General features: G+C 42.1%; 129 protein-coding genes, 3 tRNA genes, 4 pseudogenes and 1 other annotated feature. Of the genes and pseudogenes, 24 read left to right on the top strand and 112 right to left on the bottom strand.

What is annotated here, in order from left to right:
• Positions 1–406 precede the first annotated feature (406 nt).
• The 6 genes from relB (at position 407) to ACHBIE_RS05205 (ending at position 5,570) form a co-directional block, all read left to right on the top strand.
• Entirely contained in the window at positions 407–646 is a 240-nt protein-coding gene (gene relB, locus ACHBIE_RS05230) for a type II toxin-antitoxin system RelB family antitoxin (protein WP_024411326.1), read from the top strand.
• Complete coding sequence (locus ACHBIE_RS05225) at positions 636–902, top strand: type II toxin-antitoxin system RelE/ParE family toxin (RefSeq protein ID WP_024401228.1); 267 nt, start codon at positions 636–638, stop codon at positions 900–902. The genes relB and ACHBIE_RS05225 overlap by 11 nt, the downstream gene beginning before the upstream one ends.
• Positions 903–943: 41 nt before the next feature.
• On the top strand, positions 944–1,609 hold the full coding sequence (locus ACHBIE_RS05220) for a DNA-binding response regulator (RefSeq protein ID WP_394732872.1): 666 nt from the start codon (positions 944–946) through the stop codon (positions 1,607–1,609).
• Entirely contained in the window at positions 1,606–2,544 is a 939-nt protein-coding gene (locus ACHBIE_RS05215) for a sensor histidine kinase (protein WP_394732871.1), read from the top strand. The genes ACHBIE_RS05220 and ACHBIE_RS05215 overlap by 4 nt, the downstream gene beginning before the upstream one ends.
• Before the next feature lie 60 nt (positions 2,545–2,604).
• Positions 2,605–4,110 (top strand): phosphomannomutase/phosphoglucomutase, encoded by a 1,506-nt coding sequence (locus tag ACHBIE_RS05210; protein WP_394732870.1) that lies wholly within the window; start codon positions 2,605–2,607, stop codon positions 4,108–4,110.
• A 167-nt stretch (positions 4,111–4,277) separates the two neighbouring features.
• A complete protein-coding gene (locus ACHBIE_RS05205) occupies positions 4,278–5,570 on the top strand; it encodes a hypothetical protein (RefSeq protein WP_394732869.1) in 1,293 nt (430 codons plus the stop codon).
• A gap of 98 nt (positions 5,571–5,668) precedes the next feature.
• Here ACHBIE_RS05205 and ACHBIE_RS05200 read toward each other — a convergent pair whose 3' ends face one another.
• From ACHBIE_RS05200 to ACHBIE_RS05170, 7 genes are all read right to left on the bottom strand, one after another.
• Positions 5,669–6,292, bottom strand: a complete 624-nt coding sequence (locus ACHBIE_RS05200; RefSeq protein ID WP_105123301.1) for a YitT family protein — start codon at positions 6,290–6,292, stop codon at positions 5,669–5,671.
• 94 nt (positions 6,293–6,386) lie between these two features.
• Positions 6,387–7,457 carry a tyrosine recombinase XerS gene (gene xerS, locus ACHBIE_RS05195; RefSeq protein WP_105110182.1) on the bottom strand — a complete coding sequence of 357 codons (1,071 nt, stop codon included), beginning with the start codon at positions 7,455–7,457 and terminating at the stop codon, positions 6,387–6,389.
• 281 nt (positions 7,458–7,738) lie between these two features.
• The gene (locus tag ACHBIE_RS05190; protein WP_394732868.1) at positions 7,739–8,395 is read right to left on the bottom strand and encodes a SatD family protein; all 657 of its coding nucleotides are present in this window, start codon (positions 8,393–8,395) and stop codon (positions 7,739–7,741) included.
• Between the two features lie 233 nt (positions 8,396–8,628).
• Complete coding sequence (locus tag ACHBIE_RS05185) at positions 8,629–9,030, bottom strand: glucosaminidase domain-containing protein (protein ID WP_105123324.1); 402 nt, start codon at positions 9,028–9,030, stop codon at positions 8,629–8,631.
• A 298-nt stretch (positions 9,031–9,328) separates the two neighbouring features.
• Entirely contained in the window at positions 9,329–10,780 is a 1,452-nt protein-coding gene (locus ACHBIE_RS05180; RefSeq protein WP_394732867.1) for an alpha-amylase, read from the bottom strand.
• Between the two features lie 30 nt (positions 10,781–10,810).
• The gene (gene ffh, locus ACHBIE_RS05175) at positions 10,811–12,379 is read right to left on the bottom strand and encodes a signal recognition particle protein (RefSeq protein WP_394732866.1); all 1,569 of its coding nucleotides are present in this window, start codon (positions 12,377–12,379) and stop codon (positions 10,811–10,813) included.
• Positions 12,380–12,390: 11 nt separating this feature from the next.
• Positions 12,391–12,723, bottom strand: a complete 333-nt coding sequence (locus tag ACHBIE_RS05170; RefSeq protein WP_105110178.1) for a putative DNA-binding protein — start codon at positions 12,721–12,723, stop codon at positions 12,391–12,393.
• Between the two features lie 187 nt (positions 12,724–12,910).
• Between ACHBIE_RS05170 and mazE the strand changes: the two are divergent.
• Both mazE and ACHBIE_RS05160 read left to right on the top strand, forming a co-directional pair.
• A pseudogene (gene mazE, locus ACHBIE_RS05165) lies at positions 12,911–13,125 on the top strand (type II toxin-antitoxin system PemI/MazE family antitoxin).
• A complete protein-coding gene (locus ACHBIE_RS05160; protein ID WP_105123327.1) occupies positions 13,115–13,459 on the top strand; it encodes a type II toxin-antitoxin system PemK/MazF family toxin in 345 nt (114 codons plus the stop codon). Before mazE ends, ACHBIE_RS05160 begins: the two are co-directional and overlap by 11 nt.
• A gap of 32 nt (positions 13,460–13,491) precedes the next feature.
• Here the strand turns inward: ACHBIE_RS05160 and ACHBIE_RS05155 are convergent, their stop codons facing one another.
• Positions 13,492–14,190 carry a GntR family transcriptional regulator gene (locus tag ACHBIE_RS05155; RefSeq protein WP_105123328.1) on the bottom strand — a complete coding sequence of 233 codons (699 nt, stop codon included), beginning with the start codon at positions 14,188–14,190 and terminating at the stop codon, positions 13,492–13,494.
• Between the two features lie 272 nt (positions 14,191–14,462).
• Here ACHBIE_RS05155 and guaA point away from each other — a divergent pair, with 272 nt between their 5' ends.
• From guaA to ACHBIE_RS05120, 7 genes are all read left to right on the top strand, one after another.
• Entirely contained in the window at positions 14,463–16,013 is a 1,551-nt protein-coding gene (gene guaA / locus ACHBIE_RS05150; RefSeq protein ID WP_105123329.1) for a glutamine-hydrolyzing GMP synthase, read from the top strand.
• A 162-nt stretch (positions 16,014–16,175) separates the two neighbouring features.
• On the top strand, positions 16,176–16,580 hold the full coding sequence (locus ACHBIE_RS05145) for an MFS transporter (RefSeq protein ID WP_161943416.1): 405 nt from the start codon (positions 16,176–16,178) through the stop codon (positions 16,578–16,580).
• Positions 16,466–17,062, top strand: a complete 597-nt coding sequence (locus tag ACHBIE_RS05140) for an MFS transporter (RefSeq protein WP_394732865.1) — start codon at positions 16,466–16,468, stop codon at positions 17,060–17,062. Before ACHBIE_RS05145 ends, ACHBIE_RS05140 begins: the two co-directional genes overlap by 115 nt.
• A gap of 17 nt (positions 17,063–17,079) precedes the next feature.
• On the top strand, positions 17,080–17,325 hold the full coding sequence (locus ACHBIE_RS05135; protein WP_172067222.1) for a glycerophosphodiester phosphodiesterase family protein: 246 nt from the start codon (positions 17,080–17,082) through the stop codon (positions 17,323–17,325).
• Positions 17,326–17,332: 7 nt separating this feature from the next.
• Positions 17,333–17,548: a hypothetical protein gene (locus ACHBIE_RS05130; protein WP_172061925.1), complete on the top strand. Its 216-nt coding sequence runs from the start codon at positions 17,333–17,335 to the stop codon at positions 17,546–17,548.
• 12 nt (positions 17,549–17,560) lie between these two features.
• Entirely contained in the window at positions 17,561–17,887 is a 327-nt protein-coding gene (locus ACHBIE_RS05125; RefSeq protein WP_394732864.1) for a hypothetical protein, read from the top strand.
• Between the two features lie 83 nt (positions 17,888–17,970).
• A complete protein-coding gene (locus ACHBIE_RS05120) occupies positions 17,971–18,843 on the top strand; it encodes a hypothetical protein (protein WP_394732863.1) in 873 nt (290 codons plus the stop codon).
• A gap of 60 nt (positions 18,844–18,903) precedes the next feature.
• Here the strand turns inward: ACHBIE_RS05120 and ACHBIE_RS05115 are convergent, their stop codons facing one another.
• From ACHBIE_RS05115 to ACHBIE_RS05065, 11 genes are all read right to left on the bottom strand, one after another.
• A complete protein-coding gene (locus ACHBIE_RS05115; protein ID WP_394732862.1) occupies positions 18,904–19,317 on the bottom strand; it encodes a hypothetical protein in 414 nt (137 codons plus the stop codon).
• Positions 19,318–19,328: 11 nt separating this feature from the next.
• Entirely contained in the window at positions 19,329–20,087 is a 759-nt protein-coding gene (locus tag ACHBIE_RS05110) for an SDR family NAD(P)-dependent oxidoreductase (protein ID WP_394732861.1), read from the bottom strand.
• A gap of 52 nt (positions 20,088–20,139) precedes the next feature.
• Complete coding sequence (locus tag ACHBIE_RS05105; RefSeq protein ID WP_105123334.1) at positions 20,140–20,739, bottom strand: lysozyme family protein; 600 nt, start codon at positions 20,737–20,739, stop codon at positions 20,140–20,142.
• Positions 20,740–21,714 (bottom strand): nucleoid-associated protein, encoded by a 975-nt coding sequence (locus ACHBIE_RS05100; protein ID WP_105123335.1) that lies wholly within the window; start codon positions 21,712–21,714, stop codon positions 20,740–20,742.
• A 2-nt stretch (positions 21,715–21,716) separates the two neighbouring features.
• A complete protein-coding gene (glyA, locus tag ACHBIE_RS05095; protein ID WP_394732860.1) occupies positions 21,717–22,973 on the bottom strand; it encodes a serine hydroxymethyltransferase in 1,257 nt (418 codons plus the stop codon).
• A 33-nt stretch (positions 22,974–23,006) separates the two neighbouring features.
• On the bottom strand, positions 23,007–23,603 hold the full coding sequence (locus ACHBIE_RS05090; protein ID WP_105123381.1) for an L-threonylcarbamoyladenylate synthase: 597 nt from the start codon (positions 23,601–23,603) through the stop codon (positions 23,007–23,009).
• A complete protein-coding gene (gene prmC, locus ACHBIE_RS05085; protein WP_105123337.1) occupies positions 23,596–24,429 on the bottom strand; it encodes a peptide chain release factor N(5)-glutamine methyltransferase in 834 nt (277 codons plus the stop codon). Before prmC ends, ACHBIE_RS05090 begins: the two co-directional genes overlap by 8 nt.
• Complete coding sequence (gene prfA, locus ACHBIE_RS05080) at positions 24,429–25,508, bottom strand: peptide chain release factor 1 (RefSeq protein WP_105123338.1); 1,080 nt, start codon at positions 25,506–25,508, stop codon at positions 24,429–24,431. The genes prmC and prfA overlap by 1 nt, the downstream gene beginning before the upstream one ends.
• 288 nt (positions 25,509–25,796) lie before the next feature.
• Complete coding sequence (locus ACHBIE_RS05075; protein WP_105123339.1) at positions 25,797–26,366, bottom strand: thymidine kinase; 570 nt, start codon at positions 26,364–26,366, stop codon at positions 25,797–25,799.
• 98 nt (positions 26,367–26,464) lie between these two features.
• On the bottom strand, positions 26,465–26,683 hold the full coding sequence (locus ACHBIE_RS05070) for a hypothetical protein (RefSeq protein ID WP_105123340.1): 219 nt from the start codon (positions 26,681–26,683) through the stop codon (positions 26,465–26,467).
• A 20-nt stretch (positions 26,684–26,703) separates the two neighbouring features.
• Entirely contained in the window at positions 26,704–28,032 is a 1,329-nt protein-coding gene (locus ACHBIE_RS05065; RefSeq protein ID WP_105123341.1) for an excalibur calcium-binding domain-containing protein, read from the bottom strand.
• 121 nt (positions 28,033–28,153) lie between these two features.
• On the opposite strand from ACHBIE_RS05065, the gene ACHBIE_RS05060 reads away from it, so the two are divergent.
• Positions 28,154–28,336, top strand: coding sequence for a 4-oxalocrotonate tautomerase (locus ACHBIE_RS05060; protein ID WP_024413156.1), 183 nt, complete (start codon positions 28,154–28,156; stop codon positions 28,334–28,336).
• A gap of 38 nt (positions 28,337–28,374) precedes the next feature.
• On the opposite strand, the gene ACHBIE_RS05055 is transcribed toward ACHBIE_RS05060, so the two are convergent.
• From ACHBIE_RS05055 to ACHBIE_RS05010, 10 genes are all read right to left on the bottom strand, one after another.
• Positions 28,375–29,718, bottom strand: a complete 1,344-nt coding sequence (locus ACHBIE_RS05055) for an MATE family efflux transporter (protein ID WP_394732859.1) — start codon at positions 29,716–29,718, stop codon at positions 28,375–28,377.
• Between the two features lie 82 nt (positions 29,719–29,800).
• Positions 29,801–30,784: a GMP reductase gene (guaC, locus tag ACHBIE_RS05050; protein ID WP_105160907.1), complete on the bottom strand. Its 984-nt coding sequence runs from the start codon at positions 30,782–30,784 to the stop codon at positions 29,801–29,803.
• A 284-nt stretch (positions 30,785–31,068) separates the two neighbouring features.
• Positions 31,069–31,692 (bottom strand): endonuclease III, encoded by a 624-nt coding sequence (nth, locus tag ACHBIE_RS05045; protein WP_394732858.1) that lies wholly within the window; start codon positions 31,690–31,692, stop codon positions 31,069–31,071.
• A 91-nt stretch (positions 31,693–31,783) separates the two neighbouring features.
• Positions 31,784–32,854 (bottom strand): extracellular solute-binding protein, encoded by a 1,071-nt coding sequence (locus tag ACHBIE_RS05040; protein WP_172095598.1) that lies wholly within the window; start codon positions 32,852–32,854, stop codon positions 31,784–31,786.
• Positions 32,854–33,624, bottom strand: a complete 771-nt coding sequence (locus tag ACHBIE_RS05035; protein ID WP_105110146.1) for an ABC transporter permease — start codon at positions 33,622–33,624, stop codon at positions 32,854–32,856. The genes ACHBIE_RS05040 and ACHBIE_RS05035 overlap by 1 nt, the downstream gene beginning before the upstream one ends.
• Entirely contained in the window at positions 33,625–34,425 is an 801-nt protein-coding gene (locus tag ACHBIE_RS05030) for an ABC transporter permease (protein ID WP_105160896.1), read from the bottom strand.
• Positions 34,409–35,563: an ABC transporter ATP-binding protein gene (locus ACHBIE_RS05025; protein WP_105137431.1), complete on the bottom strand. Its 1,155-nt coding sequence runs from the start codon at positions 35,561–35,563 to the stop codon at positions 34,409–34,411. The genes ACHBIE_RS05030 and ACHBIE_RS05025 overlap by 17 nt, the downstream gene beginning before the upstream one ends.
• A gap of 132 nt (positions 35,564–35,695) precedes the next feature.
• A complete protein-coding gene (gene murB / locus ACHBIE_RS05020; protein ID WP_105123356.1) occupies positions 35,696–36,595 on the bottom strand; it encodes a UDP-N-acetylmuramate dehydrogenase in 900 nt (299 codons plus the stop codon).
• A 126-nt stretch (positions 36,596–36,721) separates the two neighbouring features.
• The gene (gene thrB, locus ACHBIE_RS05015) at positions 36,722–37,582 is read right to left on the bottom strand and encodes a homoserine kinase (RefSeq protein WP_394732857.1); all 861 of its coding nucleotides are present in this window, start codon (positions 37,580–37,582) and stop codon (positions 36,722–36,724) included.
• 2 nt (positions 37,583–37,584) lie between these two features.
• The gene (locus tag ACHBIE_RS05010) at positions 37,585–38,871 is read right to left on the bottom strand and encodes a homoserine dehydrogenase (RefSeq protein ID WP_105123358.1); all 1,287 of its coding nucleotides are present in this window, start codon (positions 38,869–38,871) and stop codon (positions 37,585–37,587) included.
• A 111-nt stretch (positions 38,872–38,982) separates the two neighbouring features.
• Here ACHBIE_RS05010 and ACHBIE_RS05005 point away from each other — a divergent pair, with 111 nt between their 5' ends.
• On the top strand, positions 38,983–39,909 hold the full coding sequence (locus ACHBIE_RS05005) for a polysaccharide deacetylase family protein (protein ID WP_394719681.1): 927 nt from the start codon (positions 38,983–38,985) through the stop codon (positions 39,907–39,909).
• Positions 39,910–39,958: 49 nt separating this feature from the next.
• Here the strand turns inward: ACHBIE_RS05005 and ACHBIE_RS05000 are convergent, their stop codons facing one another.
• The 67 genes and pseudogenes from ACHBIE_RS05000 to ACHBIE_RS04670 form a co-directional block, all read right to left on the bottom strand.
• A complete protein-coding gene (locus ACHBIE_RS05000) occupies positions 39,959–40,270 on the bottom strand; it encodes a hypothetical protein (RefSeq protein ID WP_105123360.1) in 312 nt (103 codons plus the stop codon).
• A 37-nt stretch (positions 40,271–40,307) separates the two neighbouring features.
• On the bottom strand, positions 40,308–43,487 hold the full coding sequence (carB, locus tag ACHBIE_RS04995; RefSeq protein WP_394732856.1) for a carbamoyl-phosphate synthase large subunit: 3,180 nt from the start codon (positions 43,485–43,487) through the stop codon (positions 40,308–40,310).
• 384 nt (positions 43,488–43,871) lie between these two features.
• The gene (locus ACHBIE_RS04990; protein WP_172021480.1) at positions 43,872–44,951 is read right to left on the bottom strand and encodes a carbamoyl phosphate synthase small subunit; all 1,080 of its coding nucleotides are present in this window, start codon (positions 44,949–44,951) and stop codon (positions 43,872–43,874) included.
• Between the two features lie 108 nt (positions 44,952–45,059).
• The gene (locus tag ACHBIE_RS04985) at positions 45,060–45,983 is read right to left on the bottom strand and encodes an aspartate carbamoyltransferase catalytic subunit (protein ID WP_105160891.1); all 924 of its coding nucleotides are present in this window, start codon (positions 45,981–45,983) and stop codon (positions 45,060–45,062) included.
• A gap of 27 nt (positions 45,984–46,010) precedes the next feature.
• Positions 46,011–46,532 (bottom strand): bifunctional pyr operon transcriptional regulator/uracil phosphoribosyltransferase PyrR, encoded by a 522-nt coding sequence (gene pyrR / locus ACHBIE_RS04980; RefSeq protein ID WP_105123364.1) that lies wholly within the window; start codon positions 46,530–46,532, stop codon positions 46,011–46,013.
• Positions 46,533–46,772: 240 nt separating this feature from the next.
• A pseudogene (locus ACHBIE_RS04975) lies at positions 46,773–47,416 on the bottom strand (Pr6Pr family membrane protein).
• A 397-nt stretch (positions 47,417–47,813) separates the two neighbouring features.
• Positions 47,814–48,152: a zinc ribbon domain-containing protein YjdM gene (locus ACHBIE_RS04970; RefSeq protein WP_105123365.1), complete on the bottom strand. Its 339-nt coding sequence runs from the start codon at positions 48,150–48,152 to the stop codon at positions 47,814–47,816.
• A gap of 74 nt (positions 48,153–48,226) precedes the next feature.
• Entirely contained in the window at positions 48,227–49,123 is an 897-nt protein-coding gene (locus tag ACHBIE_RS04965; protein ID WP_172021483.1) for an RluA family pseudouridine synthase, read from the bottom strand.
• On the bottom strand, positions 49,107–49,571 hold the full coding sequence (lspA, locus tag ACHBIE_RS04960) for a signal peptidase II (RefSeq protein WP_172021485.1): 465 nt from the start codon (positions 49,569–49,571) through the stop codon (positions 49,107–49,109). Before lspA ends, ACHBIE_RS04965 begins: the two co-directional genes overlap by 17 nt.
• The gene (locus ACHBIE_RS04955; protein ID WP_172021487.1) at positions 49,564–50,478 is read right to left on the bottom strand and encodes a LysR family transcriptional regulator; all 915 of its coding nucleotides are present in this window, start codon (positions 50,476–50,478) and stop codon (positions 49,564–49,566) included. The genes lspA and ACHBIE_RS04955 overlap by 8 nt, the downstream gene beginning before the upstream one ends.
• Positions 50,479–50,564: 86 nt before the next feature.
• Positions 50,565–50,678, bottom strand: a pseudogene (locus ACHBIE_RS04950) (GNAT family N-acetyltransferase); the annotation flags it as partial.
• Positions 50,679–51,187: 509 nt separating this feature from the next.
• Positions 51,188–51,481, bottom strand: coding sequence for a 50S ribosomal protein L27 (gene rpmA, locus ACHBIE_RS04945; RefSeq protein ID WP_009909754.1), 294 nt, complete (start codon positions 51,479–51,481; stop codon positions 51,188–51,190).
• 45 nt (positions 51,482–51,526) lie between these two features.
• A complete protein-coding gene (gene rplU / locus ACHBIE_RS04940; RefSeq protein ID WP_002941330.1) occupies positions 51,527–51,841 on the bottom strand; it encodes a 50S ribosomal protein L21 in 315 nt (104 codons plus the stop codon).
• 36 nt (positions 51,842–51,877) lie between these two features.
• Positions 51,878–51,948 (bottom strand) — a sequence feature (ribosomal protein L21 leader region).
• A gap of 67 nt (positions 51,949–52,015) precedes the next feature.
• Positions 52,016–53,341, bottom strand: coding sequence for a branched-chain amino acid transport system II carrier protein (brnQ, locus tag ACHBIE_RS04935; RefSeq protein WP_394732855.1), 1,326 nt, complete (start codon positions 53,339–53,341; stop codon positions 52,016–52,018).
• A gap of 216 nt (positions 53,342–53,557) precedes the next feature.
• Positions 53,558–54,775, bottom strand: a complete 1,218-nt coding sequence (gene thiI, locus ACHBIE_RS04930; protein ID WP_105123371.1) for a tRNA uracil 4-sulfurtransferase ThiI — start codon at positions 54,773–54,775, stop codon at positions 53,558–53,560.
• 1 nt (position 54,776) lies between these two features.
• The gene (locus ACHBIE_RS04925) at positions 54,777–55,919 is read right to left on the bottom strand and encodes a cysteine desulfurase family protein (RefSeq protein ID WP_105123372.1); all 1,143 of its coding nucleotides are present in this window, start codon (positions 55,917–55,919) and stop codon (positions 54,777–54,779) included.
• A gap of 100 nt (positions 55,920–56,019) precedes the next feature.
• The gene (locus tag ACHBIE_RS04920; RefSeq protein ID WP_125266378.1) at positions 56,020–57,048 is read right to left on the bottom strand and encodes a low specificity L-threonine aldolase; all 1,029 of its coding nucleotides are present in this window, start codon (positions 57,046–57,048) and stop codon (positions 56,020–56,022) included.
• Positions 57,049–57,472: 424 nt separating this feature from the next.
• Positions 57,473–57,850: a PBECR2 nuclease fold domain-containing protein gene (locus ACHBIE_RS04915; protein WP_394732854.1), complete on the bottom strand. Its 378-nt coding sequence runs from the start codon at positions 57,848–57,850 to the stop codon at positions 57,473–57,475.
• Between the two features lie 63 nt (positions 57,851–57,913).
• Complete coding sequence (locus ACHBIE_RS04910) at positions 57,914–59,104, bottom strand: hypothetical protein (protein WP_394732853.1); 1,191 nt, start codon at positions 59,102–59,104, stop codon at positions 57,914–57,916.
• Positions 59,105–59,118: 14 nt separating this feature from the next.
• Entirely contained in the window at positions 59,119–59,883 is a 765-nt protein-coding gene (locus ACHBIE_RS04905) for an SH3 domain-containing protein (RefSeq protein ID WP_394732852.1), read from the bottom strand.
• A gap of 90 nt (positions 59,884–59,973) precedes the next feature.
• Positions 59,974–60,216: a phage holin gene (locus ACHBIE_RS04900; protein WP_394732851.1), complete on the bottom strand. Its 243-nt coding sequence runs from the start codon at positions 60,214–60,216 to the stop codon at positions 59,974–59,976.
• Position 60,217: 1 nt separating this feature from the next.
• The gene (locus tag ACHBIE_RS04895; protein WP_172023618.1) at positions 60,218–60,496 is read right to left on the bottom strand and encodes a hypothetical protein; all 279 of its coding nucleotides are present in this window, start codon (positions 60,494–60,496) and stop codon (positions 60,218–60,220) included.
• 3 nt (positions 60,497–60,499) lie between these two features.
• Positions 60,500–60,640 (bottom strand): hypothetical protein, encoded by a 141-nt coding sequence (locus ACHBIE_RS04890; protein WP_394732850.1) that lies wholly within the window; start codon positions 60,638–60,640, stop codon positions 60,500–60,502.
• Between the two features lie 22 nt (positions 60,641–60,662).
• A complete protein-coding gene (locus ACHBIE_RS04885) occupies positions 60,663–61,058 on the bottom strand; it encodes a DUF1366 domain-containing protein (RefSeq protein WP_394732849.1) in 396 nt (131 codons plus the stop codon).
• Positions 61,059–61,070: 12 nt separating this feature from the next.
• Positions 61,071–63,437: a DUF859 family phage minor structural protein gene (locus ACHBIE_RS04880; protein ID WP_394732874.1), complete on the bottom strand. Its 2,367-nt coding sequence runs from the start codon at positions 63,435–63,437 to the stop codon at positions 61,071–61,073.
• A 6-nt stretch (positions 63,438–63,443) separates the two neighbouring features.
• Complete coding sequence (locus ACHBIE_RS04875) at positions 63,444–66,926, bottom strand: phage tail spike protein (RefSeq protein ID WP_394732848.1); 3,483 nt, start codon at positions 66,924–66,926, stop codon at positions 63,444–63,446.
• On the bottom strand, positions 66,927–68,450 hold the full coding sequence (locus ACHBIE_RS04870) for a distal tail protein Dit (RefSeq protein ID WP_394732847.1): 1,524 nt from the start codon (positions 68,448–68,450) through the stop codon (positions 66,927–66,929).
• Positions 68,447–71,854 carry a tape measure protein gene (locus ACHBIE_RS04865; RefSeq protein WP_394732846.1) on the bottom strand — a complete coding sequence of 1,136 codons (3,408 nt, stop codon included), beginning with the start codon at positions 71,852–71,854 and terminating at the stop codon, positions 68,447–68,449. Before ACHBIE_RS04865 ends, ACHBIE_RS04870 begins: the two co-directional genes overlap by 4 nt.
• 16 nt (positions 71,855–71,870) lie before the next feature.
• Positions 71,871–72,470 (bottom strand): Gp15 family bacteriophage protein, encoded by a 600-nt coding sequence (locus ACHBIE_RS04860; RefSeq protein ID WP_394732845.1) that lies wholly within the window; start codon positions 72,468–72,470, stop codon positions 71,871–71,873.
• 26 nt (positions 72,471–72,496) lie between these two features.
• Positions 72,497–72,862, bottom strand: a complete 366-nt coding sequence (locus tag ACHBIE_RS04855) for a hypothetical protein (protein WP_394732844.1) — start codon at positions 72,860–72,862, stop codon at positions 72,497–72,499.
• 55 nt (positions 72,863–72,917) lie between these two features.
• A complete protein-coding gene (locus ACHBIE_RS04850) occupies positions 72,918–73,379 on the bottom strand; it encodes a phage tail tube protein (protein ID WP_394732843.1) in 462 nt (153 codons plus the stop codon).
• Positions 73,380–73,384: 5 nt separating this feature from the next.
• Positions 73,385–73,732 (bottom strand): minor capsid protein, encoded by a 348-nt coding sequence (locus tag ACHBIE_RS04845; protein ID WP_394732842.1) that lies wholly within the window; start codon positions 73,730–73,732, stop codon positions 73,385–73,387.
• A gap of 53 nt (positions 73,733–73,785) precedes the next feature.
• Positions 73,786–74,178, bottom strand: coding sequence for a minor capsid protein (locus ACHBIE_RS04840; RefSeq protein ID WP_394732841.1), 393 nt, complete (start codon positions 74,176–74,178; stop codon positions 73,786–73,788).
• Complete coding sequence (locus tag ACHBIE_RS04835) at positions 74,178–74,510, bottom strand: putative minor capsid protein (protein WP_394732840.1); 333 nt, start codon at positions 74,508–74,510, stop codon at positions 74,178–74,180. Before ACHBIE_RS04835 ends, ACHBIE_RS04840 begins: the two co-directional genes overlap by 1 nt.
• Positions 74,500–74,886 carry a hypothetical protein gene (locus ACHBIE_RS04830; protein ID WP_394732839.1) on the bottom strand — a complete coding sequence of 129 codons (387 nt, stop codon included), beginning with the start codon at positions 74,884–74,886 and terminating at the stop codon, positions 74,500–74,502. The genes ACHBIE_RS04835 and ACHBIE_RS04830 overlap by 11 nt, the downstream gene beginning before the upstream one ends.
• Before the next feature lie 25 nt (positions 74,887–74,911).
• Positions 74,912–75,085: a hypothetical protein gene (locus ACHBIE_RS04825; protein WP_394732838.1), complete on the bottom strand. Its 174-nt coding sequence runs from the start codon at positions 75,083–75,085 to the stop codon at positions 74,912–74,914.
• A gap of 1 nt (position 75,086) precedes the next feature.
• Entirely contained in the window at positions 75,087–75,974 is an 888-nt protein-coding gene (locus ACHBIE_RS04820) for a phage capsid protein (RefSeq protein ID WP_394732837.1), read from the bottom strand.
• A gap of 14 nt (positions 75,975–75,988) precedes the next feature.
• Entirely contained in the window at positions 75,989–76,540 is a 552-nt protein-coding gene (locus ACHBIE_RS04815; protein WP_394732836.1) for a hypothetical protein, read from the bottom strand.
• A 153-nt stretch (positions 76,541–76,693) separates the two neighbouring features.
• Positions 76,694–76,945, bottom strand: coding sequence for a hypothetical protein (locus tag ACHBIE_RS04810; protein WP_394732835.1), 252 nt, complete (start codon positions 76,943–76,945; stop codon positions 76,694–76,696).
• 63 nt (positions 76,946–77,008) lie between these two features.
• A complete protein-coding gene (locus ACHBIE_RS04805) occupies positions 77,009–77,161 on the bottom strand; it encodes a hypothetical protein (RefSeq protein WP_394732834.1) in 153 nt (50 codons plus the stop codon).
• Positions 77,161–78,702 (bottom strand): phage minor capsid protein, encoded by a 1,542-nt coding sequence (locus ACHBIE_RS04800; protein WP_394732833.1) that lies wholly within the window; start codon positions 78,700–78,702, stop codon positions 77,161–77,163. The genes ACHBIE_RS04805 and ACHBIE_RS04800 overlap by 1 nt, the downstream gene beginning before the upstream one ends.
• 4 nt (positions 78,703–78,706) lie before the next feature.
• Complete coding sequence (locus ACHBIE_RS04795) at positions 78,707–80,209, bottom strand: phage portal protein (RefSeq protein ID WP_394732832.1); 1,503 nt, start codon at positions 80,207–80,209, stop codon at positions 78,707–78,709.
• A 10-nt stretch (positions 80,210–80,219) separates the two neighbouring features.
• A complete protein-coding gene (locus tag ACHBIE_RS04790) occupies positions 80,220–81,527 on the bottom strand; it encodes a PBSX family phage terminase large subunit (protein WP_394732873.1) in 1,308 nt (435 codons plus the stop codon).
• Positions 81,517–82,053 (bottom strand): terminase small subunit, encoded by a 537-nt coding sequence (locus ACHBIE_RS04785; protein ID WP_394732831.1) that lies wholly within the window; start codon positions 82,051–82,053, stop codon positions 81,517–81,519. The genes ACHBIE_RS04790 and ACHBIE_RS04785 overlap by 11 nt, the downstream gene beginning before the upstream one ends.
• Before the next feature lie 46 nt (positions 82,054–82,099).
• Positions 82,100–82,999, bottom strand: a complete 900-nt coding sequence (locus ACHBIE_RS04780) for a DNA adenine methylase (RefSeq protein WP_394732830.1) — start codon at positions 82,997–82,999, stop codon at positions 82,100–82,102.
• A 126-nt stretch (positions 83,000–83,125) separates the two neighbouring features.
• The gene (locus ACHBIE_RS04775; protein WP_105106956.1) at positions 83,126–83,548 is read right to left on the bottom strand and encodes an ArpU family phage packaging/lysis transcriptional regulator; all 423 of its coding nucleotides are present in this window, start codon (positions 83,546–83,548) and stop codon (positions 83,126–83,128) included.
• Between the two features lie 72 nt (positions 83,549–83,620).
• Positions 83,621–84,046, bottom strand: a complete 426-nt coding sequence (locus ACHBIE_RS04770) for a helix-turn-helix domain-containing protein (protein WP_394732829.1) — start codon at positions 84,044–84,046, stop codon at positions 83,621–83,623.
• A complete protein-coding gene (locus ACHBIE_RS04765; RefSeq protein WP_394732828.1) occupies positions 84,043–84,177 on the bottom strand; it encodes a hypothetical protein in 135 nt (44 codons plus the stop codon). Before ACHBIE_RS04765 ends, ACHBIE_RS04770 begins: the two co-directional genes overlap by 4 nt.
• Positions 84,178–84,241: 64 nt before the next feature.
• Positions 84,242–84,463: a hypothetical protein gene (locus tag ACHBIE_RS04760; protein WP_394732827.1), complete on the bottom strand. Its 222-nt coding sequence runs from the start codon at positions 84,461–84,463 to the stop codon at positions 84,242–84,244.
• On the bottom strand, positions 84,463–84,666 hold the full coding sequence (locus ACHBIE_RS04755) for a DUF1642 domain-containing protein (protein WP_394732826.1): 204 nt from the start codon (positions 84,664–84,666) through the stop codon (positions 84,463–84,465). Before ACHBIE_RS04755 ends, ACHBIE_RS04760 begins: the two co-directional genes overlap by 1 nt.
• Complete coding sequence (locus ACHBIE_RS04750; protein ID WP_394732825.1) at positions 84,663–84,845, bottom strand: hypothetical protein; 183 nt, start codon at positions 84,843–84,845, stop codon at positions 84,663–84,665. The genes ACHBIE_RS04755 and ACHBIE_RS04750 overlap by 4 nt, the downstream gene beginning before the upstream one ends.
• On the bottom strand, positions 84,846–85,373 hold the full coding sequence (locus tag ACHBIE_RS04745; protein WP_394732824.1) for a DUF1642 domain-containing protein: 528 nt from the start codon (positions 85,371–85,373) through the stop codon (positions 84,846–84,848).
• Positions 85,374–85,396: 23 nt separating this feature from the next.
• A complete protein-coding gene (locus tag ACHBIE_RS04740) occupies positions 85,397–85,696 on the bottom strand; it encodes a DUF1372 family protein (RefSeq protein ID WP_394732823.1) in 300 nt (99 codons plus the stop codon).
• Positions 85,678–85,923, bottom strand: a complete 246-nt coding sequence (locus tag ACHBIE_RS04735; protein ID WP_394732822.1) for a DUF3310 domain-containing protein — start codon at positions 85,921–85,923, stop codon at positions 85,678–85,680. The genes ACHBIE_RS04740 and ACHBIE_RS04735 overlap by 19 nt, the downstream gene beginning before the upstream one ends.
• 12 nt (positions 85,924–85,935) lie before the next feature.
• Positions 85,936–86,232, bottom strand: coding sequence for a MazG-like family protein (locus tag ACHBIE_RS04730; protein ID WP_394732821.1), 297 nt, complete (start codon positions 86,230–86,232; stop codon positions 85,936–85,938).
• A gap of 19 nt (positions 86,233–86,251) precedes the next feature.
• Complete coding sequence (locus ACHBIE_RS04725; protein WP_394732820.1) at positions 86,252–86,641, bottom strand: hypothetical protein; 390 nt, start codon at positions 86,639–86,641, stop codon at positions 86,252–86,254.
• Complete coding sequence (locus ACHBIE_RS04720; protein WP_394732819.1) at positions 86,631–86,810, bottom strand: hypothetical protein; 180 nt, start codon at positions 86,808–86,810, stop codon at positions 86,631–86,633. The genes ACHBIE_RS04725 and ACHBIE_RS04720 overlap by 11 nt, the downstream gene beginning before the upstream one ends.
• Before the next feature lie 245 nt (positions 86,811–87,055).
• Positions 87,056–87,880, bottom strand: a complete 825-nt coding sequence (locus tag ACHBIE_RS04715; protein ID WP_394732818.1) for a PD-(D/E)XK nuclease-like domain-containing protein — start codon at positions 87,878–87,880, stop codon at positions 87,056–87,058.
• The gene (locus ACHBIE_RS04710) at positions 87,858–88,712 is read right to left on the bottom strand and encodes a recombinase RecT (RefSeq protein WP_394732817.1); all 855 of its coding nucleotides are present in this window, start codon (positions 88,710–88,712) and stop codon (positions 87,858–87,860) included. The genes ACHBIE_RS04715 and ACHBIE_RS04710 overlap by 23 nt, the downstream gene beginning before the upstream one ends.
• Positions 88,713–88,728: 16 nt before the next feature.
• Positions 88,729–88,854: a hypothetical protein gene (locus tag ACHBIE_RS04705; protein ID WP_394732816.1), complete on the bottom strand. Its 126-nt coding sequence runs from the start codon at positions 88,852–88,854 to the stop codon at positions 88,729–88,731.
• The gene (locus ACHBIE_RS04700; RefSeq protein ID WP_152953790.1) at positions 88,854–89,015 is read right to left on the bottom strand and encodes a hypothetical protein; all 162 of its coding nucleotides are present in this window, start codon (positions 89,013–89,015) and stop codon (positions 88,854–88,856) included. Before ACHBIE_RS04700 ends, ACHBIE_RS04705 begins: the two co-directional genes overlap by 1 nt.
• 8 nt (positions 89,016–89,023) lie before the next feature.
• Positions 89,024–89,704, bottom strand: a complete 681-nt coding sequence (locus ACHBIE_RS04695; RefSeq protein ID WP_394732815.1) for an ATP-binding protein — start codon at positions 89,702–89,704, stop codon at positions 89,024–89,026.
• Positions 89,705–89,863: 159 nt separating this feature from the next.
• Positions 89,864–90,622 (bottom strand): DnaD domain protein, encoded by a 759-nt coding sequence (locus tag ACHBIE_RS04690; RefSeq protein WP_394732814.1) that lies wholly within the window; start codon positions 90,620–90,622, stop codon positions 89,864–89,866.
• Complete coding sequence (locus tag ACHBIE_RS04685; RefSeq protein WP_394732813.1) at positions 90,623–90,835, bottom strand: hypothetical protein; 213 nt, start codon at positions 90,833–90,835, stop codon at positions 90,623–90,625. It abuts the gene before it with no gap.
• The gene (locus tag ACHBIE_RS04680) at positions 90,828–91,013 is read right to left on the bottom strand and encodes a hypothetical protein (RefSeq protein ID WP_394732812.1); all 186 of its coding nucleotides are present in this window, start codon (positions 91,011–91,013) and stop codon (positions 90,828–90,830) included. The genes ACHBIE_RS04685 and ACHBIE_RS04680 overlap by 8 nt, the downstream gene beginning before the upstream one ends.
• 153 nt (positions 91,014–91,166) lie before the next feature.
• Positions 91,167–91,313, bottom strand: coding sequence for a hypothetical protein (locus ACHBIE_RS04675; protein WP_172059042.1), 147 nt, complete (start codon positions 91,311–91,313; stop codon positions 91,167–91,169).
• On the bottom strand, positions 91,303–91,590 hold the full coding sequence (locus tag ACHBIE_RS04670) for a hypothetical protein (protein ID WP_394732811.1): 288 nt from the start codon (positions 91,588–91,590) through the stop codon (positions 91,303–91,305). Before ACHBIE_RS04670 ends, ACHBIE_RS04675 begins: the two co-directional genes overlap by 11 nt.
• Positions 91,591–91,986: 396 nt before the next feature.
• Between ACHBIE_RS04670 and ACHBIE_RS04665 the strand changes: the two genes are divergently transcribed.
• Entirely contained in the window at positions 91,987–92,340 is a 354-nt protein-coding gene (locus ACHBIE_RS04665; protein WP_394732810.1) for a hypothetical protein, read from the top strand.
• A 235-nt stretch (positions 92,341–92,575) separates the two neighbouring features.
• A complete protein-coding gene (gene cas2, locus ACHBIE_RS04660) occupies positions 92,576–92,845 on the top strand; it encodes a CRISPR-associated endonuclease Cas2 (RefSeq protein WP_044767818.1) in 270 nt (89 codons plus the stop codon).
• Between the two features lie 158 nt (positions 92,846–93,003).
• Here the strand turns inward: cas2 and ACHBIE_RS04655 are convergent, their stop codons facing one another.
• From ACHBIE_RS04655 to ACHBIE_RS04645, 3 genes are read right to left on the bottom strand one after another with little or no spacing between them, the layout of a single operon-like run.
• A complete protein-coding gene (locus ACHBIE_RS04655; RefSeq protein WP_394732809.1) occupies positions 93,004–93,249 on the bottom strand; it encodes a hypothetical protein in 246 nt (81 codons plus the stop codon).
• A gap of 13 nt (positions 93,250–93,262) precedes the next feature.
• Entirely contained in the window at positions 93,263–93,478 is a 216-nt protein-coding gene (locus ACHBIE_RS04650; RefSeq protein WP_394732808.1) for a hypothetical protein, read from the bottom strand.
• A gap of 50 nt (positions 93,479–93,528) precedes the next feature.
• A complete protein-coding gene (locus ACHBIE_RS04645; RefSeq protein ID WP_248022146.1) occupies positions 93,529–93,738 on the bottom strand; it encodes a helix-turn-helix transcriptional regulator in 210 nt (69 codons plus the stop codon).
• Positions 93,739–93,890: 152 nt separating this feature from the next.
• Between ACHBIE_RS04645 and ACHBIE_RS04640 the strand changes: the two genes are divergently transcribed.
• The 5 genes from ACHBIE_RS04640 (at position 93,891) to ACHBIE_RS04620 (ending at position 97,360) form a co-directional block, all read left to right on the top strand.
• Complete coding sequence (locus ACHBIE_RS04640; protein WP_394732807.1) at positions 93,891–94,256, top strand: helix-turn-helix domain-containing protein; 366 nt, start codon at positions 93,891–93,893, stop codon at positions 94,254–94,256.
• 6 nt (positions 94,257–94,262) lie between these two features.
• On the top strand, positions 94,263–94,646 hold the full coding sequence (locus tag ACHBIE_RS04635) for an ImmA/IrrE family metallo-endopeptidase (RefSeq protein WP_172073942.1): 384 nt from the start codon (positions 94,263–94,265) through the stop codon (positions 94,644–94,646).
• A 52-nt stretch (positions 94,647–94,698) separates the two neighbouring features.
• Positions 94,699–94,896 (top strand): hypothetical protein, encoded by a 198-nt coding sequence (locus tag ACHBIE_RS04630; RefSeq protein ID WP_394732806.1) that lies wholly within the window; start codon positions 94,699–94,701, stop codon positions 94,894–94,896.
• Between the two features lie 389 nt (positions 94,897–95,285).
• Positions 95,286–96,143, top strand: a complete 858-nt coding sequence (locus ACHBIE_RS04625) for an Abi family protein (protein ID WP_394732805.1) — start codon at positions 95,286–95,288, stop codon at positions 96,141–96,143.
• Between the two features lie 122 nt (positions 96,144–96,265).
• Positions 96,266–97,360: a tyrosine-type recombinase/integrase gene (locus tag ACHBIE_RS04620; protein WP_394732804.1), complete on the top strand. Its 1,095-nt coding sequence runs from the start codon at positions 96,266–96,268 to the stop codon at positions 97,358–97,360.
• Positions 97,361–97,397: 37 nt separating this feature from the next.
• Here the strand turns inward: ACHBIE_RS04620 and ACHBIE_RS04615 are convergent.
• From ACHBIE_RS04615 to tet(L), 13 genes and pseudogenes are all read right to left on the bottom strand, one after another.
• Positions 97,398–97,469: transfer RNA gene (locus ACHBIE_RS04615), tRNA-Arg, on the bottom strand.
• A gap of 37 nt (positions 97,470–97,506) precedes the next feature.
• Positions 97,507–98,712 (bottom strand): 30S ribosomal protein S1, encoded by a 1,206-nt coding sequence (gene rpsA, locus ACHBIE_RS04610; RefSeq protein ID WP_394732803.1) that lies wholly within the window; start codon positions 98,710–98,712, stop codon positions 97,507–97,509.
• 123 nt (positions 98,713–98,835) lie between these two features.
• A tRNA-Gln gene (locus ACHBIE_RS04605) sits at positions 98,836–98,907 on the bottom strand.
• A 138-nt stretch (positions 98,908–99,045) separates the two neighbouring features.
• A tRNA-Tyr gene (locus ACHBIE_RS04600) sits at positions 99,046–99,126 on the bottom strand.
• 51 nt (positions 99,127–99,177) lie between these two features.
• On the bottom strand, positions 99,178–99,411 hold the full coding sequence (locus tag ACHBIE_RS04595; RefSeq protein WP_105111013.1) for a DUF2969 domain-containing protein: 234 nt from the start codon (positions 99,409–99,411) through the stop codon (positions 99,178–99,180).
• A gap of 189 nt (positions 99,412–99,600) precedes the next feature.
• Positions 99,601–99,837, bottom strand: coding sequence for a YdeI/OmpD-associated family protein (locus ACHBIE_RS04590; RefSeq protein ID WP_238140782.1), 237 nt, complete (start codon positions 99,835–99,837; stop codon positions 99,601–99,603).
• Between the two features lie 132 nt (positions 99,838–99,969).
• Positions 99,970–100,191 (bottom strand): hypothetical protein, encoded by a 222-nt coding sequence (locus ACHBIE_RS04585; protein WP_238140783.1) that lies wholly within the window; start codon positions 100,189–100,191, stop codon positions 99,970–99,972.
• A gap of 4 nt (positions 100,192–100,195) precedes the next feature.
• Entirely contained in the window at positions 100,196–100,606 is a 411-nt protein-coding gene (locus tag ACHBIE_RS04580) for a DUF1801 domain-containing protein (RefSeq protein WP_105123374.1), read from the bottom strand.
• Positions 100,607–101,550: 944 nt separating this feature from the next.
• The gene (locus ACHBIE_RS04575) at positions 101,551–102,270 is read right to left on the bottom strand and encodes a CPBP family intramembrane glutamic endopeptidase (protein WP_105123376.1); all 720 of its coding nucleotides are present in this window, start codon (positions 102,268–102,270) and stop codon (positions 101,551–101,553) included.
• A gap of 128 nt (positions 102,271–102,398) precedes the next feature.
• Positions 102,399–102,752: a prealbumin-like fold domain-containing protein gene (locus ACHBIE_RS04570; protein ID WP_257105039.1), complete on the bottom strand. Its 354-nt coding sequence runs from the start codon at positions 102,750–102,752 to the stop codon at positions 102,399–102,401.
• A 236-nt stretch (positions 102,753–102,988) separates the two neighbouring features.
• Positions 102,989–103,912: an alpha/beta fold hydrolase gene (locus tag ACHBIE_RS04565; RefSeq protein WP_105111008.1), complete on the bottom strand. Its 924-nt coding sequence runs from the start codon at positions 103,910–103,912 to the stop codon at positions 102,989–102,991.
• Positions 103,913–103,945: 33 nt separating this feature from the next.
• A pseudogene (locus ACHBIE_RS04560) lies at positions 103,946–105,007 on the bottom strand (recombinase family protein); the annotation flags it as partial.
• A gap of 475 nt (positions 105,008–105,482) precedes the next feature.
• Positions 105,483–106,859, bottom strand: a complete 1,377-nt coding sequence (gene tet(L) / locus ACHBIE_RS04555; protein ID WP_001574277.1) for a tetracycline efflux MFS transporter Tet(L) — start codon at positions 106,857–106,859, stop codon at positions 105,483–105,485.
• Positions 106,860–106,976 lie beyond the last annotated feature (117 nt).

The following is a 106,976-nucleotide window of genomic DNA, read 5'->3' as shown; positions in this document are numbered from 1 at the left end:
AAAAAATTTTTTCGCTTTGATTATATCATAGGGAGGGAGTTTTTGTATTCTTTTGAGTTTTCGTATAAGAACTCGACCAGTTTAAAAAAAGTTCGTCAACAAGTCTTTATTTCTAGTTGTTGAGCTGAAACAGTCTATCCCCAGACTGTTTCACTCCCACCCCCGCACAGCTCAAACTGTCTGGTAGACAGTTTGAGGTTGGAGATAAAGCGAACTTTGTTCGCAACAGTCGTAATGGTCAGATTTGGAGTGTGAAACACAAGCAAATCTGCCAATCAACCACTGCGCTGAGATGTTGACACAAACTCTGAGAAGCGAGGCTGGACTTTCTGCCCAGCCTCTTGCTTTTTCAAGGAAATGGTGTTACAATGGTAATACCAAAGGAATACTATAAGAGGTAAGAAAAATGGCAGCTATCACATTGAAAGTATCTGAGCAGGACAAACTCTTTATGCAAGCTATGGCAAAGTTTGAAGGCGTGAGTTTATCAGAACTCATTCGGACTAAAACCCTTGAAGCCCTTGAAGACGAATACGATGCGCGTGTGGCAGACCTTGCTTGGGCAGAATACCAAGAAGACTTGGCGAATGGCATTGAGCCGATAACATTAGAACAAATGGCTGAGGAGTTGGGCATTGAGTTATAAGGTTATTTTGTCTGCTAAGGCTCAAAAGCAAATTCGAAAGATGGATAAAACGGCTGCAAGTTTGATTTTGCGGTATCTTTACAAGCATATTGACGGGTGCGACAATCCCAGACAATACGGAAAAGCCTTAACTGCCAATCGTTCAGGCCAATGGCGGTACCGTATCGGTAATTACAGGGTCATTGTCAGCATTGAGGATGATAAATTGATCGTAACAGCCCTTGAAGTCGGGCATCGGAAAGAAATATATAAATAGAAAGCCAAGACCTGTGTCCTGGCTTTTGCAGAATGAAGAAGATGAAAAAAGAGAAGATTTATATTGTTGAAGACGATGAGATGATTGTCCAGCTCTTGAAGCAGCATCTGGGAAAATCATATCAGGTGGAAAGTGTGCAGAATTTCCGGGCAGTCAGTCAAGAAGTGGTTGAGTTCCAACCAGACCTGGTCTTGATGGATATTAGCCTGCCTTATTACAATGGGTTTTACTGGACGACGGAAATTCGGAAATCCATGACCATGCCGATTATTTTTATATCTTCTAGCGACGATGAAATGAATGCAGTCATGGCCATGAATATGGGCGGAGATGATTTTGTAGCTAAGCCCTTTTCGCTGACTATTCTCGATGCTAAAATCGCAGCCTTCTTACGTCGGGTCAAACAATTTAGTAAGACAGCGGATTTGCAAGTGGACCAGTTTAAACTCAGTCCTGACGGGCGCTTTTCTGATGGTCAAACCAGTATCCAGCTCTCTCCGACAGAAACGAAAATCTTAACGCCACTTATGCAACAGGTTGGGCAGATTGTGAGCAAGGAAGTCTTGTTGGAAAGCTTGTGGGAAAACGAAGAATTTATCGACCAGAATACACTCAATGTCAATATGACCCGACTACGCAAGAAAACAGGTGAACTGGGTTTTGACCGCATTCATACAGTGCGGGGAGTGGGGTATCTTGTCAAATGATAGCCAAATTTTTAAGAGAATACAGGAGTTTATTGCTAGCCTACCTCTTGCTAGTTGGCGGTTTTATCCTGCTCTTCTATCTCTATCGGCTTCCCCTTACATTCTTGTACCAAGCTCTGCTATTTTCCTTGACCATCTTGATTCTTTTCAGTCTTGGTCTCTATTGGAAATTCCGCCAGCGAATGCAAGCCTTGGAAAATCTAACAGATAAGGACCTTGCCTTGCTGGATAAACCGTCTGATCTGGCCTATTTACAGGTCCTTTCAACGGAAAAGGAGCAGTGGCAGGAGCAGTTATTGGCCTATAAAACGCGTGAAGAGGATTTGCAGGCTCTGGTAAAAATGTGGTCCCACCAGATGAAGGTTCCTTTGGCTGCCCTATCCCTCATGAGCCAGACGGACAATTTACATCAGGCAGATGTTGACCAACAATTGCTGCGCTTGGACAATTACATGGCTAATTTACTCAATTATCTCAAGTTGTCCAATCAAGCTTCGGATTTTCGCTTCGAAATGGTCCAAGTGAGAGAAGTAGTGGTGGATTTGGTCAAGAAATACCGGCAACAATTTCTGCAACGAGATATAAGTGTCGCTATCGACGGGGATTGGCAGCTGAAAACAGACCGCAAGTGGCTGAGTTTCGCCCTATCGCAAGTCTTAGACAATGCCCTGAAATACAACAAAACAGGTGGTTCAGTGACCATTGCCTTGGACAAGGGAATCACGATTTCTGATACAGGATTAGGCATTTTGCCCGAGGATATTCCGCGCCTTTTTGACGAAGGTTTTACGGGCTATAATGGACGTGAACACCAGAAAGCCACTGGTTTTGGGCTCTATCTCACCAAGCGCGTCTTGCACCAGCTAGAATTAGATATTGATGTGGACAGTCAGGTTGAAGTTGGGACAAATGTGCGGATATTTAAATCAGATTAAGAGTTTGCAACCGCCTCCAAAAGTGCTATACTAAGGATAGTATTTCATTGGAGGTTTTTTATGTCTCATCATGTTTTGCAAAATGGATCCGACATTCGCGGGATTGCCATTGCTACTGACGAATATGCTGTTAAATTGACGCCCCAAGCAACCAAGGAAATTGTTAGAGGGTTGATTCATTGGCTGACCCAAAATCAGGAATTGTCCACGCTCTATAAAGAAGGAAAATTGACCATTGGTATCGGTCGTGATAGCCGTCTGAGCGGTCCAGATTTGGCAGATGCTTTTATCGAAGAAGCTGTTGGTCTGGGGGTTCAGGTGATTGACTTTGGTATGGCCACAACGCCAGCTCTCTTCATGAGCACCCAGTATCCGCAGTTTGCCTGCCACGCAGGGGTGATGATTACTGCCAGCCATCTGCCTTATTATTTTAATGGTCTCAAGATTTTTTCGCAAAATGGCGGAGCGGAACACGAGGATATTGACTATATCTTGTCGCATACGGAGGCATTCCCAGCCTTAAGTCTGGGAAGTCTGACCCATGCGGATCTGATTACGCCTTATGCCCAAGATTTGGTTGATAAGATTCGTACAGCCTGCGATGGTCAAGACAAGCCGTTGACCGGACTCAATATCATCGTCGATGCTGGAAATGGTGCAGGCGGTTTCTTTGCGGAAAAAGTTTTGGCCGAGCTGGGAGCTGATACAACGGGTTCACAGTTTTTAGAACCGAACGGCACCTTCCCTAATCATGTCCCAAATCCCGACAACAAAGAGGCCATGGAAAGTATTCGTCAAGCAGTACTTAAACAAGGTGCCGACTTGGGCATTATCTTTGATACAGATGTGGACCGCGCTGCCTTGGTTACCAAGTCAGGACAAATTCTCAATCGTAACAATCTAATTGCTGTCTTGGCTCAAATTACCTTGTCCGAGCATCCGGGTACGAGCATTGTCACCAATTCCCCAACCTCAGAACACCTAAAAGATTTTATCGAAAGTCTGGGTGGCAAGCAAATTCGCTATATTTCAGGTTATCGTAATGTGATCAATCGCGCCATTGCTGCCAACCAAGCTGGTGTGGATTGTCAATTGGCTATCGAGACGTCAGGTCATGCAGCCTTTAAGGAAAATTATTTCTTGGATGACGGTACCTATGTGGCTGCCAAAATTCTCATGCTTCTGCCTCAGTTGCAAAAGGATGGCAAGTCCCTGGATGATTTGATTGCACAGCTGAAACAACCTTTAGAAACGCAGGAAGTGCGCTTTAAGTTGGAGGTTGAGGATTATCGCGCGCTAGGTGAGCAAGTCATTGCCGACTTGCAAGCGACATCCATTGCCAGTTTTATTTTCAATCCAGAGAATGAAGAAGGAGTGCGATTTGATGTAACAGACCCTTATGGAGACGGCTGGTTCCTTCTCCGCATGAGTCTCCACGAACCGCTCCTGGTCCTTCAAATTGAAAACGACCAATCAGGTTATATGCTGAGCATTTTGAAACGTTTATCTGAATTCTTGGACGGCTATCCAGCTGTTAATCAGACAAAATTAAAAGAATTAGTATAATTAGATGAAAGTCAGCCACTTGGTTGGCTTTTTGGTGTTTTTCTGGCTAGTTTTAAGCAGTTTTGAAAACATTTACAAGATTTTTTCTTAAATTTTCACACAAAATGCTTGACTTATCAATAATTAGTGATAAAATAGACTTACAGAAAGAAAGTGAGGTACTTAACATGACACTCGTTTCAAATCCTACTCAATTAATTAACGCTTTGGACAATAATGAAAAAGAAATTGTTATCACACGTACCATGACTTTTGCAAGTTCCATCTATCTTCCAGCTGGTATCGACATCAAAGGTCAAGCACAAGAAAATGGCGTTCTGCCAACTGTATTCTTTTCACATTCTGATGGTTTTATCTTGAAAGGTGATGCTAAGATTTCTGATTTAACAATCTCAGCTCTTCAAGATAAGAAAGCTATTTCACTTGTGCCACAACAAGTTCGTGACAACTTTGGTCAGATTTCACTTGAAAACTTGATCGTGGACGGTCAAATTTCAATGATTTTCCGTGCACCAACCATGACTGCACATGTCGACACACACAACGTCTTGGTTCGCAAAGCAGATACGCGCACCTACCTTGAGCAACCACAAAAATATGGCGTAAACGTCCTGCAAGGTGCTTATACCCTTTACAATTTTAACCCCGATGCTAACAGTAAGATTACAGCAGCTATCAGTGAATTGAACGTCGGTCAAGACGGTCAACCTGTCATCGGATCTGGTGTCTTTATTTCAGGTTTCAATGATGCTGGTGGTCAAGTTGTGATGGATAAAATGGTCTTGGGTTCAGTTTATTCTACCGGTCTCCTTCCTCAAGGTGCGGCAGATTTCATCACCGGTGGTGTCTTTGTTGTCTATGGTGCCCATGTTCACGAATTGTATCAGCTCGGTAAAACCGTTACTTACGGCGTCAATGACATGGTCTTGGATGCTTGGGGAACTGTTGATAAATGGGTCGTAGAAGATGAAGTGATTTCCTACGGTCAATCTGGTGTTGGTTTCGTAAACTTCGGTACTGTCAATGATTTCCAAGCGAAAAAAGCCATTTCTACCTACGGTGTCGGAGCTCGCGCCTACAATCAATACGATGGTACCTTGAAAGTCGGTCATTTTGCTGAAATCAATACCTACAATGATGGTGCTGTTGGTATTCAAATTTCCAAAGAAGTCGGTGAACTGCATATTGAAGGCGATATTACGACCCACGGTGGTGTTGGCCAATCTCTTGTAAAAGGTGTCAACGTGGATCTTCCAGCCTATGCCTTTTCTATCAAAGATGGCGGTTACCTTCATGAACTTCATGTCAAAGGCTCTATCCTTAGCCACGGTGATAATGTTACAACTGTCACTATGGAAGAAGGCGGTCGTTTAGACCAAGTCGCATTGGATGGTAAAGTCGCTGCACTGGGCAACAATAGCAAAACCTTCAGCGATGAAACTGTTGAAAAACGATTTTAAGAATGAAGCTAAACGAGCCTAGGATTTCCTGGTCTCGTTTTTAGTAGTAAATTCCGATTAGAAAATTGGCATAGAAAAATGAGATTGGAAGTCCAACCTCATTTTTTTCTTCTGAAAGCAAGTTGTTGCAAGAGCGAGATAATTGGTCCAGTGAAGAGCATGGCAATAATTGTTCCTTCGCGAATTCCTAAAAATGGATTACCAAAGAGGAAAGAGAGAAGAAGCGCTGTTACAACCATTCCAATATCACAGGCCAATTTGACGCTAGAAAATGGTTTATTGGTCACTTGGGCAATTGTTTTGGGCAACCCTTCGCCCGGCATGACAATCGTATCCGCATTGACCTCAACAATGACACCGATTGCCAAGATAAAGACAGAGATAATCAAGACAATCAACTGGACTGGATAAGATTTACTGGACAAGATTGGAGCGAGCAGACCGTAGAAAAAGTTAATAAACAAGCCAAACAAGGTTCCGGGTATTAACTGAATGAGGTAAGGAATTGCCTCGCTCATCTTCTTTGGACTAGCCAAGACGAGCTGAATAACAACTAGCAGGGCTAAGAAGAGCGCCGTGTTCAGACCGATGGATGAACCCATAGATTCTGAGACGACGTTGGGCACAGCAGCAATCGGCGATGTGCCGAGCAGGGATATTTTTGACATGGCAACAGCAATGGCCATGATTGTGATTCCAATAACAAATTTTACGATTTTCATAATTATATTTTAATACAATATCGACAAAAATCAAGCATTAACTCACTAATTAGTAGATTTGTTATTGACTTTTGTATAAAACAAATTATGTAAATCATAGTTTGTCCAATGCATTTTTTTGCTCATCATTGACAATATGGGTATACAAATCAGTAACTTGCGTATTGGCATGCCCCAGTTGATGGCTGACCAAGACCTGCGACTTGGTTGCATCATAGAGTCTGGTCGCAAGTGTGTGGCGGAGTTTGTGGGGCGTTACACGAATTTTGAAATCAGCCGAATACTTGGCAACCATTTTTTCAATAGAAGAGGCATCCATGCGATTGGGTATCCCACGATATTCGGAAAGAAAGAATGCGACGTCAGTCTTTTCTGCCTTGTAGCGTTGCTGCCGGATGGTCATATAGGCTTCCAGATAGGGCTTGGCAAAGCCAGCAATATTAACAGAATCCCGTTTACCACCTTTTCGAGTGACTTCGATAATCATCAATTTCAGATTAACATCCTTGAGGTCCAAATTGACGGCCTCAGACAGACGGACGCCAGAGGCCAAGAGCAGGGCAAGAATGGCTAAATCACGCTCCTTATTTTTTCGGAAAGAAGATTTTGCACGGTTGGAGAGTTTATTTTCGTATTCTGTGTCCACGTATTCCAGAAATTCCATGGTCTCGTCGCCCAAAAAGAGTTTCTGCTTGATATTTTCCGCCCGGGCAGCCAAGGTTTCTTTTTTCTTCTTGGTCGACACCTTTTTCATGACATTACGGTAGAAGTAGGGCTCACCCTGATCATTTTCCACTTCTTCGGTTAAATACTTGAAGAGACTAGAAAGTGCCGACAGAGTGCGGTTAATGGTGGTCTGCGACACACCATTCTGCGTGGTATTGGCGTTCAGCAAGGGGCGCTCCCGCAGATAAAGAATGAAGGCTTCCATATCTTTTTTGGTCAAATGTTCCAGAATATCCAACGGAATGTCAGCAATCCGTTCCACAGATACCAAATCTGAATCCTGTAACCACTCAAAAAAACGACGATATTCTTTGAGGTATTCATAAAGGGTTGTAAAACTATAGGGAACCGCCAACTTGGATTGGTAATAATCCAAGACATACCAAGGCATGATTTCTTTCAATTCCTCAATTTTTTCCAATAATAATTCACGACGCATGATGATTTCTCCGAGATATTTTATTTAAAATTAAGGATTGTATTTTGGAAGAATTCACAGCCTTCGCATTTATTTCGAAATTATAAAGTACATATTTTCGGCAAAAATTTTTTCTAGTTATCATACCAGTAGTATACCATAGTTTTATATAAGTTTCAAGAAAATTATAGTTTTTCGGAAAGATGTTATATAGATTTTCAACAACATAACCAAAAAAAATTTTTTAGTAAAAATCAGCTAAAAATGTACTTTTGCATATTAAATATTATGTAAACTATTTTTTATTTATTTGATAACTGCATCATTAACTCCATAGCTGTTTCTTGATTACGGAGATAGACCTTGATGCCTGTTGATTTGACCCGTTTTGTAAAGGCACTTTGACTGAGTTTCAGTTTCTGAGCTAGGGATTTTTGCTTAAAATGTTCAGAATAAATGCCAGTCTCTACCAATCTTAGGATGAATTCCTTTTGCGAATGACTCCACCGATCTCGCATAAAATCGCTGGTCGCTAAAAGACTGTTAATGACCTTGTCAATATGGGGATAGTCGGAAGAAAATCCGTTGGCTCTACTTCCGTAATCGTCTTGTGTCTGGACCAAAGTTAGAGCTTTCTCAGCCTCACGCTGAGCTTGAGAATTGCTTGAGAAAATGCTGGTTTTCTGCACTGCATCATCCAGATCACCCAAACCAATTCCTATTTGCAACTGATAACCTTCGGCCAGAGACAGATGTAAATAATCAAGAATTTGCAATAAATCCGCGTTGGGTTTGACTTGAGCCTCTAGCAGTCCACCTCTATGGAGAGTAAAATCAGTCAATAATTGACTAGCATAAACCTGATTTAGACGACTAATAATCGTGAGAATGTTTATTTCTGTTTGTGATTGGCTTGATAAAGGTGTAATCTGGCCAGTAATCATCATCATTTTATTCATCATTCTATTTTAATGGAAAAATATAAAAATGTCCATTATAATGGAATTATTTAAAATATTTGTTATACAACTAGGTCATTACTAAACTTCTATCAAGACTGAAAGAAACTATACTAGCACTTACCTGACTTTTTTACCTTTTACATATTAAAACCCAGCTAAATTGAATAATCAGTCTAGCTGGGTTTAGTTAGTTCATTGTTGTACGGATAAATATAGATGAATAGAAGATTCTAGCGATTTGCCCAAGCGATATCAAGATTTAGAGTCTCTTGAGTTGTATATTGTGCGCGATATGGATTCCAAATTAAATTAGCTACTGACGAAACATTCTCATTAGTATAATATCCATCGTATTGTGTCAATCCATGAAGTTCAATGATATCATTAAGTTTTGCAGCGTAGGCTGTATCTGTTGCGTATGTACCAGTTAAAGCATTAGTAGCATCCAAGTAGCTACTGGTGTTGGAACGCCAAACACTGTTAAAGTGAGGTTGGCGAACAATGTTTACATATGTTTGAAGGGATACAGATTGTTCATTGTATGCTCCCTTGATACCAAATAAGTTATTGTACAGGGAAATTGATAACCCAGATTGTCCATAATTAGATTCATGTATAGCCTGTGCAATCATGACAGATGGATACAAATCATATCTGTAGCTTCAGCCTGTCGAATCGTCTTATTCCCAAATACAAATAAACAAATCGTTAAAATAGACAATACCACTGTCAGTAATATTGAGAGAGGATGTTTTTTCATTGATTGAAAATATTGACTTCTTGAATACTGCATAATACCTAAATCCTTTTTCATAGTTTAATGGTAATCATTATACAATTTTCAGACATTAATACTCAAGATAGTTTACTTTATAACTTATATTACAAAAAAAGTCTACATAACATTCGTTATGCAAACTTAATTGTTAGTTATTCTTCTACCCATACGGAAACCGAGCCTGGATTAACATAGAAACGCCCCCATCCATTTTCATCTAATTGAACGGTGTCTTGTCGATGACCGGTTGCATCTACAAATACTTTTCCAGCATTTAAAGTTCCCATATCCATGTCTTTGTATCCTTCATCTGCATTGCTGATAACGCAGGCTAGACCTTTAGGATGCTCATTATCCCCTTGGCAAACCCAACCAATACAATTTGGATGATCGAGATAATCAATCTGTGGACCGTAGGTATGATGTTGACGGATAGCAAGTAATTTATCCAAGATTTCATTGAAGGCAGCTTGTCCAAATTCACCTGAAATACCGTAATAATCACCGTAGAATAAGGTTGGCAATCCTTGTTGACGTAGCAAAATTAAGGCGTAAGCAGCTGGTTTGAACCAATCTGCGACTGTTGATTCTAGCGCCTGTCCACGTTGTGTATCATGGTTTTCGACAAATGTAACGGCAAAATCAGGCTTTGTTTTCACCAAGCTACCATCAAAAATGGTCCGTAAATCGAAAGATTGCCCTTCATTACCCGCCTGAAAGAAATTCATGTGGAGCGGAACGTCCACCAAGTCAAGTTGGTAATCTGTACCGTCGATATAACTTTGACTATCTGCTTCACTGTCTTTCCAATATTCTGCGAAAGCGTACAGGTCAGGCTTAATTTCTTGTCGGACAAATTCCATAAAGGAAGCGATATAATCTTCCCCAATATGCTTGGCAGCGTCAATCCGAAAGCCATCAACCTGAGTTGTTTCGATAAACCATTTTACCCAATCTTTGAGATGCTCTACTACTTCTGGGTGTTTGAAATCAATGTCATTGAACATCAGGTAATCGTAGTTCCCGTGCTCTCCGTCGACCTGATCTTGATTGGCCCAGCCCTTGTTCTCTCCTACGATTTGATAAATGCCCGTTTCATTGTGGGCAGCATCAAAATCAAGCCCTGTGAAATGATACCAATGCCACTTAAAATCATTGTAGGCATCGTTACGACCTTGGAAATCATAACCAGTATAACCCTTGATTTCATAGGGTTCAGAAAGACTTTCTTGCCGATTATCAGGGTTCATCCGACGAACTTGGAAGCTTTCTTGGTAGTCTCCACCAGCTTTGTGGTTGAGGACAATATCCGCAATCACTGCTATCCCTTGTTCGTTGAGAGCATGAATAGCAGCCAGATACTCATCTTTTGTTCCGTATTTGGTTGAAATGGTACCTTTTTGGTCGAATTCTCCCAAATCAAACAGGTCATAAATCCCATAGCCGACGTCATCTGGTCCTGTCGCTTTAAAGGCAGGTGGCGTCCAAACATGGCTAATTCCTAATTCTTTCAGATGCGGAGCGTCATTTTTTAGCCGATTCCAATGGTCGTGATCAGCAGGCAGATACCATTCAAAGTATTGCATTAATGTAGAACGTGTCATCAAATCTTCTTTCTATTTGTGGAGAACGGATTATTTACGCTTTTTCTTAGCTTTTTTCATCTTGTTGACTTGACGTTTCATGGCCTGCTCCATGGCAAATTTTCCAATCTTGCCTTTGAGCCCACCACCAAACATGGATGACATGTCAGGCATACCAGCCCCGCCTATCAGTTGGCTCATATCGGGCATTCCGCTACCACCCATCATATCTTCTAAGGCAGACATATCCATATTGTTTGGCATATTTTTCGGAAGATTATTAGGGTTAATTCCCATCTGTTTCATCATTTTGCTCATGTCACCAGACATCATGCCTTGCATGAGGGATTTTGCTTGGTTGAAATCCTTGATAAATTTATTGACTTCGACAAAGCTATTCCCTGAACCTTCCGCAATCCGACGGCGACGGCTCGGAGTTAATAAATCCGGATTTTCTCGTTCTTCAGGCGTCATTGAGGACACAATGGCACGCTTACGAGCAATCTGTTTTTGGTCAACCTTTAGATTTGCCAGAGCTGGATTGGTTGACATACCAGGAAGCATTTTGAGCAAGTCTTCCATCGGTCCCATGCTTTGTACTTGGTCGAGCTGGTCAATGAAATCGTTGAAATCAAAGGTGTTCTCGCGCATTTTTTCCGCCAGTTCCAATGATTTCTTCTCGTCGTACTCCTTGCTGGCCTTTTCAATCAGCGTCAACATATCCCCCATACCGAGAATACGAGATGACATACGGTCTGGATGGAAGGTTTCGATGTCCGTAATCTTCTCACCAGTACCAGTGAATTTGATAGGTTGGCCAGTAATGTGACGAACAGAAAGCGCCGCACCACCACGCGTATCACCGTCAATCTTAGTCAAAATAACACCAGTGATCGCCAACTGGTCATTAAATTCCTTGGCAACATTAGCGGCCTCTTGACCAATCATGGCATCGACTACCAAGAGGATTTCATTTGGTTGGACAAAGTCTTTAATATCACGCAATTCCGCCATCAGGGCTTGGTCAATCTGCAAACGACCGGCTGTATCGATTAGGACATAGTCATTGTGGTTGGCTTTGGCTTGTTCCAAACCTTGGCGCACAATTTCAAGGGCAGGAACTTGGTTGCCCAATTCAAAGACAGGAACGTCAATCTGTTGCCCTAGCGTTTTCAACTGGTCAATGGCCGCTGGACGGTAAATATCCGCCGCAATCAAGAGAGGACGCGCATTCTCCTCTTGCTTGAGTTTGTTGGCCAATTTACCGGTAAAGGTCGTTTTACCAGCACCTTGGAGACCAGCCATCATGATAACGGTTGGAATTTTCGGTGATTTGATAATCTCAGCCGTTTCCGAACCCAGAACCGCCGTCAATTCTTCGTCGACAATCTTGATGATTTGTTGAGCTGGATTGAGGGTATCGATGACTTCGTGGCCAATGGCACGCTCACGCACCTTCTTGATAAAATCTTTGACGACTGGCAAGGCTACGTCCGCCTCAAGCAAGGCCAAACGGATTTCCTTGGTCGCTTCTTGAATGTCGCTCTCGCTGATTTTTCCTTTTCCACGCAGATTTTTAAATACGTTCTGCAAACGCTGGGTTAAATTTTCAAAAGCCATGTGTTCTCCTTTTAATCTCGATTATCAATGCTGGTTAGGACAGAGATTTTTTCATGCAAAAACGCATCTTCTGGATATTTTTCCAAAATCTCATCGAAAATTTGGCTGCGCACAACATAGTCCGAGTACATGTGCAACTTCATTTCGTAGTCCTCTAGCAATTTTTCGGTTCGTTTGATGTTATCATAAACCGCCTGACGGCTCACCTGAAATTCCTCAGCTATCTCTGCTAAACTATAATCATCCGCATAATATAGCTCGATATAGTTCATTTGCTTGTCCGTCAATAAGGCAGCGTAGAATTCAAATAAGGCATTCATTCGATTGGTTTTTTCAATTTCCATAAACTTTATTATATCAAAAATTCTAGCGTTAATAAATAAGAAAATCCGTTTCTAGTGGGAAAACGGATCATTTGTTTGCATAATTTTATTTACGTCTATTTAGAGAGTTTTAAAACGAGCGAAAATACTCAAAAACCTTTGACTTTTTTGTCAAAATCGTGTATACGATGTACGGAGGTATACTTTTATGAATACTGTGAAAACGCGTAAGGTAGTAATTCACTGGCAGTAACCATTCCTAAAGAACTAGGTATTAGTGAGGGCAAAGAATTCCTTGTCTACAAAGGAGTTGATGATGTGATTATTCTTGCGTCCAAAATCCCTAATCCCTTTGACAATATGGAACCCTTCATCATGGAAAATGACTTTGAAGGGGAGGTGTTACTCGATAATGAAGGTTGAATATATTCCTCAAAAGCAGGATATTATCTGGATTGATTTTGACCCTTCTGCTGGCAAGGAAATTCAGAATCGCCGTCCTGCTTTAGTTATCTCCAGTCAAAAATACAGCCGAGCAACAGGTTTCGTCGCTGTCTGTCCTATTACACACGGTGCAAAAACTTTAGAGAGCCGCGGGCTATCTGTGCCGATTGACTCAGAAAAAGTCGCCGGATTCGTCAATCCTACGCAACTCTATACTTTTGATTTCATAGCTAGGAATGCCAGCAAAATCACACAGTTAGATACTTGGACTTTCCAGAAAGTCATTCAGCTTTACAATTATATTTTTGAATAGAGTCGAAAGGCTCTATTTTGCTTGCTCTTTTCCTAATTATTCTCCAAATAAAACTCAAAGCGTTCGCCAACGTACTGGCTGTTCACAAATTCAAAGGCCTGGCCGTCATCCAGGTAGGAAACCTGCCTCAGAGCCAAAATTGGCTGATTTTTGCTGATGTCTAGGTAGTTAGCCACCTTCTCATTGGCCAGCCGTGCAAAAATGGTCTGCTTGCTGGTGCCGATTTTATAGCCATTGTCCGTCAAGGTCTTGAAGAAATGGTTGGTCACTTCCTCCTTGGGAACGCTTTTAATCAGACGCTCCGGAATGCTGGCAACTTCATAAACGACAGGGACATTATCAGCATAGCGAACCCGTTCCATCCGGACGACATATTCCCCCTTGGTCAAGGCTAGCTGTTCAACTTCTTTCTCATTTGGTTTGGTTCGAGTATAAGACAAGAGCTTGCTACTCGGCTTTTTGCCCTGCAAGAGAACCAACTCTGTAAAGGAGGTCGTGCCGCGCATCTTTTCTTGAACCCGAGTGCTGGCCACATAGGTGCCGGAACCGACCTTACGCTGGAGCACTCCTTCTTCGACCAGGAGGGTGATGCCTTGGCGCAGGGTCATGCGGGAAACGCCGAACTCATCGGACAGGTCACGCTCGCTGGGCAGGCGCTGGCCAATCTTCCAAACACCCTGGTCAATCTGCTCCTTAATCTTATCGTGAATGGTAATATATGCTGCTTTCATTTGTCAAACCTCTCTCCGTCTAGTCTACCAAAATTAGACCAATTTTACAAAGGTCAGCTGTTTTTTATGAGTAAAAATAAGGCAGGCAAACAATGACTGGTAATCTGCTTTAATAAAATGAGTAAAATCTAGAAAAAAACGAACATGGGATTTCAAAAAAATCGCCATAGTTTGGAAAACTGATAATTGGCAAATATAGTTTGGAAAATGTTCGTATTTATGGTAAAATAGCTATCAGTATTTGAATGATTTTCAAATAGAAAGGGAAAAACATGACAAAACAAGATGTCCAAAAAATTATCGTTCTGGATTATGGTAGCCAGTACAACCAGCTGATTTCACGTCGCATCCGTGAATTCGGTGTCTTTTCAGAACTGAAAAACCACAAAATCACTGCTGAGGAAGTCCGCCAAATCAATCCGATTGGTATAGTTCTTTCTGGTGGACCAAACTCAGTTTACGCGGAAAATGCTTTTGACATTGACCCAGAAATTTTTGAACTGGGGATTCCAATTTTGGGGATTTGCTACGGTATGCAGCTGATTACCCATAAATTGGGCGGTAAGGTGGTGCCTGCTAGCGAGGCTGGTAACCGTGAATATGGTCAGTCAACACTTGAACTCAAGGCTGAGTCAGCTCTTTTTGCTGACACTCCTTCTGAGCAATTGGTTCTTATGAGCCACGGTGACGCTGTGACGGAAATTCCAGCTGACTTCCACTTGGTCGGTCTGTCTGCGGATTGCCCTTATGCTGCCATTGAAAATACCGAACGCCGCATCTACGGTATCCAGTTCCACCCAGAAGTTCGTCATTCCGTATACGGTAATGACATCTTGAAGAATTTTGCCTTTGGTATCTGTGGTGCGCGTGGTGACTGGACCATGGAAAACTTCATCGAGACTGAAATCGAGAAAATCCGTGCAACTGTTGGAGACAAGAAGGTTCTTCTGGGTCTGTCTGGCGGTGTGGACTCGTCTGTTGTCGGTGTCCTTCTGCAACGTGCAATCGGTGACCAGTTGACCTGTATCTTCGTTGACCATGGTCTTCTTCGTAAGAATGAAGGCAAACAGGTTATGGAGATGTTGGGTGGCAAATTCGGTCTCAATATCATTCGCGTAGACGCTTCTAAACGTTTCCTAGATTTGCTTGCTGGCGTATCTGACCCTGAGAAGAAACGTAAAATCATCGGCAATGAATTTGTTTACGTATTTGACGACGAGGCAAGCAAGCTGACAGATGTAAAATTCCTGGCTCAAGGCACGCTTTACACCGATATTATCGAGTCTGGGACGGATACGGCTGAGACAATCAAGTCTCACCACAATGTGGGCGGACTTCCAGAGGATATGCAATTTGAGTTGATTGAGCCGCTCAATACCCTCTTCAAGGATGAAGTACGTGCGCTAGGTACGGCACTCGGTATGCCTGATGAGGTTGTGTGGCGTCAGCCATTCCCAGGTCCTGGACTGGCTATCCGTATCATGGGCGAAATCACCGAGGAAAAACTCTACACTGTCCGTGAGTCAGACGCTATCCTCCGTGAGGAAATTGCCAAGGCTGGCCTGGACCGTGATGTGTGGCAGTATTTCACGGTCAATACTGGAGTTCGTTCGGTAGGTGTCATGGGAGACGGTCGTACTTATGACTATACCATTGCTATCCGTGCTATCACTTCTGTCGATGGCATGACAGCTGACTTTGCTAAGCTTCCGTGGGATGTCCTTCAAAAAATCTCTGTCCGCATCGTCAACGAAGTCGACCACGTCAACCGCATCGTCTACGACATTACAAGCAAACCACCAGCAACAGTTGAGTGGGAATAGAATAAGTTACTCAAAAAACCGCATGAAATAAAGTGTTTCATCGGTTTTCTTTTATCGTTAGCACCAGTTTAGCACCAAAATATAAAAACTACCAAAATTAATGGTAGCTCATCCTACTTAAAAGCAAATATATTCTTTCTCTCTTTCTCCTACCCTATTTTGGTGCCTTTCTGGCTCTTCAATCTTGGCTTGGGACTTGTCTTATTTGCCATGTCCATTTCTCGGGCTCCTGCTATTGCCCTCATGCCCGATTTGACATCCAAGCCTTTGCGTAGCAAGGCTAATGCCATCATCAATCTTATGGGTGCTGTCGGTGCAATTCTAACGCTCATTGCCCTAGCCCTGCTGGTCGATAAGTCAGACCAGCCTGACTATACTGACCTCTTCCTGACAGTTGGACTCATTTTGCTAGTCAGCTTTGCCATTCTCCGCTGGAAAATTGATGAGAAAAAATGGCCATCCCAGTCCAAAACGAAGAGTACAAGACTAGAGGAACGGGCGAGCTCGACAAGGAAGTCAAGATTTCCCTTTTTTTCCTGCTGGTGTCCATCTTCCTGTGGTTCATAGCCTACAACGGCATTACGACTGCTTTTTCACGCTATGCTATCGCTGTCTGGGACATGGATGCTGGCCAGGTGGCACGCTCGCTCATGCTGGCTGCTATTGCAGCAATCATTACCTATATTCCCTCTGGATTTTTAGGGACAAAAATCGGTCGCAGAAAGGCGATTTTATTAGGAATTTGCCTGTTTTCCACGACCTATCTTCTCGGTATCATCCTGGCCACTTTTTCAGCCCTGGTCTATCTGTCTTTTGCTATTATGGGGGTGGGTTGGGCCTTCATCAATGTTAATTCCCTGCCTATGATTGTAGAGATGAGTCATGTTGCGGATGTGGGCAAGTACACTGGCATGTACTACACTGCCTCTATGGCGGCGCAGATTGTGACTCCCTTCTCATGGAGTTGCTGGGATTGCCCTCTTTCCCTATGCCCTCCTCTTCTCCATCCTGTCCTTGCTGACAATGATTTTGGTCCGGCACGGGGATAGTTCCTAGAAAGGTTGCTATGCTTTATTTACTCGGATTCCTCATTCTCATTGGTTTATTGATTTTTTTGCTCAAGCCTCGCATGGGGCGGGTTGACTTTGGTCCCTTTCTGGGCTGGGATTATGCTCACAGGTTTTTTTATGATAATAGCGGAGCTGCACCGGAAAATAGTCTGGCAGCCTATGCTCTAGCTTTGCAGAAAGGCTACGGTATCGAGTTTGACATCCGGATGACCAAGGGACAAGGAACTAGCCCTCATCCATGACCCCAGCTTGCTTAGAACCTCTGGCATTGACCAAAATATCGAAGATTGCCACTATCAAAAACTGCAAAAATACAAGCTTTTCAATAGCCAAGAAGGCATTCCTCGCCTGGCTGATATCTTGGATCTGGTAGCAGGCAAGGTGCCTCTCATCGTAGAAACCAAGTCGGAGAGTAGGGACGTTCTGGAAGTCTGTCAGCGCGTGACCAGCTATCTGGACAGCTAGACAGGAGCTTTTATGGTGGAATCCTTCAATCCCCAGGTTGTCGCCTATTTTAAGAAACATCGCCCTAACTCTATTCGTAGACAATTGTCTGGTGATTTAAGTAGGCAAAAGGGGCTGATTTACTTTGCTATCAAGCACCTGCTGACTAATTGTCTCACACGACCAGACTTTATCACCTACGAGCATGAATTTCAGAAAAATCCATCGCTCAATCTAATTCGCCTGCTCTTTCGCATCCCTCTGGTGGTCTATACAGTAAAGACCCCTCAAGCATACATTAGCAATAAAAAACGCTTTGACATACAAATCTTTGAAGGCTTTGATTCCAAGGAAATGTAGTCAGAGCATTTCTTTTTAAAAATAAGTTTAACAAGTTTTACTTTTAACTGGATTTGCAGAAAATTTTCTGCTATACTGGTTTTATGAAAAAAATGAAACTTGGACAACTCCTGGATTTACCCACTTTTCACCAATTATACAGCATTCCTATCGAAAGAAAAGCCGAACAGCATGAGAATTATATAATCGTTTTTAGCCAGGGCGAAACGCTTTTTGTAGACAGCCAGAGTGAGAACGGTCAGACTTCCCAAGCCCGCTTTGCCAGTCATTTTACAAGGGAGCAACTCCTGATTGGCCTTGGTGCAGTCCCTCTCGATAGCTTGGATACCTGCCGTATCCTTGACATCCAGCCAAATATCAGCCATAGAGGTGCTACGACACCTTATTTGCTGGAAAACTATGGTAGCTTGCCTCATTTTAAGAAAATGGCAGAGCGTTACCGAGTTCATGAACGGTCGATCATCTTTGACCCCTACCGCTATTCTTACACGGTAGATGAGAAAAAAAATGCCAAGGACAGAGGATTTACAATCGTTGACCAGAAGGATTACGAAAAAATCCGTGATTTCAAGCCTTTCTTGCAAACCAATCGTGGCACGATCTATGCCCTTCCCTGTACGTATCATGACATCAAACGCCAGCAAGAAACCAAGATTTATATCATGGGCTGGTATTTTTATAACCAGCAAATCAAAATCTCCTGGAAACCGTCCCATTCACGAAAGGCCCGATGGCGCTCCTCGATCATCTTTATTGACAAGATTACTGATAAATTCTTCTTTCAAGGAGAACTCTATAAAAAGGGAAGCTTCCCAATATTCCTAGAAAATCTAGCCCTTTCCACTGGAACCTCTCAAAAATTCCCCGCAGTTAAACAGACCTATGACCACTTCTTGGACACAGTAAACCAGCAGAAAATTGGAACCGGTGTACGGAAAAGTAAAAACTGGGCATGAAACCCAGTTTTAGAATATTTACCTGTAGAGCTAAAGGACATTCAAATCTTCAGCTGTTTCTTATGGCTGGTGGACCAGTTGGTTTTCCTTATCATAGATTTTGCCATTTTGGTAGACCCAGTAGAGCGAACCGTCATTCCCTTGTAGCAGATTATAGGGAATAGACTCTGTCCGAGTATAATTTCCTTCAATGACAATCCAATCCTTGTCGCCTAAGATCATTTTGGCATAGTCAATGGTATCCTGCCCACTCTCTAGTTGGATCCCTATGTTTAATTCTGAAAAATCTTTTCCAGAAACTTTTGTGGTCTCAGAGCTACTGGTGCTAGTTGAACTACTTGCCCTTGTCGATGAAGAGCTGCTAGATGGGGAACTGCTGGTGCTTATCTGCCCTATTCTTGTTTTATTGGTGCAGGCACCTAAGAACATGGCAGATAGAAGTAAGATGGATAAACTGTTTCCAAACTTTCTCATAGCAAGACCTCCTACTCACGGTGAATGGTAAATCCTGTTGCTTGCTTGGTGGCCATGATCGTCATATCTGAAATCTGCACATGGGCTGGTTGATTCGTTATAAAAATGGTGCAGTTGGCAATATCTTCTGCCTGAAGTGCATCAATCCCTTGGTAAACTGTTGCTGCTCGCTCCTTGTCTCCATGGAAACGCACCTGGCTGAAGTCCGTCTCCACAATTCCTGGTTGCAATGTTGTCACCTTGATGTTTTTATCAATGGTATCAATGCGGATACCGTCGCTCAAGACCTTGACAGCAGACTTGGTTGCAGCATAAACAGCCGCACCTGCATAGGCATAAATCCCAGCAGTTGAGCCGATATTGATGATGTGACCATTATTGTTTTCTACCATTTGTGGCAAAATCTGGCGGGTCACAGTCAACAGACCACGAACATTGGTATCAATCATAGTCAACATATCAGCCAAATCATATTCTTGGAACTTATCCAGTCCCAAAGCCAGACCAGCATTGTTGACCAAGACGTCCAACTGTCCAACTTCTTTCATAATCTGCTGGCACTGCTCTATAACTTCTTCTACATTTGTTACATCAAACACAGCCAAAGTCACATTGATGCTAAAACTTGTTTCCAAGTCCTTTTTAATCGTTTCTAGCTGTTCCTTCCGGCGCCCAGTAATAACTACATTATCACCGTTTTTGGCAAAGGCATATGCAATGGCCTTCCCAATTCCGCTACTTGCACCAGTAATCATACAGGTTCTTGTCATCTTGGCACACCTCCGTTCATATTTCTATTATAACACTTTTTAAGAGGGAGGGTTAAAAAAGATTGATAAGGCGCATCAGATACATGTTAAATTGGACCTGGCGTGAATAGTACATATTGCCCCCGTTGACATAGAGCTTGCCGCCATTGACAAGAGCAAGTGGATGCCAGTAGGTATAAGTTTCTAGACTAGTATTACCCAAACTTGGTGCGACTACTGTTTTGGAATACTCCTCAGCCAAATTCAGGGAGTTCTCACCTCCATTTGCAGCCACATAATCAATATAGGTCTGCCCAAAATTGTAGGCCTGAACTGCCGTCCAAACATCCACCCCACGTTCTCCTGCCAGCTGCAAATTCTGACTGAGATAGATAACACCTTGGCGGATGCTCTCCTTGCTATCTGTAATGGCATTAATGTAGCCTGTCGCAGATTCACTGGACTGCATAACGTCGACCTGTTTTCCCTTTGTCTCTGTATAAATCATAGCCAGTACCAATTCTTCATTTGCTGCGGTATCATTTTCAGCCAGGACTTCTTGGACCAAGGGCTGAAAAGTCATGACCTGCTCAACCGCATGATAGGTCTGGTACAATTGATAACAAAGAAAAACAAGGACGACAAGAAAAATCGTTCTTGTAATTTTTTTCATTTATTTACTCTTAATATCTTCGATGTTTTTAATCAAAATGGAGTAGGTTCCGTTAGGATTTTGGATGAACTCCACCGACTCTGCATCCTCATAGACTGAATTCGGTACAATCAGCTCGATGCCATTTGATAGGGACAATTTCTGATTTTCAAATTTTTTGAGCTGACGGCTGGCATCAATCTCATCAAAGGAAACCTTGTCTGGGATGACTTCCTTCAGCTGGTCGACAAAATTCAAGCGGGCTGTGAGATTGTTGTCAAAAAGCTGGTCGGCCAATTTCTCAGGCGATAACTCATTGTCCTCTTCCAAATGATTATAGATAGCCGACTTGACCTTGGACTGGAATTGGAAATCCCCTTGATGAAAACTATCCGCAATTTTTTGTGCGGTCTGCTCAAGGGCCTTAATGGATTTTTTGGCAGAATGGGCTGGCGTAACTTGCAAAAGATTATCTGAAAAATAGTTGAGAAAGGCTCCGTTGTGCTTGATTCTCTTCTCAATCAGGTGGTATTTGTAGGTCTGCAAGTTGATGATGAGGGCTTCGTCAGGTGCGGAGCCTGGACCAGGCAGATTGTTCTGGGTAATCTTCAACGGGCTGTCGCTTTCCGAGCCAACGTGGGCCAGGTTTTCACGCAGAGAAATCCGCAAAAATCCAAAATGTTCAATTCCATTTTTCTCAAAAGCCACAAAAATCAAGTCATTGGTCTTAAGGTTTTCAGAAATTGAAAACTCTTCCTTCCAGAGATTGGCAATTTTGACCGAATTTTCCATCAGATTTCCTGACAGATTTTCTAGGAAGGGATTTTCCGAATCAAATTGGCCAGTTTTGGCCTCGTCTGAAAAGACACGTTCAATTTTTTTGCGTAAATATTCTTCTATTTTAGGACTGACAGTCAAAAGCTGGTCGGCAAGGACCAGCTCTGTATCGTCAGGACTAAATTGATGTATGATTGCTTGTTTTACAAATATATCCATTTTTAATTTTCATAGAGTGGGAAGCGGTCTGTCAAGCTGCGAACATCTTGGCGGACTTGTTCCAACACAGTTTCATTTTCAGCATTTTTCAAGGCTGTAATGATGAAGTTAGCTACCTGGCGGCACTCTTTTTCCTTGAAACCACGAGCTGTCACAGCCGCTGTCCCGATACGAATACCAGAGGTCTTAAATGGAGACAGGGTTTCAAAAGGAATAGAGTTCTTGTTAAGGGTAATGCTTACTTCATCCAGCAAGTTTTGGGCAACTTTTCCGTTTTCAACGACTTTGGTCACATCAACCAAGAAGACATGGTTGTCTGTTCCACCAGAAATAACACGGAAATTCTCGTCAGCTTTGAAGACATCTGCCATAGCCTGACAGTTTTTGATAATCTGGCTTGCGTATTCTTTGAAGGTTGGGTCCAAGGTTTCCTTGAAGGCAACAGCCTTAGCAGCAATAACGTGCTCCAATGGACCACCCTGCATACCTGGGAAAACTGCAGAATTGATTTTCTTAGCCAAATCTTCGTCGTTGGTCAAAATCAAGCCACCACGAGGACCACGAAGGGTCTTATGAGTGGTTGTTGTAACAATATGAGCATGTGGAACTGGATTTGGATGAAGACCAGCTGCAACAAGACCTGCGATATGAGCCATATCTACCATCAAGTAAGCACCAACTTCATCAGCAATTGCACGGAATTTTTCAAAATCAATGGTACGAGAATAGGCAGATGCACCTGCAACAATCAATTTGGGTGAGACTTCTTTTGCACGAGCCAAAATTGCATCGTAGTTCAAGACTTCTGTCTCCTTATCAACACCATAAGCTACGAAATTGTAAGTCTTACCTGAGAAGTTGACAGGAGAACCGTGGGTCAGGTGACCACCAGCAGACAAATCCATACCCAAAACAGTATCGCCTGGCTGAATGAGCGCCATATAGGCTGCAGCATTAGCCTGGCTACCAGAATGCGGTTGTACATTGGCAAAGTTAGCACCGAAAATTTCCTTAGCGCGCTCAATAGCAAGATTTTCAATCACGTCAACCACTTCTGTACCACCGTAATAACGTTTACCAGGGTATCCTTCCGCGTATTTATTAGTAAGAATAGATCCCTGAGCTGCCATAACAGCCTTAGAAACGACATTTTCAGAGGCAATCAATTCAATATTGTGTTGCTGACGATCTTCCTCGTCCTTAATCGCATCCCAAAGTTCTTTGTCAAATTCTTTATAATCAACTATATCGAAAATCATCTATGATACTCCTATTTTATGGTTAGACGTGGGTCAATCTGCAAATTCAATTTCAGGTACAGCAGCCAAAATTTCTTCCTTGGTGATGGCACCTTGACGCAAAATTCGTGCTTGCTGACCAGAAAGGTCCAAAATGGTCGAATCTACACCAGTCAGGGCTTGATCATCCTCAAAGCCAACCAGCTCTTGAGAAAACTGGGCCTGAATATCCTGGAAATACCTTCCGCTTTCTTTTCCTGATAAATTAGCAGATGGACCAATGAGAGGGCCAATCATGTTTATCAATTGTAAGGTTTTTTCGTGCTTTGGCACCCGAAAACCTACAGTTGCCAGACCCGAATTTATCCAAACAGGAACATTTTCGTTCGATTTTAGGATAATTGTTAGGGGACCAGGCATAAAACTATTATACACTTTTTCAAGAAAAAAGGGAGGATTTTGACTAAAATAATGAATATCGTTCAGGGTTGACACATTTAGGTTCATAGCCTTGTCACGCGGACGTTGTTTGAGCTCGTAAACATGATTGACAGCGGTTTCCGACAGGGCCTTGGCAAAAAGCCCGTAGACGGTCTCCGTCGGCATAATGACTGCACCGTCGTTTTCAATTATTGTTCGGAATTTATCCATTATCATCAGCAACCACCTTTCTATCCTGGCCAAACTGGTCCTTCAGTACTCGGACATTTTTTTCTGGGAAATGCTGACGCAGCAAATCAGACACCTGCTGCCCTTGTTTGTAGCCAATTTCAAAGTAGATTTTTCCATTATTAGTCAAAAATTGACCAGCTTGCTCAATGATATTTCGATAGATAGCCAAGCCATCTTCTTCTGCAAAGAGCGCTACATGTGGCTCTGATGCAAGGACATTTAGCCCGACCTCAGCCTTATCATCTGGCGAAATATAGGGCGGATTGGAGACGATGATGTCAAAGGTTCCAGAAATATTTTCAAACAAATCGGACAGGATAAACTGGACGTCAACCTTGTTGCGCTCAGCATTTTCCTGGGCTAAAGTCAGTGCGTCGGGTGAAATATCTACTGCAACTACATCCCAATCTGCTCTAGCATGAGCAAGAGAAACCGCAATAGCACCGCTGCCAGCTCCAATGTCCAAAACTCGTAAATTAGCTCTGCTATTTTCCGACAAAACCAAATCAACCAACTCCTCTGTCTCAGGTCTCGGAATGAGCACCCGCTCGTCCACCTTGAAACGCAATCCGTGAAAGTCCTCGTAACCAAGGATGTACTGAGCTGGCTGATGCGCTTTGAGCTGCTGAAAAATCTGCTCGATTACATCCCGCTCCTCAGCCGACACTTCTTGACGAAGTAGCAAGACAAAGGCGGTCAGATCAAGATTTTTCAGACCTCGATAGACAAAAGAGAGGCTCTCAGGCTCCTCTCCCACTGCCAAAAGCTCTGCCTCATAGACAGAAAAAAGTTGGGCGTATGTCATTACTTATTCAGCTCTTCCAGTTTTTGCGTTTGATCATAGAGTACCAAGGCATCGACAACCTCATCCATCTTACCAGACAAAATGGTGTCCAGTTTTTGCAGGGTAAGACCGATACGGTGGTCGGTCACACGGTTTTGCGGGAAGTTGTAAGTACGAATCCGCTCCGAACGGTCACCAGTGCCGATGGTTGACTTGCGCTCAGCATCTTGCTCGTCTTGGGCAATTTGGGCAAAATGGTCAGCCACACGCGCTCGGATGATTTTCATAGCCTTGTCACGGTTCTTTTGCTGGGTACGCTCTTCCTGCATTTCGACCTTAATGTTGGTCGGCAAGTGAACGATACGAACGGCAGTCGCCACCTTGTTGACGTTCTGACCACCAGCACCAGAGGCATGGTAAATGTCGACACGAAGGTCTTTTGGATCGATGTCATATTCCACTTCTTCTACTTCTGGCATAATTAGGACAGTTGCTGTTGAGGTGTGGACACGACCTTGGCTTTCTGTCACAGGGACACGTTGGACACGATGTGCTCCTGATTCATACTTGAGTTTTGAATAAACGGATTGACCAGAGACCATGGCAACTACTTCCTTGATACCGCCGACACCATTATAAGAAGCCTCCATGACTTCAAAGCGCCAGCCTTGGCTTTCTGCGTATTTTTGGTACATGGTCAACAAATCGCCAGCAAAAAGTGCGGCCTCATCACCACCAGCTGCACCACGAATTTCCAAGATAATGTTCTTGTCATCGTTAGGGTCTTTTGGTAAAAGAAGGATTTTGAGCTTTTCTTCATAAGCCTCTTTATCAGCCTTAGCTTGTTTGAGTTCTTCCTTAGCCATTTCTTCCAAATCAGCATCGCCAGAAGATTCTTTAATCATCTCTTCTGCATCGATAATGTTTTGAAGTACAGTCTTATATTCGCGGTAGGCTGTTACTGTATCACGAGTCGTAGCTTCTTCCTTAGACAACTCCATAAAACGCTTGGTATCGCTGACCACATCCGGGTCAGACAACAATTCACCAAGTTCCTCGTAGCGATCTTCCACCGCCTGTAATTGATCGTAGATGTTCATAAAATTAAGATACAAAGCCCGTTAAACAAGCACAGTCAAAATAGGAATTTCGGCCAAGTGTTACAAACACTTGGAGAAATTATCTTTTTGACACAGCTTGTAGGGCGTGTTCGATTCCTTTCTGTAATATGTAGGTCAAGAAACAGGCACAGTTCGTAGCCCGAATTCAGTTCCTTTCTTAAAATTTGGAAGGAACACACTTCTAGTTATCTTATATGCGTGTTCCATTCCGATCTCTAAATATGGACAGATTTGTAATTCCATATTTCTTTTTATGATTCAAAATGGCTAAATTTCTGGCGAAAAATAATGTTTGCGGCAAACTGGGATATAGGTTTCGTTGCCTCCGATTTGTATTTGCTCTCCCTCGTAGGTCGGTTTGCCGTCCTGAGTTCGCAAGACCATGGTTGCTTTCTTTGAGCAATACTGGCAAATGGTTTTGATTTCTTCAATCTTGTCCGACAAGAGTAACAAATGTTTCGAGCCTTCAAACAATTCATTTCTAAAATCATTTTTAAGACCGAAGGCCATAACTGGCACACCGAGTTCGTCTACCACACGGGCCAGGTCATAGACGTGATGACGTCGGAGAAACTGAGCCTCGTCGATGAGGACACAATAAGGAAGCGGGTCCATTTTCTCAATATAACCAAATACATCCATCTGGTCGTCAATGGCCACCGCATCTCTTCTCATACCAATTCGACTAGAAACGATTCCGAAAGCATCACGGGTATCCAGTGCCGAAGTCATAATGACAACGGGTTTTCCCTGCTCCTCGTAGTTGTGGGCTACCTTGAGAATTTCAATGGTCTTACCAGAGTTCATGGTACCGTATTTATAGTATAATTGAGCCATTTTTCCTCTTCCGTTCTAAAATTTCACTTCCTCCATTTTATCATAAAATCACTATTATGGGAAAGAGAAAAACAAGCCCAGTTGAGCTTGTTTGGAAATCATGGCCACATGAATAAATTTAAAACCAACTCTAATAGCATCTCACCCCATTTGGGCTTCCATTTATAGAGAACCAGGATGGTGTAAATAGCAGAAAACAATGTTATGGTTACCAGTATGGGTCCGATGATGGTGCTGATTGGAAACACTGCCATTGCAAAATAAAGGGTAAATAGACCTAGTAACAAAGCTAAGATGATGCGGTATGCAGGTTTCATAACAGTCCCTCCTGTTTTATCTACTCGCAACCAATTCCGTCGCCATCTCTGTCTAGGTGACTTCCATAACCAGGTTGACCTTGATAGACCGGAGCTGCTCCTGCTGCTCTCGCTGCCTTACAGTTCGGATAGTAAACATTGCTCGCAGGTGCTTGCGCAAAACCATGGATTTGACCTTGTGATTGAGCCGCCGCTTGAGCCTGGGCTGCAGCTTGCTCTTCAGCAATTCGTTTGGCCTCAGCCGCCTGGCGCTCTTCCTCCTCTTTACGAGCCTTTTCTGCGATAGCCTTCTCAGCATTCCAGTATTTGATGACAACCTTGCTATTTTTCTTATAAACAGTATCCTTCTGGGAATCCCAAGCCTTCCCATCTATTTCAATAACGCTCACCTGACCATTTTTACTGATATCATCTGTTTCGGTAGCAACTTCGGAAATCTGAGTGAAGCCCGCAGCAGTAAATAACTCCTTATTTTTTTCTACTGTTGCATTTGAAATATTCTTAGGTACTTCAGCAAAGTTTGAAAAATCATAGTAACTGATGACGATTGGCGTTGCTTTTTTTAAGATAATATCTTGCTTGGTATCTAGTCTTAGTTTCTCACCATCTACTGTAATATCGCGGATGGTCCCGTGTTTTGATTTGTCCTTTTCTTCAATTTTATCCCACTTTACCTGTGTAAATCCGACTTCAGTCAGGGATTTTTCTAAATCTGCCTTATTTTTAGTCTCCAAAGCATCCTGTGGAAATTTCAAATTGTCCTTGCTAGCATCAAAATAAGTTACTTTGACAGGAAGACTTGTCGAATAAAAGTAGCCTTTCTGATAGGAATAGAGACCAATTTCCAAATTCTCTACTTGATCGTGCTTGTCATTATTTCCATCTGCCAACAACATAACAGAAGATAGCTCAATATTGTCAAACCCTGCCTCTGTCAACTCTTTTTCAAGCTCAGTGACATTTCCAGGATAGGAAAGATTGCTTATTTCAACCGCATCATCTTTCGGGGCATGATAAGATATGGAAATCGGTACATTTTTTGAGGCAGTCCCTTCTTTCCATTCTTCGCCATCAACAAGAACAACTTCTACCTTACTACTTTCATCAATTTTTCCGTACTCTAAATCTGCAATTTTTAAACTTTCCTTGATATTTTCAAATCCAGCCTCTTTATAGATTTGTAGAACTTTTTCAATAGGTTGGCCGTAAACTTGTTCTTTCGCCGGCAACTCAGCAGTCGTCAATTGAATTCCTGCAACACTTGTTACCAGCAAACCACCTACTACAGTAGCTGTTTTTCTGTTGAAAATCTTTCTGATTTTACCTTGATTTTTAATCTTACCTAGCATATCTATCTCCTTTCTTTCACAATATTATTATATAGAACAAAGGATAAAATTGCAATTATTTATAAAATACTTGAATAATTTTTTTACTGTGATAAAATATTCAACAAAAAGGAGAATTTATATGCCATTTGTACGTATTGATTTATTTGAAGGTCGCACTGAGGAGCAAAAAATTGCCCTAGCTCGTGAGGTGACAGAGGTTGTTTCGCGTAATACCAACGCCCCGAAGGAAGCTATCCATGTCTTTATTAACGACATGAAAGAGGGAACTTATTTCCCGCATGGCGAAATGAAACGCAAATAAGTAAAAACTGACTTGTCTTCTTTCAAGTCAGCTTTTTCTTATTGCTTATCATTTTTTACAATATATCGTAAGCGTAGATTCAAGGAAATCCCGCAGGTGAATATCCCGACAATCAAGCCAATCCAGTAAGCTTTTGGTCCCAAGTCCGTCAGACTATCCAGCAACCAGGCAATAGGGAAGGTCATGGACCAGTAGGACACTAGGCCTAGCACAAAGGGAAAGGTGGTGTCCTTGTAGCCCCGTAAAATCCCCTGAATCGGTGCTGTAAAGGCATCTGCCAGTTGGAAAAAGAGGGCAAAGACCAGGAAGTCAGATGTTAAGGCGATAAATTCAGGTTCTATACCATAAAGACCTGCTACCATTTCCCGATTAAAATAAAGGAAAGTCAAGGTCAGACTGGCAAAGAGAACGGCTGTCAAGCGGCCAATCAGACTGTACTGCTGGACATCTTTCAGGCGTTTTGCCCCGTGTTCGTAGGAAACCAGAATAGGCAGGGCCATGGAAATGCTGAGCGGGAAGGCATACATGAGAGTCGCAAAATTCATAGCTGCCTGGTGGGCCGCAATGGTCTGCGCAGAATATTTGGACATGTAGAGCCCGACCACTGCAAAAATGGCTACTTCTGCGAAAACCTGCAGACCGATGGGAAGACCGATTTTTACCCCTTCTTTGAGCATGGCAGGATTAAAGGATGTCCAGTCCCACACTTGGTAGGATGCAATCTGCTTATTTTTCCTCATGACCAGGACAACCACTGCTAAGACTGCCCAATAAGCCAAAGCAGTCCCAAGTCCAGCACCTGATCCGCCCAGGGCCGGCAGTCCCAATTTCCCATAAATCAAGAAATAGTTAAAGAGGCTGTTAAAGGGAACCAGGAGCAACATGAGGTACATGGACAGTCGGGTCAGACCGAGGGCATCGAAAAAGGACCGGCAGACGCTGAAGATGAGAAAAGGCGGGATGCCAATGGAAATATAGTAGAGATAGGACAGAGCAACTCCTGCAACTTCAACATCTAAGCCCAGCCAGCTCAAAATAGGCCTAGCAAAAACAAAGACCAAGATATACAAAATTAAGGCTAAAAAGCCAGACAAATAGACAAACTGGTGAAATTCTTCGCGAATCTTGTTCTTATCGCCCTTGCCCAGATGATGGCCGATAATGGGAACCAAAGCCGATACAATCCCTGTTAAAAAGGAGAAAAATGGGTTCCACAAACTGGTCGCCATAGAAACACCCGCCAAATCAAGGGTACTAAACTGTCCCGTCATCATGGTATCGATGAAAGAAGCCGAAAAGTTAGCAAATTGATAAATCAAAATCGGCAGAAAAATTTTTAGAAAGAGAAGAAATTTTTCTTTTAGAGTTTTTGTTGGATACATAATAAGTCCTTTAATCTTAGTCAATCTATTGTATCAAGAAAAGGACCTGCACTGCAAGTCCTCTATTTCATTAAATAACATTTTAAATCGAGTCGCCGTTCCAGATAGAATTTTTCACGACGACATAGTCCACATGGCGAAGGCTATTCAAATCACGACCACCTGCGTAAGAAATGGATGACTGCAGGTCCTGTTCCATTTCCACCAAAGTATCCTTGAGATGCCCCTTAGCTGGCAGGAGAATTTTCTTGCCTTCTACATTTTTATAAGCACCTTTTTGATACTCAGAGGCCGAGCCGTAGTATTCTTTGAATTTCTCGCCGTCCACTTCAATGGTTTTACCCGGACTTTCAATATGCCCTGCAAAGAGGGAACCAATCATAACCATGCTGGCACCGAAACGGATGGATTTGGCAATGTCACCATGCGTACGGATACCACCATCCGCAATAATGGGTTTACGAGCCGCTTTAGCGCACCAACGAAGGGCTGCCAGCTGCCAACCACCTGTACCAAAGCCTGTCTTAACCTTAGTAATACATACTTTACCCGGACCAATGCCGACCTTGGTTGCGTCAGCACCCGCATTCTCCAACTCACGAACCGCTTCAGGCGTCCCAACATTTCCTGCGATAACAAATGTCTCTGGCAACTCTTTCTTGATATGCTTGATCATCTTGATGACACTGTCCGCATGACCATGCGCAATGTCAATGGTGATAAATTCGGGCACATCGTTTTTCAAGCTAGTCACAAAATCATATTCGTAGTCTTTGACACCGACCGAAATAGAAGCAATCAAACCTTGGTCATGCATCCGTTTGATAAAGGGAATGCGTCCTTCTTCGTCAAAACGGTGCATAATGTAGAAATAACCGTCCTTAGCCAGCATCTCCGCCACATCCTCATCAATAATGGTCTGCATATTGGCTGGAACTACAGGAAGTTTGAAACTGTACTTACCCAAAGTCACCGTCGTATCCGCCTCAGAACGGCTGTTTATGATGCACTTGTTGGGAATTAACTGAATGTCCTCATAGTCAAATACCGGCATTTCGTTGTACATAGCTTTACCTCATTTTCTGAACTATCTTACGAAAAATACATTGTTTTTTCGTTTTTAAATCAACTTACAGAATAAATTATATACTATCGTTTGGTTTTTGTCAAATATAAAGCCATACAAATGATTAACGTTCGTTTATTCTCGTTTATTCAACGTTTAGAACGTCACTTCATTCGTATTATTCGATTTTTGAGAATATTTTAGAACAAATTCAAAAAATCATTCTTGTTTTCTGAATGAAATTACCCTAACAATCGAAAAAATCTCCAAAAACTGAAGATTTTTTAATCAAATTCATATAATTGAGGAAATTTTGCGCATTCTGGATTTTTCGGATGGCATACTTCCCGTCCAAAATAAATCATGGCCTGATGGGCTGGGAGCCAGAGTTCTGGTGGCAAAACTTCCATGACCCGTTTTTCTGTTTCCAGTGGCGTAGCTGATTTTTTGACAATGTCATGGTGTTTGCAGATGCGACCGACATGCGTATCCACCGCAAAAGCTGGGATGCCGAAGCCGACACTCATGACGACATTGGCGGTCTTTCGCCCTACTCCTGCCAAACTTTCCAATTCCTCGCGTGTCTGTGGAACTACACCGTCAAATTGATCCAACAACTGCTGGGCGCATTCTTTGAGGAATTTAGCCTTGTTATGGTAAAGACCCAAGCGTGAAATATAGGGCTCAATGTCTTTGACCTCGGCTGCTGCCATAGCCTCTGGTGTCGGATAGGCCTCAAACAAGGCAGGTGTTGCCTTATTGACCGCCGCATCTGTCGTCTGAGCAGACAACATGACCGCTACCAGCAGTTCGAAATGATTTCTAAAATCCAAACTTGGCTTGGCGTCTGGATAGAGGGCAATAATTTCTTCAATTACTTTTCGTGCACGTTTTTTTGATAATACCATGTAAACCTCTTTCTTGATTGTTTACATTATACCACGAAATCTATTTTCCTTAACTTAAAAAACACTTGGTCCGTTAACCAAGTGTTATCTTCTACTTCCGATACATTTTAAATTGTAGGAAGAGGTCATTATAGAGACCGAGCATTTCCTTACCCAGATTATCATAGACTTCCATCTCTTTCATGGTTTCCTCGGAAGGATAGAAAGCCTCGTCATTTTGAGTTTCTTCATCCAACATAGCCTTGGCTGCAGGAATCGGCGTTGAGTAGCCAACATATTCCGCATTGCGCAGGGCATTTTCAGGACGAAGCATGAAGCTCATAAAGGCATGGGCCCCGTCGATGTTCTTGGCTGTCTTTGGAATTACCATATTATCAAACCAGAGGTTAGAACCTTTTGACGGTACGACATAGTGCAGGTTTTCATTGCCATCCAGCATTTCACTAGCCTCACCTGAGAAACTGACAGCAATAGCCGCCGCATCCTGAATCATGTAACCCTTGATTTCATCAGCAACAATAGCTTTGACATTCGGAGTCAAGTTATAGAGATGTTCCGCAGCTTGGGCAATTTCAGCCTTATCCTGCGAATTGAGACTGTAGCCGAGAGATTGTAGACCAAAGCCCATAACCTCACGGACACCGTCAATCAGCATGATATTGTCACGATATTCCTCAGACCACAAATCCTCCCATTCCTGTGGCGGATTGTCAACCATGGTTTCATTGTAAACAATTCCCAGGGTTCCCCAGAAATAAGGAATGGAATAATCATTGTTCTCATCAAAGCTGAGCCCCATAAATTGCGGGTCGATATTTTCCAATCCCTCAATTTTCGACTTATCCAACTTGATCAGCATATCTTCTTCAGCCATCTTAGAAATCATGTACTCAGACGGCACAGCCAAGTCATAGGTTGTCCCACCCTGCTGAATCTTTGTGTACATGGACTCGTTGGAATCAAAGGTCTGGTAATCAACCTGGATACCGGTTTCGGCGGTAAATTCGTCCAACAATTCTGGGTCGATATAATCACCCCAGTTATAGATGACCAATTTATCAGTGGTTCCTTGGGTAGAATCAGCCTCTAGTTTGCTAGAAATTCCCCAAAGCACGAGAATGATAGCAAGAATACCAACAAAAAATGATGTCAACCGTTTCATTAGTTTGCCTCCTTCTCACGCGAAATAAAGTAATAACCTACGACAAGCACAATACTGAAGAGGAAGACCAGGGTGGACAGGGCATTGATTTCCAAAGAAATCCCCTGACGAGCCCGTGAGTAAATCTCAACAGACAGGTTTGAGTAGCCGTTTCCTGTGACAAAGAAGGTCACGGCAAAATCATCCAGCGAGTAGGTAAAGGCCATGAAGTAGCCTGCAATAATGGCTGGAGTCAAATAAGGCAACATGATTTCTCGGAGCATTTGTGGTTGCGTTGCCCCCAAGTCATAGGCTGCGGAAATCATATCAGCATTCATTTCTTTGAGTCGTGGCAAGACCATGAGGACCACAATCGGAATCGAAAAGGCAATGTGGCTGAGTAAAACAGAGACAAAGCCCAGCTGGAAACCAATCATGGTAAAGAGAATCAGGAAACTCGCACCAATCATAACGTCCGGTGCTACCATGAGGATATTGTTGACCGATAAAAGAGCATTCTGAAACTTCTGCTTGGATTGGTAGATATAAATGGCACCGAAGGTCCCGATAATTGTCGCAATCAGCGAGCTGAGGAAGGCTAAAAAGAAGGTTTGAGCCAAAATCAACATCAGGCGACTATCTCCCAGCATGGCTGAGAAATGCTCTAACGTAAAACCAGTAAAGCCATTCATATCCCCACCTTCATTGAAGGCATAGAAAATCAAATAGAAAATTGGCAGATACAAGACAAGGAAGGCAATGGTTAGATAAATCTTTGCAAATTTTTTCATTTATTTCTTCCTCTCTTTCGTTAGCCACATAATGGCCAGCATGGCAAGAATCAAGACGACACCAATGGTGGAGCCCATGCCCCAGTTCTGGGTTGTCAAGAAATGCTGCTCAATGGCTGTACCCAGCGTAATCACACGGTTACCACCGATAAGGCGGGTCAACATAAACAAGCTCAAACTTGGGATAAAGACCGCCTGCACACCTGAACGAACACCATTCATGGACAGAGGAAAAATAACTTTTGTAAAGGTCTGCCAAGGAGTTGCCCCCAAATCTCGACTAGCATTGATAAGATTAGGATCTAAATCATCCAAGGCATTGAAAATCGGCAAAATCATGAAAGGAATTTCAATATAGGCCGCAACAGTGATAAATGAAAAATCTGTAAAGAGAATTTGCTGGGCACCCAGGCCAATAAATTCCAAGAACTGATTGACCGAGCCGTGTTGACCAAAAATCCCGATAAAGGCATAGGCCTTAAGCAAGAGGTTGACCCAAGTCGGCAGGATAATCAACATGAGCCAGAGCTGCTTGTGCTTGAGCTTGGTCAAAAAATAGGCTGTTGGATAGGATACCAGCAAAGTAACCAAGGTAATCAAACCTGCGTAAAAAATGGAGTTAAAACTCATCCGCAAGTAAGTATTATTTGGCGAGTTAAAGTAGGTTTGGTAGTTGGCTAGGGTAAAATTGTCATGAATATCAAAGAATGACTTAAAGACAATCAGGGCAACAGGCGCCAGTACAAAGAGGAAAACCCATAAAGCATAGGGGATGGCAAAGAGCTTAGAGGTTTTCTTCATTGCGTTCCTCCTCAATGGCATTGATCAAGCCATCTTCCACTTCTTCGACTTCTACATATTCCTCGATACGGGCATCAAATTCTTCTTCCGTTTCGTTGAGACGCATGATATGGATGTCTTCTGGTTCAAAGTCCAGACCGATGACCTCACCGACAATAGCCTTGCGCGTCGAGTGAATCATCCACTCATTGCCCAAATCATCATAGGCGATGATTTCGTAATGAACCCCACGGAAGAGCTGGGTATCCACCTTAACCTGCAACTTGCCTTCTTCAGGCAGGGTAATCCGCAAATCTTCCGGACGGATGACCACTTGTACCTCTTCATTTGGACGCATACCACCGTCCACAGCCTCAAAACGCTTGCCGTTGAACTCAACCAGGTAGTCCTCAAGCATGCGACCAGGCAGGATATTGGACTCCCCGATAAAGGTCGCTACAAAATGGTTGATTGGCTCATCATAAATGTCAACTGGTGTCCCTGATTGAACAATTTCACCATCATTCATGACGAAAATCCAGTCAGACATAGCCAGCGCCTCTTCTTGGTCGTGAGTAACAAAGACAAAGGTAATGCCCAGACGCTGCTGCAATTCACGCAATTCGTATTGCATCTCGGTCCGAAGTTTCAAGTCAAGAGCTGATAATGGCTCATCTAGCAAGACAACGCGCGGTTGGTTGATGATTGCTCGCGCAATGGCCACACGCTGACGTTGACCTCCAGACAATTTCTGGATGGCACGGTTCTCATAACCAGATAAACGAACCATCTGCAGAGCCTCTTTGACACGGCGATCAATTTCAGCCTTATCAACCTTGCGTAATTTTAGTGGAAAAGCCACATTTTCAAAGACGGTCATATGCGGGAAAAGGGCATATGATTGAAAGACAGTATGGACATCCCGCTTGTTGGTCGGAACATCATTGATCCGCTGTCCATCCAGATAAATGTCACCAGACGTCGCATCCAGGAGACCTGCGATAATATTCAAAATCGTTGATTTACCGGAACCAGAAGCACCAAGCAAAGTGTAAAATTTGCCTTCTTCCAGTTCAAAACTAATGTTTTTCAAGACAGTTGTTCCACTGTCCTCGAAGACCTTAGAAACGTCTTTAAATTCAATAATTGGCTTTTTCAATTCTCATAAATTCCTTCTTTAGGTAAACTAACAGATTCCAGGCTCTGTTGGGCCTATACCACCTCGTGGGCAAGAAAACTACCCGTCATACTACCTGCTACGATAAGCCTCACCCCTCAACTGTACCGATGATTACAAACTATCGCCGATAATCCGAACCTCTCTCTCCAAGGTTACTCCTGAAAATTCTTTGACTGTTTCAATGACATGAGCAATCAAGTTTTCATAATCCTGAGCTGACCCATCCGCTACATTAACCATAAAGCCTGCATGCTTTTCCGATACTTCCACACCGCCAATACGATGCCCCTTGAGACCGGCCTCCATGATGAGCTGGCCAGCAAACATTCCTGGTGGACGCTTAAAGACAGATCCACAAGAAGGGTACTCCAGTGGTTGCTTAAGTTCGCGCAAATGTGTCAATCGGTCCATTTCATATTTGATAACCGGATGATTACCAGGCTTCAAGGCAAATTTGGCAGATAGGACAATTGCCCCATTATCCTGCAGGATAGATGACCGATAACCAAAGCGCAAATCACGATTGTCCAAGGTTTCGACATAACCAGCAGGAGTTAAAATTTGTGCAGATACCAAGATATGGGCCACTTCACCACCATAAGCACCGGCATTCATATAAACAGCACCGCCGACACTACCAGGAATGCCGCAGGCAAATTCAAAGCCAGTCAAGGAATGAAAGAGGGCAACCTTGGTCGTCTCAATCAGGTTGGCACCTGCCTCAGCCTCAATCGTATAGCCAGAAACCGTCACTGAGTTAAGCTTATCCATCCTGATAACAAAGCCCCTGATGCCACCATCACGGACGATAATATTACTAGAATTTCCTAAAACCTGCCAGGGAATACCTTCACGATTGGCAAATTCTACGATGCGTACAATCTCATAGCGATTACGTGGAAAAGCCAGGTAGTCTACTGCACCCCCGACTTTTGTATACGTATATTCCTTTAAGGGCTCATCAAATCGAATATCGATTCCCTCAAGCTCCTGTCTAATCTTATCATTCATTATCATTCTCATTTCAAAAATAGATATACGGTTCATATTATACCAAAAATTTAACTAGATTACGATTATTTTTGGACAATTGCATCAAAAACAAAAAATACAGTTCCCTCAAGAACCGTATTTTGTTTAGGATACCTTAATCCCGTCTTTATCTACCTGTAGGATATGCACACTGCCGTCCAATTCAAGCTTTTCTATGGCAAGTTTAATGGCCTCTTCCTTATCCTTAGAGGCTAGTACCATAACGGTTGGACCTGCTCCAGAAAGGTAGGTTGCATAAGCACCCAACTCCTGAGCTGTTTGCTTGATAGGGCAAAATTCCTTGACCAAGAGTTGGCGATGAGGTTCGTGGAACATATCTGATTGGATAAGTTGACCAGCTTTTTCCAAATCACCGGCCATAAGACTGGCAATAGCGACGTTGGCAATACTGCTTGCTGCCACGGCCTTCTTATAGCCCATCTGCGCTGGCAGAACTCCACGGCTTTCACTGGTCCGCAGAGGATAGTTGGGAATAAAAGCGATAAAGCTGGCCTCTGGGAAGTCCGTCACAACAGCATGGACTTTCTTATTGACATAGCTGGCAATAACTAGATTTCCATAAATGGCTGGCGCTACATTATCCGGATGACCTTCTATCTTAGTTGCCAATTGCAACTTTTCTTCCTGGCTGAGGTTCAATTGACCCAATAGATTGGCCAACTCAATCCCTGCTACAATGACAGAGCTGGACGAACCCAAGCCACGGGCCAAAGGAACATCGCTTGTCATTTTCAAGCAGTGAGGTGGCAGGTTTTTGGAAACTTTCAAAGCTGTCTTAATCAGCAGATTACTCTTATCAGATGGAACATGCTCTAGGTCATGCTCAATAAACCATTCATCTGCAGGCGCTAGAATTTCAATGGTCAGGTATTTTGAGAGGGCAACACCGACCGAGTCAAAACCTGGTCCTATATTGGCTGAAGTAGCTGGAACTGTAATTTTCATTCTTATTCTCCCAAGACCTTGAAGGTATTTAAGACAGTGAAGTCCTCAGCCTGGGCAAGCTTTTCAGTCACATTTTCTAGCTGGGTCTTGCTCATCTCATGGGTCACGATAACCAGACGAGCTGTCTCACCGTTTGCCTCCTTCTGCAGAATTTGCTTGAAGGAGATTTCTTCAGAGTTGAAAATTTCTGCCAAACGGAGCATTTTTCCGTTCTGGTCAGATGCTACGATAGAGAAATAATATTCGCTCATCACATCAGACGGAGCTGCCAACTGGAGCGAACGGCTATACTCATTAAATGCTTTGCCAATCGTACCGTCTTTCAGGCGACGAACAATGCGAATCAGGTCGGCAGTCACGCTAGTAGCTGTTGGTTTTTGTCCAGCACCTGGTCCGTAGTACATAGACTGGCCGATACCAATGGACTCGACAAAGACCGCATTCATAACGCCATTGACACTAGCAAGCGGGTGATTTTTTGGCAGGAAGGTTGGTGACACTTCTGCTGCAATTCCCGAAGCTGTTTCACGAATATCCCCTACCAACTTTATGACATAGCCAAGCTCTTGTGCTACTGCTACATCTTCAGGTGTGATATTGGAAATTCCCTTGTGGGCAACGTGGTCAAAATCAACAGTCATACCAAAGGCAAATTGGCTGAGGATAACGGCCTTATAGGCTGCATCAATTCCTTCAACGTCGTTGGTCGGATCTGACTCTGCGTAACCTAGTTCCTGGGCTGTCTGCAGGGCTGTTTCGTAAGTCCATCCTTCGTCTAGCATCTTGGTCAGCATGAAGTTTGATGTCCCATTCAAGACACCCAAAACGCGGGTAATATTATCCGCAGCAAGAGAATTGACTAAGGTACGCAAGACTGGAATACCGCCTGCAACCGCTGCTTCGTAGTAAAGGGCCAGTCCTTTTTCCTGAGCCAGAGTACGCAATTCACTGCCATGCACAGCCAACAGGTCTTTGTTAGCTGTCACGATATGCTTGCCTGCCTCCAAAGCGCGTGTGATGAAAGTTTTTGCTGGCTCGATACGTCCCATAAGCTCAACGACAATAGCAATGTCGTCATCTGCCAAAATCTCGTCAATGTTGGTAACGAAATCATAGTCATGGCCTGCAGCCAATAAACGCTCTTTTTCCGCATCGTCCTTTACAAGAACCTTTGAAATCTCTATGCTGTCTTGGGCTGCTAATTCAATCTTTTCCTTATTTTCTGTCAGAAGGAATGGCACACCACTCGCTACCGTACCAAACCCCAATAATCCAATCTTAACTACCATATTATCTCCTTAAAACTATTTTTCCTATTATACCAAATATTCTGACTATTTGGCAAAAATTTTGGTATAATTAAAGTAGTAAGAAGAATTACATATATTGAGGTAGTGAATATGGCGAAGAGGAAGCATGGGCGGCACAAGCATCAAAAAGTGAAAAGATTTCCAGTAATATTTACTCTGCTGAGTGTTCTGCTGATTGGAACCCTTGTTTTTTGCCTCGTCTACTTCTATCAAGACCCAGGATCCAGAACAGACTTGGTCCAGCAAACTCCAGAAACCCCTAAAGAAGAGATTGATACGACTCCTTCACAGAAAACTGGTCCTGAAGAAGTAACTTGGGTTAAGCAAAAAAGTCCGGTCCGTCTGCCCATTCTGATGTACCATGCTATCCATGTCATGGCTCCTGAAGAGACTGCCAACGCCAATTTAATTGTGGATCCTTCTACGTTTGAAAGTCATCTCAAGGCCCTCCAGGAAGCTGGCTATTACACCCTTTCACCTGAAGAAGCTCTGCGGGTTCTAAGGGACAATGTAGTTCCTGACGGCAAAAAAGTCGTCTGGCTAACTTTCGATGATAGTCTCTGGGATTTCCATAGCCATGCCTATCCTTTACTTAAGCAGTACCAGATGAAGGCTACCAACTTTGTTATCACTGGTTTTACGGAAAATGGCACAGCGGGCTACCTGACTGTCAATCAGATGCTGGAGATGAAAGAGCACGATATGTCTTTCCAAGGTCATACGGTCAATCATCCCGACCTGGCACAAAGCAGCCTTGAAAGCCAATCCATTGAGTTATCCTACTCCAAACAATTCCTAAACCAGCAACTTAGTCAGGAAACCATTGCTCTAGCCTATCCTGCTGGTCGCTATTCAGCCGATACCCTGGCTGTGGCAGAAAATACCGGCTACCAATTGGGATTGACCACCAACCATGACCTGGCTTCTGTTGATAACGGAATGCTTAGTTTAAATCGTCTGAGGGTATTGCCAACGACCACTGCCGACATCTTGCTAGAGATGATTCAAGCCGACTGACATAGAGATACAAGAAAAGATGACCTCATACGAAATCATCTTTTTCTTTTTATATTCCCTTGGACTGCAGCAGCTGCGCATCAAAGTCTGTTGCTGGGCGCCAACCCTTGGCTAATAAGTCTCTGATATGGAGTTTATTATAGAATACCGCCATGACAATATTGACGATAAAGACAAGATAGCCCTTTTCTATTGAGTAGGCGTAGTTACCAAGAGCTGCATTGGCCAGTAGCATAATAGCCGCCCATTTCCAATCCCGTCTATAGACGGCAACCCACATGGTAAATAACAGGGTCGTCCAAGAAAAACCAAGGGGAGCCTGTTTAAATTGTCCCCGATGATTGGTCAGATTTACTTTCATTTCTATCTCCTCTTCTAATGGATAACCCTATTATACACTAAATAGCCTGGGTCATGAAACTTCTGCTTTCCAAGACTTTGACCATAGCCGCAGCTGTATCAATGGCTGTAAAGAGTGGAATACCACCCTCAATGGCTGAGCTACGAATGATTTGACCATCCGAGTCTGCCACACGCTTTTTACCAACTGTATTGACAATGGCTTGAATTTTTCCAGCTCGAACCAGACTTGGAATGTCGAAACCACCTGCATCACCAACTTTATTGACCAAGGTAACAGGAAGTTCGTGGTCCGTCAGATAGGCTGCCGTTCCGCTAGTCGCAAAAATACCATAGCCCAAATCGTGGAAACGACGCGCCAGCTCCAAGGTTTCTTCCTTATCTTCATCCGCAATGGTAAAGACGACATTGCCAAATTCTTCCAAGTGCTGGTAGCTAGCTTCAAATGCCTTGTAAAGTGCTTTTTCAAGCGTCACATCTGAACCCATAATTTCGCCCGTTGACTTCATTTCAGGTCCCAAAAGACTGTCAACCTTCGCCAATTTTGTGAATGAGAAGACTGGAGCTTTGACGTGGACCTGCTTGCTTTCTGGATAGAGACCGTCTGCATAGCCAAGTTCTGCCAAGGATTGACCCAAAATCAATTTGGTCGCGACTTGAGCCATCGGAATGTCTGTCACTTTTGACAGGAAGGGAACGGTTCGGCTGGCACGTGGATTGACCTCGATGACATAGACCTTTTCGTCCTTGATAACAAACTGAATGTTCATCATACCGATACAGTTGAGACCAATAGCCAATCGCTTGGTGTAATCAGCAATGGTTGCTTGTACCGCTGGCGACAGGGTTTGCGGTGGGTAAACTGCCATCGAGTCACCCGAATGGACACCTGCCCGCTCAATGTGTTCCATAATTCCCGGAATGAGAACATCCTTGCCATCAGAAATCGCATCTACTTCACACTCTTGACCAACGATATAACTGTCAACGAGAACAGGGTGCTCAGGACTAGCCTTGACCGCCGTCCGCATGTAGGAACGTAGGTCATTTTCATTTTCAACAATCTCCATGGCACGCCCACCCAAGACATAAGATGGACGGACAAGGACTGGAAAACCAATTTTGCGGGCCGCCTCAAGAGCCTCTTCTTCATTAGTTGCGGTTTGACCTGGTGGCTGCGGGATGTCCAAGTCTTTCAGAGCTTTTTCAAACAAATCGCGGTCCTCAGCCCGGTCTAAATCTGCTACCTGAGTTCCCAATATCGGAATACCAGCCTTGGCAAGCGGTTCAGCCAAGTTGATGGCTGTCTGCCCACCGAATTGCACAATGACACCTTTGGGCTGCTCCAAATCAATCACATTGAGTACATCTTCCAAGGTCAAAGGTTCAAAATAGAGCTTGTCCGAAACCGAGAAATCTGTCGAAACAGTTTCAGGGTTGGAGTTCATGATAATAGCCTCGTAACCTGCTGCCTGAATGGCTTTGACAGAGTGAACCGTTGCATAGTCAAATTCAACCCCTTGACCGATGCGGATTGGCCCAGAACCTAACACAAGGACCGATTCCTTGTCTGATTTGATGGATTCATTTTCCCAAGCATAGGTTGAATAGAAATAAGGCGTCGCACTCTCAAATTCTGCTGCACAGGTATCCACCATTTTGTAAACTGGGACAATGCCATTTTCAGTCCGGAGCTGGCGAATGTAGCATTCCGTCCGCCCCCACAGCTCTGCTATTTTACGATCTGCAAAGCCGTATTTTTTTGCTTTTTTGAGGACATCTAAGTTATCAAAATGCGTCGCCAATTCCTGCTCAAGCTCTATAATATGCAACAACTTATCAAGGAAGAACAGGTCGATCTTGGTTAATTGGGCTAGTTCCTCAATCGTATAGCCACGACGAATGGCCTCAGAAAGGTAAAAGAGTCGGTCGTCCTGCGCTTTGACAATCTTTTCCACTAAGTGATCGTCCGTCACTTGGCTGAGTTCTGTCATTTCATTGTGATAAACACCGATTTCCAAAGAACGGCAGGCTTTCAAAAGGCTTTCTTCAATGTTCCGTCCGATGGCCATGACTTCCCCTGTCGCCTTCATCTGTGTTCCCAGACGGCGCTCCCCTTTTTCAAATTTATCAAATGGGAAACGGGGGATTTTAGCAACTACGTAGTCCAAAGCAGGCTCAAACATGGCATAGGTTGTCCCAGTTACTGGGTTAATCATTTCATCCAAGGTCAAACCAACCGCAATTTTTGCCGCTAATTTGGCAATAGGATAGCCAGTTGCTTTTGAAGCCAAGGCTGACGAGCGTGACACGCGCGGATTAACTTCGATGACATAGTATTTGAAACTATGGGGATCCAAGGCCAACTGGACATTACAGCCACCTTCGATTTTCAAGGCGCGAATAATGCTGAGGCTGGCATCGCGGAGCATCTGGTTTTCAATATCCGAAAGCGTCTGCGTTGGGGCAAATACAATCGAATCTCCTGTGTGAACACCAACAGGGTCAAAGTTTTCCATGTTACACACCACGAGTGCATTGTCTGCCGCATCGCGCATCACTTCGTACTCGATTTCCTTGAAACCTGCAATTGAGCGCTCAATCAAACATTGAGTTACTGGCGACAATTTCAAGCCATTTCCTGCGATTTCGCGGAGTTCTTCCTCGTTGGCACACATACCACCACCTGTACCGCCCAGCGTGAAGGCCGGACGTACAATGACAGGGTAGCCGATAGAATTGGCAAAGTTCAACGCCTCATCAACGGTCGTCACAATTTCAGACTCAGGAATGGGCTGATTGAGATCCTCCATCAATTGTTTGAACAAATCGCGGTCCTCAGCTTGGTCAATGGCCGACAATTTTGTTCCCAAGAGCTCAACACCCAGCTCTTCTAAAATTCCAGCCTTGGACAATTCCATAGCCATGTTGAGACCTGTTTGTCCACCAAGGGTTGGCAAGAGAGCATCAGGACGCTCTTTTCGCAAAATACGACTGACAAATTCCAGCGTAATCGGCTCGATATACACCTTATCCGCAATTTCCTTGTCGGTCATAATTGTTGCGGGGTTAGAATTGACCAGTACAACGCTGTAGCCTTCTTCTTTCAAGGCCAAACACGCCTGCGTCCCCGCATAATCAAACTCCGCAGCCTGACCAATAATAATCGGACCAGATCCAATCACCATAATTTTTTTAATATCGTTTCTTTTTGGCATAATGTATGATACAAAGCCCGTTAAGAGGACAAAGTGAAAATAGGAAATGCAACGCTGATGCTTCAAGCATCCAGACGACGTTTATCTTTTTCACACAGTCCTTAGAGCATGTTCGAATATTAAAATCAAATCGTACTCGAACCTGTATCTTCTCCTTTCTATTTGTCAACTCACAGGTTGACATTAAATAAGATAAGTCCGACGTTAGGAAAGTCAATTCGATACTAATTGGCTTTCCTAACTAGTGCAAGGGATAGCCTGACCTCCATAGAGGCAGGCGTAGGGAAATAAGTTGCGTGCAACCATTGACCTGTCCCTTGCCTTTCTATTTTCTATCTCTCTGGATAGAATTAAATACCTCTCTGACGCTTAGCAACCATTCAACTAGCGTTCTTGCTTAAATGAATCCATCAAGTCCATAAATTCGTCAAATAAATAGCTGGCATCATGCGGACCGGGTGCTGCATCTGGGTGGAATTGCACTGAAAATCCGGGAAGGTATTTGTGACGGACGCCTTCGACAGACTTGTCGTTGATTTCCTCGTGGGTAATCATCAAGCAATCCGGCAGTTCCTCGCGTGACACTGCATAACCGTGGTTTTGACTGGTAAAATCAACACGTCCTGTCGCAATTTCGCGCACGGCATGGTTAAATCCACGGTGACCGAATTTCATCTTGTAGGTCTGGGCACCATTTGCCTTCGCATACAATTGATGGCCCATACAAATACCGAAAATCGGAATCTTCCCTTGAATACCACGAATCATATCAAGCGCCTCTGGAACATCATCTGGGTTCCCCGGTCCATTGGACAACATAACACCGTCTGGAGCCAGAGCCAAAATTTCCTCTGCGGTCGTGTCATAAGGAACGACAGTTACATTGCAATCACGCTTGGCCAATTCACGTAAAATCGAATGCTTGAGACCAAAATCGATCAGTACAACGCTCCGACCGACACCCGGAGCAGGATAGGCTGTCTTGGTAGACACCTGCTCAATATTATTGGTCGGCAAGACTGTCGCCCGTAGCTGATCGGTCAAATGTTCAACACTATCTCCAACATTAGCCAAGGTCGCCTTCATCGTCCCGTGCTGACGAATAATCTTGGTTAAAGCTCGCGTATCAATCCCTGAAATACCGGGAATTTTTTTAGCTTTCAAAAATTCATCCAAGGTCAATTGGTTGCGCCAATTACTAGCACGACGGGCCCACTCACTGACCACCACACCCTTACAAGTTGGCGTGATAGATTCGTAATCATCGCGATTGATACCATAATTTCCTACCAAAGGATATGTAAAGGTCAAAATCTGACCGTTATAAGATTGGTCGGTAATGGACTCCTGATAGCCTGTCATTCCAGTAGAAAAAACCAGCTCTCCAGTCACATCAATATCCGCTCCAAAGGCCTCGCCCTCGAAAATTGTTCCATCTTCTAAAATTAATCTTCTTTTCGTCATATCTACCTCGTTGATTCTCTCAGGAATCCTTTAACGTTTTGAAATTATATTCACAAAGGGGGCAGAAAACCAGCCTTAGTTAAATGTGCCGAGCTGTGAATACAGGTTCTATACCTTACCATTTACAATCGCCTCCAAAATCGCCATTCGGACAAAGACGCCGTTTTGCATCTGACGAACAATCCGCGATTTGGGAGCCTCTACCAGCTGGTCATCAATTTCAACATCACGATTGACAGGCGCAGGGTGCATAACAATCGCCTGTTCCTTCAAGCGCTTGTACCGTTCCCCCGTCAATCCATGTAGACGATTATAGGTTTCTTTTGAAAAACTTTCTGATCCATCGTGGCGCTCATGTTGGACACGCAGAAGCATCAAGACATCCACTTCCTCGACAATATCATCAATCGCAACATGTTGACCGTAGACATCAAATTCCGCCGAATACCACTCTTCTGGGCCGGTAAAGTAAATATCTGCCCCCAGTCGCTTGAGGATTTGCATGTTGGACTTTGCAACCCGCGAGTGAGTAATATCGCCTGCAATGGCAATTTTCAGATTTTCAAAGGTGCCAAATTCTTCATAAATGGTCATCAAATCCAGCAAGGACTGGCTTGGGTGTTGCCCAGAACCGTCCCCACCATTGACAATGGAGGTCTGGATGCTCGGACTATCAATCAATTGTTTGTAGTAATCAACCTCGGAATGGCGGATGACACAAATATCAACGCCCAAGGCTGACATGGTTAAAATGGTATCGTACAAGGTCTCGCCCTTGTTGACCGAGCTGGTTCGAGCATCAAAGTCAATCATGCCCATATCCAAGCGCAGCTCCGCCATTTCAAATGACTTATGCGTTCGCGTCGAATCTTCAAAGAAGAGATTGGAGGCATAATACTTCCGACTTAATGTAACGGACTCGCCTTTCTTGAAAGCCAGTCCGCGTTGAATGAGACCCAACACCTCTTCATTCGAAAGTGTTTCCATTGTTACCAAGTGTTTGAGAGAAACCTTACCATCTACAATTGTCATGATACTACCTGCCTTTTTGTGCCTGACCTATTCTGCCTCTACTAATAAAACTGCGTCATGACCGTCAATTTCAGTCATGTGAACGATAATTTCCTCCACCCGACTGGTCGGGATATTTTTCCCAACATAGTCCGCACGAATTGGCAATTCCCGGTGGCCACGATCGACCAAGACAGCTAAACTAACACGAGCAGGTCTGCCCAACGATACGAGATTGTCAATGGCGGCACGAATGGTACGTCCAGTGTAGAGAACGTCATCCACCAAAATAACATCACGATCATTGACATCGGCGGTGATGCTGGTGGTATCTTCTTCTACTTTCACATCGTCGCGGAAGGGCTTGGTATCTAATTCTCCCAGAGGAACATCAATTCCTTCCAACTGTTTCAGACGTTCTTGAATCCGTCGGGCAATGAAAACACCTCGTGTCTTGATACCAGCCAAGACGATATTGTCCAAATTCTTATTGCGCTCGATAATCTCATAGGTGATACGGGTAATTGCCCGTTTCATGGTCATATCGTCTACGATTTCTTTGGTTTTCATTCTAAACCTCCATAAATATGATACAAAAAAACTCTCCCTTTCAGGAGAGTTCAGAAAATACAGGACCAGTGCATGAAAAACTCCAACAGAATTTCCCATCTTGTATGTCCACATTTGCTCAATGCTCTCCTTACCTGTCTCTCTGGACAGCACTTAAAGGATTTCTAGCATCAGTATAGCACACTTTACCTACGGCGACAAATTCTTACTGTAAAAAATTTAATAATCTTCGTATTTTGCTTAGAATGGTGCTGATTTAGCCAAAAAAGACTGTGGTTTTAGGGATTTTACACCCGCCAAAACATAACCAAAGAGCAGATAGGTCACAAAGATAATGGCGCAGTAGGTCAAAACGTAGTTCCAGCCATACTTGGGAACATTGAGAAAGAAATAGGCAAAAGGACTATCCTTGGCGTCAGGAATAGGAATTTTGAGGAAAAATCCATTGACCAAGCCAAAAGCCATGTAGGCAAGTGGCAGACTGGTCCACCAACGGGGTCCAACCACTTGTACTGTCCCTGCCGATCGACAATGAGCGTATCCAGCAAGAAATAAATAGGAACGATATAGTGGCAGAGAAGATTTTCTACGCGCCAAAAATGCTCAGCCAGCGGTGCCAACATGATATGATAGACCACACAGGTTATCATGATGGACATAGTCACACCAGCCTTGATTCGCAGAAAGTTCTGGTCTTGCAAATTTTGGCCCTTGTTCATGGCATACACCATATAAACAGCAAAAACCGCCACCAAGAGATTGGACAAAACCGTATAATACATGAGCATACCAATGCCGTACTTGGCAATTTCCAAACCAGTCCCTGTAATGGCTAAAATCGCCAGCAAACAACGACTGTAAAATAAAATACTTTGATTCTTCATAGTTTCCTTTCTTATGTTAAAACCTTTTTCAGACGTTCCTGAGGTGAAGGCGGACGGAAGTAAACTTTCTTGTTTCTAGGTTTACTCCTCAAACAGTCCCCTAGACTGTTTGAGCTACCTACGGAATTCCATACCTAGTATTTGAGCCTTTTGTCGCTTTCTTATTTCCAAGCAACAACCTACGAAGTTCTGAGAGACCTTTGTAGCCCGAAATACTCCGAATGCCTGAAACGATAACGTTTCAGGCATTTTCATCACAGCGGAAAGTCGCGGTTTGGGCTCACTCCGCTCGCAAAATAAAATAATTTTTTGTTTTATTAGCAGAGCTACTCAGATTATTTGAGCCAATTCATAGTTTGTCTACGTCTTGAAAAGACTGGATTTCCCAGTCTAAATGCTAAATCTTCTTCACAAATTCTGATTTGAGTTTCATGGCTCCAAATCCGTCGATTTTGCAGTCGATATTGTGGTCGCCTTCAACGATGCGGATACCTTTAACGCGCGTGCCTTGCTTGAGATCCTTCGGTGCGCCTTTGACTTTCAAATCCTTGATCAGCGTCACTGTATCTCCATCAGCCAAGCGATTGCCATTGGCATCAATAGCGACTGGACCGCTCTCTTCCTCAGCAACCTCGGCTGGGTTCCATTCGTATGCACATTCTGGACAGACCAAAAGCGCGCCGTCCTCATAGACATATTCTGAATTGCACTGTGGGCAATTTGGTAAAGTTTCCATTCTCGTTCTCCTTCTTTTTTATCTGTATCAGTCTATCATCTTTTTGGAAAATGGGCAAGATGCTCTTATTGTCACTACTGAGTGGCTTGACGTAGTTTTTCCAGTGTTTCTTGGAAAATAGCTGGCGCGTCAGCCGTAAATTCTACCAGCTCTCCCGTTCTCGGATGGGTAAATCCAAGCGTCTGAGCATGCAGAAATTGACCCTGCCCCTTGAGCGTTTTACGTGGTCCATAGGCCTCATCGCCAGCCACAGGATGACCGATATAAGCCATGTGAACACGGATTTGGTGGGTTCGTCCCGTTTCCAAGGTCAATTCAACCAAGGTATAGTCACCGAAACGTTCCAAGACTTGAAAACGTGTGACTGCTTCCTTGCCCTTGGCTGTGACTGCCTGTTTCTTACGATCTTTCTCCGAACGACCAATCGGTGCCTCAATCATACCACGGTCATTTGGTAGGTTTCCGTGGACAATGGCAATATATTTGCGGAGGGATTTCTTGGCTTTCAATTCCTCAGCCAACCTGGTGTGGGCCTCGTCGTTTTTAGCAATCATCAGCAAACCGGATGTGTCCTTGTCAATCCGATGGACAATGCCCGGGCGCAAAACGCCATTGATAGCCGACAAATCTTTCACATGATAAAGCAGGGCATTGACTAGCGTACCCGACGTGTGACCAACAGACGGATGCACCACCATGCCTTGTGGCTTATTGACCACGGCAACGTCCTCATCTTGGTAGACAATATCCAAGGGAATGTCCTCTGCTACATAGTCTACTTCTTCGACTTCCGGTACTTGGTAGGTCAGGACATCGCCTGCTTGCACACTATATTTTGCTTTTTTGGCTTGGCCATTGACCAAAACCAGACCAGCCTTAATTTGTTCATTGGCAACCGACCGTGACAGGTCTGTCAAGTCTGACAGAGCCTTGTCCAACCGAACGCCACCAATCTCAACTTTTACTTCCATTACTCTCTTCTTTCATGATACAAATAAACAGGAGCCCAACTCCCACCGACAGACACATATCAGCCACATTAAAGACCGGGAAATTGATAAAATCCAGCTGGAACATATCCACCACGTAGCCCAGACGGAAACGGTCGATAAAATTTCCCAAAGCCCCCGCCATCATCAAGGACAAACTGAACAAGGTCAAGAGATTTCCCTTGATATTTTTGACATAATACCAGACCAAGCCAATCATGACAACCACTGTAACAATGGTGAAAAACCACTGCTGTCCCTGCAAAATAGACCAAGCCGCACCATAATTTCTCAGATAGGTCAAACTCATTAAACCTGTCAAAAATTCCCGACTGGTGTGCAATTCAATATTGGCTACGGTCCAAGCCTTGACCAACTGGTCCACACCGATAAAAGCCACTGCCAAAAGCGGCAATCCAAACTTACGCATTTTCTTCCTTCTTCTTATCAAAATAAGCCTGCATGGTATCGACAAAATCAAGCGCACAATGGCTCAGTTCATCGCCAGCCCGCTTGACATAGACCATGCGGTTATCCGTCTTCCCCTTAAAGGGAATGACCGTAATCCCATTGACCGACTCGTCATCCAAAAATCCCGAACCCGTCGCATAGGCGTCCGTCCGCTCTAGAATCCCGTTCAAGGTAGCGCGATCCGTCACATCAAAAACAACCGACGAATCCGACGTGTCAATCAAATTCTCAGAATAATAAAGATAAGCCTCTTTTTCTTGGGTAAATCGGACCGTTGGCAAACCAACCAAATCCTCAGCCTCAATCTCTGCCTTTGCAGTCAAAGGATGATCCTCCCGCAGGTAGATATGGGTCTGAAACTCCGCCAACTCAATCACCTGCAAATGCAATTTATCCAGCTTTTGCATAATCCCCTTGGTATTGCGATCGTTGAGATAAATAATTCCCAGCTCACTATACCCCTGCGCCACCTCATCCAAAATTTGTACCGTAGTCGACTCAAAAATCCGAAAATGTGGATATTGAGGATGCTGCCGAGAAAAATCCGTAATCAAGGGAGGCAAGAAATCATAGTGCTGACTGCTGATAGAAAAAGTTTTTTCACCTTCTTCTGATTGCAAATAAAGATGCTCAAATTGATCAAAGCCCTTGACTAAACTCTGAGCCTTCTCATAAAATTCCATTCCTTTTTGGGTCAAAAAAGTTCCAGAACTGGTCCGACTGAAAATCTGAAAACCTAGCTCTTTTTCTAAATCTTTGATGGAAATGGATAGGCTAGGCTGAGATACGTACATTTTCTCCGCTGCCTCACGAAAAGTCCCGCTGTTGGCAATCGCCACCACATAGCGCAATTGTTGAATATTCATCAACTCGTCCTTTCTTCATTCCATTTTACTATCTTTCTATTATACCACATAATAAAACCACCAGCAAAATTGCTGGCGGTAAGTGACTATAACTTTTTAATCATGATAAGACAGGGATTCCATTCGTCCCGCAAGTTTGGAAAAACTTCCAACTTAGCAAAGCCACAAGATTGATAAAAGCCAATCGTCTGATCATATTCTTTAGTACTTTCAGGTAAGCCAAACCACTCAGGTAAATCGGCTAATACCGTTTTAATAATCTCAGCTTTTTCAACTGAATCCCTTATTGCAACAATCTTCATTATTTTCTCCTTTCGGAGGTTAATTTGCCCTAACCTCCTTACTCTTGATTTCTTGTTTTCTAAAACATCTTACTATTCCTTTCATTTGAATCGCCTCCCTTCATTCTATTATATGGTAATTCTAGCATCTATTGCCCTTGTTAGTCAACCTATATTTACATATTCATTTTCAACTGATAACTTTTTATATAACTACCAATGCCTGACCATTTCACACCAAGCCCTTGGTAAATGAAAAATGGGTATCAAAACAAAAAAAAGGCCTTCCGAAATCTCGGAAAGCCTATTGTTTGCTATTTCTAGCTCAACTCTCTCTTTTATTTCAAGGAGAGTTGCTAAAAAGGTTCGAACCTTGCCTTTCATTTAATTCAAAAAGGCAAGAAAAAATGGTCCACTGGACCATTTTTTTACTTAGCGATTGGGTAAACAGATACTTGTTTCTTATCGCGACCTTTACGTTCGAAGCGTACAACGCCTTCTACTTTAGCGTAAAGAGTGTCATCTCCACCACGACCTACGTTAGCTCCTGGGTAGATTTTTGTACCACGTTGGCGGTAAAGAATTGAACCACCTGATACAGTTTGGCCGTCAGCAGCTTTCGCACCAAGGCGTTTCGCTTGTGAGTCACGACCGTTTGACGTTGAACCTCCACCTTTTTTGTGGGCCATAAATTGCAAGTTAGCAAGATTCAAGTTTAACATATGTTATTCCTCCGAATTTCTGTAATGATTGCTTCAAGCTACGCCTTAAGCGTTGATAGCGTTGATAACAACTTTTGTGTAAGGTTGACGGTGACCTTGTTTGCGGTGGCTACCTTTTTTAGGTTTGTACTTGAAGGTAACAACTTTTTTCTGTTTACCTTGTTTTTCAACAGTACCAACAACAGTAGCGCCTGCTACGAGTGGAGTACCCACAACAGTTTTCTCACCACCAACAAGAACTACTTCTTCGAAAGTAACTTCTTGACCTGCTTCAACGTTCAATTTTTCAACGTAGATAGCTTGACCGACTTCAACTTTAACTTGTTTGCCGCCAGTTTTAATGATTGCATATGTGCTCATTATGCACCTCCTATGAATTTTAGGGCTCAGCCCGAATTTAATGTGAAGACTCGCCTAGTACCGTGGGACGAACCACTTAAACGGTATTCGTGCGGTTGCACAGGATGTGTGCATAGTCAACCCTTGTAATATACCAAAAAACACTCGCTTTTGCAAGTGTTTTGTATGATTTTTTTACATTTCAAAGCTTTCACTGGTCTGTTTGTTTGGCAAGAAGAGCGAGAGCAGGATGCCAACCACTGCTGGCATCAGCCATGATAAGGATTGTCCGGCAAATGGCAGAGCTCCAATCAGGTTTGAAATTCCTGACCAACCAAATTGTCCAGCCAAGACTTCTACTAGCGACAAGACTGTTACCACACCAACTGTCAGCTGCATGCCTGGTTTTGACAGAGGCACAAATTTGTTGACAATGGTGATTAAAACAATACAGATGGTAATTGGATAGAGAACCAAAAGAACAGGAACTGAGAAAGTGATGATATTGTTCAAACCGAGGTTGGCAATCCCAAAACCAATCAAGGTAAAGACAGTTGCATACACTTTATAACTAAAACGTGGGAAACGCTCCGCGAAAAATTCACCTGAAGATACGATCAAGCCAGCTGTTGTCGTGAAACATGTCACGATAACCATAGCTGCCAAGAAAATCTGTGCACTTGGCCCAAAGATGGCTTGTGTTGCTTGCGAAAGAATGTAAACACCTTTGTTAGTATCTGATACCAAAACATCAGCAGGCACAGGGAAATGATTTCCTAAGAAAGCCAAACCAACATATAGTGCTGAGAAAGCTAAGGCCACAACAAGACCAACTGACCAGATGGTTGAGACGTATTCCTTCTTGCTAGAGAAACCAAGTTGTTTTAAGGTATTGACCGCTACCACACTAAAGGCAACCGCCGCAAGAGCATCAAGGGTATTGTATCCTTCAATAAATCCTGTACCAAAGGCCTGTCCAACTGAATAAGCTTCTGCTGCTGGCAGAGGACTGGTCGAACCATATTTGGCAATACCTAGCACCACCAAAATCACAATCAAAATAGCAAAAACAGGGGTCAAAATTCGTCCGATACTGTTCAAGATTTGAGACGGTTTAAGGGCAATCAGGTAGGCTGCCACAAAGTAAAGAGCTGTAAAACCAAACAACCAGAGACTCGGATTCCCATCGCCCAATAATGGCGCAATACCAATTTCGAAGGACGTTGTAGCCGTACGCGGAATGGCAAAGAAGGGACCAATGGCCAAATACAAGGCAACAAGATAGCCCGTTGCAAAAGCCGGTGAAATCTTGCGAGAAATTTCATGTACATAACCTTTGGGATTCAATGTCCCGACAATCAGGGCAATGACAGCAATACCGACACCTGACACAACAAATCCTAATATAGCTGGCCAGAAATTCTCACCAGATAAGACACCAAGTGCAGGTGGGAAAATCAAGTTTCCTGCACCAAAAAACATACCAAACAGGAGTAATCCTGTTAGAGCTCCTTTTTTCATAAAAACTCCTTCTTATCTTTTTCGAAAGTCCATTATACCACAAAAATTCGATTTTTTCCGAACGTTAGGTTATTAAGGTAACGACACCTAAGTCAAATAATTAAAAAACGCATCAAATCAAGTTAAAATTAACCTTCATTTGATGCGCGAATGAATTTCTTTCTAAAGCTGTCTATTCTTTCCCAACCGTGTCAGACATTAAACTTCATCAACAGTTTACAGTAAATCTTCGATTAAATTGTCAATCTCATCTTTTGCTTCCACTTTTGGAGTAATTTCTGTCACAATAATTCCTGCAACAGCACGTTCTACCAATCCTTCTACATCCATGCGAGCTTCGTACTGCTCGACATGTTTGATTTTCGGATTGGTTTTTGGACGGTCAGGGGCAAAGATGGTACAGCAATCCTCAAATGGCTGGATGGAAATATCAAAGGTATCAATTTCCTGAGCAATATCAATGATTTCCAACTTGTCCATGGTCACAACTGGACGGATAACAGGTGTATTTGTCACCGCATTGATAGCCTGCATGGATTCCAGGGTCTGACTTGCCACTTGTCCTAGACTTTCACCATTGATAATAACCATAGCACCACGCTCTTCCCGTACTCGGTCTGTAATCCGCATCATGAAGCGGCGTGTCAAGGTCATCAAATAAGCTTCAGGTGCTTTTTCCTTGATTTCTTCCTGAATTTCTGTAAATGGTACTTCGATAAAGGTGATATTACCACCAAAGGCAGTCAATTTACGGGTCAAATCATGGGCTTTTTTAAGAGCACCTGGACTAGTGTATGGAGGGCTAGCAAAGTGAAGAGCTTCAATTTCTACCCCACGTTTCAGTGCTAAATAGCCCGCAACAGGCGAATCAATACCACCTGATAACATAAGCGTTCCTTTTCCAGATGTTCCAACTGGAAGACCGCCTGCCCCCTTGATTTCTTCATGGGAAATATAAGCTGCGTCTGGACGGATTTCCACTCGCAAGGTAATATCTGGCGACTTCATCTGTACCTGTACATTTGGAATGGCTGTGAAAACCACATCTCCTAGGACTTGGTTAAGGTCACGGCTATCCAATTCAAAGCTGTGGTCGCTACGACGCGCAGCAATCTTGAAGGTCATCCCTTCCTTGTAAATGGACTGCATAATCTCCACAACCGCTTCTTTCAAGGCTGGAACAGACTTCTCAATCTTATAAGACGGTGCGAAATTTTGGATCCCAAAAATCTTCTTCAAAGAAGCTGAAACTTCCTGATAATCTGCCCCGTTCAAATAGACATGACCACGATCACGGTCAAAATAAACGGTCACTTCTGGGTAGACAGAAAGGACATGTTTGATATTATTGCGGAGTTTGTTGACAAACCGCATCTTGTTTTTCCCTTTGGTTGACAATTCGCCATAGCGAATCATAATTTCTGAATAGTTCATTCTACCTTACTTTCTGTGTATTGTGATAAATTTGCTTGAAAATCGTGAGGAATTGCTCGATTTGCCCCATGTCATTATCATCGTCTAAGCTGATACGGACGGCCGTTTGAGCCAGCTTCTGCGGTACTCCCATGGCAATCAAGGTTCCAGCCGGTTTTCCAGCCTTGGACGAGCAGGCTGAAGTGGTCGAAATGTAAATCTGGTGGTCTTCAAAGGCATGGACGATGACTTCACCACGGATATTTTTAATGCCAAAGGTCAAAATACTTGGTGCAAAATTATCCATGCCTGAAAAAACAGTCACATGGTCAAATGTGCTGAGTTCTTCCAAGAGGATTTGCTTCATGGCAGACAATCGTTTCTGGCTATCCTGCGCCTTGTCCAAACTGAGGCGGAGCGCTTTAGCAGTTGCTGCAATACCAGCCACATTTTCCGTTGTTGATCTCTTGTCACTCTCTTGACCACCGCCTGTCAAAAGCGGAGAAATTTTCTTACCAGATTTGACATAGATAAAGCCGACTCCACGAACTGAATGGAATTTATGACCAGAGAAGGTCGCAAAATCAACGCGTTCCGTCAAAAATCGTTCTGTCGGGATTTTAGTGATAGCCTGAACAGCATCCACGTGGAAGGAAATAGTCGGTTTGTCCATCAGCAAGTTTGAAATTTCCGCAATCGGCTGGATAGAGCCAATTTCATTGTTGACTGCCATGACGGATACCAAAATCGTATCGGGACGTAACAAGCTCTCCAATGCCGAAACGTCCACAAACCCTTGGGCATTGACCGGCGCAAAATCCACCTCAAATCCCTGCGATTGGAGCCAAAGGGCGGATTCCTTGACCGCTGGATGCTCAATGTCAGACACAATGATATGCTTGCCCAAATGCGACCGTTCAAAGGCAACCCCCTTGAGAACCCAGTTGTCCCCCTCTGTACCACCAGAGGTAAAAAAGATTTCCTTGCTATCCTTGCCTAGCAATTCTGCAATTTGCTTACGGGAGGCCTCTAAGATACGGGTCGCCTGACTGCCCAAATTGTGCAGACTAGACGGATTGCCCCAAATTTTTGTCGCTACTTCTGTATAGGTCTTGAGCGTCTCAGGATAGACCTGAGTCGTCGCTGCGTTATCAAAATAAATCATGATATCATTCCTTTGTTTGCAATAGTCCTATTTTATCACTTTTTACCAGCTTTTGCCAACCATCACTACGAAAAGACAGCCCACGGACTGTCTTGCATACCTATAAAATTTCTTTCAACCGTTCGATGTCAGCCTGGCTAGTTGACCAGCTAGTTGCAAAGCGTATGATACTGTGACTATCGTCATATTTTTCCCAGAAACTGTAAGCAATGCCTGATTCAGACAATTTCGGCAACTCTTCATTTTTGACAATAATAAACTGCTGATTAGTCGGCGAATTGAGATAAAACCGATAGCCTTTTTCAACTAAAACTGCCTTGAGTTGCTCTGCCATGTCGATCGCATGCCGTCCGATGCTCATATAGAGATCATCAGTGAACAATCGATCAAACTGGACTCCAATCAATCGTCCCTTAGCTAACAAGGCACCGTGATGTTTGACAATAGATACAAAATTCTTTGGCTGATTATTCTTTGTAAATACAAGAGCTTCTCCCAACAAGGCGCCAAGTTTTGTCCCTCCGATGTAGAAGACATCTGTCAGCTCTGCTATGGCCTGCAAATCAAGATCCGTATCGCGTGCAGCAAGCCCATAACCCAAGCGAGCACCGTCTAAAAAGAGCGGAATATTGTGCTGCTGGCAAACTTTGGACAAGTCTTCTAACTCTGTTTTGCTATAAAGCGTACCATATTCAGTCGGGTGAGAAATATAAACCATTCCTGGATGAACCATATGGGCATGATTAGCATCAGCATAGAAATCTTTGATGAAATTATCAACCTCACTTGCCGTTATTTTCCCTTCATGATGCAGCAGTGTCAAAACCTTGTGTCCAGAAAATTCAATAGCACCAGCCTCATGTGTAGAAATATGCCCAGTATCTGCAGCAATCACACCCTCGTAGGATGCCAGCAAGGAATTGATAGCGATTTGGTTGGTCTGTGTTCCACCTGCTAAGAAGGTTACTTGAGCATGAGGACAATTTGTAGCTTGGCGGATTTTCTCAATTGAAGATTCTGTGTGGCTATCAAGTCCGTAGCCTGCTAATCCCTCGTCATTAGTAGTAATTAGAGCTTCCAGTAAAGCAGGATGAGCTCCCTTATTATAGTCATTTTCAAAATGTAGCATCTTTATTTCCTTTCAGGAGTTTCAAATTTTATGAACAAACTATGAACAAGTGCAACAAAAACCCTTATAGGATAAGGGTTTTCGCCGTTATATTATCCACCCTGAGGGAACAGGATGGAAAATCATGTAGTGATATGATACCAAAATATGTAAATTTAAGCAATTCTTTTACTACATTTTCGACCTATTCATACTCATTTTTCTAAACTTTTGGGGCAGATTTGGGGCGGTAGTCTTAGCTACCTCGTTACTGTATTTTACTGTATTCTACTGTATTTTGGCAAACAAAAAACCCCCCAGCAAACGCTGAGGGGTTTTTGAAATACAATGATAGCGGTTGGGCGGCGTATCCAACATCTCAGGTACTCTTTCGAGTGCGTCAGGAGCCTTTCTGACCTCGTTATCATTCTTTACATCCAGTTTACTACTTATCCACCATTTTGTCAAATGGTTTGATACGACCGTTTCTCTTCATGTGATTTAGTTTAGAATTTGTGACATCATAAACCGAAGCTACAAAGAAATAGTTGTTTTTCTTATCCAGCTTGACAGCAACCAGTACATTATCTGCGAGAACTTTGATAACCTCGAAACTCTCTGTTTTGACATTCTTGTTCTGACCTATGTAGTCTGGCGCATTCAAAATATCAGTAATATCTGGAATATATTTTATCATATTTTGATGTCTGCTTTTTAACATATGCTTTTCAAGGTTTTCTTCATGAATCAGAATGTCAGTTGCAGAAGTTTCTAGCCCTACTATTTCCTTGATTTTCTGACTGATTCTTACATTGTATTTCATAATCTTTATTATACCACATTCCTTTTCACAAATCATAATCCCCAGCAAATCGCTGGGCTAAAATTATAATCGTACTGCGCCAAAAGATTCCACGGTCGCATCGCCCCAAATCCCTAGAGCGTAAAAGGTGCGGATTAAGTACTGCTGGTTATCAAGAGATACTGTGAGTGTATCTGCAGGGTTATATTTTGCATTAGACCAATCATAGATTGCTACATCATTGACTGGATTAAGCACAATATATCCATCACGATACCATTGTGCTACCCCGTTTGATGTCTTCCATGTATTGAGCTGGACAGACCTACATGCTGTTCGAATGATAGCATAAGTTAGCGGTGCGGCAGCCAATGTCGTGGTTGACGCTTCGAGCGCAGCAGCCTGACCAATTCCAAGCACACCACCAGTCTCTTGGACAGGGATTTTAAGTGATTTTCGCAGTTGTAAAATGCAGCCGTTGTCGAAATATACTTGATAATACTCGCCCGCATCGTCAGATAGCGGTTCGCTGATAGCATATCCGGTCGGCGCATGTCTTAATACTTTGACAACAGCTTGACTTTCTGATGGTACTTTTAAACTATCCAACCACTCCTTCTCACCGCCGACAAAACCATTGTCAACAGCAATCTGATAAGCAGATTTGCCGTCTTGGCCATCATTGCCAGGCAATCCTTGAGGGCCTGGCGTCAGCTGAATATTTTCTAAGCGTTCGGAAAGGGCGCTAATTTGACTTCTAAGCTCGCTATCATCGTACTGGACTGATTGTTCCTGAGACTGTTTTAAGACGCTAATTTCCGCCAAAATATCGCTAATTTGAGTAGTTAAAGGCCCGTCATCATATTGCGGGATAGTTAACTTACTCGCTAGTTCATCCAAATCAATCTGGCCAGTTTGATAGTCTGCTAGCTTTTGCTTGATGTACTCATCAACGGTCAATAGCTCGGCAATCTCATCTGTGATGACATCCCCTAGATTTTCGTTGACTGTCAAAACGACCGAGTTAGTCGATGGAAAGGCATATCCAGCATGCTCAACCTCAACGATGTAACTGCCGACTGGCAGTGTATTTGGCAAATTAAATGTGACCTGGTTATCAACGACCTCAGCATCATACTCAATCTTGGCTTGCCCTTGGATCAGTTGGATTTTAGCTGGACCATTCAAAACGGCATTATCATCCGTCTTTAATTTTAACTTAAAGATGGATGATGTATCACCTTGCTTAATAACGGAACCGTTAACCCATGTCAATCTAGTCTTATCGCTCATTTAAAAGTCCCCCATGCAGCGCCATAGCGTTTCCCATCTTTAGTTGTTCCAGTCGCCACGTAGTTACGCATTCCACTACCGCCAACGTATGAAATCCAGACGAAACCATCAAAATCGACAACAACTTCGTCATACTTGATTGATTGCCCTTTTTTGTAGGTTGCCACAATCTGTCCAGATGTGTTTGGCGCACGACGGACATTGATTGAATCGACTGTGACAGTAAACACGCCAGTTTCTTTGTAGCGTCTGCTCCCTGCAGCAGGTTTCGGCGCTGTTGATTGACTAGAATAATTTAACCTAAACCAACCAATAACATTGCTATAGTCTCGTTGATGCTTGCGAGTAATTCCGCCGCCACCAATCTCCAACTGGTCATTGATACCGTTTCGATTATGGTCAGAATAGCCGTCGATATTCTGCTCAACGGTCGACATGCCATTCACATTAGCAGAGATACACACACCGATATGGCCAAAAGGGTCATTAGGCCCGAACTGCATGACAAAGAAATCACCAGCCTGTGGGATTAAATCAGGCTTGCTTGTGTCATTATAAATCACAGGCAATCCCAGCTTCTTAGCCCTGACCAGGCAATCCTTGGCGTTTGTATAGGCCATATTCAACTTACCACCCGTCAAATGTTGCATGATATGGTCAATCAAGGCCACACACTGTCCACCGTAGGGGTTCGTTGGCACAGTGACCTTACGACCGACTAAAGAAAGGGAATAGCTTACTACATCATTTGCTGTTGTCATCTTCTTTCTCCTCCAAAAACGGATAAATCACAAAGGCAATGGGCGCTAAAACAACTAGCGCCACTACTACCAATGTTGCCTTGACTACTTTCATTCCCGGTCATCCTTCGGAACGCTGTAGGTCAATGCCTGCACACTATCCTCGATACCAGCGGTGGTTGGGTCATTGATAACTCCAAGCAACACAAGCAAGGTAAGGGCCGTGTTAAATACTTCTGATATATTGTCAGGCAGTTTTAGACCTAGTTGTTGTGCAAGCAATACCACTGTTGCAAGAATTGCTGTTAGTGTCGCCTTGTTCTTATAGCGTAGTTTCCAGTTAATTTTATGCATATCAATTCTCCTTCAGGATAATGCGTTTTAGTTCCCGCACATCGTCACCCAGGCTTTTGACCTGCTCCGCAAGGACCAAGATAGCTTTGTTCTGCTCGTCATGATTATCAAGTCGGCGATTAGCACTCTCTTTAAATTCCTTGAGATTTTCGATGTCCTTTTCCAGGATTGTGATGCGGTTTTCCTGCTTTGTGATTTTGGCCGAAAAATTGGTCCACAATCCGACGACTGTGGACACAAATCCGACCAAGGCATATACATGCTCTGGTTTAATGTGCATAGGCTACCCCTCCTTATCTGCTTCGCCTACACCAATCTCTGACAGTTCAAGTAGTTCCTGAACTTTAGCACGATACCGTCTTGGAACCTGCTCCAAAGTAATCCAACCTAACTGTACTTGCATTGCGAAATAATTAATCATCATTGCTTCTCCTCCTTGATATAAATTAAATAGTTTCTTCAGTAGGCTCTTCATCTTCTATAGCCCCCTCTTCTTCCTCTTCTGGTGGCAAAATAATTGAATTTACAATTGTTGTCACCATTCTCAACATCTCACGGTTTTCATGCGTGAGTTTTTTCATTTCTATCGTTGCCTCGTCTAACTCAGCAATTTTCTTATCAACAATACCGAACTTCTCATTCTCTGCCCGTTTCGGGAAGAAATTGTTATAAATCCAATCACTACCCTCTTCGACCAATTCCTCGTTGGTCTTGTTGATAGAATCGCTAGGCAAAAGGCAGATAATCTGCGAACCCTGTTCATCTGTCAAGACCAACCGTGTATGTTTCGGGCTACCGTCAAGGTGGTAGTCCAGAGATTTTGATGCGTAAATAAAATCCATAATGTATCCTTTCTAAATTTGCCACGTTACTTGAGTGGTTATTGTCGCGTTATATTCAGAGCAAACGATAGTTCCACTTGAGTGTATTTGTACTTTAGTCGTTGCTTTACTTGAAGTTGGCACAATGAAGTCTGTTGTCGTGTTTGCGTTCGGAACATATTGTGACGGTATCGTGCCTAAGTTGCTTATGGCATTGTAGCCTGTATTAAACCGGGTTATCCTTAGACTCACAACACTACCATTAACTTTATAATCACACCCTGCGACCCCGGTAGACACCCACGTTGGCGCAGGTTTTTCCAATGCGTATTCTTTCCACGGTTGCCAGGCACCGTTTAACTTAACCCGATACCAAGAGCCAACACCGTTGAAATCAACAGCTTCTTGCAAGACCCAAGCTCGACCGGCATCGTGCCCTGTAACTCGGACGTAATACCAGGAATGCGCTCCTGCCTTGCTCGGCTGGTTTGCAAGTCCACTGCCACGGTAAAAGCCTGTTGTTGTAACGTTGTTCCAATCGCCAGTAACCTGGATAGCAACTCCATTATCTTCCGACAACTTATGTTTCTGGCTACCGATTAAGTCCGTGGTTGCTAGTTGTTTCCAACTGCTCCAATTTCCTCGGTTGATTCGCTCGCGAGTGTATATTTTCTGGGTTGTTGTTCGGCAAATTTGGTAAACCCATGACGCTGAATTTGTCGGGTTTGTTTCGTCCATACGGTGAGAATTGATGACTTCCAAAACTCCCCAGATTGTGCCAGTTTCTTGAGGTGGTCTGCCGTTTGGTTGGCCAGAAAAATTGTAAAAACCCGCTACTGCTGTAGTATTGAAATCATTTGTGTGCTTAGAACCGTAGTGTCCTACCATCATTCCATGCATGATGATATCACAATCAAAATAAGCTGGTAGACTGCCGTTTCCTACATCTAGGACACCCCTAGTCCATTCTTTGCCAACGGCTAGACCGTGTTTAGATATGGACACTGGCACTGCCTGCACCCCAACCCTGTATTCAAACGTTGAAGTATGGAAAGCGTCAGATAGTTTACCGATAACTAAGTACGTCTTGCCAGCATCGTAGGTACCATCTAAGGTTGCAGTCCAATTGATTTTTTCGTGTTCTGTTGCACCAGTCCAGTTAGCTGAGCCACCAACATTATTCGTGCGTTGATTAGTCTGGACATCCACAACATCGAAACTCAAACGTGCTGTGTTCTTTTGCATAGTTCCGACAGTAAGCGGTGCAATCTTTAGATTGCGAATGACATTGATTTTCACATCATCTGCACCCGTACGCTCACCTCTAAAAGAGATAGCGGGTACATGATAAGGTAGATAGTTTATCTCTACCTCTCGCCTGTCAGACTGCCTGCCACGGCTATCTGTGACATACGCTACAACCTTTGCTCTACCAGAAAAGTTTGCGTTCCCCGTGAGGCCGTTATTGGCTGTTGTAGACAATGTTGTTGCCTGCCACTGGTTGTTGACCCAGTGTTGGATTTCAGCCCGATAGGAGACAATCTGGGAGCCGTAGATGCCGTTTGCACCAACAAAACGTGGGCGGATATTTGACTGAGCTTGAACAAAGGTATTGGCCCCTAAATTCAAAGCTTTTGCCTTATCATTGCCATCTGTCAGTGTTAAGCCCGTAAGGGTTGGTTTAACCGTGCTAGGTAAATACAAGTTATGCTCATAGGTGCGCTCACCATTCTTCGTACCATTGACATAGGATTCAACCCGTATTCTCGCTATTCCAGATGATGAATTGGGTATCTGGGGTGCCAATTGTGCTAGCGTTGGTGTCCAAGTTGCTGAGGTTGTGGCATTCTCAGATATTGTCCCTGATAAGGTCCCGAACGACCAGTATATTTTGTGAGTTAGCGCCTCTGTTGAACGGGAAATTGCGATACTCACTGGATTGCCTATCACATTCCCCGAAATAGTTTCCGTTGAAGTTTGAGTAATACTCGTTATCCTGTGCGTCTCTGCAATGCCGTCGTGATAAAAATTTGTACCGTTTAATAGTAACTTTATCGGTATTGACCGACTCCCTTGAGCATCATGCACAAATGTTAACGTCTTATCGATTAACAACCCTGTTGGATTTTGTTGTATCCAGTAGTTGTAGTGCGAGTATGCATAGCCGTCAGGTATATTCCAAACATAGTCAACGCCATCAACAACCAATGTGCACTTGGTTGGCATACTAGAACTTGGACTCCGATTGTTCGACCACTGTGCCAGTGTCCCTTTTTGCGTAGACGGAACCAAGTGAGCACGAACCCTGACCGTTGTAGTGTTGTTGTTTCTGTTTTGGCTAACTTCGTCAACAATGACAACTGTTTTGTAAGTGTTATATACAGACACTTTTTCATACATTACCATCTACTCCACATACCTCCACACATTTATATCTGGATTCCGTCTCGATTGTTCAAAACGGAATTTCCCAACCTGCAAACTATCTGTCAACACACCGTGAGCTGTTTTCATCAGTCCGTTAGCTATGGTTGCAACTGCCACCCCTGCGGACATGAGTTGGATGCCTTCGGGTGTAATTTGAATATAGTCAGTATTATCCTTATTACCCAAGGTCACACCATCTTCCGAAGCCCTCAAATAATTATTGACAAAATTCAACATCAAAGCATTTTCGCCCAGGTTCTTTTCTAGTTCAACAATCCTAGCTTGAGACTCGAAGAATGATTGAGACAAACCTGCTACTTGGCCATCAGACCGTTCCACAAAAGAGCGATATTCTCCTAGCCATGCTTTGACTTCGCTTGCAAGTGCCTTAGCCTCTAGCTCAACTCGGATTGCCTGTGCTTGTTCTTGTAACTTGAGGTTATTGTAAGCAGCGTTTTCCGCTTCTTTTCGGATACTTTCTTCTACATCTTCTGGAGCAGGAGACCAGTCTGACGGGCTAGAGGCAAGCTCGAACTTAGGTCTTCCTGCCATAGCTGTTCCGCCAACCTGTATATACATATCAACCTTATTCAACCCAGTAACAGACACACCTTGAGGTATTTGTCGTGTGACACTAATCCGTTCCCTTGGTAGGTTTCCTGATACAATCTTTTGGCATTGTAAATAGAGGTTGCCACCGTTGGAAAGATTCAAGCGTAGCTCACAGCCAATCCTAGACCGACCAGAAGCATCAGGGACTAAGTTTTCGCCCTTGATGTCCAAGCTAATGGTCACATACTTTCCAGAATAAGCATAATCAAGGAACTCTGGTGTCACATCAAAATACTTACTTCCTGTTGTCGAATAAGTATCACTTTGAAGGATGTAATTCCTTCCACCAAGTTCAATCTTCGCCCATCTATCCGCCCAGCGATACTTGGTCTTGTCCGTGCTGTCAGCCTGGGTGTAATCTGAGTAATGCCCGATATAGCGCTGACCATTATCAGAAGTTGTCAGACCAGTACCATCTGCATTATCGGAGTAAGCAAAGTGGACATAAGGTGTTCTTCCGTCCGCTCCTTTAGGACCAGGCACTCCTTGAGCACCTGTATCACCTTTTTCACCCATCTTAGACACGGAATACGCTGTTTCGGTATCGTTATCCGTGTATGTATAGACCGTCCTCGTCCACAGATATCGACCACTTGGTACACTAGGCACCTGCTCACCCCAACCAACGGTAGGGGCGGAAGTTCCGCTAGTTGAGACAGCATAAGCAATGGCTGTTGACCGAATTCCCACCCCGTCTTTCCCCGGTATACCATCACGACCATTATTTCCGTCTCTGGAAATATAGGTCTTTTGATATCCAGTTTCCGTATGATTATCGGTGTATGTCCAGACTGTCTTAGTCCATAGATATTGACCTTTAACTAGAGTAGGAACGCTTGCTGACCACGATGTGGGTTGGATAGTATCGCTTGGACTCATGCCGTAGGTAACGGTTGTTAAACGAATTCCTACACCATCACGGCCCGCAATACCGTCATTACCTTTATCGCCTTTATCACCCTTGGCGCCATGAACACCGATAATAATGGCCGAACTGGTCTGGCTTGTACCATCGCTGTATTGTGTCACTGTGTAATTCCACAGATACCTCTTAGACTCACTAGTGTATTGAGCTGTAGTTGTCCAACCGCTCGTTGATGCCGTCACGCCACTACCTTGATTGGTTGCCAAGAAGTAATGCGTGGTAGATTCTATTCCTCGACCAGTTTCTCCCTTGAACTTAGCCCATGAATACAAGCGATAGTCTCGTGGGTCCTCTCCTGTTGGGTTCGTATCCAGGTAGGTTGTACAAGTACCGATATAACTTTTATTGGTTGAGTCAGATACGCTAAAACCAACACTACCATCTGCGCTATTGGCATAGGCTGTATGTACTATCGGTGTCCGTCCGTCTGCACCAGCAAGCCCTGGTTGGCCAGATGCACCGTCGTTGACATTGACAAATGACACCGCTTCTCTGGTAAGCTCTCTGTCTCCCTGCATGGCTTTTACAAGCAACACAGCGGTTTCGCCAACTTCCCTTCCGTCTACCTGGAAAGATTGTCCTGTGGTCGACTGGCCCTTAAATTCCCAAGTCCAGGTCACATCCTCGATTGGTGTTCCACCTTTATACAACCTAGCTTCCACTACAGAATGACCGATACGGTTTTTAAAGTATGTACCGTTTGAAGTCAGCACTTTGATGGTGTATGGTCTTGCGGATTCCACCATCTGTTCCAAGCGTTTAATTAAATCGGTCGACACACGGCTCTCTAATGCTCTAGCATTACCAAAGGTCGTTCTGTTTGAGCTAGGGTTAGTAAAGCTGAGTGTTTGTTCAATAACCCTCGCTTCGATGACCAACATGGGGACGAACCCATCGTCTTGTATTCTTACCGTGTCACCGATGTTTAAATCTGCATACCCTTCTACCTCGTAGGTGATTTCCGGATAGGCAAACTTCTTCAACTCACGATAAGCGGTAGACCGTATCTTTTCTTGGTCTGCGCTATCAATTTCCATTGTCCGAGTTATCCACTGTTCGCCAGATTCCTTATCAGGAAAGGCCGAAGGAAACCTCTGAGCAGATAGCGGGGCGTAAAGCGTACCGCCTTTTTGGTAAAACTCAAGCTCTCCTTTTTCGTTTTTGACAGACCAACTTGACGGAGCTAACTGTATAACTCGTTCCCCATTTTTTCCAACTGGGGTAAGTGCATTGTAGATTTTAGAGTTGTCAACTGTCCGTTTAACTTCAGCTAGATTGACCCCTCGCACTAAGAGCAGGTCATCTCTACGGCGACCCACTCCCTGGTTTTTCTCTCCGTCATTGGCCTTATAAACGTTAACTTTAAAAGATTTGAGACTGGAATCATCGTAAAACTGAGTGTCAAAATCAATTTCCGCTTCAAAGTTACGGGCCAAGCTGATAAGTCGGGCTACTTTCGATTCTGTCCCATCCCACTCTAGCGTTCTGCGACTTTCTGATACTTCGTTGATGCCAATTGACATCTTCTCATAGCGTAATAGTCCCATGGCATTGCAGTATTCCGCAAAACTCATAGCCCTTGTAGCTTTAAAAGCACCAACTTCCGAATTGATTAAATCCAGGTTCAGATTCAAGCAGAGACAGTTGATTCTTGTATGTGTTTCGACAACTTTGCTGACATAAAATATATAATTTCTAGACTTGTGTTGGAAGCTGACGAAGGCCTTTTCGTTCAATTGTTGGTACACTCTCGAATAAGCCTTGTCACCTTCAACATCTTTCTTTGACACACTAAATTCAAATGTTGAACTACCAGTTTCAAGATTGCGATGCCATCTGTCGTTAAAGTAATTCAAAGTACCCTGCTTCTCGTTGTCGATAAAGGCAACTTTTCGGTACTGGTTGTCATGTATTGTTAACAGCATCTATAGCCACCTTTCTTCAAATGATATTTCTATCCTTGGAGGGGTCACTGAGAAATCAGACCGATATACTTCAATCGTAGACTTACCAGGCGGAATTCTAAGGAACCCCGAACCATGAACTAGGTCATTCATTCTGTCTAGGCCGTTTACGATGATGCGGTCAGTCTCACAGTTGATTTCAATTTCTGACCCCACTGGATAGCGATTAGGGATTTTTCTGGCTTCTGGGGTGTAATCCATTCGATAACTAATGGTATGTATACCGCACATCATCGGCGCAAAATTAAATGGCGAACTATCCTTTGCGATAATTACATGTACTTTACCAGTCTTTTTCCCTTTGATTTCTGGGATTTGTATCGTCCAATTCCCTCCAGGGAAAGTCAAGGTCACTGTCTGGTCATTTCTACTTAATTCCACGTTTCCACCTGTTGATGAAAAGGGATTAACTAAGTTAGCTGGGCGACCATATGTTAGGTAGGAATAGTTTTGATTTGTAAATTCTTGTGACCTTAAAACATTGCTTCCACCCTGTCCATTACTTGCAATTAAACGAAGTCGAACACTGTCAAAGACTTCTGTTTTCATGCACTCTACACCATAAAGGAATTGTCCTGCCGTATCCGATAACACCACATTGACACTTCCACCCGTCAAATTGAACCCCGATGAAAATATCGACTGGTTCCAAGAAAGGCGTTCGTTGGTTGTTGATGAAGCGTCTCGTGGAATAGTCCAAGCGATAGAGCTTGCACCACTTGAGACTGTCAGTCTCTTTTGGTTATTAGTACCAGGCTCGGTAATAAACGTAGCGTTATAGGATCCAGGAACACCAGGAACTGCTTGCCCTTTCGTCCCTGCATTTAAAGCGGTAGTCATATCTTTATAATCAAAGATAGACTTGGACTTTTGCACACTTTCAGTTTCAGTTGTAAATTGGTGACGGGTCCCGACCTCCATAAGGCTGTATTGGACATTATCCGTGTTAGCTTCGTTCTCCACACAAACAAATCCTAGATACCCATTTTCGTCCGTATGGACTGCATTGATAATTGGATAAGCAGGTACGCTTCCATTGTTTACAATGTCAAAGACCAATTTTCTATCTTCCACCTTGGGGGAGTTGTAGGTTTTATATGTATTGGAGTGTGCTACTCCGTCTGGGATATAAAATTTTATCTCCCCTTTCTGCAACCACCATTTCACATTCTCTGTCTCGATTCCACCCATAACAAAAGCCAGATAATACTTATCTGGCTCATCTGAAAATGTCAGTTTTGATAATGAAGTGGTGTGGAACACTTTAGCTAGTTCGTGCTTGGTATATTCGATACCCTTATCTTGGATGGAAAATTTCACTTTAATGATCTTGCCCGCTACTTTAACGCCTGTAACAGAAGCTCCAAGCTCTACTGATTCATTTAACATTAGGTTTCGTTCGTTACCTATTGGTCGAATCACATCTGTAATCCTCAAGACATTTGATAAAGAATATCCATTAAATTCAACATCGAATTTCGTCACGTAATCCTCCCCTCCATCATTCTTTCAAACCGTAAACTATTTTCTTGGAATTCCATCATAGGTCTACCTATTTCTGCAATCAAAGCGCCTGTATCAGTAACCATCTGAACTGGACGCTTTACAGCCTGCTCAGCTAACTCTAATGCTTGCTGCACTAACGAATTGGACTTGTCCTTTTCCGTTGCAACGTGTGCGAATTTCGCTCGTTCTGCAGATGAACGCAATGCGATATCGGAAGAAATACTGCCTCTACTACCGCCACCTAAAATATCCTCTGGTCTAAAACGATATTTCATCATCTCATCTTGTACATGTGCTAACGAATCAACAACATATCCTGAATTTCCTTCAATACCAACAGCGATACCTTGTGAGATATATTTACCAACACGGTCACGGAAAAGTCTTGCTGGCGAATGAATCTGCGCCTTAGCCCTTGCCGCTCTTTCAGCTTGAGCAACCAAAGCATTTGCTGCTGAAGTGACTGCAGCAAGCCCAGACAACATCCCCTGAGCCAATCCTTGGGCGATATGAGAACCAACCTGTTGCATAGCAGAAACTCCAGACATCCCTGTAGAACGGATAGCATTTACCATAGCCTTCATAGCACCCTGAGCACCAGATATGCCATTTTTTATTCCATTTGTCACGCCATCAGCTACGCCTTTACCAGCTTTTTGTCCTGCTTGCGTCATCTGACTAGCTGACTGCCTTACAATAGATACCATCCTGTTCATGCCGTTAGTAGTTGCAGAAACTGCTTGTTGGATAGATTGAGCAATTACAGACATCGCTCTTCCTGTTGTTGCCCCCAACGTCTGCATAACTCCTAAAACTCCGATACCAACAGCTTGCAATCTCGCAAGACCTTGAACAATACCAGTTAAGGCACCGCTTGCCGAAGATAATCCTCCAGATGTCGCCCCGATTGAGCCAAGACCAGTCGCTACCGCTGCAAGACTTGCTCCCATATCAAGAAGATTTAACTTCGTAATCCGCTCAATTCCCTGTGCCAATTGGTTGAAGCCTCTGCCTGCATTTAACGCAGCATTGCCGATTGAATCAAACACACCAGCAATCCCATCAAGGATAGTACGAACTGACTCACCGAATGACAAAATGACCCCTCTTGCTCCATCAAGAACGGTACGAATACTATCTCCTAACCCTCTGACAAGATTGGTCAGACTATCAATAATCGGACTAATCTGCGCAACCATGTCGCTAAACGCTTGAACAATCGAAGCCAAATGAGGAGCAACCTGTACAACCATATCGGCTATTGCAGGGATAAACGGAGCAAGTGCCTGCACTATCTGCACTATCGCATTGGCAATGATAGAGACAACTGTTGTGAAAGTCGTTGAAATAATTTCCACGATAGGAGTTACTGCTGTAATAATCTGAGAAATCCCACCAGCAATAGCCGTGACAAGACCAGAAATCGCACCGATTACCGAAGAAACGGCAGAACCAATAGCGACCGCCAAAATAGCGAACTGCGGAGCTACGCTACCAATAGCAACAATGACCATAGAAATCGCTTGACCAAAAGCAGTGACTAACGGAGCAAGCATAGCCAGTGACTGCGCCACTATCGGCAAGACCTCAGCAACCGTCACAATGGCTTGAGCAAAAGCGCCTATCAACGTACTTGCGACCATACTAAAAGCCGAACCGATAGCAGTAATGATTTGAGAAATACCCTGACTTTGAGTTGCCAGTAAAGCAAAACCAGCAGCAATAATAGCAACACCAGCACCAATACCGACCGCAGCAATGGCAACAGCACCACCAAAAGCCAACATCTGGGCAGGATTCAACATTCTCAAAGCTGAACCAATACCCTTAGCCGCTGTAGCAATGCCTGTGCCAATTCCCTTAAAAGCAGTAGATATTCCTGTACCAATTCCAGTTGCAGCCGTTTTGATAGCTGTACCAGACGACTTAATCACATTGGATAAACCAGAAAATACTTGACTAATGGTACTTTTTGACCTCTTAACCGCTTCTCCAGCGCCCCCCACCCCGTCAGCAGCATTCTTTTTGAAAAAACTAAAAGGATTGAAGGATTTTAGGAAGTTAAAGGCCTTGAAACCAGCGATTGCAGCAGGAATACCAACTAGTAAACCTCTGAAAATATTTCCGTCAACTTTTTGGCTAAATTGAGCAATTGCCGAAATGATCTCAGCAATGAATTTAACGACTTGACCGACCGCATTTCCGATTGTTTCCCAAGGTATCGCCCCGGAAAGTTTTTCGGAGAGGTCCAGTCCTGCCTCGCTCAAATCAAAGAAAGCTAGCGTTAAGGCTGTAACTGCCCCAGAATCTGCAAAACCAGCAAAGAAATCCGATATAGCTGCAGTTATATCCTGAATATTGAACATCAGATTGTTCAAAATGTTACTGATGGTCACAACGGCTGTATTCATGTTCGCTGGATCAAAGGTAAAGACCGACTTAAACATGTCGCCGATGCTGGACAAGGTTGCCTTGAAATTATCAAAAACACCCAAATCTCTAAAACCACTGGTTAGATTATCAAAACTTTTGAAGATACCGTCTATATTGATGTTCTCGATCGCCTCCGCGATGCCTATGATAAAATCAATCCCAACTTGGTTAAACTCCTGAAACTTCGGCAATAGCTTATTAGAAATACCATCGACCAAAGTATCTAACGCTTGAGAGACAGTCTTGGGCTTTCTTGCCATGTCTTCGAAAATAGAACCTGCTGCGCCCGCTTGTTTTAACGCATCAAAGAACGCTGTTGTTTCAACCCTTCCGTCTTTGATAGCCGTGGTTAACTCTCCATAGGTCATCCCCATTTTCTTAGCAACCTCAGCCATTGCTGCAGGTGCTTGTTGTGCAAGTATCCTAAAATCAGCGAACTGAACCTTAGAATTGGCAGTCATCTGAGTTACCTGTTGCGACAAAGATTTCATTGCCTGGGCTGGGTTTTCGGCAGAACCGGCTAGATTTCCCAATGCTGTAACTAGCTCTTCTGTACCTTCGACTCCAGTTGCTCGCAATTGAGCATAGGTAGAAGCCATTTCAGAAGCTGAATAAATGGTATCTTTTGCATAGTTTTGAAGACTACCGCGGACCTTGTCAATCTCACCAGTGCTCATGCCTATATTTTGCATGTTTCCTTCGAAACTCGCCCAAGCACCAGCTGATTCATTAAGGTTGGACACGATGCTCGAAATCCCACTAGAGACCATTGACAATCCGTTTGTAATTGCACTTGATACTAAGTTCGCTCCAAGAACCGACTTAAAAACAGACCCAACCTTTGAGCCTGTTTCGCTCAATCCGCCGAGAAGGGACTTTAATTTCCCAATCCCACTTTCTGCTTCGTTGCTATTAAAGTCCGCTTTAATAACAACTTTACCATCCGCCATAAACTACCTCCCTTCGTTAATAATCAATAAATTCAGGCAAGGCGTACTCATCTTGCAATTGACGCATCTTTTCTTTGTATTCCGGACTGTCGCCTTTTTGTTCTTCCCAGGTCCGAATTCTAATTACTTCTGCGAACTTAGTATCACTGGGCAACCCATTTAACAAAGCAAAAAATTTTTGCCAATGCAAAACACCCTGCATTTCAATCAAATCAATTTGATAAGCTTGTAAAAACGACGAATAGATATAATCGCCGTCATATTTCAAAGAAAATGACATATCTGCTTCATCATCATCCTCTTCCTCAACAGGTTTTCGTTTTATAAGATTTCCTGCTAAATCATATATAGGAGCTTGCTCTTTGGCCTTTTTGATAACGATGTGCTCATCTGATATAGCTTTATAAACTTCAAAAGCTGATTCAATTGATAGAGATGATAGCAAGTCCTCCGCACGCTTCTTCTGTTCCTTCGAATCCTGTCTTAATAACATTTTTAGGGCGATATGTGGTTGTAATAGTGGCGTAATCGCATCATCATTCAGCATTTCAAACAGTCGCAAGACATTGTCGAAAGCTAAATCAAGAGGGTATAACTCTCCATCTATCTCTAACACATCATCAAAATTCCTAGACAGGTCTATCATTTCTGTTTACCAATATAGCGCTCTATCAATTTCTTGTTTTCATTTGAAACCTGCTCTTCTTCAATGCCTGACAAGACCTCAAAGAAATAATTCAAAGTGTCGATTGTTGAGTGACCGGATAGTTCATAAACCTTATCAAATGACCCTTCGCCGAATACACCATCGTAAGCAAGACGGAGTAACTCACGGACTTTATCCATATCTTCCTTACCATCTTCTTTTACTATTTCTTGCCCTTTTTTCTCAAGATCTTTTCCGAATTCACGCATTTTATTCAAATTTTCGTCACTTTTTGAGAACTCTAGTTGAAACTCCCCGAAGTCAATTGGAATGACCTTATTTTTGAGATTGATTTTTACCATTTTAAAAGCTCCTTTTTATCATTCAAAAAAAGAGAGGGTTTCCCCTCTCATGAAATTAACCTGGTACCACAGAAGTAGTCTTAGGTTTTTGGTTCCAAGCAATTTTACATTTAAATTTTTCAAATTCTTTCGCATCACCATCGCCGATTTCAATTTCAGACACTGTTGCAACACCAGATTTAGCGGTCTTGCCATCTGCAGAAATCTCTTTGTACCAACAAAGGCGTGCATCGCCAACTTCATCTTCCAATGATGCGATAAAGTCCTGTGCTTTGTCACCGATATTGCGAATACCCTCAAACGTACGACCACGTTTTACACTAGTAACAGTTGTAATTGGTGTCCCATCACCAGCGAAATCTGCTTCTTCTTCTGTCTCCTCTTCAATTTCTGGAGAAGAGGTTGTAATATCTTTTGCTAACCACAAATAAGCATCTTGATTTGGTTCAACCAAAGGACTTTCTGGGTTGAACGGAGCAACAAAATGCTTTCGTAGGGCGTTTTTATTTTTTGCCATATTTTTTAATTCCTTTCAATTTCTAAACGAGCTGTAATTTCCAGCTGATAAATATAGTAGCCTTGCTCATCTAATTCATTGAGCGATGGCGTATTGATAACAGATAGACCTAGAAACTCATACGATTGGTTTTGACTAGGCAAGTTCAAATCAAAGCGTGTTAAATCTGCATTGATTTCCCACAAGATTGCGTTTGCTTTCTGCTGATCTTGAGACTTAACTGCAATACCAAAATTCAACGCAACTGTTTGATTGCCTGCCAAATCTTCCAATTCAATTGCACCACCAGGCATAGGATAGAGCGCTAAATCTTCTGTTTCATCGACATAATCTACTCTTGCCGTTAGTGGCAAAGATAGAGTATTTAGATGATGGCATAGGACTTCTAAAAAGTCATTGTTTTCAGTCATTTAATTCCCATTCCTTTCAAACAGGCTTCCTCCCATCGTTTCATGTAGATTGCTGAAGCTTTTTTATCCCAATACGGACCAGAACCAGGGGCTGGTTTTTGCGCCAATAACCTCTCTTTATTCGCGAAGAAGAATCGTCGCTGTCTATCCGAAAAGAACCCTTTTCGAACTTTTCCATGATAACGCAAACGAGCATACGGCGTTTGATACACAACTGAATCATTCGTTGTATATGCACTAGAACGCAATTCCCCCTTACGTTTTGGCACGAACCGTTCCATGTCCATTTTCATCTGACTGACTAAGGCTAGCCGTCCTCTTGCGAAAGCTTGAGGGCTGACTTTTTTCTCTAAACCTTTCAAATCAATCTTTACAGAAACTTCGACCATTAAATTACCTCTATTTCGTAGCAAAGGATTTTCTTTTGAAACGGATGATACTGAGGTATAACCTTCTGTACAATGTAGTCAATTCCATCACAAGTTACTTTTCCACCCAAAAAGGTTCGGTCAAGTTCGACTGGACAAAATTGTGGATAAACTAACACAACAGACGGATTAGACTCACTTCGGCGATTGCCAGAACCAGTGTTTTCATAGTTTCTGTCGAATTTTACCGGAGACAAAAAGAGGGGAATATCAAACTCTACATTCCCCCACTGATCTTTTCCGATTGGTTTTGAAATACTGACTGAATCCACTAAGGTTCGCTTATCTATCATAAGACACCCCCGTAAAGCCAAATCCAGCCCCTCTCAAGCAATTTAAAGCATCAAGACATAGGTTATACCTCTTGCCTGAATGGTTCGAATTTGAGCCATTCTGAAAGCTGACAGAAGTCCTTCCGACGGTCATACTTCCAAGAGTTGCTTTGTCCTCTGCTGTCAGAATGCCCGAACTATCCAAATACGCAATTTGAAATGCCATCGCTTGCTGCACTGCTTTTTTCCGTGGCGCAAAATCTGACTCGAATTCAACTTGAGAATAGAAATTTCCAATGAACTGGTCAATGGTTAATTGCGCTCGTGAGAGTAATTTTTCAAAATTATCCACAGTCTCAAAACCAAAGGCTTCAAATTCTGCTTCTGTCAGATACATAAGCTACCTCCACAGATACCGGAAATTAAATTTCCGGTTTTTCTTTCTTTTCGGACTTGACAGGTTCAAGGACCTTTCTGCCAAAATATGTATTGATTTCTTTTGCACGATTAGCAGTCAAATCAACTACTTCACCATCCAATACAGTTTTGCCATCCTTCTCGAACCAGAGGTTCTCTATTGCAACGTACTGAGCCATATTATCCTCCTACAATGTTACCTGTGACTTTGACGATAGCTTTTTTATTATCATCAAGAACAAAAGTACCACCTTTAGCTGCAGCTTGGAATTGGACCCCATCGAACTCGATGGCTTCAATGGTGCGGGCAGTTTGAATGCCTACAAACGGAATTACAATGCCGTCTGGCGCAAAAATTGCTAGTGTGCCTTCTGCAAAGTAACGCTCTGAAGTTTCCACGAGTGTGATATTTTTATATTTTAACAAGCCATTTGTATCTAAAGAAACAGAAGCACCTTTAGCATTTGTCACACTAGTCATATCAACAATGGCGTTGTAAACTTCTGCGCGCACATATGCTTTCATTGGTGCTGAGATTTCTTGGTTGACAATATAAGCATTGATTTCATTAAATAGCTTTTTGATCGTATCTTCATTCAAATCAGCAAGAATCTGCGTTTTACCTGCATTATCTGACAAGAATTTGCCAATTTTTACGTTCATGTAACGAACTTGAGCCTCTGACTGCAGTTTCATGCGATCAGCAATAGCAGCGTTCAGGTCATTGTTAACGGTGTAACGGTCGATACCTTCATGGATAGACAATGTATAGTCATATTCGACATCGGTATCAGCATAGATAACCTCTGTCAAGTTACCAAAACGAGACGAATTGGCAGTGCCTGTTCCGAAAGCGGTGTTGGCATCCTTGTTATAAGTCCTGACAACTACTGGAGTTGCGTTTGTTTTAACCGAGAAAGCTTTAGCGTTAAATTGTACTCCGTCCAAAGTTTGAATAGGAGCCAAAACACCAGAAAAAGCTTTCGTTGCGTCAAAGACAGTTCCTAAAATTTGACGATATTGTGGCGCGTATTGGCGCACAGGGAGATTTTGGTTATTTGTTGTCATATAAATATCCTTCCTTATTGTTTATAACTGTTAATAACAGCTTGGAATGGGTCATTGTTTTCTACTTGACCGTTTGCGCTTGGATTACCTGGAACAGTAATCGTTGGTTTCTTATCCTCAACTGGCTCTTGCTTTCCAAATTGAGGATATTTTGCAAGTACCTGACCGATTGCATCATCAATAGACACTTCGTCAGTTACCAAGCGTTCCGCAAGAGCAATCACATCATCCACAGATTCGGTATTCACTCCTTTGGATAGTGCTGCTAGTTTAGAAGCCAAAATCTTATTTTCAGCTTGTGCATTTGCGAGCTCCTTATCCTTAGCAGTCAAAGCCTCTGCCTGTTTATCTGCTTCACTCTTTTGCGATTCCTGCCACTTCGCATATTCAGCCAAAGCATTCTTTGCAGTTTCTACATCGGAAAAGCCTAGGTCCTTTATCGCTTTAGAATATCCGCTTTTATGCTCTTTGGTACTGATACGAGTAACATCCTCTTGACTGAATGTCTTTTCAGCCACCTCTTCCACGGTTTCAGTAGCGTGGTCTACTGTCTGTTCTTCTGCCATGTTGGCTCCTTCCAATAATAAGCGATTGGTCGCTTTATTTCCGTTCTTTAACGCCTGCGGATAAAGGCAAAAAGAAAACCGTATGGATTTCCACACGGTTAGATTATTTGATTGGTGCAGTCTTTCCTGCTGTCAAGATGAGTGACCACCTCCTCACCGTTTCCAGAACGGTTTCTTAAGTTGTTTGACTTCACGCTCTAACGTTTCAAGCCGTTTTTCGTAATCTTCAAACATGCGATTGATGGTCTGGATGTTTGTAGATTCAACACCTTTCAGATTATCCAAACGACTTTCCAAACTATCAAGTCGAGCAACATGTCTATTCAGTCTAAACATAAACCATTCCATACAATCCCATAATTCTTTGAATGGTTTGTATTTCTTTTTGATACGTTTGTTACTCATAGCGACCTCCTTTCCATTTTTTTGCAACAAAAAAGCACCCGATTTCTCGAATGCTACTGATTGTTATACAATTTCAAACTCTTCGGCCGGGTATAAATAATCTTCTCCAGATTTATCTACTACACGGTACCATCCACGTTCAATCGAAAGGATTTCATAAATTTTCCCATTATCCAAAGTATGAGATTCGGTCTTACCAATATACTTAGCTTTCACTACAACCACCTCTTGACTCTAAATTCTACTTTCCCTACATTTTTTGCTTGATACCAGTGGGCTTCTATTTTACTGCCGTCTGATAACGTGGCAATACCTTTTACTTTTTGCCAGTCTTTAGCATTCCCTCCGTGTTCTCTTACCAATCGACGGATATCATCAATCTGTCTTCTAACATCCTTGCCAGCAATCACTTCAACATTTGTAATTATACTGCCACGTTTAATTAGATAGTCTCCTCTAACTGGATAATCTGACTTGACATAGATATCTCTAGCCATCGCACTCAACGATTGTGGTAGTTGGATATCCTGTAACTTTATTGTATCATTTTGGGCTATATTTTTCAAACGATTACGCAATTCTTTCCTCTGCTTCAACTCCATCTCTGCCCAACTTACAGGGTCTTTTTGATACTTCTCCCTCTCCCTATCCCGATAAAGGAACTTATGCTCATCAAGATAGGATTTCAAAGCACGTTTCTGCTTGCCTAACTTCGATGTATAGCGCTCAATTAGTTCTGTATCATCTAGTTTCTTTGCCACATGGATTTGTTCCTTGGTGTGCCGAATAGACCGCTCTAGGGCTCTCTGCTTAGCCTGTGCGTTCGCATTCTCAATAGCCTGCTCTGGAGTGATGCCTTTTATGTCTTCATCTAGTTCAGGCTTTTTATTCACGCCAGGGATAAACGGGGTCTTTGTGTGTCCGCAATTGATACCCAAACACCCCCCAGGTAAACCATAGCCATAGTCATCTAGAGCATGGATAACCTCACCGCCCTCAAAACGAGCCTGACCAGTTGTGACGATTTTTCCTTGAATAGGCGCACACATCGCACGAGCAGCCGCTTTGACGGAATAATAAAACGTATCAATCCCTAACTCTCTGGCTGGAACTTCAAGCATTTCATTTCGAATTCTAGCGACAGTTGACTTAATCACTGTGCGAGCGTAGTTGTCAGCCTTCCAGCGTCTGCCAGACTTGTCTGTAAAGCCGTAGAAGCCTTTCTCAAACCACTCCATGACTGTATCATTGACAGCCCTGTCTGCCGTGACCATACCTGTTGCTACTTTAGCCACAGACTTCTCTACGATACCACGATAAGCCCCAATAACAGATTCAGGCAATGTGGTATTGATTAAATTATCCAGATCTAAAAAAGCCTGCCGTGAGTATGCAGCAAGCGTTGATTGGATTTGTCTGTGATTTGGATAACCGTTACTCCCTAACTGCTCATGAGTGTCTTTGTAAATGTTGTAACCTTCATCATAGATAATCTGCTCCAGCAATTCACGAGCCACACCAGACCGAGCTTCAAGCAATTTAACGTTGTCCTCGTTCAACAGCCCCAGCTCATTCATTTTCTCCAATTGCCAGAGATAGGGCTGTTTCTGGAGGTACTCTGTCCCCCTGTCTCGAACACGCTCCACGACGTTGTCAAAGAGGTCTAGTGTCAACTGATGATATAAGTCAGCGACTCGATTGGCTTCAAGCAAAAGTTGGTCATCATTGACTTTAATTTGCTTTTTCTTCTTAGCCATCTAATCACTCTCCATAAACCGAAATGTCTTCTTCGCTTCGATTCACCGCATCAACTGTTTCATTATCAATTTCGCCTTTGATTGCTTTTGCTTTTTCAGGAGTAACATTTAACACTTTTTCAATCGCTTGTAATTGAGTACCAAAACCAGCGTTAACGACTTTAATCCAATAATCAAGCTCAGCATTTCTATCAGTAAAAACACCATCATCCAGATTGATACTGATATCATCTATATCTGGCACTTGACCGTTATAGAGGTCGTACGCTCTGGCCAACTCAAAAATCGAAACAACCAATTCTTTCAACGACTGCTCGACCAAAGCGACAATCGAATTGCGCATTTGGTAGGTATCTGAATTCTCTGAAACAATCTCTGTCGCAGTCTTCATGGAATGGCCATCAAATGTAAACATACCTGCCGAAACACCCAACTGCATCTCAAAAAGCGAAAGCCCCTCATTGATAGCCTTGATATAGTCATCGGAGCGAATAGGAGTTGTGAGGTCAATGATTTTAATACCTTCATCAAGTCCGCTGTCAAACTGTTCATAGACATTGTGCCCGACATCAAACTCTTTTCGGGTAGTTATCATGTCCCCATTTTGGTCATATTCTGTTTTAACCGTCTGACTAGGTACTGCCACCCTACGCTGACCCATCTTGACTTCCCACATAAATTCATCATAAGTGGTGTTGATAAAATCAATAGTAGTCTTAGCGTTATCAAAGATTGACAAACCAAGAGGACTATTGATGTCGCGATTGTTCATTCCAGGAGGTTTCAAGTAAGTAAAAAGAGGGCGAGTGACATTATCGACCTTAACGACATCTTTTAAATCTTCGTAGATTACATTAAGAGGAACACGAGAACCAACACGACCAGCGTCTTCTGACTCATACAATTCGTTCGTAATGAAATAGTCTAAGCTGTTCTTCCATTCATGTATCTCAATCAAGGTATAATACATCAATTTCTTGTTAACGACCTTAGTCGATTTCGTCACGATTGCTGCGCTAGACACATCTTGCGTGTTGGTCTGCAACGGGAAGAACACAGGCGCTTGAATGAAAGACACTCTCACTTTGTCATCATCAACATAAGGTCTCATAGCAAGCCCACCTAAAGCTAGACAGCTTTCTAAATACCGTTCAAAGTTTTTATTGAATCGGTCATTTTTGAGTGTTTCTGACAAGAAGGCATCCGCATTTTTATCATCTATCTTAATTTCTGCTTGCTCATTAAATACTAGACTAGCAATCTTCTTAGCAGCAGTTCGGCCAATCGGTAAGTGGTTAAAATCGCGGACCTGCTGTGTTCCGTTGCTATCCTTGTATTTTACTTTATCAAATCGTCCAGCATAATAGCGGACATTGTTTTCGATGCGCTCATACTCATCGCTTGAGACCATGATTTTTGGGTGTTCTGTGATTTTTCCCAGACTTTGTGCCGTCATTGCATACCTACTCCTTGTAAAAAAATTCTTGATTGTTTGGATAATTCCCATCGGATCGCTCCTAAGCTTTTAATCGTAATAATTGCGCATTGTCCACAACGAGATATTGGAACGCATCGCATGTATGGTCATCTTCCTTGACGACTTTAGGGTCATCATTCATTACTGTCTTTTCGTCCCACTGGTACCGCTTGTGCTCCTCAATAAAATACTTGAGATTGTTCTCAGTCGGCAGATAATAAAAACGCCCCTCCGCTAAAAGCGATTGGACAAACTCAGTCATTACTATCTTCTTTTTCTTTGCAACGGGATGCCAACGTTCTCCATAATCTTCAAAATATTGGTTACGTAATGCACCTTCTGCACTATCAATGGTCATCTGCAATATTGGCACGTTAGGAAACTGTTTAGATTGACTATGTACGAAAGTGTGCAGCTCCTTACTCAATACACTAGGCGCTTTCTTTTTGACCCTGCCAGCCGGACTGTAATAATACGTGTCCACTAAATACAATTTTCTTTTGTTTGTCAGCACTGCATGTAAACACGTTGTAGCAGATTGTTGATGTCCTGTATCTGATGCAAAGAGCTGACCAATCACTCTTTCATCTTGAGGTATAGCTTCCGCTTTATGGAATGAATCTATATTGTAGACATTAGTACCAAGCCCGACAGGTTCGCCAAGGTAGATATAGCGATAATAATCATAATCATTTTCTTTGATACGTTCGATATCCGCTAACATCTGATCAGTCACAAAACCAAGTTCATCATCCAGATAACTTGATTGATGGATTAGATAATCTTCGTTATCTTCCAAGCTGTCTACCCACTCATTTATCCATGAATAAGGATTCCGAGGAGGGTTAAAAGACCAAAAGAATTTAACATGTTTAGCTCTATGATGTTTCTGACGCATAAAAGTAACGTTAGTCTGATCAAAATCTTCCTGGCTAGTAAATTCAGCAGCCTCCTCATACCAGACCGCAATAATATTGCCGATGTCGTTAGATTTTAACTTCTGAAAATCATCTTGACCGTAGAAGTAAAAAGTTGAACCTGTTCCTGTGTGACTAATTTTGAAAGGACTGACTGTCATCTTGAATTGATCAAGTAAACCATATATACCTAAAGCCCATTGGATTTTCAGGTAAACACTGTCACGTATTGTGTTACCCACCTTACGAATAACAACGATATTACCTTTCTCACCAGCTTTTAAATATCGCACCATCATCATCACTAATTTCAAAGCAATAACTGAAGATTTAAAAGAGTTTCGACCACCCTTTAATATATTGTAAGACTTACCAGACAACCAGACGCTTTCAAAATGAGGGTTAATATTAGCTTTTCTATTAAAGGTCATCATCTAATCCCTTCATCTTACTTGCTAAATCGTCTTGAATGATAATATTTCCGCTGCTTCCTGCGTTGGATGATTCTAGCATCTTAACTAAACTATCTGCCGACTTTTGTCTTTCCTTGATTCTCGGAGGGACTTCCTCAATGCTAGTAGTACCGCTGACCGAAGTCACAACCTCGAAATCAGTTTCTTCTCCTCGCAATACTCTTGTGTGGAATTGCTTTATTTCGACCAAGGAAGCTATTGATAGTTCTGTACTACGTTTATCAAAGTTTTCCTTTAATATCTTGATAACTTCTTGGACGTGAAAAAAGTCGGATAAAGTGACAAGTTTATTTGCTGTATTTTTCGCTGACTTATCCGAATATCCCGCCTGTCGCGCTGCTTCTGTAGCGTTTTTAAAACCACTAGCTACGTAAGCTAGGACGAACTGCTTTTGTTTTTCTCTCGCCGATGGCCAATCTGACATCAGCTTGATTGCATCGCTAGTTAGCTCGTCAATAATTTGTTGATGTCTATCAATGACCATCACCTCCGTTCCTCAATAAAATAAAAAACCACACTTCGTTGTGTGACTATTTCACCATAAATAACTTCTCGTACCTTTTACCTGCACCACCGCTTTGTAAAGTTGACTTAGCTGTTTTAAACTCATAGACACACTTGAATCTATCATCTGATATTTCATAACTTGAAATCAATACGATATTCTTTTTGCTCATTTCATAAGCCCAATCATAAAACGATTGACTGTCAAATGTATCGCCTTTGTAGCATTGTTTCGTATTTTCGTATGGTGGATCAAGATAAAAAACAGCATCTTTAACATCAGAAAACGATTTGTAATCTAAATTTGTGATATGTAGCCGTTCTAGTTGTTGTAGCCGTTCTAGTTGTTGTAGCCGTTCTAGTTGTTGTAGCCGTTCTAGTTGTTGTAGCCGTTCTAGCTGTTGTAGCCGTTGTAGTTGTTCTAGCACACGAAACTGGTTCTTCCACGTTTGCGTTTGCTTGTACCCAGAAAAAACATCGTGTCTTTTTATTATTTCAAGCGCTAATCGATATTTAATATCAGCGTGTTCTTTTCCATACAGATAATCTTTGTTGTTATTGCCGAAAGAATTGATAAGTAATTTTAGATTATCGTCAACTGTTTTATCGTCTTTGTCGCGAATTCTAAAAAATTCTTCACGGCTGACCAGTAATGTTTTTAGATATTCCTTATCCTCACTGATTACTTTCAAAAACATATCTGTCGCATCTTTATCTAAATCGTTATAATAGACACTTAAACCATTTAACAAGAACTCTGCTGTAATAGCTCCACCGCCACCAAAAATATCATATATTATTTTATCTGTTCCGAAATTCTGTTTGATGATCTCGATGATTTTCTTCGAGATTTTCTTCTTTGACCCTTGATAAGGCAATCCTATTGGTTTTCCTTTGCGGATTTTCTTTTCGTCTAGTATTAACATGTTTTCTCCAAACAAAAAAGCAGACCGCAGTCTACTTTTAAGGTTACTAAGTTTCGGGTCTTTGCAACCCAATCTGATAATACTATAATATCACATTTATCGGAGCTTTTTTCCGCGGTTTTTCCGCTATTTTTCCGCTACCAAACAACTCCCACGATACAATTCAGCGAATGCTAACAGAGCATCAGAAATCATATCATAGTATTGGCTTTTCTCGTATCCAATTTCCTCTCTAATCTCAAAATGCGTTTTTGGGCAATTAACCATATATTTATCGTGTAACATTCGCCGGTGCATCGGATCTAGTAAATGAGTGACAGCATATTCGATTGCTTCGAGTTCAGCTTCAGCATCAGTCTTATTAATTGCTAATCGTTCAACTGGTCTGCTTGGATTCCCGTGAGCTTGTCTTGGTTCGAAAGTGTACACTGCAGTCACTTTCTGTTCGCCAACATCATTGGCAATGCGCCGCCAACGTGGGTATTCTTTCAATTTTCGTTTAGCGTTTCTGATTGTTTGTTTTTCGTCTATTTCAGGAAAAAAAGTCATCTGCACTTACCTTTCTGTGATATAATAGTTTTAGGTTTTTACTCACAGTCAGTACGTGTAGTGCTGGCTTTTTTATTTCCACACAATGACCGGACTTTCAATCTCCGCCTTCCACGAAGCTTTGTCCAGCGGGTCTAACTGACAGAAAGTCGGTCTGCGCTTTTGTGATTTTGGTTTATATCGGTCTTTCAATTCGTAGTACGTATGATTGATTTCTGCTACATATTTCAATTTGAGTTTTTCGATAATGTCTATGCCATCGCCTTTGATTTGGTTCTTGGCGTCTTCGTATAACTTCTGCAATTTATGTATAACTTCGGTCGGTGCAGAGTTAGAATTCTCCCATATACTTATTGATGTCACCGAATACCCAATTATTGCGCTAAGCTCTTTCTGTGTCAGTCTGAGTTTCAATCGCAGGTCTTTCAGTGTACCTTCTGCATACGGTTCTGGCTCATGCTTCGGTGCGTATTTATTAAAACTATGCCGTTTAATCATAAGTCCTCCAACGCTACCCAACGGAATTGTGGGTACTTTTCTGCTTCTTCTTGGGTGCAGCGGTAAGCATGTTCAGTTACCAGGTCAACAGCACCGCCCCATGTATCAAAGAATCCACCTCTAGTACGCATAACGAATATATAATTACAATACCTCGGCTCTGGCACATCGACCAGTAGCACGCCTAGTTTTTCGTTAGTCATTTTCTGCCTCCACATCAAACTTTATCTCACTAAGCGAAACATAGTCTAGCCTGCCGTTGATTTTAACTGCAGCAACCGGTCTTGCATATGGTTGACCGAGCAAATCTGTGCCAGTATATTGAAATATACCAAGAAATTCAGCCTGTCTCCATTCTTTGTTAATCCTTACTCTACAGACCTCAGAATGGTAGCTTACAGTAATTTTTCCTTTCATCACTCCACCTCTTCCCTAAACTGCCACGCCCAATCAAAATCCTGTTTGATTTCGGCTTCGGTTAGTTTTGTTAAATCCGAAAAAAAGTATGCTTTTCTGCCCATTCGGGTCATTCTAAGACCCATAGTCTCTGTTCTTACTAGTCCATAAATTCTATTCCCTTCTCCGTTTGGATTCGGGAAAATAACATGATACTTTTTCATAGTTCCACCTCTGCTTTCTCCAACAATTCAATAGCGTATTTGTACGAATCGATAAGTTGTTCAGCGTTTTCTATGTCTTCTATGCGTTTCTCATCGTAAAGACATTGTATGGACTCTAGCGCCATTGTTAAGCACTCAATAGGTTTTGTAAAGTCTTCTGTAGTATAAAATTCTGGCATTTAATTCTCCTCCACTTCCTCAACCTTCACGCCTTTGCAATCAAACACCCAACCAAAGCCTGCTGCTTCAATTTGACCTTTGGTAAAACGATATTTAAATCTATTGACATCGTTTCCGCAAAAGAACCAATGTTTTCCTTGTTTTACCAGATGTTGCCTTTGATTTTTGTAATTGCTGGTACCAGGAACGGTGACTTCGTACAGTTTCTCCTGCTCAATCTCGAAGCCGAATAACTGCATCTGAACGAGTATCAAAATTGAATTTTCTTGGTAAACAAGCCAGCTTTCGAACGTATCCAGCAAATCATCGTTTTCCCCATTGACTTTTCTATATGTTCTGGTGATTGTGCTATATATTGCGGTATTGAGGTCATCTTTATTTCTTTCATACCACTCCGCCACAAACTTCGGCACCACAACCTTCTGCGGTTCGTGGATTTGGTTGATTAGTTCGATTGCTTTGTCCGCAAAAACCGCATGAACAAATATTCCTGGACCATAAGGAACTTGGAATTGTTCGCGTTGCATACTCCTAATCGCTTCCTGTTTATTCATTGTTTCCGCCCTTTCAACCACTCAGGCATATCATCGCCGATATTAATACTGTCGTACTGCTCCCTGGTCACGAGGAACTTCCCATATGGCTTGACCTCGACATAGTATCGGCCGTCAACCACATCCTTAGCCGTGACCTTGCCGAACATCTCCGTGCCAGCGTTGTCTACTTGGTAGATGATGACTGGTTCACGGGATTCCAGGGTGTCAATCTTGCTTCGCATACTATGTACTTCAATCAATGATACAATCAACGCAAAGCTTAGTGCTATTATTATTAATCCTTCTTTTCGCATTTCTCCTCCAAATCCTCAATAAGCCAACCTAAATTCTGCTGAGCTTTCTTCAGGTCCTCGACACCATTTTTCCATTGGAATCGCAAGATGTATTTCACTGTATTAAAGAAGTACGCAGCTTGCATACCATGCAAATTGCCGATAAAATTTCTGACGACATCAATTACTTCTAGACCATATTTACCTTGGTAATGTTTTGGTTTCGTCACATTATCAAAGGGTTTCATTTACTTCCTCCGTCACAAATCCTCCGACTTCACGTATGTACCGTTGACCATCTTTCCGTTACGGTCTTTGATTTCTTCGTAAGCAACTTCTAGGCACTCCACCAAATCTAAATTAAGCTGTGTAGCCAATATGATCAGCGTGACCAAGGAGTCACCCAAGGCATCTTTCAGCGCTTGTTCCGGGTCCTCGAACTTGGTTGGTTTTAATAACACATCTCGGATTTCACCGACTTCCTCGGTCACTCGCATCCACTGGATTTTAGGGTCTGCCTGGTGCAAACCTCTCTCAAACGCCCAACAGACAACCATGTTTTTTAGTTCTTCAAAATTACTCATGTACTTCTTTTACCTCAATTTCAATTCTGTATTTATCTTTTAGTCCACTCAGGCCACCATACTCAAACGTCATAAACTTAATCACCTCATGGTTATCATCTGTCCAGATACCAGCATCTGTCATACCGTCAATCAAGGCTTTCACAGTTGGATAAAAATTTGGTGGGTCCATCCGTCTTTTAGTCGGTGCGTAAATCGTCACCAGAAGCCCGCAGGGATGTTTTTTTGTGTGGGTGGTATATTTACCCTCGGAGGCTTTTAAAAACGCTATATGGCGAAGATAGGCGGTAATTTTAGCCTTCTGTGCCCAATGAGGTCTGTCATTAGCATTTAGCATCTCTTTTTTGCGCTTAGTGTTAGACAAAATAAATTCAAATCTCAACTAATCGCCTCGCTTTCTTCTCACTCGTTCTCTTAATGTAAGCCGGTGACTTGTAAAAATGTATCGTTGACACTTTCACACCAAACCTATCGGCTAGCCCCATAGCTGTACCGATTGCCAGTAGCTTATCGCCTTTGTAGAGGGCGTACTCTTTTTCTGGATTAGACATACTTCACTAAAATCCAGCGACTGCCATTGTGTGAGTTTGGCTAAATACGGGCAGTCGCTATCGTCTAACTGTCAACCGATTGTTTACAATTGACACGCTCTAGGGCGCAGTTTTACAAGGATGCCCGGCTTGTTAATTTATTTCTTGTCTTTACGGTTGCTACGCTCGCCAACTAGATAGCCTAGCATGAACCATAGTAATACCATTCCTGCTTCTTTGATAAAATCAATCATGTTAATCTCTCCTTACATCTCCAACAATTCACGAATCGACACAATGCGATTCAGCTTTTTCTTGCTTCGGCAATAATTGCAATTACCACACTTAATCGGTCCGACTTTTCCAGTTGCCACATCCCATACATGACTAGCACGCTCAGAAACGTATTCTAAGCCCTCTGAGAGCGTTTCTTCGTCAAGGCTTAATATTTCCTTGTCTGGTTCATTTTCCTTGCTTACAGCCACGATTAGAGGCCTATATGAACGTCCTGTCATTTGCTTCAGTAGTTCTTGGTAGACCGCTGCTTGGACATGGTAGCGGAAATTGACGATGTTTGCAATTGCTCCTGGGACTTTCCTTTTTAATTCCTGACACCATTCTTCACCGTAAATGGTCTTCATCGTTTTTAAATCCACTATGTAATTTCTAGTGTGATTGATAGAGTCTATTTTGCCCTTAAACGGCACGCCTGCAATAGTCCCTGTTACAATCATCTCTTTTTCTACTTGGTCATCCTTTCGACCGTGGTAGAGGTTATTAAAGAGTTCATCGGTTTCCAGAGTCGCAATTACCTTATCTGCCAATTTGTAATCAGACAACAAGCCATGGGGTTTGCGACTAGAAAACAAATCCGACTTATGCTCTTCCAAAAATTTCTGATGAGCTTCTGCGCTCTCAAAATAGCTATGGACGTAGTTTCCAAAAATCAACGGCTTCTGGTCTCGTTCGTCAATCCACTTGCCAGAATCGAGTGCCAAGGCTTTCGCCTCGCACTCAAGATACTGTTTAAAGCGTGATACTGACATGTAGTCTTTGTCATCATAGTAATTATCTTGCGTTAGGGTCTTCATACTTCAAATCCAGCTCCCCATTCTTTTTCAGCTCGCTTGGTTCATCCAAGATTTCACCTGTTTCAGTGTCTACATTCATCAAATCATCAAGCAGTTGCTGGTCTGTATTGACCGGTTCAGCATCTTTGATTTCGCTAGAACTATAATTCAAATCATCGTTATCGGCAGACATCGCTTCTTGCATTTCTGTAGATAACGGCGCATAGGTCGATAGAATGCTCTTGAGAACAGTTTTACTTGCCATTGCATCAAAATTGTCTACCCAAGGTCCGTAACCTAATTTATATGATTGACTATACCTTGTAGCGTGTTCTTTCACTTGGGCTAGCGTCCAGAAAATCCGCTTTTCAAATCCGTTAGACAATCTGAAATAGGCAAAGTATCCAGCTACTCCTTCCTTTTCGGACTTTTTGTAACCTTTGATGTAGTCAAGTTCTTCAGTAATTTCATCAAATGACTTAAATTGCCCTTCGTAAATAGGACCTGCATTCAGTTTTGTTATTTGACCACTTCTCATAGCTAGTTGGATTAAACCTTTGTAACCCAATTGGAATTGTGCTTCGACAATTCGTTTCTTGCGATTGTTAAAAGGTACTACATAGGCAAAACCAAGACTTGGTTCAATGGGTAAGTTCAAAGAAACTGCCTTGAGTGCAGCAGTCATTACGGAGCTGCTATCTGCTTTAGCCAACATGTCATTCTCACGCAGAATGGATAACATGGTAGTTGCAAATTGGTTTGACCGTTTACCTACTACTTCCTGAAGCCTGTGTTGCACTGCTTCAGATTTAAAGAAATTGCTATGCTGTGTCATTAATTGATTTGTTGTCATTGTTTTTCTCCTTTCACTACTCATAGCCCATCAACAAATTATCTATCCATTCGTCATAGGCGCTATCCTCGTCTTCGTCTACCTCCCAGATGTCAACTGGTGGTTCTGGCGGTGTGCTTAGCCATGTATCATAATCAAACATCAAAACTCCACCTTTCCACCAATCTCAGACCAACCAGCCCACTCATCTAGTTTTTTCCGGATAATGTGGTGCTTCTGTTGTAACAGCAGTCCTCTGACTTCATCGCCTATCTGACCGTACTTTTCTTCGTGGTCAGCAATCATTTTTAATTTCTCTTGCATTATCCCTCCTAAAACGGTAATTCTCGTCTACTCTGTGCATTATCCGGGTATTTAAAGACGTTGTTCATCGCACCTTTCATGATTCGGCTGACAAGTGAGCGGTCATACACTTTCTGCATCTGTTCTCCTGTCAGGTTGGTATTGATGATGGTTGTGTCACGTTCATCCAAAATCTGATAGAGGATATTCTGCTTCCAGTCGTTCGCTTCTTTGGCTTGTCTGCCAAATGTCGATTCCTTGCCTAGGTCATCCAGAAAGAGATAGTCGGCTTTTGTGAGCATGTCAATCATCTGCTGGGCACTGGTCCCGTCTTTATATCCAAACCCTTCTTGGATACGTTGAAACATTTTTGGCACTGAGATGAACAACACGCTCTTCGGTTCAGAGATTGACCGCCAATCCATATTCAGCTTCCTAGCGATACTGATAGACAGATGGCTCTTGCCGATACCGGGCTTGCCTTGGATAATAGCGTTCCCTTTGCCTTGGTGCTTAAAGTAAAACTCATTCAGCCTTAAAGCAAACTGTTTCGCTTCTCCCTCGATTCTATTGGTAATCGTGTAGGTTTTGTAAGATGCGTCTTTCAGCTCTTTTGGTATCATGCTCTTCTTAGCGAATATGTCGTACGAGCTAGCCCACGTCTCAGCTTCCAAGGCTTGTCCCACCTCTCTCAACTGTTGCTCGTTCATCTTTTCCCTAGTGCATTCAGGGCAACAAGTGATATGCCGTGGCACCGTCTCGTTCTTAACCATGACCTTATGCTTTGTTCGCCATAGGTAGACCTGGTGTTTCATGCACATCTCATCTATCACATCGTGAACTTCTCCAATCTTCATTTACACCTCTTTCTAGTATGGTGGTGGATAGTTTGGATCTGGCATCCAATCGTTTGATTTTTGCTTACCAGTATTTGATTGTTTTACTTGTTCAACAGTTTTAAGCCCTTGACCATGCCACCGTTCCAAAATGGAGCGAGTGTATCTAATAGACCTGCCACTATTTAGAATCGTTTCGTCTAAAGCATGTATCAGCAACTCTTGACCATGTTTTGATAGCAAATCTTCTACTTCCCCAACTATCGTCCCGTTAATAGACATTTCTCCAAAAGCATCTTTTAGCTTTTCAAAGATAATATTTTTTCCTGCACCAGCCCCTAGCTGCTGCTCACCTATACTATCCTTATCTATACTATCCTTACCTATCCTATGCGGACATTTGGTTGTCATTTGGTTGTCATTTGGTTGCGGTTTGGTTGTCATTTGGTTGTCAAGTTGGTAAACCCCAGTATTATCAAGGGTTAAGAGACTCTTTTCAGCTTGATAAATTGTTGGTTTCAGTCTGTCTTTTCGGATTTGATTGTTCAAATTCCAATCTTTGACAACGGTCACCCCACTTTCAAAGATGATAATAAATCCTTTTGCTTGCAACAATTTCAAGTCGTCAGAATTTGCCCCATAGGCCCTGCTCAGCATCCGTGCATTTCCAATAAAACCTTCATCATCTGCCTCCATACCAAGATGAAAGTACAGTAATTGAGTTGATTGTGGCATATCAACAAATAAGTCGCTAGTCGTGATTTCTTTACTAAACATCCTTCTCTGAGCCATCTATACCTCACAATCCCCAATAAATAGTTTCTCGACAGGTGTCTGAACTTCCTTAAACTCTACATTTTCTAGACAATATTCAAGGAAACGTCCGATTGTAGCACTAATGACAAGGTCGTTTTCATTGCAAAACTCAACCAATTTGTCATATGATTCCCGTGGTATCCTCACCATAGGATTTTTCTTGTTATAAACTTGTTGCGGCTTATCCATTCGCTGCCTCCTTCCAATACTCATCCAAGTCTGTGTTACGCCGAATTCGTACACTTTCAAGTGTTGATTCTGCTTGTTTGATATCTGCGCTCATCCCAATTTCCAACTCTTGTGGCGTCCGTGCCATGTAGATACCGTGCCAATTGTCTCTCTTCACACAACCCACTGGATGCCCCATACATTTAAGTCTAGAGAGTGTTGTTTGAACACCTCTTCTCTTGCGCCCTAACTTAAACACCAAGCTATCTAAGCTCAGTAAATTTTCTAAGGTGTAAGGCTTGATAGCATTCAGACACTTTATGTCGTTTTTACTCATATTCATCTTCCTGCCTCACATTCCAACTTGTAACTTAGCGATTTTCAATTCCACGGCTAGCTCAAACGGTGACAATTCACTGTACTCTTCTCTTGCCTTACCCGTGAAATAAACAATCTGGTCGATAAGATTTTCTCTTCCGATACCCTCGTTAATTTGCATGTCTGCCCCACTTTCTAGCCGTGCGAGCTGGCACATCATCTGCAAACTTGATTGGCTCCCAGTTCTCCAGTGACTGTTTAACTCTGCTTTTCCAGGCTTGTCTATCAGCTTCAACTGCACGTTCACAAGCCAAGTCAGTCAGTTGTTCCCTAAGTAATTTAGCTTCACGTTCCTTACGTTGCTTTTCCAGTTCCCGCTGTTCCAAAATGCCTGCTACCAAAATCGGCAGTACAAACACTGATACACTTGCAATAGCGTCAAATATAGTTTCTGTCATAATAATCTCCAATTTACACGCATCCACTCAACCACCGCATCTCGTGGAAATCGAGGGTGCGACCCTTTCTTTTCAATCCTTGGAAAATCCTTTAGGTGTGACACCCTCTGAAATTCCGTCTCATTTGCAATACCTAGCAACTTCTTACACTGCTTGCTATTGAGTAGCAAGGGCATCGCTAGTTCTATGTTAAATACCTCAAACACTTCTACCAATCTAACTTTAAGCTGACTGATAAAGCGTGATATGAGGCTTTCAGCAATGTCGTCCATCTTGTCAAACCTCGCTTTCTTTGATATAATTTAAGTGAATATTTTGGTAAGCCACTGTTCTCGCAGTGGTTTTTTGTGTAGTAAATTTGATATAATTAAAATAAAACGATTGGAGTAAACTCTCATGGAAAATTTTCAATTTTGGTTAACGTTCGGCACTGCGACAATTCCTGCTGCTATCACGGGTTTACTTAGCTTTGGAGCTTCTTGGATGAAAAACCGTTCTGACATTAAGGCTCTCAGAGAACAATTCAAGCACGATATGGAAACTCTTGAAAAGAACCACATCAACGAGCTTGAAAAAATGAAAGAAGCGCATCGACTTGAACTCGAAAACATCCAGAAACAATCTGAGCTTGACATGACCAAAGAAGTCTTTGGTATGATGATGACCGCTGCAGCTCCAGCCTTACAAGAAGTAATCAATGAAGAAGTTCGGAATCAACGTACTCAAAATAGAAAACATCCCAAGAAGTAGGCTACTTTCCACTTCTTTTTTTATGCTCATCCCAAACGCTTTTGTACATCTCGTCACGCATTTTCTTAGATTTCCTGTCAACGGCTGTTGTAACCACAATGAAAGAAATCAATGAAAAAATGGTAGAAAGTAACAACGTTATTAAGATTTGAAGGTCCATCCCCTTCTCCTTTCTAGTTTGGTTGCTCCTCTCTGTGCTATAATTGGTATATCAACAAGGGAAGGAGGTGAAGTTATGAAACCATATATTATTTGTTATGACTTAAACATCCCGAATCAAAGATATGAAGATTTATATAAGGCGATTGAATCGTTAGGCGCATATTGTAAGCTTCAAAAATCTGTGTGGATTATCAAGACATCTAAGGAACCCGTCCAAATATATGAAATTCTCGCAAAGGCCATCGATAAGAACGACGATATTTTCATAGCGGAATTGACAGATAATTACTATGGATGGTCTCATAAAGACAACTGGGAGTTCCTTTCTAATCACATTTTTTAGCAGGAAAACCGTAATGTAGCCTTTCTGATAGAATTTCGTCATTCTTCATCAGATATGCAGATCCTTTAGGGTCTATCGTTACCGCGATAGGTCCTTTTTTCTTTCCTTGATACGGATACCGTTTTGGTCTCATGGTTTTCTCCTTTCTAGTTTGGTTGCTATAAATTTCCAGCAATCGGAGATTTCTCAATCCATTGCATATGTACAATTTGGCTGACGTTCACCATCACACCGCCGATATTTAAAAATCTATTTTTTGGATTTTCGACATATTGGAACAACTCAATGATTTCACTAACAGGGTTTGTTACCTCGATAGTTTTCCCATTACTTAATGAGATTTTTGCTGTTACCAACTTTTGAACAGGTACTGAATTTTTTAATCCATCTTTTGTAATATCCATCCTCTTCTCCTTTCTACGCAGTAAACGCCGCATTACCTTGTTTGTCCAAGTAGCCAACTACTGTATGGCTGTTTGCATAACCACAACGTGGGGTAACCCTTGGAAACCGCATCACTTCTTTTAAGATGAGCGTTCTTTTTTCGTTGCAGTCGTAGACTGTTAGAAAACCTTTCTCTTTCAGAGAATTTGTTGTTTTATTGCGTTTTCTTATGAGTTCAATTCCTGACATCATTGTCTTCCTTTCTAGTTTGTTAGTTGGGTAGTTTCAGAGATTCACGCTTAAACCGTGATTTCTGGCAAAAATTTAATGTCATCATAAGAGACATCGAATGCTTTTTCAATTTCAACAATTTTTTGGACATCAGGGAATGTTTTGTGATTTTCCCAATTAGCCCAAGTATCTCCTGTTACACCGACAAGTTCCCCAGCTTCTTTCTGAGTGAGGTCTTTTCTTGCTCGTAGCATTTTTAAGGTCCATTGTTGTTTCAATGGCAACACCTCCTTTCGTATTTCTGACTATATGTTATCACGGTTTTTCCGTGTTGTCAACAACTTTTTTTGTTTTTTTCGTGTTTTTTTTGCTTTTTCTTGATTTTTTTACGGATTAAGCGTAAAATATACTATAAAAGGAGGAGAAAACCATGGCTTTAGGAAACAAAGAAATAATGGCTGAAAATATAAAATATTTCATGGATAGAAAGGGTGTTGACCGCAATCAGTTGTGTGCTGATTTGGATTTGAAATATATGACAGTCTCTGATTGGATAAATGCTAAAAGTTATCCAAGAATTGATAAAATCGAGCTTTTAGCGAATTATTTCGGAGTTTCAAAGTCAGACCTCGTTGAACCTAGAAACTCCCCCGAAAATCACCCCACTCCCACAATCGATTTCAAGGAAATGGCAGCAGAGTCCATGTCTTATGACGGCATGCCTCTGAATGATGAAGATATCGACCTCATTGCTTCTATCCTTGAAACTCGCATGAAGAACAGAGATAAGGAATAATTGCCTATGATGACACCAGAATCAGTCTGCGCAGAGCGTGGCATTGATTTGGTCTATTTTGACGGTAGAGATACGGACAAGAAAGGCATATACAACAAGCGTGCGAACATGATTGCAGTTGACGCCTATTTGGATGAAATCCAGCATAAGAAAGTTATCTACCACGAAATGGGCCATGAGGACCACGACCCGGCACAATATGACCGAAGACGTGAACAATATGAATTGCAGGCGGATAGGAATATGATCCATTATCTGGTCAAAGAAGAGTTGGCCTTGATGGACGATGTCAGAGAATTTAATTACGTTCGCTTTATGGAAAAATACGACTTAAAAACCACGGTCAATGAGACTATGGTGATTGAGGAGTTTAATAACTTAGTTAATTAAAAATTACGTGCACGCCTGAATCACGTCAAAAGCAGGATAGAAAGTTAATTTTATGGCAGTAAAACGTTGCCCTCGTTGCGGTAGTAATCAAGTGCAATTTATGAATCAAGACAGAAAGAGCTTCAACGGACTTGTTGGATGTATTGGATTTTTGATTGCTTGGCCTTTAATCCTGCTCGGATTAGTCGGTAAAAAAGGAAAAAATAATTGGCATTGTCAGTCATGTGGAAATACCTTTAAAACAAAATAAAAAAACTACACTCTCCACTGGCATGAAACTTGTTAACAGCTTCACACCAGTGGAGAGGTAGGTAGGGAGGAAGGAAACCAGTGACACCAAGGTGTCAGACCATTTTCGTGAAGTCGCGAAAATGGTTCCTTACCATCGGCGAGGTCGTGGAAGTGTATAGGGAGAGGTAGAATCATACTATAGTATCAGTTTCTCTCTAGTTTTAGACCATTGAAGATGAATAGAAACAAATAGAATCCATCTAAAATAGAAAAGTATCATTTTTGAAACAATTTTGTTTGACAAATATTCGCTAATGCTTTATCATATACTTATGATTAAGACTTAGCAACGCTTGCACCTTGCAGCGTACCAGTGCTAAGTCGTTTTTTGTTTTATAAGGAGCTACCATGAAGCAAGGTAAGACAATTGACGAACAGCTAAGTCAATTGAAAAAACGTGGATTAGATATACCGGACTATCAGAAAGCTTATAGAACCCTTCAAAATGTCAATTATTATACAATTACGGGCTATCTATTTCCTTTTAAAGATAAAGATACGGGACACTATCACCCTGGTACATCCGTAGAATTGGCTATCACACGCTATTACTTCGATAGTGAGATGAGAACGATTTTGATGTCCCTCATATCTGAAGTAGAGGAAATGCTTAAAACGCGCATAGCATACAATATCGCAGTTCATCACAAAGACGACCCGCTTATTTATACAGATGTTAACTATTGGAAATCATCAAAAGATCATCAACGATTCATGACCGACTTCCAAAAAAGCATTGCCAATAATAGCGAAGTTTTGTTCGTTAAGCATCATATCAATAAGTACCGAGGACAATTTCCAATCTGGGTAGCTGTGAATTTACTGACACTTGGAAATCTAAAATATCTCTACAGAAATATCCCTAGCAGAGATAGGAAAAATATCAGTAAAGAGCTGAATCTCTCCCCTGGCACTTTGGATAGCTGGATTGATAACCTACGAATACTAAGAAATAAAATTGCTCATAATATGAGACTCTATGGAGTTTCATTCATCAATACTCCTCGCTGGGAAAAACACCACACAAAACGTCACAATACAAATAAATTGTTTATTCATATTTTGATGCTAAGAAACCTCTTAGAGGAATCCCCAGCTTGGGAAACAAATAGAGCTAAATTAGTTGAGACTATGAATAGATATAGCGATAAGATTCAACCAATTGACCTAGGTTTTCCGGATAATTGGCTTGATTTGCTTAACTAACAAAAAATCCCCACACTCTCCGCCGGCAAGCTTGAGTGTAGGGTAATTCTGTATAGTAAAAACCTGCTTTGCAGTAGGTCTCTTTACTATACCCATTTTATCAAAATAGAAAGGGTAAAGCAATGGCATATTTTAGAAAAAGAGATAACGGATGGGAATACCGTATCTCCTACAAAGCCCCAGACGGCTCATATAAGCAAAAATCTAAGTCTGGCTTTAGGACTAAATCCGAAGCAGTCCAGGCAGCATCTCAGGCAGAAATTGAGCTGTCCAATGGCATTGTCGAAGATAAGAATATTACCCTTGCGGAATACTTTGAAAAATGGATGAAGGTTCATAAGAAACCACACGTCGACCCAGAAACTTACCGGAAATATGAATTTAACCTAAAAATCATCAAAGAGTATTACCAAAATACTAAGCTATCCAAAATCACGGCAACCATGCACCAGGAAGTCCTCAATAAGCTAGCAGATAGATATGTCAAATACACGGTCAAACTGTTTAATTCCCAGATTAGGTCAGCAATCAAGATTGCCTTGCATCAAGGAACGTTAAGAAAAGACTTTACACAATTAGCTAAAATTTTTTCAAACGTTGAATCTAAGGATGAAGGCGAGAAATACTTGGAGCTCAACGAATACAGCGGCCTCTTACTAGACTGTAGGCGGACCATTAAATACCAGAGCCACTTCTTTATTTATACAATAGGCAAGACCGGGTTACGCTTTTCAGAAGCGACCGGGCTAACTAAATTCATCGTAGACCGTCAAAACATGTGCCTACATATCCGAAAAACTTATAAAGTCCATGGCAGAAAGAAAGGATGGGGACCCACTAAGAATCCTCAATCAGAACGAGACGTACCGATTGACCACGAATGGCTGGAAGCTTACGATGAATACATGGAAGTTGGCTATGTTGATAATCCAGAAAAACGAATATTCACCAAAGTTTCCAATACCGCAGCCAACAAAGCACTACAAAAGAAAACCAGGCCTACTTTTACCATTCACGGACTTAGGCATACCTATGTTAGCTTTTTAATATACAACGACCTAGATATTGTAACGATATCGAAATTGGTTGGTCACAAAGATACGACAGAAACATTAAAAACATACGCCCACCTTTTTGAAGAAAAACAAACCCAAAATTTTGATAAAGTTAGAAATCTTTTTGAAAAATTTGGGGCGAATTTGGGGCAACAAAGCTAAAAACCCTTATAGGATAAGGGTTTTCGGCGTTATATTATCCACCCTGAGGGAATCGAACCCCCATCTCAAGAACCGGAATCTTACGTGATATCCATTACACTAAGGGTGGAAAGGAAAAACTTGCGCAAGGCAAGTTTTTAATCGAATTACAATTCAATGTCACCGAAAAGGTCTGCCATTGAGAAACCAGTTTGTGTTTCTGGCAATTCGAAGTCACGTTTTTCTTCGCGTTTTTGACGACGTGGACGTGGTGCACGTTTTTCAGCTTTTTCTTCGCCTTCAGCTGCTGCTGGACGCTCTTCCAAAGCCTTGATAGAAAGTGATACACGCTCATCAGCTGCATTCACTTCAAGAACTTTAACAGTAACTTCTTGACCTACTGACAAAGCATCTTTTGGATTTTCAACACGTTTGTGTGAAATTTGTGAAATGTGTACCAAACCATCGATACCTGGCAATACTTCAACGAAAGCACCGAAGTCAGTCAAACGTTTCACTTTACCTTCAATCACATCACCAGCTGCCAATTTTTGCTCAACGCCGTCCCATGGACCAGGCTGTGTAGCTTTTAATGACAATGATACGCGACCTTCAACTTCGTCGATAGCAAGAACTTTAACTTCAACTTCTTCACCAACAGTAACTGCTGATTTAGGAGATACGTTACGCTCATGTGACAATTCAGTCAAGTGAACCAAACCATCAACACCACCAAGGTCGATGAAAGCACCGAAGCTAGTGATACGGGCAACTTTACCAGTTACAACTTCACCTACTGACAACTTACCAAATACTTCTGCACGCGCTGCTGCTGCTGATTCTTCAACAATGTCACGTCGTGACAAGATGAAGCGGTTTTCTGCTGGATCAACTTCTTTGATTTTAGCATCAAATTCTTGACCTACAAAGCGCTCAGTGTTGCGAGTGAAACGGCTATCGATCATTGAAGCTGGGATAAATCCACGAAGACCTTCAAATTCAACTGCAAGACCGCCTTTAACGGCACGAGTAACTTTAACTGTAACAACTTCGTCTTCACGACCAACAAGCTTGTCCCATGCTTTACGTGCTTCCAAACGTTTCTTAGAAACAAGATATGTAACAGTGTCAGTATCTTTCCCTACTACTTGACGAAGCACAAGCAATTCAAGTGTTTCACCAACTTTAACAAGGTCGTTGATATCAGCATCACGGTCGTTTGTCAACTCACGAAGAGTCAATACGCCTTCTACACCAGTACCTGAAATAGCTACATTCGCTTGACCAGCATCAACTGTCAATACTTCTGCAGTTACGACATCACCAGGTGTAACTTCGCTTACACTGTTCAACAAATCTTCAAATTCGTTCATTATAAATAAACCTCCGACAATCGGGCCTCCCGACCCAACATAAAATATATTTTATTAAGGCACACGCAAGGACAACAACAATATGGACATCTTTGACGAATTAGGATAAACCTAATACCTTGACTGGGGTAGCTGGATTCGAACCAACGCATGAGGGAGTCAAAGTCCCTTGCCTTACCGCTTGGCGATACCCCAAAATACACCACTAAGATAACGTTCTGAAATGAACTCGGGCTAAACGCTGTGTAAAAAAGATAAGTTGCCTAGCAAATCAGGATTTGCTGTCAACTTCCTATTTTTACTGTGCGTTTGACGCCCTTAGTATCTTAGATATGGAGAGAGAGGGATTCGAACCCCCGAACCCGAAGGAGCGGATTTACAGTCCGCCGCGTTTAGCCTCTTCGCTATCTCTCCGCGCACTAACATTCACTATTCTACCATAGAATAGTGATAATTACAAGTCTTCTAATTGCTTAAATTGTAATTTTCGATAATATTTGCTACTGCTGATTCCAAAGATTTATAAAAACTATCAACAGCTCCGTTTTTTACCACTGCAAGATTTTTTTCTTCAAATTCAGCAATCTCACCGATAACTTTTTTTCCGATAACCAAACGATAGCCTGAAAATTCTTCTTTATTAACCACAACCTTGCTATCTTCTAGTTGGATTTCAATTTTTTTATCTTTTTTACTCATTTTAAAACCTCACTTTTACTATTCTACAAAAAAATAGAAGAGCATGCAAGTGCAAGCGCTCCTATTTTACTATTTGTTCGGATTTACATTTTTTACTATGATAAACAATTATTTTTTACCTTCTCGATACAATTGCTTTGTCTTGTAGCCTTGTTCTAAAATATCAACCATTTCAGCCAGACGCTTGTTCTACGTGGCCTCTGTCTTGGCTGAGTAAACATACCTGGCCCAATCTCGTTGATAGCCTGGCGTTAAACTCTGATAAAAGCTCAATTCTTTTGGATGATGTTCCAAAAACCCCTCAATGTCTGCGACCTTATCCAGATAATCGCCTACTCTGGCTGACGATCGACTGCTTGACTGGACCTTTGTTTCTGGTTGGAATTTGACTGCCACCATGGTGTAGTTGTCATCAAGCGCTACCATTCGATTGAACTTGTAGGCTGTGCCCTTGATATAGCCATCCTCATCAGTAACTTCTAGATAGGGAAAAATGTGATCTCGATGAATGGGAGCGTGCCCTAGCTTGTTTTTATTTTTGGGATAGAAGAGATAAAGCTAACCATTTTCAACTAGGAGATGTTGTGCAGATGCCTGCAAAATTATGTTCTTCATCTCCTCTAAGCTATAAACGTAGGCTAGCCCAAGCTCAAGTTTCTCCGCTACTTCTGTCGGAAAGCCATAGCCATCAAAAGCAGTTTCTTCCTCCTGCGCTGGTTTCATCATAGCCACATCTGTGAACTTATCCAACTTTAGCTTTTTCAATAAGGTTTCATCCATGATTTTACTCCCCTTTTTGACGGTGGTATTCAATAGATTTGACCAGAATTTCCTCTAGAACTTCCATATCAATGTCTGCCAATTTATTAACATAGACACAACCAACTGCTGCCTTATGCTTGCCCAAACGGTCCAATAGCTCCTGGCGTCCAGGCAGATTTTGATCAATATAAAGACTAATCTTGGCCTGTCTGGCCGCAAAAGCGAGAATGGGTGAATCTCCTTCCGTCCCACTATCATACTTATAATGGTAGCAACCAAAGCCAATAATGCTGGGATACCAAACGACAGCTTCCTCCTGGCTGATGCGCTGGTGCAATTCTAGTAATTTGTAGGCATCTTCCTGCTTACGGACTGTTTTCAATTCTGCAAACAATTCATGGACCGACTGTCCAGTAGGGGAAAATTTTGACATAGATTTCCTTTCTGATGAGTGGCTCTAATAATATCCAAGGATTATAAAATTTAGTTACAACATTTCCCTAGTTTTATATCCAAGTGTACGTAGACTATCTTGCATCTATTTTCTCCTTAATATCTTGTTTTATTTTTGATAGTACAATTGATTTTAAAACTAAATTCCATCCAATATTTGGAATTAAAGAGTGTTTTTGAAAAGGTATCTTGGTCTTCAATTCCAATTTTTCTAAATAATCACATAATTTTTCAGAAAAAATATACTGATCAATCCGATTATCCTCCAAAAAGGAAAATTGAATATACTCTCCAAATAAGTAAAGCTTTGATATTCTTAAACTCTATAGAACTGAAATCCATTATAGTTTCTTTTATGAAGTCATTATATTTCATACTCTCTTCTCATTCTATACAATAATTTTTCTTTTATTATATCACATTTCACATCTACTCATTTCCCTTTCTCTCCACTTTCAGGGGTAATCATTTAAACGATTTAAAGGTAGTTACGTTTCTATTCCCCAAAACTCCTTGTCAATGGAAATAAACACGTACCCACAGGGTAAATGGAAATAGAATTGGATAATTTCTAGCTATCACTTCTACTCCCTCTAAAAATTTTCTTACTCTGATACTTCCCCACCCCAAGCTAAAAAGCCTTGTCTCCAAGGCTTTTCAATATGCTTTCATTCAAAGGTTTCTAGGCTTTCACCAGCAGAGCGACTACCTCATAAGGAGGATTGGTGGTAAAAACAATCACATTCCGCTTTCGCATCCCTCTCATTTTAACTTCGGACACCAGAAAAGACGATAGATTTTGGGGTATGATACTCCATTTCTATCGCCTTATATCTTTGAATTCAGTTTTATTCAGTTTTATTAAGTTTCGTTCACCTCGACCAATCTGAATGTCGGAGAAGCATATAAAATTGTATTCCCTTACTAGCTGAAAAAACTTTCTTTTTTCCTTAGAAGTTTAATTATTATTACAAGGGAAATAACCACCTCTAAAACATATACCCCTATCAATACTATAGGCAGAATTTGAACTTCTGCAAGGCTACCGCTGAGCAATATGTAATCCCAAAGAGAATGGAAAATTATAGGGAACAGTATTTTTCGTGTGTCCAAATACATAGCTCCTAAGAACACTCCCATAACAAAGGTTGAGCAAAGTTGTCCCATTAGCTCGGAGACTGATAGACCTCCTATAACATTTATTAAATGTAATGCACAAAATAGCACTGAAGATAGCAGTATGGCAAGAGCCGGATTCATCTTCTTCGCCATTGCACCAAGCAATATCCCTCTGTACATGCCTTCTTCAGCTATTCCAATCAAAGCAGTATCTATTATCAATATAACAAATGCTAAATCCGGACTAAATCCTCTGACAATTGAATATAGTCCAAACCCTACTACAGGGATGAACAAAAGTGCTGAAAATACATAGCTCGGCTTGCTTTCTGAGTGCAAGGTTAATTCATTTTTATTTTTTATGCCGTAGTACAAAACCAATATCGCTAATATAAACATAAACGGCAAAAACTTCCTGCTGAACTCCGTTGAATTATATGGAGTATTTAAGAAATGATTACTGATAAAAAGTCCTATTCCCATTATAATCATATACGCTGTTAATAAAATATAGTTCTTCTTCATATACAACCTCCTGCTTTCATCTATCAAAAAGTACTCCAAGTATTTGCTTGAAGTGCTTTAATTTTGCCTCTAAGTCCACTACAATATAGAGATAGCTATATGTAAGCCATTCTAATTCATCTGACTAATCAATTATTCTTTCTATGGTTCTTACCAATCAATCCAAGCAACATAAGCAAAGCAACAACGCCTGTCACCAAGTAAAAACTAATGTTGGAGCTATCTCCGGTTTCCGGAGCTTTATATTTCTTAACTACCGTAGGAACATTTGCAGGAGGATTAGTTTTGTTATCCTTATCATTTTTAACAGAAAGCTTTATAACGGCTTCACCCTCATCCAAATCTTTTACATTAACTTTTACAGGTTCCTTATTTAAAACATATCCGTTAGGAGCCTTTGTTTCAACCAATATATACTCTTTGTCATAATCCAGCTCATCAATTATAGCCTTACCGTCAGCCCCTGTTGTCACAGTTTTTATAGGTTTACCTGAGCAGAGCCGACTTTTACCAAGAATAAATCAAATGTTGCATTTGCCAATCCCATATTACTTTTCAATATCTTCTTTTTGAAATTTTCTAATCATACCTTTACCATCCAATCTGTTCCATTCTATTAATAATAAATAGTTTTTGCAAGCAGTAACATTAGTCCTGTCCAATACAGAACTAAATCCTTTCAATAATTATTTGTCCAACTTTTTGGGGTCAGTACATTCTAAATCTTTTCTTTTTTATTTGTATCAGAGCGTAAAAATTCTAGCACGTCCTGATAAATAGTTTCTTTATCTCTTTCATTAAGTATTTCATGTCTCATACCTTTATAAAGCTTGCTTTTAATGTTTTTATATCCAAGACTTTTTAAGAATCCTTCTAAACCCTTAAACTTTTCGTTTCCTTGAATAACAGGATCATCTTCTCCAGCTATTAAAAATATTGGTAAAGCAGTGTTTTTTGGTCTCCAGTCTTTGCCATTGTACGCTGATTTTAATAATTTAAAAAGATTGATAAATGCATTTGTAGTAAATATAAAACCACAAAGCGGATCTGCATCGTATTCCTTGACTGTGTCTGGATTAGCACAAATCCAATCTAGCTGGCTTTCATATCCCTTGCTATATTGACCGGCTGATAAAGAATTAAAAAATTTATTGGGCTTATATTTGCCATAAAAAACACTGCTTATTTTTGCTAAAAATACTGCAAATCCCGCTAATTTATTCTCAGTTGGTGGCCCACATAAAACTATTTTATCAAGCTCGTAATCGTATTTCTTTAAATAATTTCTAGAAACAAGAGTGCCCATGCTATGACTAAATATTGAAATACTTAACGAAGGATATCTTTCTTTTAAGTATTCTGTCACTTGATAAGCATCGTCAACAATAACAGAGCTGTCCTCTGTATAAAAATATCCTAAGTGAGATGAGTCTTTAACGCTAGCTCCGTGACCTCTATGGTCATGAATCGCACAGACATAACCGTTTTGAGCTAAGTAATTCATAAAATCGTAGTATCTTTCTTTATGTTCTGACATTCCATGAACTAACTGAACAATTCCAATAGGATTAGAGCTTGGCTCTATAATAGCAAGTTCGAGCTCCAGTCCATCTCGCTTAGATTTAATTTTTTTAGTAATCATAATTTCACCTACTATCTAATTACAATATAATTATTAATACACTTCGTTTACGCTCGTGACATCAATACTACACTCTCCACATGTGTAGTCTGGTCCTTGAGAATACAATTTTTTATCCTCGTCACTATTTTGAGGACACAATTTATCTGTTTCTAGTTTAGCATTTTTACGTTTACTTTTAAATTGTTTACCATCCTTGTTTTGAGTTTCACCTGTTTTGAATATTATGGTTAACATTGCAGGATCAATTTCTCCGTCGCTACTAACTCCACCTACAATAATTTTCTCAACAATACTTTCAAAAACTGCACGATCAAACTCCGTAAGCATTTTCTGCGAAGATAGCAAGTGCTTAAACTCAGTTAGTCTTTTCTTTACATCGATTTCTGATTTTAAGGTGGTTTCAATATTTACCTTCTCTTCTGCTAGAAACTCTTTTTCTGAGGAAATTTCATTGTACTTTTCATTGTATATGGTATCGCTAATTTTCCCTTCGAGCCTTAGATTTACAAGATTTTCCTCTTTTTTTAGTAATGTTCGAAGTTTGTTTGTAATCCTTTTTAATTCCTTGCTAAGGCTATTGTCATTCAATTCAGATTCAATCGTTTCAAGTAAGTCTGTCATTAAGTTTTCATTTGAATGATAAAGTTGTCTGTAAGCTTCCATGAAAGCCCCCTCAATAGCGAGCTCTTCTAATCCTTTACTATGCTTACAAAATTTCTTTCCTTTCTTTATCGATGTAACACAGTGCCACACAACCTTACGATAATCTGAACGGCAGTGCCAACTTCTTCTAGATAATATTGAACCACAAAAACCACATTCTAACATGCTACTAAAAGCATACATTTTTGAATAGCGTTCACGCTTACCATTTACATTTGCAGCAGTCTTCTTATTTCCTGCTCGACGCAGTCTAATCTCCTGAGCTTTCTCAAAGTCTTCTTTAGATATTATAGGTTCATGATTATCTTTGATGTAGTACTTATCTTCTTCACCAAAATTACTTAAACGTCTCTTGCTTATTGGATCCACTGTAAAAGTTTTGCCCATTAGAATATCGCCTTTATATTTTTCATTCTTTATGATTCCTATACTTTATATTCATAAAGTGTGTGCTCTGCGAGGCTGTCGGCAGTGCCGACCAAAACCATAAAACCTTTAAGACCTTTCTTTTTTTTACGAGAAAAAAGAAACAAAAAAACCTGCCCTCTGCCACCTCAGCAAAGGGGGGTTTTGCTCTCGTGCTCGTTTAAAAATCAGCAAGGGACAGGTAGTATTTTTTGAGAAGATCACTCAAAAAATCTCCACCTTTAAACCCTTGCCAATTTTTATTTTGTCCGTTTTGTCTAGCTTACCGAAAGCCAGACTCAGCAAGAATAAAATTTTTATTGTCTTTCGGTTTTCTAGTGTAACGGACAAAACCACTCAAAATAAAAAAGATACAAGAGAGGTCTCTCGTATCTTTTATTCAGCAATCGCGCCCTTTAATGGAACAAAAAGATTTGAATTCCTGTTATAAAAAAAGGATCAATTTTGAACTCTCTCCCAAAGTTGATCCCTTAACGATTTAGAAATCCCTTTGAGAATGTTTATATACATTCAAGGTAACCAGCCAACTAATGACAATGATTCCTGAAAAAAGTAATAACAAATTACTATACAGATAAGTTGACTGATCAACTTCCATAGGTAACAACCTTTGATCAAGTAAGGGTATGGATAATAAACCACCTACAATTGCAATACCTGTTCCCTCTGATAAAAAGCTGGTAAAGTTAAGCAAACTCATTCCAGCACCAGCTTCCTGCTGTTTCAAGCTACTTGAAACAATTGTTGATATAACTGTTTTGGTGAACGAAAGCCCACCTAAAACAAATACGATTATAATTGTCATGAACCATGATGTTGTTTCTAAAAGAAAGGAAGCAGTTAAAAAGCTAACAGAAAGAAATGTAACTCCGATGTTTAACACGTATAAAGGACCTCTTCTATCAACAAGTATCCCACCAATGTAGCCGAAAATAATGACACTCATTGTTCCAGGGAAAATAATTACACTTCCGATTTCGGCAGTACTTAGCTGGTGAACATCTTTCATCATATAAGGAACCATAGAGACAAACCCTGCTACTGTTCCAAATATAATTCCCCCACAAAGAACTCCAATCATAAAAGGTATATTTTTCCCTAATCCGGGATCAACAAAAGGATCTGTTACTTTCCTGATATGTTTTACAAATATCAGGAATGACAGCACGCTAACGATAAGAAAAGAAATGCTATATGATGTTGTAAACAACATAAAAAATACAATGCCTACAGACATTAGTATAATTCCTTTGATATCAAAATGACCTTTTATCCTTACTTCTTTCTTTAATAATTTCATAAGAAACGGAACAGTGATAATTGTTATCATAGGAATGAGTAGAAGATAGGACCAATGAATATAATGGGCTATCATTCCACCAATCGCTGGACCGACTCCTTCTCCCATGGCTACTATCGATCCAATAAGACCAAATGCTTTACCCCTATTTTCCTTTGGAATATAGCGCGCAACTACAACCATTACGAGTGCTGGAAATGCAGCTGCACCAGCCCCTTGAATAAAACGAGCCATAATAAGTAAGGAAAAGAAAGAATGGCCAACAAACCCAATTACCGACCCGAAACAATTTATTATAATTCCAAATAGGAGTAACCTTTTGATGCCTAATTGATCAGATAGCTTTCCATATACAGCTGTTCCAATGGAAAAGGTTAACATAAAGGCTGTGTTCACCCAGTTTGTACTCGCAGGTGGTTTATTAAAATCATTTGCAATATCAGGTAATGAGACGTTCAAAACCATTTCATTTAATACGCTAAAAAAAGATAAAATGCAAAGCCAAATTAAAATTTGGTTGTGTCGTAAATTCGATTGTGAATAGGATGTATTCACATTTCACCCCTCCAATAATGAGGGCAGACGTAGTTTATAGGGTTCTGTTGCAAAGTTTTCTGATAAGTCTATTTTAGTGTAAAATGAATAAAAATGACAGCGAGGATATATCAATGA

Source organism: Streptococcus sp. A23 (genome assembly GCF_043674155.1).
Taxonomy (GTDB): Bacteria; Bacillota; Bacilli; order Lactobacillales; family Streptococcaceae; genus Streptococcus; species Streptococcus suis_V.
The sequence above is the reverse complement of the archived record's forward strand: the minus strand, read 5'-3'. Positions and strand labels throughout refer to the sequence as shown.

What these genes read in the sequence shown, in the direction of transcription:
- relB (WP_024411326.1), top strand. Translation starts at nt 407, where the DNA reads ATGGCAGCTATCACATTGAAAGTATCTGAGCAGGACAAACTCTTTATG.
- ACHBIE_RS05220 (WP_394732872.1), top strand. Translation starts at nt 944, where the DNA reads ATGAAAAAAGAGAAGATTTATATTGTTGAAGACGATGAGATGATTGTC.
- ACHBIE_RS05215 (WP_394732871.1), top strand. Translation starts at nt 1,606, where the DNA reads ATGATAGCCAAATTTTTAAGAGAATACAGGAGTTTATTGCTAGCCTAC.
- ACHBIE_RS05210 (WP_394732870.1), top strand. Translation starts at nt 2,605, where the DNA reads ATGTCTCATCATGTTTTGCAAAATGGATCCGACATTCGCGGGATTGCC.
- ACHBIE_RS05205 (WP_394732869.1), top strand. Translation starts at nt 4,278, where the DNA reads ATGACACTCGTTTCAAATCCTACTCAATTAATTAACGCTTTGGACAAT.
- ACHBIE_RS05200 (WP_105123301.1), bottom strand. Translation starts at nt 6,292, where the DNA reads ATGAAAATCGTAAAATTTGTTATTGGAATCACAATCATGGCCATTGCT.
- xerS (WP_105110182.1), bottom strand. Translation starts at nt 7,457, where the DNA reads ATGCGTCGTGAATTATTATTGGAAAAAATTGAGGAATTGAAAGAAATC.
- ACHBIE_RS05190 (WP_394732868.1), bottom strand. Translation starts at nt 8,395, where the DNA reads ATGAATAAAATGATGATGATTACTGGCCAGATTACACCTTTATCAAGC.
- ACHBIE_RS05185 (WP_105123324.1), bottom strand. Translation starts at nt 9,030, where the DNA reads ATGATTGCACAGGCTATACATGAATCTAATTATGGACAATCTGGGTTA.
- ACHBIE_RS05180 (WP_394732867.1), bottom strand. Translation starts at nt 10,780, where the DNA reads ATGACACGTTCTACATTAATGCAATACTTTGAATGGTATCTGCCTGCT.
- ffh (WP_394732866.1), bottom strand. Translation starts at nt 12,379, where the DNA reads ATGGCTTTTGAAAATTTAACCCAGCGTTTGCAGAACGTATTTAAAAAT.
- ACHBIE_RS05170 (WP_105110178.1), bottom strand. Translation starts at nt 12,723, where the DNA reads ATGGAAATTGAAAAAACCAATCGAATGAATGCCTTATTTGAATTCTAC.
- ACHBIE_RS05160 (WP_105123327.1), top strand. Translation starts at nt 13,115, where the DNA reads ATGAAGGTTGAATATATTCCTCAAAAGCAGGATATTATCTGGATTGAT.
- ACHBIE_RS05155 (WP_105123328.1), bottom strand. Translation starts at nt 14,190, where the DNA reads ATGAAAGCAGCATATATTACCATTCACGATAAGATTAAGGAGCAGATT.
- guaA (WP_105123329.1), top strand. Translation starts at nt 14,463, where the DNA reads ATGACAAAACAAGATGTCCAAAAAATTATCGTTCTGGATTATGGTAGC.
- ACHBIE_RS05140 (WP_394732865.1), top strand. Translation starts at nt 16,466, where the DNA reads ATGGCCATCCCAGTCCAAAACGAAGAGTACAAGACTAGAGGAACGGGC.
- ACHBIE_RS05135 (WP_172067222.1), top strand. Translation starts at nt 17,080, where the DNA reads ATGCTTTATTTACTCGGATTCCTCATTCTCATTGGTTTATTGATTTTT.
- ACHBIE_RS05125 (WP_394732864.1), top strand. Translation starts at nt 17,561, where the DNA reads ATGGTGGAATCCTTCAATCCCCAGGTTGTCGCCTATTTTAAGAAACAT.
- ACHBIE_RS05120 (WP_394732863.1), top strand. Translation starts at nt 17,971, where the DNA reads ATGAAAAAAATGAAACTTGGACAACTCCTGGATTTACCCACTTTTCAC.
- ACHBIE_RS05115 (WP_394732862.1), bottom strand. Translation starts at nt 19,317, where the DNA reads ATGAGAAAGTTTGGAAACAGTTTATCCATCTTACTTCTATCTGCCATG.
- ACHBIE_RS05110 (WP_394732861.1), bottom strand. Translation starts at nt 20,087, where the DNA reads ATGACAAGAACCTGTATGATTACTGGTGCAAGTAGCGGAATTGGGAAG.
- ACHBIE_RS05105 (WP_105123334.1), bottom strand. Translation starts at nt 20,739, where the DNA reads ATGAAAAAAATTACAAGAACGATTTTTCTTGTCGTCCTTGTTTTTCTT.
- ACHBIE_RS05100 (WP_105123335.1), bottom strand. Translation starts at nt 21,714, where the DNA reads ATGGATATATTTGTAAAACAAGCAATCATACATCAATTTAGTCCTGAC.
- glyA (WP_394732860.1), bottom strand. Translation starts at nt 22,973, where the DNA reads ATGATTTTCGATATAGTTGATTATAAAGAATTTGACAAAGAACTTTGG.
- ACHBIE_RS05090 (WP_105123381.1), bottom strand. Translation starts at nt 23,603, where the DNA reads ATGGATAAATTCCGAACAATAATTGAAAACGACGGTGCAGTCATTATG.
- prmC (WP_105123337.1), bottom strand. Translation starts at nt 24,429, where the DNA reads ATGACATACGCCCAACTTTTTTCTGTCTATGAGGCAGAGCTTTTGGCA.
- prfA (WP_105123338.1), bottom strand. Translation starts at nt 25,508, where the DNA reads ATGAACATCTACGATCAATTACAGGCGGTGGAAGATCGCTACGAGGAA.
- ACHBIE_RS05075 (WP_105123339.1), bottom strand. Translation starts at nt 26,366, where the DNA reads ATGGCTCAATTATACTATAAATACGGTACCATGAACTCTGGTAAGACC.
- ACHBIE_RS05070 (WP_105123340.1), bottom strand. Translation starts at nt 26,683, where the DNA reads ATGAAACCTGCATACCGCATCATCTTAGCTTTGTTACTAGGTCTATTT.
- ACHBIE_RS05065 (WP_105123341.1), bottom strand. Translation starts at nt 28,032, where the DNA reads ATGCTAGGTAAGATTAAAAATCAAGGTAAAATCAGAAAGATTTTCAAC.
- ACHBIE_RS05060 (WP_024413156.1), top strand. Translation starts at nt 28,154, where the DNA reads ATGCCATTTGTACGTATTGATTTATTTGAAGGTCGCACTGAGGAGCAA.
- ACHBIE_RS05055 (WP_394732859.1), bottom strand. Translation starts at nt 29,718, where the DNA reads ATGTATCCAACAAAAACTCTAAAAGAAAAATTTCTTCTCTTTCTAAAA.
- guaC (WP_105160907.1), bottom strand. Translation starts at nt 30,784, where the DNA reads ATGTACAACGAAATGCCGGTATTTGACTATGAGGACATTCAGTTAATT.
- nth (WP_394732858.1), bottom strand. Translation starts at nt 31,692, where the DNA reads ATGGTATTATCAAAAAAACGTGCACGAAAAGTAATTGAAGAAATTATT.
- ACHBIE_RS05040 (WP_172095598.1), bottom strand. Translation starts at nt 32,854, where the DNA reads ATGAAACGGTTGACATCATTTTTTGTTGGTATTCTTGCTATCATTCTC.
- ACHBIE_RS05035 (WP_105110146.1), bottom strand. Translation starts at nt 33,624, where the DNA reads ATGAAAAAATTTGCAAAGATTTATCTAACCATTGCCTTCCTTGTCTTG.
- ACHBIE_RS05030 (WP_105160896.1), bottom strand. Translation starts at nt 34,425, where the DNA reads ATGAAGAAAACCTCTAAGCTCTTTGCCATCCCCTATGCTTTATGGGTT.
- murB (WP_105123356.1), bottom strand. Translation starts at nt 36,595, where the DNA reads ATGAATGATAAGATTAGACAGGAGCTTGAGGGAATCGATATTCGATTT.
- thrB (WP_394732857.1), bottom strand. Translation starts at nt 37,582, where the DNA reads ATGAAAATTACAGTTCCAGCTACTTCAGCCAATATAGGACCAGGTTTT.
- ACHBIE_RS05010 (WP_105123358.1), bottom strand. Translation starts at nt 38,871, where the DNA reads ATGGTAGTTAAGATTGGATTATTGGGGTTTGGTACGGTAGCGAGTGGT.
- ACHBIE_RS05005 (WP_394719681.1), top strand. Translation starts at nt 38,983, where the DNA reads ATGGCGAAGAGGAAGCATGGGCGGCACAAGCATCAAAAAGTGAAAAGA.
- ACHBIE_RS05000 (WP_105123360.1), bottom strand. Translation starts at nt 40,270, where the DNA reads ATGAAAGTAAATCTGACCAATCATCGGGGACAATTTAAACAGGCTCCC.
- carB (WP_394732856.1), bottom strand. Translation starts at nt 43,487, where the DNA reads ATGCCAAAAAGAAACGATATTAAAAAAATTATGGTGATTGGATCTGGT.
- ACHBIE_RS04990 (WP_172021480.1), bottom strand. Translation starts at nt 44,951, where the DNA reads ATGACGAAAAGAAGATTAATTTTAGAAGATGGAACAATTTTCGAGGGC.
- ACHBIE_RS04985 (WP_105160891.1), bottom strand. Translation starts at nt 45,983, where the DNA reads ATGACAATTGTAGATGGTAAGGTTTCTCTCAAACACTTGGTAACAATG.
- pyrR (WP_105123364.1), bottom strand. Translation starts at nt 46,532, where the DNA reads ATGAAAACCAAAGAAATCGTAGACGATATGACCATGAAACGGGCAATT.
- ACHBIE_RS04970 (WP_105123365.1), bottom strand. Translation starts at nt 48,152, where the DNA reads ATGGAAACTTTACCAAATTGCCCACAGTGCAATTCAGAATATGTCTAT.
- ACHBIE_RS04965 (WP_172021483.1), bottom strand. Translation starts at nt 49,123, where the DNA reads ATGGAAGTAAAAGTTGAGATTGGTGGCGTTCGGTTGGACAAGGCTCTG.
- lspA (WP_172021485.1), bottom strand. Translation starts at nt 49,571, where the DNA reads ATGCGTAAGTTTGGATTGCCGCTTTTGGCAGTGGCTTTTATCGGTGTG.
- ACHBIE_RS04955 (WP_172021487.1), bottom strand. Translation starts at nt 50,478, where the DNA reads ATGAATATTCAACAATTGCGCTATGTGGTGGCGATTGCCAACAGCGGG.
- rpmA (WP_009909754.1), bottom strand. Translation starts at nt 51,481, where the DNA reads ATGTTAAACTTGAATCTTGCTAACTTGCAATTTATGGCCCACAAAAAA.
- rplU (WP_002941330.1), bottom strand. Translation starts at nt 51,841, where the DNA reads ATGAGCACATATGCAATCATTAAAACTGGCGGCAAACAAGTTAAAGTT.
- brnQ (WP_394732855.1), bottom strand. Translation starts at nt 53,341, where the DNA reads ATGAAAAAAGGAGCTCTAACAGGATTACTCCTGTTTGGTATGTTTTTT.
- thiI (WP_105123371.1), bottom strand. Translation starts at nt 54,775, where the DNA reads ATGAACTATTCAGAAATTATGATTCGCTATGGCGAATTGTCAACCAAA.
- ACHBIE_RS04925 (WP_105123372.1), bottom strand. Translation starts at nt 55,919, where the DNA reads ATGATTTATTTTGATAACGCAGCGACGACTCAGGTCTATCCTGAGACG.
- ACHBIE_RS04920 (WP_125266378.1), bottom strand. Translation starts at nt 57,048, where the DNA reads ATGCTACATTTTGAAAATGACTATAATAAGGGAGCTCATCCTGCTTTA.
- ACHBIE_RS04915 (WP_394732854.1), bottom strand. Translation starts at nt 57,850, where the DNA reads ATGAAATACAATGTAAGAATCAGTCAGAAAATCAAGGAAATAGTAGGG.
- ACHBIE_RS04905 (WP_394732852.1), bottom strand. Translation starts at nt 59,883, where the DNA reads ATGACAACAGCAAATGATGTAGTAAGCTATTCCCTTTCTTTAGTCGGT.
- ACHBIE_RS04900 (WP_394732851.1), bottom strand. Translation starts at nt 60,216, where the DNA reads ATGCATAAAATTAACTGGAAACTACGCTATAAGAACAAGGCGACACTA.
- ACHBIE_RS04895 (WP_172023618.1), bottom strand. Translation starts at nt 60,496, where the DNA reads ATGCACATTAAACCAGAGCATGTATATGCCTTGGTCGGATTTGTGTCC.
- ACHBIE_RS04890 (WP_394732850.1), bottom strand. Translation starts at nt 60,640, where the DNA reads ATGATGATTAATTATTTCGCAATGCAAGTACAGTTAGGTTGGATTACT.
- ACHBIE_RS04885 (WP_394732849.1), bottom strand. Translation starts at nt 61,058, where the DNA reads ATGGATTTTATTTACGCATCAAAATCTCTGGACTACCACCTTGACGGT.
- ACHBIE_RS04880 (WP_394732874.1), bottom strand. Translation starts at nt 63,437, where the DNA reads ATGTATGAAAAAGTGTCTGTATATAACACTTACAAAACAGTTGTCATT.
- ACHBIE_RS04875 (WP_394732848.1), bottom strand. Translation starts at nt 66,926, where the DNA reads ATGCTGTTAACAATACATGACAACCAGTACCGAAAAGTTGCCTTTATC.
- ACHBIE_RS04865 (WP_394732846.1), bottom strand. Translation starts at nt 71,854, where the DNA reads ATGGCGGATGGTAAAGTTGTTATTAAAGCGGACTTTAATAGCAACGAA.
- ACHBIE_RS04855 (WP_394732844.1), bottom strand. Translation starts at nt 72,862, where the DNA reads ATGGTAAAAATCAATCTCAAAAATAAGGTCATTCCAATTGACTTCGGG.
- ACHBIE_RS04850 (WP_394732843.1), bottom strand. Translation starts at nt 73,379, where the DNA reads ATGGCAAAAAATAAAAACGCCCTACGAAAGCATTTTGTTGCTCCGTTC.
- ACHBIE_RS04840 (WP_394732841.1), bottom strand. Translation starts at nt 74,178, where the DNA reads ATGGTCGAAGTTTCTGTAAAGATTGATTTGAAAGGTTTAGAGAAAAAA.
- ACHBIE_RS04835 (WP_394732840.1), bottom strand. Translation starts at nt 74,510, where the DNA reads ATGATAGATAAGCGAACCTTAGTGGATTCAGTCAGTATTTCAAAACCA.
- ACHBIE_RS04830 (WP_394732839.1), bottom strand. Translation starts at nt 74,886, where the DNA reads ATGTATCTGACAGAAGCAGAATTTGAAGCCTTTGGTTTTGAGACTGTG.
- ACHBIE_RS04825 (WP_394732838.1), bottom strand. Translation starts at nt 75,085, where the DNA reads ATGGCTCAGTACGTTGCAATAGAGAACCTCTGGTTCGAGAAGGATGGC.
- ACHBIE_RS04820 (WP_394732837.1), bottom strand. Translation starts at nt 75,974, where the DNA reads ATGACAACAAATAACCAAAATCTCCCTGTGCGCCAATACGCGCCACAA.
- ACHBIE_RS04815 (WP_394732836.1), bottom strand. Translation starts at nt 76,540, where the DNA reads ATGGCAGAAGAACAGACAGTAGACCACGCTACTGAAACCGTGGAAGAG.
- ACHBIE_RS04810 (WP_394732835.1), bottom strand. Translation starts at nt 76,945, where the DNA reads ATGAGTAACAAACGTATCAAAAAGAAATACAAACCATTCAAAGAATTA.
- ACHBIE_RS04800 (WP_394732833.1), bottom strand. Translation starts at nt 78,702, where the DNA reads ATGGCTAAGAAGAAAAAGCAAATTAAAGTCAATGATGACCAACTTTTG.
- ACHBIE_RS04795 (WP_394732832.1), bottom strand. Translation starts at nt 80,209, where the DNA reads ATGGGAATTATCCAAACAATCAAGAATTTTTTTACAAGGAGTAGGTAT.
- ACHBIE_RS04790 (WP_394732873.1), bottom strand. Translation starts at nt 81,527, where the DNA reads ATGACCTTTAATAGAAAAGCTAATATTAACCCTCATTTTGAAAGCGTC.
- ACHBIE_RS04785 (WP_394732831.1), bottom strand. Translation starts at nt 82,053, where the DNA reads ATGGTCATTGATAGACATCAACAAATTATTGACGAGCTAACTAGCGAT.
- ACHBIE_RS04780 (WP_394732830.1), bottom strand. Translation starts at nt 82,999, where the DNA reads ATGTTAATACTAGACGAAAAGAAAATCCGCAAAGGAAAACCAATAGGA.
- ACHBIE_RS04775 (WP_105106956.1), bottom strand. Translation starts at nt 83,548, where the DNA reads ATGACTTTTTTTCCTGAAATAGACGAAAAACAAACAATCAGAAACGCT.
- ACHBIE_RS04770 (WP_394732829.1), bottom strand. Translation starts at nt 84,046, where the DNA reads ATGATTAAACGGCATAGTTTTAATAAATACGCACCGAAGCATGAGCCA.
- ACHBIE_RS04765 (WP_394732828.1), bottom strand. Translation starts at nt 84,177, where the DNA reads ATGCGTACTAGAGGTGGATTCTTTGATACATGGGGCGGTGCTGTTGAC.
- ACHBIE_RS04760 (WP_394732827.1), bottom strand. Translation starts at nt 84,463, where the DNA reads ATGAAAGGAAAAATTACTGTAAGCTACCATTCTGAGGTCTGTAGAGTA.
- ACHBIE_RS04755 (WP_394732826.1), bottom strand. Translation starts at nt 84,666, where the DNA reads ATGAAAAAGTATCATGTTATTTTCCCGAATCCAAACGGAGAAGGGAAT.
- ACHBIE_RS04750 (WP_394732825.1), bottom strand. Translation starts at nt 84,845, where the DNA reads ATGCCAGAATTTTATACTACAGAAGACTTTACAAAACCTATTGAGTGC.
- ACHBIE_RS04745 (WP_394732824.1), bottom strand. Translation starts at nt 85,373, where the DNA reads ATGCAACGCGAACAATTCCAAGTTCCTTATGGTCCAGGAATATTTGTT.
- ACHBIE_RS04740 (WP_394732823.1), bottom strand. Translation starts at nt 85,696, where the DNA reads ATGCGAAAAGAAGGATTAATAATAATAGCACTAAGCTTTGCGTTGATT.
- ACHBIE_RS04735 (WP_394732822.1), bottom strand. Translation starts at nt 85,923, where the DNA reads ATGAAACCCTTTGATAATGTGACGAAACCAAAACATTACCAAGGTAAA.
- ACHBIE_RS04730 (WP_394732821.1), bottom strand. Translation starts at nt 86,232, where the DNA reads ATGGTTGTCTGTTGGGCGTTTGAGAGAGGTTTGCACCAGGCAGACCCT.
- ACHBIE_RS04720 (WP_394732819.1), bottom strand. Translation starts at nt 86,810, where the DNA reads ATGTCTAATCCAGAAAAAGAGTACGCCCTCTACAAAGGCGATAAGCTA.
- ACHBIE_RS04715 (WP_394732818.1), bottom strand. Translation starts at nt 87,880, where the DNA reads ATGAAGACCCTAACGCAAGATAATTACTATGATGACAAAGACTACATG.
- ACHBIE_RS04710 (WP_394732817.1), bottom strand. Translation starts at nt 88,712, where the DNA reads ATGACAACAAATCAATTAATGACACAGCATAGCAATTTCTTTAAATCT.
- ACHBIE_RS04705 (WP_394732816.1), bottom strand. Translation starts at nt 88,854, where the DNA reads ATGTTTGATTATGATACATGGCTAAGCACACCGCCAGAACCACCAGTT.
- ACHBIE_RS04700 (WP_152953790.1), bottom strand. Translation starts at nt 89,015, where the DNA reads ATGCAAGAGAAATTAAAAATGATTGCTGACCACGAAGAAAAGTACGGT.
- ACHBIE_RS04695 (WP_394732815.1), bottom strand. Translation starts at nt 89,704, where the DNA reads ATGAACGAGCAACAGTTGAGAGAGGTGGGACAAGCCTTGGAAGCTGAG.
- ACHBIE_RS04690 (WP_394732814.1), bottom strand. Translation starts at nt 90,622, where the DNA reads ATGGCTCAGAGAAGGATGTTTAGTAAAGAAATCACGACTAGCGACTTA.
- ACHBIE_RS04685 (WP_394732813.1), bottom strand. Translation starts at nt 90,835, where the DNA reads ATGGATAAGCCGCAACAAGTTTATAACAAGAAAAATCCTATGGTGAGG.
- ACHBIE_RS04680 (WP_394732812.1), bottom strand. Translation starts at nt 91,013, where the DNA reads ATGGGGCATCCAGTGGGTTGTGTGAAGAGAGACAATTGGCACGGTATC.
- ACHBIE_RS04675 (WP_172059042.1), bottom strand. Translation starts at nt 91,313, where the DNA reads ATGCAAATTAACGAGGGTATCGGAAGAGAAAATCTTATCGACCAGATT.
- ACHBIE_RS04670 (WP_394732811.1), bottom strand. Translation starts at nt 91,590, where the DNA reads ATGACAGAAACTATATTTGACGCTATTGCAAGTGTATCAGTGTTTGTA.
- ACHBIE_RS04665 (WP_394732810.1), top strand. Translation starts at nt 91,987, where the DNA reads ATGGAAAATTTTCAATTTTGGTTAACGTTCGGCACTGCGACAATTCCT.
- cas2 (WP_044767818.1), top strand. Translation starts at nt 92,576, where the DNA reads ATGAAACCATATATTATTTGTTATGACTTAAACATCCCGAATCAAAGA.
- ACHBIE_RS04655 (WP_394732809.1), bottom strand. Translation starts at nt 93,249, where the DNA reads ATGGATATTACAAAAGATGGATTAAAAAATTCAGTACCTGTTCAAAAG.
- ACHBIE_RS04650 (WP_394732808.1), bottom strand. Translation starts at nt 93,478, where the DNA reads ATGTCAGGAATTGAACTCATAAGAAAACGCAATAAAACAACAAATTCT.
- ACHBIE_RS04640 (WP_394732807.1), top strand. Translation starts at nt 93,891, where the DNA reads ATGGCTTTAGGAAACAAAGAAATAATGGCTGAAAATATAAAATATTTC.
- ACHBIE_RS04635 (WP_172073942.1), top strand. Translation starts at nt 94,263, where the DNA reads ATGATGACACCAGAATCAGTCTGCGCAGAGCGTGGCATTGATTTGGTC.
- ACHBIE_RS04630 (WP_394732806.1), top strand. Translation starts at nt 94,699, where the DNA reads ATGGCAGTAAAACGTTGCCCTCGTTGCGGTAGTAATCAAGTGCAATTT.
- ACHBIE_RS04625 (WP_394732805.1), top strand. Translation starts at nt 95,286, where the DNA reads ATGAAGCAAGGTAAGACAATTGACGAACAGCTAAGTCAATTGAAAAAA.
- ACHBIE_RS04620 (WP_394732804.1), top strand. Translation starts at nt 96,266, where the DNA reads ATGGCATATTTTAGAAAAAGAGATAACGGATGGGAATACCGTATCTCC.
- rpsA (WP_394732803.1), bottom strand. Translation starts at nt 98,712, where the DNA reads ATGAACGAATTTGAAGATTTGTTGAACAGTGTAAGCGAAGTTACACCT.
- ACHBIE_RS04595 (WP_105111013.1), bottom strand. Translation starts at nt 99,411, where the DNA reads ATGAGTAAAAAAGATAAAAAAATTGAAATCCAACTAGAAGATAGCAAG.
- ACHBIE_RS04590 (WP_238140782.1), bottom strand. Translation starts at nt 99,837, where the DNA reads ATGGTAGCGCTTGATGACAACTACACCATGGTGGCAGTCAAATTCCAA.
- ACHBIE_RS04585 (WP_238140783.1), bottom strand. Translation starts at nt 100,191, where the DNA reads ATGGATGAAACCTTATTGAAAAAGCTAAAGTTGGATAAGTTCACAGAT.
- ACHBIE_RS04580 (WP_105123374.1), bottom strand. Translation starts at nt 100,606, where the DNA reads ATGTCAAAATTTTCCCCTACTGGACAGTCGGTCCATGAATTGTTTGCA.
- ACHBIE_RS04575 (WP_105123376.1), bottom strand. Translation starts at nt 102,270, where the DNA reads ATGAAGAAGAACTATATTTTATTAACAGCGTATATGATTATAATGGGA.
- ACHBIE_RS04565 (WP_105111008.1), bottom strand. Translation starts at nt 103,912, where the DNA reads ATGATTACTAAAAAAATTAAATCTAAGCGAGATGGACTGGAGCTCGAA.